Raw genomic sequence first — 115343 nt, forward strand, 5'->3', positions numbered from 1 at the left:
TGGCGCAGACCCTGCGCTTCTCCCTTCCCCAGATCGACCACTTCGCCGACGACGCCGGGAACGGCGCCGCCGCGCTGGCGGTGCTGGTCGTCTACCTCGCCGGGTTCGCCGCGCCGCTGCTGCGCCGCGCCGCCGGGCCGCGCGGGCTGCTGGTCGCCGGGGTCGGCGGGCTGCTGGCCGTCCGGCTGGTCGCCCAGGGGATCGGACCGCAGACCTGGCTCGCCTTCGCCGGGACCGCGATCGGGATGGTCGCGGTGGCTGCGCTGTTCGAGGGCGCGCGGGGCCTGTCGGGCGTCGGGTTCGCGACCGCGACGGTCGCGGGCCTATCCGCCGACTCCGCCGTCCGGATGTGCTTCGCCACCTGGGACCCGGTGTGGCGGTCCGGGATCGGCCCGTGGCTGGCCTGCGCCGCGTTCGTCCTGCTCGGCGCCCTCGCGCTCTGGCGCGAGCTGGCCTCCGGACCGGTCACCGCGCCCGGCGTCTCCTGGCGGGAGGCGTTCGGCGCGGCGGCGATCGGCCCGTTCCTGGCCCTCCAGGTGCTGGTGCTGTCCAGCCCCGCGTTCGTCGCCTCGTCCGGCTGGCGGTCGCTGACCGCCGCGCACGTCGTGATCGTCATCGGGCAGGGCCTCGCGCTGGCGTTCCTCGCCTCCGGCCTCGCCGTGCGGGCCGTGCCGGGCGGCGTGTGCGTGCTCGGCGGCACCGTCCTCGGCGTCGCCGCCGGGTCCGTCGCCGGGACGTACGCGATCTCCGGCATCGAGGTCGTGCCCGTCGTGATCGTCGGGCAGGTGCTGTCGGCGTGGCTGCTGGCGGTGGCCTGCCGCGCCCCGCTGCGCCGCGCCGGGTCGGGCGGCCCCGATTGGCGGATCGACGTCGGCGCCGCGCTCGGCGGCCTGCTGGTCGCGCTGATCCTCGTCCCGTACCAGGTCAGTGCGGTGTCGCCGCTGCCCTTCCCCAACAACGTGCTGCCGGGCCTCGCCGGAATCCTGCTGGGCGCGCTCGCCGCCGCCGCGGCGGCCCGCGGCGGCCCGCTGCCCGCCCGCGCCCCGCTGCGGGCGCTCACCGCCGGCGCCGCCGCGCTGCTGCTGTTCGCCGGGACGCTGGTGTTCACCGTCGCCGCGCCGGACGGCAAGGCCGCGGCCGGGCCCGTCCCCGGGCAGGTGCGGCTGCTCAGCTACAACATCCACGACTCGGTCAACCAGGACGGGCGGCTCGATCCCGAGGGAATCGCCCGCACCATCGAGCGGCAGCACGCCCAGGTCGTCCTGCTCCAGGAGGCGAGCCGGGGGTCGCTGCTGTCGGGTACCACCGACGTCGGCGTGTGGTTGTCGCGGCGCCTCGGCATGCGGCTGGTCTGGGGTCCCGCCGCCGACGGCCAGTTCGGCAACGCGATCCTGACGTCGCTGCCGGTCCGCTCGTCCGGGACCGGGCGGATGGCCAAGGGCGACTGGTCGCAGATCCGCGGCTACGTGTGGGCGCGGCTCGCCGTCGGGCAGACCACGATGGACGTGTGGTCCACGCACCTGGAGGGCGGCGACGACCAGTCCGGCGAGCGGGCCCGCGAGGTCGCCGCGCTGGTGCGCGCCTGGGGCGGCGCCCCCCGCACCGTCATCGGCGGCGACTTCAACGCCGAGCCGGGCAGCCCCGAGCTGACCGGGCTCACCGACACCGACCTGCGCAGCGCCGCGCTCGGCGCCGACACGTCCCCGACGCGCTCGGACGGCAAGCGCGTCGACCAGGTCCTCGGCTCCGAGGGCCTGATGTTCACCGACTTCGACGTGCCGCGTTCCGACGCCTCCGACCACTACCCGATCGCGGTGACCATCCGGGTCGGGCACTGACCGGACGCGCGCGGGTCTAGGGTCGGGCGCATGACCGAACAGACCGTCGCGATCACGCGGGCGGACGCCGGCGACGCGGGCGCGCTGCTGACCGTCCAGCGCGCCGCCTACGTCAGCGAGGCGCAACTGTACGGCGACCCGTTCCTGCCGCCGCTCGTGGAGTCGCTGGACCAGCTCGGCAAGGTCCTCGCGGGCGACGCGGTGGTGCTGAAGGCGACCCTGGACGGGCGGCTCGCGGGCGCCGTCCGCGCCCAGTTCGGCGACCGCACCTGCCTGGTCGGACGCCTCGTCGTCGCCCCCGACCTCCAGAACCGGGGGATCGGCGGCGACCTGATGCGGGCCCTGGAGCACGAGGTGACCGGCCGCGCCGACGCGTGCGTGCTGTTCACCGGCCACCTCAGCGAACCCGCCCTGCGCCTGTACCGCCGCCTCGGCTACACCGAGACCCACCGCGAACGCGTCGCCGCCCACCTGACCCTCGTCCACATGCGCAAACCTCTCCCAGCGGAGAACGCCTAGCGGTCGCTGGCCGGGCTCCGAACGACACGGGCTAGGGTGAAACCCGTGTTGAACGTGGGGCTCACCGGCGGGATCGGATCGGGCAAGAGCGAGGTCGCGGCGCTGCTGGCCGCGCACGGCGCCGTGGTCATCGACGCCGACCGGCTCGCGCGGGAGGTCGTCGCGCCCGGCACCCCCGGGCTCGCCGCCGTCACCGCCGAGTTCGGCGACGGCGTCCTGCTGTCCTCAGGGGAGCTGGACCGGGAGCGGCTCGGCTCGATCGTCTTCGCCGACCCGGACCGGCTCGCGGCGCTGAACGCGATCGTCCACCCGCTGGTGGCGGAGCTGACGCGGCAGCGGACGGAGGCGGCGCCCGCCGACGCCGTCGTCGTCCACGACGTGCCGCTTCTCGTCGAGAACGGGCTGGAGTCCCGCTACGACGAGGTCGTGGTCGTGGACGCGCCGGAGGAGGTCCGCCTCGACCGGCTCACCTCCCGCCGGGGCATGACCGAGGACGCCGCCCGCGCCCGCATGGCGAGCCAGGCCACCCGCGAGCAGCGCCGCGCCGTCGCCACCTTCGTCATCGACAACAGCGGCACCCTCGACGACCTCGCGACCCAGGTGGACGCCCTCTGGAAGGCCCTGACCTCCCGCGCGTGAGGTGGCCGGTTGCGGACGCGGCGAGCGTCCGCCGGAGTGGTGTACTGAGCCCACTCGACTCCGGCTCTGAGGAGATGTCATGACCCGTGTCATGCTCCGCGCGATCCTGGGAACGGCCCTGTTAGCAGGCGGGGTGGGCGCGATGGCCCCCGCCGCGTCCGCCGCCGAGGCTCCCCACCCGGGTACGCAGATCACGCTCGCCCTCGTCCCCCATCAGGGGTCTCCGGGCGCTCCCCGCCACGTGGTCCTGACCTGCGAACCGGCCGGTCCCCTGCCCCACGCGCAGGAGGCATGCGACGAACTCGCGCTGGTGAACGGGAACGTCGCTGGGGTTCCGCGTCGGCAGGCGACCTGCCCCCAGGCGTGGCTCCCGGTCACCGCGTCCGCGTCAGGACGGTGGCGGGGCATCCCGATCCCGCCCTTCTCGCAGGACTTCCAGAACGAGGACTGCGCACGCATCGGGCGCGGCCACGTCTTCGACTTCTGACCCCGGCGGACAAGCCGTGGCAGCACCGGCGGGCCGTCAAGCACAAGGTCACCTCGACCAGCTCCCCGCTTCCGACGCTTTGAGGAGATGTCATGACCGGTATCACGCTTCGCACGATCCTGGGATCGGCCCTGTTGGCAGGCGGGATCGGCGCGATGGCCCCCGCCGCGACCGCCGCGGAGGTCCCCCACACGTTAACGAGGATCACGCTCAGCGTCGTCCCTGAGCCGGGGACTCCAGGCGCCCCCAAGCACGTGGTTCTGACCTGCGATCCGGTCAGTCCCCTGCCTCACGCGCAAGAGGCGTGCGACGAGCTCGACCTGGCGTTCGGGGACGTCGCGCGGGTCCCGCCGCGACATGACGAGTTCTGCTTCCAGGTACGGCAACCGGTCACCGCGTCCGCCACGGGATGGTGGCGGGGCGTCCAGATCCAGCCCTACTCGGAGATCATCACCAACGACAGCTGCGCGCGGATCGCGCACGGTCACGTCTTCGCCTTCTGACCCCGTCTGCCCGGGCGTGCGGCGCGGCGGTGGCCGGTTGCGGACGTGGCGGGCGTCCGGCGGAGTGGTGTACTGAGCCCACTCGACTCCGGCTTTGAGGAGCTGTCATGACCCGTGTCACGTTCTGCGCGATCCTGGGATCGGCCCTGTTAGTGGGGGGCGGCGCGGTGACCCCCGCCGCGACCGCCACCGAGGCCCCCGTCCCGGCAACAGAGATCACGCTCAGCGTCGTGCCCCAGCCGGGCACCCCCGGCGCCCCTCGCCGAACCGTCCTGACCTGTGATCCCGCCAGCCCCCTGCCCCACGCGCAGCCCGCGTGCGACGAACTGGCCCTCGTGAACGGGGACGTCTCCCGGGTTCCGCCCCAGCAGGCGGCCTGCGCCCAGGTGTGGCTCCCGGTCACCGCGTCCGCGTCCGGACGCTGGCGGGGCGTCCCGATCCCGCCCTTCTCGCAGACCTACACCAACGACGCCTGCGCCCGGATCGCGCACGGCCACGTCTTCGACTTCTGACCCCGGCGGACAAGCCGCGGCAGCACCGGCGGGCCGTCAAGCACAACGTCACCTCGACCAGCTCCCCGCCTCCGACGCTTTGAGGAGATGCCATGACCAGTGTCACGCTTCGCATGCTCTTGGGATCGGCCCTGTTAGTGGGGAGTGTCGGCGTGGTCGGCCCCGCCGCGACCGCCGCCGAGGCTCTCGACTACCCGACGAGGATCACGCTCAGCGTCGTCCCTGAGCCGGGGACTCCAGGCGCCCCGAAGCACGTGGTTCTGACCTGTGATCCGGTCAGTCCACTGCCTCACGCGCAAGAGGCGTGCGACGAGCTCGACCTGGCGGATGGGGACGTCGCGCGGGTCCCGGGCCAGACCGACAGGTGGTGCTTTACCTACAGCGCCCCGGTCACCGCGTCCGCGTCGGGATGGTGGCGGGGCATGTCGATCCGACCCTTCTCGCAGGTCTACCAGAACGAGGGCTGCGCGCGGATCGCACGCGGCCACGTCTTCGACTTCTGACCCACAGCCGCCCAGCCCCCAAAGTGAGGGCTCGTCCTGCCCCCGGAGGCGGGTCCGGTGACGGCGAGGATGAGGACGTAGGCGGCGGCGAGGGTCGAGGGGGGTCCCATCTGCTCCGGGTCGGACCACACCGCTCGATGACCGGCCGGTCGTCCTCGCGCCCGGCATGATGGCCACCGGCCCGCTCGACCGCCCGGCCCGGTCGCGACGAGCCGGGGTCGAGCGCTCCTCCGCCCCGGTTCACACGGCACGGTGACGCTGCTCGGCCGGGCCTGCCGGCGCCCGCCTTACTCCGGCCGTGCCCGCGCGTGCATGGCGGCGACCGGTCCGCACTGGCCTGCCCGACACCGTAGCGCCCGCCCGCACATGGCGGGCGCCCGCTTCGGCTTGGTCGGTGCGGCGGGCCGGGTGCTGCGGTGGCGGTCGCGCGGGTGTGGTTCCGCCGCCTGTAGGGCACGGTGATCGGTTCGGCCGGGCGGTCATAGGGGGGCGTCCATGGGGACTTGGCGGACTTCGGGGAGGTAGGGGTCCAGCTCGCCGGGGTCGAAGCGGCACATGCCGACCGCGTACCAGAACTCGGCGGTGGCCTCGCCCTCCCACTTGTAGCGGCCGTCGGGCGCCAGGGCGGCCCAGCCCGCCGCCAGGCCGAGGAGGGTCGCGCGGCGGGTGGGGGCGGTGGGGTCGGCGACGTCCCAGAGGATGACCGCGCCGTCGTCGCCCGCGGAGGCCAGGAGGGTGCCGTCGGGGCTGAACGTCACCGACCAGACGCGGCGGGTGTGGCCGTCGAGGGAGTGCAGGAGCTCGCCGGTGGACGGGTCCCACAGGCGCACCGCCATGTCGTCGCCCGCGCTGGCCAGCAGAGTTCCGGACGGGTGGAACGCGGCCGTCCACAGGCGGCCCGCGTGGCCGGACAGGACGTGCAGGGTCGCGCCGGTCGCCGGGTCCCACACGCGGACGGTGCCGTCGTTGCCCGCGCTGGCGAGGACGTCGCCGGACGGCGCGAACGCCACCCGGTAGACGCGGTCGGAGTGGCCGCGCAGGGTGGCGGCGAGCCCGCCGGTGCGCGGGTCCCAGAGGCGGACGAGGCCGTCGTCGCAGCCCGTGGCGACGAGCGCGCCGTCGGGGGCGAAGTCGATCGAGCGGACGCGGCCCCGGTGCCCGGCGAGGTTGACGATCTCGCGGCCGGTCGTCCAGTACCAGAGGCGGACGCTGTCGTCGTCGTTGGCGGTGGCGAGGACGTCGCCGTCCGGCGCGAACGCCTGCGCCCACACGTGGTCGGTCTCGACGTTCAGCTCCCGCTCGAACGTGCCGGTGCCCGCCTGCCACAGGTGCACGCCGCCGTCGTTGGTGGCGGTGGCGAGCTGGGAGTCGCGGGTGTTGAACAGCGCGGAGGTGAGGTTGTCGGCGACGCCGCGCAGCTCGCGGACGAGGCGTCCGGTGCGCGGGTCCCAGAGGCGGACGAGCCCGTCGTTGCCGCTGGAGGCCAGCAGCCCGCCGCCGGGGCTGAAGGCGACGCCGGTGACGCGGCGGCCGTGCCCGCGCAGCACGACGCGGCTCTGCCCGGTCTCGGCGTCCCACAGCCGGGCGGTGCCGTCGTTGCTGCTGGTGGCGAGCTGGGCGCCGTCGGGGCGGAACGCGAACGGCCACACCGCGCCGCGGTGTCCGGCCAGTTCGACGCGCTGCCGCCCGGTCTCCGGGTCCCACAGCCGGACGGACCCGGCGCTGTCGGCGGTGGCGAGGCGGCCGCCGTCGGGGCTGAAGGCGGCCTGGTAGATGCCGCCGCCGTGGCCGGTGAGCGTGGCGCGGTGCGCGCCGTCCTCCCAGAGCCGGACGGAGGCGTCGGTGTCGCCGGTGACCAGGAGCCGCCCGTCGGGGTGGAACGCGATGGCGTAGACGCGCCCGGTGTGGCCGACGAGCTCCTGGCGGATCTCGCCGGTGCGGATGTCCCAGAGCCGGACGACGCCGGCCTCGTCGCCCGCCGCGAGCAGCGACCCGCCGGGGTGGAACACGGCGCGGAAGACCGCGCCCCGGTGGCCGGTCAGCTCGCGGCGCAGCGCGCCGGTCGCGAGGTCGAACACGCGCAGCGTCCCGCCCTGGTCGCCGGTGACCATCAGCGACCCGGCCGGGTCGAACACGGCGGTGAAGACGGGCGCGGTGTGGCCCGCGAACTGGTGGCGGAGGGCGCCCGTGGCGAGGTCGAAGACGCGGACGACGCCGTCGGCGTCCCCGGCCGCGACGAGGTCGTCGCCGCCGGCCACGACGGGCCACACGCCCTCGGGGTGGACGTCCAGGACGTGGGCGCACTGGCCGGTGGCGAGGTCCCAGAGCCGGAGCGTGCCGTCGGCGGACCCGCTGGCCAGCACGTTGCCCTCGCGGTCGAACGCCACCGCGTAGGCGCGGTCGGCGTGGCCCTGGAGGGTGCGGATGGGCCGTCCGGTGACGGCGTCGCAGACGAGGACGCCGCCGTCCTCGTTGCCGACGGCCAGCACGGACCCGCCGGGGCTGTAGGCGAGCGGCTGCGGCAGCCGGCTCGTCTGGAAGTGGAACCCGTAGGGGACGCCGACGGCGGCGGGCGCGACCTGGATGTCGACGGGGCGGCCCGGCGCGATCGCCGCCTCGCGCAGCTCGGGCGCGGCGGCGACCTGGTCGGGCAGGACGGCGTCGACGAGCGCGGCGCGCGTCCAGCGGCTGCCCTCGACCGTGACGTCGCGCAGGTCGGCGCGGGCGAGCCGGGCCCGGGACAGGTCGGCGCCGCGCAGGTCGGCGCCGGTGAGCCGCGCCTCGTCCAGCCGGGCCCCGGCGAGGGACGCGTCGCGCAGCACGGCGCGCGAGAGGTTCGCGCCGACCAGCAGCGCGTCGGTGAGGTCGGCGCCGGTCAGGTCGACCTCCTGGAGGTCGCGGTAGGAGAGGTCCTCGCCCTTGAGGACGGCGCCGCGCAGGTCGGCCCGGGCGGGGGTGCGCAGCCGGGTCGTGATCCGGATCGCGTTCGCGCGGGCGGCGTCGGCGGCGGCCGGATCGGCGAGGATGCGCTCGGCCCACTCCTGGCAGGCGCGGGTGTCGGCGAGGTCGCACAGGAAGTCGACGGTGAGCTGCGTCAGCGCGCGCCGCCCGAGCGCGGCCGGCGTCGCGCCCTCGCCGAGCTCGCGGGCGATGTGCCGGGCGACGAGCCACTCCATGACCGACACGTGGATGAACCCGAACAGGCCCTCCTCGGTGCGGACGAGCAGGCTGCCCGCGCCGACCGCGTGCGTCACCTGGTGCGGCGACAGCCGCCCCTCGGCGAGGCCGGTGAGGGTGTCGGCGACGTCGGCCAGCTCGGCGAGCCGCAGGAACCGGTCGTCGCCCTCCCAGAGCCGCAGCGCGAGCGTGCCGACCGCCTCCCACATGTCCTCCACGCGCAGCCCCGGCTGGCCGCCCGGCGGGCGGACCCGCTCGGCCTCGTGCTCCAGCCAGGACGACAGGATCTCCTCGTACAGGTCGGCGGGGCTGACGGTCGTGCGGGCCCGCGCGACCGCGCGCAGCCGGTCGCCGGGCAGGTCGGCGATGAAGCTCAGCATCCGCGGGTTCGGGGTGAGCGCGAGCAGCTCCTCCACGCCCGACAGCAGCCCGAGCCGCTCGTCGGCCGCCTCCTCGTCGCCGTACCGGTTGACCAGGTAGGAGCGGACCTGCGCCGGGGTGAACTCCTCCAGCCCGAGGACGCGCCGGTGCGGCAGCACGCCGACCCGCTCGCCGAGCGCGGTGAGCACCTGCGCCTGCGACTTGAAGTGCTGGGTGCGGCTCGCCACGACGATCTTCGCCTTGTCCTGCGCGGCGCGCAGCAGCGTGTCGAGGTGGTCGGCGGCCTGGTCGTAGGTCACCCTGGTCACCAGCTCGTCGAAGCCGTCGAACAGCAGCACGATACGGCCCTGCCGGAGCATGTAGTGGAACGCCTTGAGGTCGATCAGCTCCTCGCCGTGGTTGGCCAGGTGCGCGGCGACCAGGCCGTCCACCGAGTGCGCCTTGTCGAGCGCGCGCAGCTCGATCAGGATCGGGACGACGTGCGGCAGCTCCTCGGGGATGCGGCGGGCCAGCTCCCGCAGCGAGAACGTCTTGCCGCGCCCGAAGTCGCCGAGCAGCAGCAGGAACCGGCCGTGGTCGGCGGCCAGCAGCCGCAGCATCTCGCCGACGACGTCGTCGTGGACGTCGCCGGGGCCGCCCTCGCCCTCGCCGTCGGCGCGCAGCCGGTCCAGCTCGCGGTAGCGCTGCGGGACGTACAGCGACGGCGGGTACAGGTCGCCGGAGGCGAGCCGCCGGGACTGCGCGGTGACGTACTCCGACAGGTCGAGCAGCCCCTGGAACTCGGTGAGGCTGCGGACCCGGATGCCGCGCCGCAGCGCGTCCTCGCGCAGCGACCGGGCGGGCGCCGGGCCGAGGTAGACGAGCTCGGAGCCGTGGTCGGCGCCGTCGGCGTGGACGTGCCGGACGAACGCGTCCACGTCCTCCTCGGCGACCCGGCCGACGTGCGCGCCGATCCGGTACTGCCGGACGAAGCCGTCCTCCAGGTGGGTGAGCAGCAGGTGCGGCGGCTCGGCGCGGCCGTCCTCGCGCGGCGGCGGGACGACGCGCCGGATCGTGGCGCGCTCGAACCGGGTCTCGCACGCCTCGGTGAGCCGGTCCAGCAGGCGGGCGGTGGGGTCGGCGGCCCCCTCGTCGCCGCCCGGCTCGGCGGGGGCCGGGGCGCCGCCGGGGCCGAGTGCGGGCGCCGGGCCCGCCGCGCCGCGCCCGGACGGCGGGGGGAACGTTCCCTCCACCCGCGACCAGGCGGCCTCCAGCCGCTCGGGGCCCCGGCGCGCCGCGTCCTCGGGAATCCACCGCTCCATGCCGTCGCGGCGCAGCACGACGATCTGGTGGCGGCCGGGCCCGAGCGCCGGGACGGCCGGGACGCCCGACGCCAGCAGCGGCACCGCGCCGAACTCCGACGGCGCGCCCTGGAAGAACACGTTCACGTGCCCGCCCAGCAGCGTCTCGACGGTCTCGGGGTCGCGCAGCGCGCCCGGCTCCCCGGCGATCGGGGTGTGCTCGACCACGCCGAGCCGCAGCCAGCCCTCGTCCTCGAAGTGCCGGAGCCGCTCGTTGAACCACGCCGCCTGCGCCTGCCCCACGCGGCCGTAGCGGTCCTCCTCGCGGTGGGTCTGCGGCAGCGTCGAGTTGAGCCCGGCGACCGCGACCCGCAGGTCGGGGACGGGGAACAGCGTCCACGGCTGCGCGCTGTCGAAGATCAGCGAGTCGAGGCCCTGGTAGAACTCCTTGAACAGCCCGGCGAAGTGCCGCCACTTCGGCCAGTACGGCGGCTGCGGCTCGATGTCGTCGGCCTCGCAGCTGGAGAAGTAGGCCTGGCAGGCCGCGCGGGTGACGTCGTGGGTGCCGGGGACGACCACGACCCGCTGCGCCTCCAGCCCGAGCAGCGCTCGCAGGCTCGTCAGGAACGACAGCGCCTCGGTGAACTCCTTGCGGCTGCCCGAGTGGGTGAGGTTCCCGGTGACGACCAGCAGGTCGGGACGCGGGACGCCGGAGTCGGCGAGCCGCGCCACATCGCTCCAGATGCGGTCCTGGAGTTCGCTGGCGGTGGTCGGCTCCCCGGGCTCGGCGAGCGTCCGGCCGAACCGGGGCCCACCCACGTGCAGCACGCTCAGGTGCTCGCGGCCCTCGGGCGGGCCGCCGTCGCGGGCGGGGAACGCGGGCGCGGCGACCGGCGCGCGGCGGGCGGGCCGCTCGCCCGAGGGCCCCGGCCGCTGCGGGGAGGTCTCCGCGCGGTCGTCCTCCACCCGTCCGGCGAGTTGACCAGCGAGTGGCGCGCGCGAGGATCCGCCGGGGAAACCGGGGCCGTCCAGCGGGCGCGCGTGCCCCGCGAGGGCCTCCTGGATGCGCCGCATCAGCAGGTCGCGCGCGTCGTCGGGGTCGTCGACGCCGACGAGGTCCACATAGGTGATCGTCGACAGCAGGCCGTCGATCGGGCAGTCCTCGATGCGGACCGTGACGAGCTTGCGCGCCGGGTCGTCGGGGTCGGCGCGCAGCGCCGCCATCCACTCCAGCCGCCCGTACCGGGACCGCAGGTAGTTGCGCGACAGCACCGCGACGACGGCCTTCGCCTCCGACAGGCCCCGGTCCATGAAGTCGATGAAGTTCGTGCCGGGCACGAAGTCCCACGCCTGCATCATCGTCCGGTGCCCGGCCGCTTCGAGCTGCCAGGCGATCCAGGACGCCCACCGCTCGTCCGCGGGCGAGTAGCTGATGAAGAAGTCGGTCGGACGCTCCTGCCTGGAGTGGTCACCGGGGGGTGTCATGCCGCCAGTATCGCGTGCCGGGACGGGGAGTTCAGCAACTCGTCCCGCCTGTGGAAAACCGCGCCGCACACCCGGCGGGACGCCGCGCCGCGCCGCCTATGGGATCATGTCGCGCGTGCCGTCCCCGCCCGCCGCCCTGCGCCGAGCCGTCCGGTCCGTGGGGGTCCTGGACCGCGTCAGGGCGGGGCTGCTCGCGCTCGGCCTGCTCTTCGTCGCGACGGGCCTGCTCCCGCCCGCGACGGCGCGCGACAGCGTCGAGCGCATCGCGCCCCTCCTGCTGTTCCTGCTCAGCGTCATCGTGTTGGCGGAGCTGACCAAGGAGGCGGGGGTCTTCGACGCGATCGCGCAGCGGATGGCGCGCGCGGGACGCGGCAACTACGTCGCGCTGTTCCTGCTGTGCGTGGGGTTCGCGTCGGTCAACACCGTCTTCCTGAACCTCGACACGACCGCGGTGCTGCTGACGCCGGTCATGCTGGCGCTCGCGGCGCGCGCGCGGATCGCCGCGCTGCCGCTCGCCATGACGACGGTGTGGCTGGCCAACACCGCGAGCCTGCTGCTCCCGGTGTCCAACCTGACCAACCTCCTCGCCGCCGACCGGGTGGCCCTGGAGACCCCGGCGTTCGCGGCCCGGATGTGGCTGCCGCAGGTCGCCGTCCTCGCCGTCACGATGCTGCTGCTGTGGGTGTTCTTCTGGCGGCGCGGCATGCGCGGCGCCGACTCCTACGACCCACCGGACGTCGCGCCCGTCCGCGACCGGGTCCTGTTCTCCGCGACGGGTGTCGCGTGCCTGCTGTTCATCGGCGCGATCCTCGCGGGCGTCCACACCGGCCTCCAGCTCGGCCTCGCCGCGACCGTCGCCGCCGTGGTGGCCGTGGCCGCGTTCGCCGTCCGCGACCGGTCGGCGCTGCGCGGCGAGCTGATCCCGTGGCGGCTGATGGTGTTCGTGACCGGCCTGTTCCTGGTCGTCCCCACCTTGGAGCGGTACGGCCTGGACGAGGTGATGCGCTCCCTGGTCGGCGGCGACGACGGTGTCGCGGGCGCGGCGCGGGCGGCGTTCGCGGGGGCGGGGCTGTCCAACGTCCTGAACAACCTGCCCGCCTATGTCGCGGGGGAGTCCGCGGTCCCCGAGTCCAACCGGGACCAGCTGCTGTCCCTGCTCATCGGCACGAACGTGGGCCCGGTCATCACGCCGTGGGGGTCGCTGGCGACGCTGCTGTGGTTCGAGTGGTGCCGCCGCTGGGACGTGCGCGTGCCGATGCGCAAGTTCGTCATCACAGGGACGGTCCTGGCCGTGCTGGGCTGTGCCGCCGCCGTCGCGGCGCTGCTGGTGACCCGCTGAACTCGGGACGAGCGCCGACTACCGGACGAGCGGGATCTGGCCGTCCGGCCCGGCGACGTCCAGCGCGCGGTTCGCGGTCTCCACAAGCCGCGCGAGCAGCTCCGGGCGGGCCGCGACGAACCCCAGCTCCGACGGCGGGCGGTCGATGCTCAGCTCGTAGGGGCCGCCGTCCAGGCGGCGCAGCTCCGCGCCCGCCTCGGCCGCCAGCAGCGCGCCCGGCGGCAGGTCGACGAGCTCGGGCTGGTAGCCGACGATCCCGTCGATGTCGCCGCGCGCCAGCATCGCCCACGCGACCAGCGGCGCCCACAGTTGCAGGAGCCGCGAGCAGCGCAGCTCCAGCGCCGAGCGCAGCGCGAACGCCGACGGGTCGCCCGCCTTGACCGCGTGCCCCTGCGTCCAGCCCAGCACAGGGTTGCGCTCCCGGCCGGGGCGGGGACGCGGCGCCAGCGACAGCGGGGCGCCGTCGGGGTCGAGGGCCCCCTCGCCGCGCACCGCCGTCCACGTCCGCCCCGAGACGGGGTCGTGGACGACGCCCAGCACGGGGATGGTCCCCGCGCACAGCGCCAGCCCCACCGCGTACACGGGCATGCCGATCGCGACGTTGTTGGTGCCGTCGAGCGGGTCGACCAGCCAGACGAGGTGGGCGCCGTCCGCGCCGTCGAGCACCCCCGACTCCTCGGCGATGATCCGGTGCCCGGGGTAGGCGGTGCGCAGCCGTCCGACGATCAGCTCCTCGGCGGCGGTGTCCAGTTCGGTGACGACGTCGCCGTTCCGGCCCTTGGGGCGGGCGACCAGCGGGCCGCCCGTGCCGGCGCGCACCAGCGCGCCGGCCGCCTCGGCCGCCTCGACCGCCACCCGGCGGGCCTCGCAGAGATCGACCGGTAGGGCCGGTGACGGGGGCGTGGATCTCATCGCTGCCTCTCCAGTCGGGTCCGGGGCTCGGGGGTCCGGTGGCTCGGGGGCCGGTGGCCGCCTACCGGCGGGTCGGTGACAGGCCGCCGAGGGAGCAGCCTTCCCCGGGCGGGGCGGGGTGGGCGTTCGCGACCGCGCGCGCCGACCGGTGGAGCGCGCGCGCCGCCTCGTCCGGTTCGGACCGCGCGCGGCGCACCTGGTGGGTCGCGACGTCCAGCGGGCCGAGCGACAGGTCGCCGCTCCCGGGCGTCTGGCGGCCGAGCGCGACCGTGGCCGCGTCCCGCCCGTCCTCGATCAGCGTGCTGTGGAACACGCCCGCGGGCAGAGTGTACGACTCGCCCGTCCCGTGGGCGGTGGAACGACCGGGAGAGTATCGGACGGTGCGTCCGGTGGCCCTCAGCTCGTCGACCTCGCCCCGGCTGACGACCTCGAAGACCTGCGCCGCCGCCCCGCCGGAGCCCCCGCCGACGTCCATCCGGACGTTGCGGACCGTCCCGTACAGGACGAAGCTCAGCAGGTCCCAGCTGTGGCAGTGCACGGGGGAGGTGGTGGAGGGCGCGGAATCCACCTCGGACGTCCAGATGTGCAGGCACACGCCGAAGTCGCCGCTGCGCTCCACGGGAAGGCACAGGAACCCGAGGGGATGCCTTACGGCCGGGACGCGGGACCGCCCCGCCGCGACGTCCGCGAGCACACGGCCCGCCCATGCCGGGAGCGTCCGCGCCGCCGTTCCGGCCTCGATCTCCCTGCGGATCTCCTCGTACCTCATCGCTCGCACCCGATGTCGCTGTTGCGTTGTGGCGTCCGCGTACGGCAGGCCCGCGCGGACGCGGTCACTCGTAGGGGTCCTTGGGCCGCAGCGCCTTCCGGATGATCTCGATGACGTCCCGGTCGGTGTAGCCCTGGGCCATGTCGATGCCGATCACCTCGTAGAGCCTGCGGACCTGCTCGACGGTCGGCTCGTCGTCCAGCGGCGCGAGCCGCGCGTGCTCCACCGGGACGCGGCGCGCCTGGTCGAGGCTCGTCAGCAGCTCGGCGCTGAGCCAGCTGTAGTAGAACTTCGTGCTGTCCACGACCAGCGCCTGGCCGCGCGGATTGTCGCGGGTGACCACGATCAGCGAGGACGACAGGTCGTAGCGCAGCGTCGTCATCGTCCGCGCCAGGCCGATGTCGATGTCGAGCATCCCGAACCGCTGCTTGTGCCAGCACGCGGCGAGGATCGTGGCGTAGGCCTCCTTGCGGGTGCGCTCCAGCGTCCACGGCTCGCCGGTGCCGTCGGGCCCGTCGGCCGACGAGCGGCGGTGCCGGGCGTAGGCCTCGCAGACCTCCACGTCCGTCGGGTCGATGATCTCCAGCCGGAACAGCAGCGTCCGGCCGTCCCGGCGGGCGGCGGCGACGGTCTCGGGCAGCGTCTTGGCGCGGATGTAGGTGCCGGTGCCGCCCTTGAAGATCCAGCGGTCGGTGTCGCGGCGCGCCTCCTCCAGCACCTGCGCCACCTGCGCGCCGCTGATCACCCGGACGATCGTGGTCTCGTCCAGCGCGCGCTTGGTGTCGGCCAGGACCCCCTCGAACGCCTCGATGTGGCTCAGCCTGCCGCTCAGCTCGTCCAGCGTGGTCGAGGACGCCCGCAGCGTGTCGCGCACCTCCGCCTCGACCGGGACGCGCCGCCCCCGGTCGCGCAGCACCGACGTCGCCAGGAGGCCGACCACCGCGAGGATCGCGCTGTTGGTGATCTCGTCCTCGTGGGGGAGGTCCACCCCGACCCCGAGCACCGCGACCGTGATGGCCAGCACCAGCGCGATGAAGGCGTCGGCGTTCTTCCCGAGCCAGGTGGCGAAGCGGGTCATTGTATGCGTTTTCCCCGTCCTTGTCGGCGCCGTCATCGTAACCACAGCACCGCGAGGGCGGCCACAGGCCCGCGTCCCCTGTGCGGCCGGGGCTGAGGCGCCGCAGGTCACGTTCCTCTCAGGCGGGGGAGGCCATGCTTTCCGGCATGGACGACCTTGGTCCCCTCCGCCCCCTACACTCATCGCATGCAGCTGCGGGGCTGGTGGTCGGCGGGATGGCCGACACCGCGTTCACGGGCGCTGGACCTCACCCTCGCGGTGTCGCTGGCGGTCGTGGACGGCGTGTTCCTGTGGTTCGCCCCCCAGGACTTCTGGCTGCCGCCGCCCGTGACGTCGGCCGGCAGCTTCCTCCTCGGCCTGGGCCTGGTCTTCCGCAGGCGGCACCCCGTCCGGCTCGCGCTCCTCGCGGTCGCGCTCGGCACGGTCGCGGGCGCGGGCGTGTTCGCGCTGGTGGTGATCCTCTATTCGCTGGCCGCCTACACCCCCAACCGCCGGACGGTCTGGACGATCGCCGCCGTCGGGTACGTCTCCGGGATCGCCTTCCCCGGCCCCACCGAGAACGACGACCCGTTCCTCGCCCAGGCGATCTTCGGGGTGGCGTTCACGGCCGTCCCCATCCTCCTGGGTCTCTACATGGGGGCGCGCAAGCAGCTTCTGGCTTCGCTACAGGAACGTGCCGCCCGGCTGGAACGCGAGCAGCACCTCCTCGCGGAGCGCGCGCGGGGGGAGGAGCGCACCCGCATCGCCCGCGAGATGCACGACGTCGTCGCCAACCGGATCAGTGTGATGGTCGTCCACGCGGGCGCCCTGAAGGCGATCGCCGTCCGCGACCCGGGCCGGGCCGCCGAGACCGCCACCGTCATCGGCGACATGGGACGGCAGGCGCTGGAGGAGCTCCGGCACGTGATCGGCGTCCTGCGCCAGGGCGAGGAGGCGCTGCCCCAGGAGGCGGTGACGCTCGCCCATGTCCGCGAGCTGGTCGACCAGTCGGGCGCCGCGGGCCTGGTGGTCGACCTGGCCGTGCGCGGCGAGGAGCAGCCGATGCCGCCCGCCGTCGGGCGGACCGTCTACCGGCTCGTCCAGGAGGCGCTGACCAACGTCCACAAGCACGCGGGCGCCGCCGACACCCGCGTCGACCTCGGCCTGCTGCCCGAGGCCGTCGAGGTCGAGATCGCCAACGACGCGCCCACCGCCCCGCCCGACCACGGGCTGCCGAGCGGCGGGCACGGCCTGGTCGGGCTGCGCGAGCGGGTCACCGCGCTCGGCGGCAGCTTCGAGGCCGGGCCCTGCCCGGACGGCGGGTACGCGGTCCGGGCCAGGCTGCCGCTGCCCGCGTCCTGATCGTCGTCGCGGGGCTGTGACCTGCACGGACCGGTTTGTCGGACGCCGTGCGTACAGTGGGGGAGTACTCACAGGGAGGGGGGCCGGATGCGGCCAGTCACCGATCTTCGGCGCCGGGTGGCGCCGTTCGAGGTCGTCACGGAGATGACGCCGTCCGGCGACCAGCCGCAGGCGATCAGCGAGCTCGCCGCGCGGATCGGGCGCGGCGACAAGGACGCGGTGCTGCTCGGCGCCACCGGCACCGGCAAGACCGCCACGATCGCGTGGCTGGTGGAGAAGCTCCAGCGGCCCGTCCTCGTGATGCAGCCGAACAAGACGCTCGCGGCCCAGTTCGCGAACGAGCTGCGCGAGATGATGCCCGGCAACGCCGTCGAGTACTTCGTCTCCTACTACGACTACTACCAGCCCGAGGCCTACATCCCGCAGACCGACACCTACATCGAGAAGGACTCCTCGATCAACGACGAGGTCGACCGGCTGCGCCACTCGGCGACCAACTCGCTGCTGACCCGCCGCGACACCGTCGTCGTCGCGTCCGTGTCGTGCATCTACGGCCTCGGCACCCCGCAGGAGTACGTCGACCGGATGGTGCGGCTCCAGACCGGGCAGCAGATCGAGCGCGACGACCTCCTCCGCCAGCTCGTCGGCATGCAGTACACCCGCAACGACCTCGCGTTCACCCGCGGCACGTTCCGCGTCCGCGGCGACACCGTCGAGATCATCCCGCAGTACGAGGAGCTCGCCGTCCGGATCGAGATGTTCGGCGACGAGATCGAGAAGCTCGCCACCCTGCACCCCCTCACCGGCGAGGTCATCACCGAGGACGACGAGCTGTACGTCTTCCCCGCCTCCCACTACGTCGCCGGCCCCGAGCGGATGGAGCGGGCCATCGCCGGCATCGAGGCCGAGCTGGAGGAGACCCTCGCCGTCATGGAGCGGCAGGGCAAGCTGCTGGAGGCGCAGCGGCTGCGCATGCGCACCACCTACGACGTCGAGATGATGCGGCAGGTCGGCACCTGCTCGGGCATCGAGAACTACTCCCGCCACATCGACGGCCGCGACGCCGGGACCGCCCCCAACACCCTCCTGGACTACTTCCCTGAGGACTTCCTCCTCGTCATCGACGAGTCGCACCAGACCGTCCCGCAGATCGGCGCGATGTACGAGGGCGACGCGTCCCGCAAGCGGATGCTGGTCGAGCACGGGTTCCGGCTGCCCTCGGCGATCGACAACCGCCCGCTGAAGTGGGAGGAGTTCCTGGAGCGCATCGGGCAGACCGTCTACCTGTCGGCGACGCCCGGCAACTACGAGATGTCCCGCGTCGGCGGCGACGTCGTCGAGCAGGTCATCCGCCCCACCGGCCTGATCGACCCCGAGATCGTCGTCAAGCCCACCAAGGGCCAGATCGACGACCTCATCCACGAGATCCGGCTGCGCACCGAGAAGGACGAGCGCGTCCTGGTGACCACCCTCACCAAGAAGATGTCCGAGGACCTCACCGACTACCTCCTCGAACTCGGCATCCAGGTCCGCTACCTGCACAGCGAGGTCGACACGCTGCGCCGGATCGAGCTGCTGCGCGAGCTGCGCGCCGGCGAGTTCGACGTGCTGGTCGGCATCAACCTGCTCCGCGAGGGCCTCGACCTCCCCGAGGTCTCCCTCGTCGCGATCCTGGACGCCGACAAGGAGGGCTTCCTGCGCTCGGAGACCTCCCTCATCCAGACGATCGGCCGCGCCGCCCGCAACGTGTCCGGCCAGGTGCACATGTACGCCGACACCGTCACCCCGTCGATGGAGCGCGCGATCGACGAGACCAATCGGCGCCGCGCCAAGCAGCAGGCCTACAACACCGAGCACGGCATCGAGCCCCGCGCGCTGCGCAAGCGCATCGCCGACATCCTCGACTCCCTCGCCCGCGAGGACGCCGACACCGAGACCCTCATCGGCGGCGCGGGCCGCCAGCAGAGCCGCGGCAAGGCCCCCGTCCCCGGCCTCGCCTCCCGCACCCGCGAGGTCGGCCGCCACGCCGCCGACCTCGTCGGCGAGCGCCCCCGCGAGGAACTGGAGGGCCTTATCGAGCAGATGACCGCCCAGATGCACCAGGCCGCCACCGACCTCCAGTTCGAACTGGCCGCCCGCCTCCGCGACGAGATCAAGGAACTGAAGCGCGAACTCCGCGAAATGAAGGAGGCAGGCGTCAGCTAGCCAACGCTGTACTCACGAAGCCCCGCGGCCCGGGGCTCCCGCCCGGCGGCTGCGCTCATGAAGTCCCGGCCGGTTTCGTTTCAGGCTCGGCGGGCGTGTTCGCGGGTGGGGGTGGTCGGGGTCGTTAGCCATTGGGAGGCGAGGTTGCGGTAGTAGGGGCTGGTGTCCAGGAGCTCCGCGTGAGTGCCGGACGCGACGATCCTGCCCTGGTCGAGGACGAGGACGCTCGCCGCCGCGCGGACGGTGGTGAACCGGTGCGCGATGACGAGCAGCGCGCACCGGCCGGCGGCCTCGTCGATCGTGCGGTGCAGCGCCGCCTCGCTCTCCAGGTCCAGGTGCGAGGTCGGCTCGTCCAGCAGCAGGAGCCGGGGCCGCGCGACGAGGGCGCGGGCGATCGCCAGGCGCTGCCGCTCCCCGCCCGACAGCTCCCTCCCATGCTCGCCGACCCGGGTTTCGAGCCCCTTGGGCAGCCGCGCGACGAGCTCGTCCAGGTTGGTCATGGCGACCGCCCCGCGGATCTCCTCCTCCCCGGCCTCCGGAGCCGCGTAGACCAGGTTGTCGCGGAGGGTCCCGTCCAGGACCGGGCAGTCCTGCTCGACGAGCCCGATCCTCGACCGGTGGCCGTCGCGGCTCAGCGAGTCGGCCCGCATGCCCTCGACCAGCACCTCTCCGCGGTCGGGGTCGTAGAACCGCTCGGCGAGCGCGAAGATCGTCGACTTGCCCGCGCCGGACCGCCCGATCAGGGCCACGTGCCCGCCCGGCGGCACCTGGAACGACACCCCCCGCAGCACCGGCCGCCCCCGCCCGTATCCGAACCACACCTCCCGGAACTCGAGTGCCGCCGCCCGGCCGCCGTCCGTACTGGAGTCGCCATGAGCGGAAGCGTGGGGGGCGGCGGGTCCGCAGGTCTCGACGAGAGGTCGGGAGGCTTCGGACGGGGCGGCTGCGGCGGCGTCGGTCTCTTGGGGCAGGGCCAGGGCCTCGGTGATGCGGTGGACGGCGCCGGTGCCCTGCTGGACGGCGCTGAACGCCTCGAAGATCGAGCCCAGCGGCGCCGTCAGGTACAGCATGTAGAGCAGGAAGGCGACCAGGTCGGCGACGGAGCCGCTGCCGCCGGCGACGCGCGTTCCGCCGACGAGGAGGACGACGAGGAACGAGCCGGTCACCGCCAGTTCGGTGGCGGGGGAGACCAGCGCGTCGAACCCGGCCATCCGGACGTTCGCGACATAGGCGGCCTCGGCGCGGTCGCCGATGCGGGCGCTCTCGCGGGGTTCGGCGCGGCCGGCCTTCACGGTCCGGATCGCGCTGAGCGCGCGTTCCAGGCCGGCGGCCATCTCGCCGGTCGCCTGGCGGCCCCGCAGCGACGCGGCCCGCATGCCCCGCAGCGCGAGGGCGAGCGCCGTGCCCGCGCCCGCGACGATGGCGGCGACACAGCCGAACAGCACCCAGTCCAGCCACAGCATCAGCACGATCGTCGCGGCCAGGCCGATGACGCCGGTCACGGCGTCGGTGAGCCCGCCGGCGATGATCTGCCGCAGCGCGAGCGTGTCGGCGTCCGCCCTGGAGATCAGGTCGCCGATCCGGTGCCGGTCGTAGACGGGCATGCGGAGCCGCAGCAGGTGGTCGATCAGGCTCAGCCGGACGCCGAGGACGATCCCCTCGCCGGTCCGCGCGAGCTGGAAGCGGACCAGGGCCTGCACCAGCGCCTGGCCGACGAACAGAACGACCAGCGTGCCGACCGCGGTCCACGGCGTCCGGCCCGACCCGGCGACCGCGATCACGTCCCGCGCGACCAGGGGCTGGGCCAGGGCCAGCGCGGACGCCAGCAGGGTCGCCGCGACGGTGGCGGCGATGGCGCCGCGGTGCCCGGCGGCCAGCCGCAGGACGTCGCGCAGCCCCGCCGTGTTCGCCCGGCCGGGGGCGCCCTCGTCCTCAGCGCCCACGGTCCCCGCCCCCGCGCGGAGGGACGGTGATCAGGGCGGCGAGGTAGCCGTCCGGGACGTTCTCCTCGACGAGGCGGCCTTCGGCCTCCACCCACGCGTGCGCCCCAAACGGCGGCCGGACCCGGACGCCGACGCACCAGCTCGGCCACGCGCCCCACATCCGGCACAACAGGACGGTCGCCAGCGACCGGGGCAGGCATCCCCGCGGCCCGAGGCAGGCGAGGCTGCCGGCGAGGACGGCGTCGCGTGCCCGTTTCGCCTGGTCGTAGGTGGCGGGGGAGGCGCCCCTGGAGAGCAGGGCGAGGAGCGCGCGGATGCGCGCGGGCGGCAGGAGGGCGATCGGCCGGGCCAGGAGGACGGCCAGCCGCGCGGCCGCGCGGCGCCGCAGCGGGCCCTTCGGGGGGCGCTCCAGCGCGCTCGGGACGGTCACGACCGCACCAGCCCCGCCGTGCGCAGCTGCCCCACCAGCGCCGTGACGTCCCGCAGCGCCTGTGGCTCGTCGACGTCGAACTCCTCGGCCATGGTCGCGGCGGCCTCCTCGGTGGTGCTGCCGTCCGCCAGCAGCCGCAGGACCCGGGCGGCGGTCGGATTGAGCTGCCAGTAGTCGCCACTGCGCTCGTCGAGGAGCACCGTGCCGTAGGCCGTGTCCGTCGTGGACACGCCGGGACGCAGTCGCAGGCTCATGCGGGGCCTTCCCTTCCGTAGCGGTCTTCCGGACGGCTCATCGCCGGGTCGGCGCCCCGGCGCGGCGGTGTTCCAGGGTGCGCAGCCAGACCTCGCAGCCGAGGGTGGAGTACAGGACCGCCTCGCGCAGCGCGGGCGTGTCGGGACGGGAGACGAGGGCCCTCAGCCGCTCGCCGTCCACGAGGCCGAGCCGGGCCAGCCGGGAGTCGTCGCACAGTTCCAGCAGGTCGCGGTTGTGCGCGCGCAGCCCGTCGGCGGCGTCCATGGACGCCTCCGCCTTGTTGGCGCGGGCGAGGCACTCGTCCGGGACGATGCCGCGCATGGCCGCGACGAGGAGCGGCTTGTACCGCCACGGGGTGACCCGGTCCTCGGCGCGCACGGCGAGGCAGGCCTCGATCACCCGGTCGTCCAGGAAGGGCGAGGCCATCGGAAGGCCCGCGCGGGCGCTCGTCCACTCCCACTGCCGGATGATGCGCGTGCAGGCCCGGATGGAGTGCAGGTCCATGTGCCGCCCCCGGTCGGGCGCCAGCGGCTCGGCCGTCCGGGCGGCCTCGCGCAGCACCTGCCGCGCCGCCTCCGCCGCCTCGGGCGTGACCCAGTCGAACAGCCGCGGCGCCATGTCCCAGCCGAGCGAGCCCGCGACGGTCGGCCGGGCGGGGGCGCGGAGGTCGCCGGCCGCGTCGCGGAGCCACCGGCGGTAGGGACGGCCGTCGGCCAGGGCACGCGCCGCCGGGACGAGCGGCCAGTCGAACAGCGCCCGGAACCCCCGCAGCCGCCGCAGCGCGAACAGCGGCCGCCTGCGCAGCAGCCCGTGGTAGTGGGCCTCGGAGCACCAGGCGACGTGGTCGCCGCCGATGCCGGTCAGGTGCAGGCGGCTGCCCTTCGCCAGCAGCCGGGGGACGTGGTCGAGCATCCGGGCGCGGTCCATCACGCCGATGCTGGGCTCGTCCAGCGGGTCGTCGATCTCCAGGAGCCCCTCGTAGACCAGCGAGGAGTCCTCGGCGGGCCACACCGCGTGCTCGACGCCGGGCAGGTGCGCGGCGGCGCGCCGCGCCCACGTCAGGTCCTCGTCGGCCGGGTCGCGGCCGGGCCAGGTGGACGCGACGATCCCGGCCTCGCCCCGGGCCGCCAGGAAGCAGACCGAGGTCGAGTCCAGCCCGCCGGACAGGTCGCAGCTGACGACGCCGCCGCCCGCGGTGCGCGCCTCGACCGCCGCGGTGAGCGCCGCGGCGATGTCGTCCGCGGCGGCGGCGAGCGGGCGCACCGCCTCCGGCGCGGTCCACCAGCGGCGCACGCTCGCGCGGCCGTCCGGCTCCACCAGCAGGTGGGCACCCGGTTCCACCCCCTCGATCCCCCGCCACAGGGGCGTGTGGAGCAGCGGATGCGGGGCCGGCCACAGCAGGCGCGCGGCGACCTGGCGCTCGTCCAGCGCGGCCCCGGTCAGCGCCGCGAGCGTGTCGGCGCGGTCGGCGGCCACCGTGACGCCGCCCGCGCGGGTGTGGAAGACCAGCCGCAGCCCGGCGGCGTCCCCCTGGACGCGCGTCCGGCCGTCCAGCGCGGCGACGAGGTGGAAGCTCCCCGGCAGCGAGCGGACGAGTCGGTCGAGGGCGGAGAGGTCGCGCAGCCGGCCGGCCTCCCGGGCGAGCCGATCGGGGCCGATCGGGCAGGTGCCGATGATCGCGATCCGGGCGTCTCCCGCCGTGGCCTCGGTCATCTCGGCGTCGCTCCAGCGGCCCGCCAGCCAGGGCCGTCCGGACGGGTGCCGCAGCGTGCGTTCGGGGGGCGTGGGCAGGCCCGAGGCCACGGCGAGGGCCGCCTCGTGGTCCGGTAGGACCACGAAGGACGCCTCGCCGTGACCCGGCATGCCATCGTGATCAGGCATGGGCTGCGAACGCCTCGCTCAGTTCTTGCTGAGGATCAGGCGGTCGTTGCCGTGGAACTGGAGCAGGCCGGTGTCCTTGCGGAAGGAGCCGGCCGCCACAAGGGCGGGGGTCTCGTACTTCTGCATTTTCTCCTCCTCTTGCCGTGGGTTTCCCGGGAGAGATCTCCCGTGTTCCGCCTTCCGGGGTTCTCGGCGGAATGCGAAACGCGAGAAGCATGCCATCCAGGCGAGCGCTTTGACTATCCCGCCGATTCTCGATCTTCCGGACGCGGGAGTGATCGATGACGGCTGCGAGGAGAAAAATCGGGATAAGATAGCCATACCTCTAGGTATGGGGCTTCCGGTAAAGCCGGTTCCCTTTCCTCGGGGTCATTGTTCGGTGGCAGAGATGAAGGATCAAGTTAACCTGTACGCAACCTAAGATGATGTTGCTTGGCGCAAATGTGCGGCATATGGCGGCGCGCGCCCGCGGTCCAATCTTCGGGCGCGGAGAAGGGTGTGCGGGATGCCGCACACCCTTTGGTCTGGCCTTCGGCCCGCCTATCGTCCCGCTCTTTGTACCGGCCTTTGAGAATGCCCTTTGAATCGTCCTTTGGTGCGTGCGCCCGAAGGCGGGCCACACGGCTTGAGGGCGGCTGCGGCCTGAGGGCGCAACGGCCTGAGGGCGGGCTACGGCTTGAGGGCGAAGAACGCCCGCACGCGGGCCCGGTGGTATTCGAGATCGTCCTCGTCGTGCTCGACGCCGCGCGCGCGGGCCAGCTCGAAGTAGGCGGTCTCGCGGCGGATGCGGTGGCGGATGAGCTGGGCGACCGTCTCGTCGTCCATGGGCCCGGCGGTGCCGCCCGCCGCGTGGTAGTCGGCGACGAAGCGGCGCCGCAGCTCGGGGGCCTCGGCGTGCTCGTCCGTCCATTCGAGCGCGGCGGAGGCCACCTCGAACTCGGGGGCGGCGACGAACGCCTCGTCCCAGTCCAGGAGGGCGACCAGGCGGCCGCCGCGCGCCAGCGTGTTGCCCTCGTAGTAGTCGCCGTGGACGACCTGGCGCGCCGGGGTGCGGGCGTGGAAGTCGGCGAGCCACCGGTCGAGCCCCGGGTCGGCGAGCTCGGGGACGTCCGCGGGGAACGAGCCGTCCAACCCGATCTCGGCGAACGACCGGGTGGGACGCGGCGGAGGCGCGTAGTCGGCCAGCGCCCGGTGCAGCCTGGCGAGGAGCGCGGCGGCCTGGGCGCGCGTCGTGGGCGCCTCGGTGTCGGGCCACTCGCCCTCCACATGGCGCCACAGCGACAGCGGGCGGCCGTCGGCACGGACGACCGTGGCGCCGTCGCGGGTGCGCAGCGGCGCCACCGCCTCGGGCATGCGGGACGCGGCGTGCGCGGCCACCGCGTGGCACCACTCGGTCTCGGCGTCGCTTCGCCAGGCGGGCCCGACCCGCACCACGAGTTCGCCGATCCGGTACGCGGCCGACTCCTCGCCGCCGAACAGCCGCTCGGCGGGGCCGTCGGCGGGAAGGTTCCAGCCAGCCTGGACCGCCTTCCGCATCACGCCCGTGAGCGGCGTCTCGGCGTAGATCATCCTGTCTCCCTCGCGGTGGGGGTCCACCGATCGGTGGACGGCGGGTTCAGTCGTTCGCCGCTGCCGGGGACGGGGGCCCGACCAGCAGCATCGAACACATGATGAATCTTCCAGTACGCGTGGCCCGGTGGAGCGCCGGGCACCCCTGGCGGGCGATCGCCGGGTGGTTCCTGTTCGTCGCGCTGTGCCTCGGCGTGGGCATCTCGGTCGGCGGCCACGCCGCCACGTCCGCGGACTTCCGGGTCGGCGAGGCGGGACGGGCGGAGGCGATGGCGGCCGAGGGCGGGCTGGAGAACAGGCCCGTGGAGCGGGTGATGATCTCGGGCGAGGGGCCCAGGGACGCCGCCGCGCGCGACGTCGCCGCCCGGATGAAGGGGCTGCCCGAGGTCGAGTCGGTCGCCGCGCCGGTGCGGTCCGCCGGGGGCGACGTCGTCCGCGTCGATGTGACGCTCAAGGGGCCCGAGCTGGACGGACGCAAGCACGTCGAGCCGCTCCGGGCGCAGACCGCCGGCGTCCAGGCCGCCTACCCGGGGCTGCGGGTGGTGGAGACCGGCGGGCCGTCCGTCAGCAAGGGCGTCGAGGAACTGCGCGGGGAGGACCTCTCGCGCACCGAAGTGATCGCGCTGCCGGTGACGCTGCTCACGCTGCTGCTGGTCTTCGGGTCGGTGGCGCTCGCCGTGGTGCCGCTGCTGCTGGCGCTGACGTCGATCGTCGCGGCGGTGGGCCTGTCGATGCTGGCCTCGCACGTGTTCCCGGACGCGGGGGTCGGCACGAACGTCATCCTCCTGATCGGGCTGGCCGTCGGCGTCGACTACACGCTGTTCTACCTCAAGCGGGAGCGGGAGGAACGGGCCCGGGCGGGCGGACGGCTCAGCCCCCAGGCGGTGGTGGAGCTGGCGGCGGCGACCTCGGGACGCGCCGTCGCGGTGTCCGGGCTCGCGGTCGCGGTGTCGAGCGCGACGCTGTTCCTGGCGGACGACGTGATCTTCTCCTCGATCGCCACCGGCGCGATCGTGGTGACGGTGGTCGCGGTGGCCAGTTCGATGACCGTCCTGCCGGCGCTGCTCGCGAAGCTCGGCGCGCGGGCCGAACGCCGCCGGGAGCGCAGGGCGCAGCGCGGCAAGGCCGTCCGGGCGCGCCGGGAGGAGGGCGCCGGCCGCATCACCACGGCGCTGCTGCGCCCCACCGAGAAGCGCCCCGCGATCACGCTGGCGGTCGCCGTGCTGGCGATGCTCGCGCTCGCGTCCCCGCTGCTCGGCCTCAAGCTCACCGACATGGGACGGGAGACCCACCCGCGCAGCATCCCCGCCGTCAAGGCCTACCACCAGCTGAACGCGGCCTTCCCTGAGCTGAAGTCCACGCACCAGGTCGTCGTCCGCGCCGACGCTGGAGGGGCGGCCGAGGTGCGCGCCGCACTCGACGACCTCTCCCGCCGGACGCACCAGGACTCGCGCTTCACGGGCAAGCCGTCCCTGCGCACGTCGGCGGACGGCCGGATCAGCCTCCTGGAGCTGCCCGTCCCGCACTACGGCAGCGAGGACGCGGCACGCGCGTCCCTGCGCGACCTCAGGAAGGAGTACATCCCGGCGACCGTCGGACGGCTGGACGCGGACGTCGCGGTGTCCGGGGACGTCGCCCGCTACACCGACTACCCCGACCACCAGAAGGGCAAGCTGCCGCTGATCATCGCGACGCTGCTGCTGGTGACGTTCGCGATGACCGTGTGGGCGTTCCGGTCGGTGGTGCTCGGGCTGGTCGGGGTCGTGCTGAACCTGCTGTCGGCCGCCGCCTCGCTCGGCGTGCTGGTCGCGGTGTTCCAGAACACCTGGGCGGAGGGGCTGCTCGGCTTCACCTCGACGGGGTCGATCGGGTCGCGCGTCCCGCTGCTGCTGTTCGTGATCCTGTTCGGCCTGTCGATGGACTACCAGGTGTTCGTGATCAGCCGCATCCGGGAGGCGGCGCTCGCCGGGGTGCCGACCCGGCGGGCCGTCCTGGACGGCGTCGGCGGCTCCGCGCGGGTCGTGACGAGTGCGGCGTTCGTGATGGTGACGGTGTTCGCGAGCTTCGTGCCGCTGCACATCATCGAAATGAAGCAGATGGGGTTCAGCCTCGCGGTCGCGGTGCTGCTGGACGCGGCGATCATCCGGATCATGATCCTGCCGGCGACGATGCTGCTGCTCGGGGAGCGGAGCTGGTGGCCCTCGCGGGGGATGCGCCGGGCCGGGGCGGCGGCGGTGCGTCCGACCGAAAAAGTAGGCTGACCGGCATGGACGCGTGGCCGCAGCACGACGATCGGCGCCAGGCCCGCAACCTCGTCCGGTGGTACGCCGCGCTGTGGGTGGTCGGGGGACTGTGCCCCCAGGTCATCGCGGCGATCGACGACCACGGCGGGGTGCGGGTCTGGGGGATCGTGCTGCCGGTCGCGCTCGGCGCCTGCTACGCGGTGACGGCGCCGCTCCCGCGCGTGCTGCCGCCGCCGGTGTTCCTCTGCCTGCTCGCGGCCGGGATCGGCGCCGAGTCCTACGTGCGGGCGGGCGCCGCCTCGCTCTACATCGCCTCCCTCCCGCACTTCTGGATCCTCGCCGGGAACCCCCGGCGGGCGGCCGCGCTGAGCGGCGCCGCCGGGGTGCTGACGCTGGTGGGGGAGGCCGCGCGGGGCGGGGACGTCCCGTCCGGCAACATGCTCTTCACCGTGAGCGGCTTCGTGGCCGGGCTGCTGCTCGGGCTGGCCGCGTACCGGTACGTGCGGCAGACCGAGGAGCGGGCGCGGCGGCTCGCCGCCGACCTGGCGGTGGCGCAGCGGGAGCTGGCCGAGGCGAACCGGCGGCAGGGCGCGGCGGAGGAGCGCGAGCGCCTCGCGCGCGAGATCCACGACACGCTCGCGCAGGGCTTCGCGTCGATCATCGTGCTCGCGGAGGCGGCCCGCGCGGGGCTCGGCGCCGAACCGGGCCGCAGCGAGCAGCAGCTCCGCTCGATCGAGCGGACGGCGCGGGACAACTTCGCGGAGGCGCGCGCCCTGGTCGACTCCGCGCGCCGCGACGGCCCCGCGCAGGGCCCCGTCGCGGCGACGCTCCGCCGCGTTCTGGACCGCTTCACCGAGGACACCGGCATCCCCGTCGGCGCGGAGCTGCCCGACGTCGAGTGCGACCAGCCGGCCCGGATCGCGCTGCTGCGCTGCACGCAGGAGTCGCTCGCGAACATCCGCAAGCACGCGGACGCGTCGTCGGTCGGCGTCGTGCTGGAGCGGTACCCGCACGGCGTCGAGCTGGAGATCACCGACGACGGCCGCGGGTTCGTGGTCGGCGCGTCCAGCGGCTTCGGCCTGGAGGGCATGCGCCGGCGGCTGGCCGAGCTGGGCGGGGAGCTGACCGTCACCAGCTCGGTCGGCGACGGCACCCGGATCCTCGCGATGATCCCGACGTCCCCCGTGGATCCGACGAGCACGCAGACCCCCGACGACCCCGCAGGAGTGAGATGACCGACCGCACGCTCCGCGTCATCGTGGTGGACGACCACACGGTGATGCGCGCCGGGGTGGTGGCGCTGCTCGCCACCGAGCCCGGCATCGAGATCGTCGGGGAGGCGGGCGACGGGCGCGCGGCCGTCGAACTCGCCGAGCGGCTCCGTCCCGACGTCGCGCTGGTCGATCTGCGGATGCCCGTCCTGGACGGGGCGAGCGCGACCGCCGAGATCGTCGCGGGCGGGTCCGGGACGCGGGTGCTGATCCTCACCACCTACGACACCGACGCCGAGATCGAGCGGGCGATCGAGGTGGGCGCGGTCGGCTACCTGCTCAAGGACACCACCCGCGAGCGGCTCGCCGACGCGATCCGGTCGGCGGCGCGCGGTGAGACCGTGCTCGCGCCCCGGGTCGCCGAGCGGCTGGTGGCGCGGATGCGGCGGCCCGCGCCGGTGCCGCTCACCGCGCGGGAGGTGGACGTGCTGAACGGCGTCGCCGACGGCCTCTCCAACGCCGACATCGGCCGGCGGCTCGTCATCGCGGAGGCGACGGTGAAGACGCACCTGCTGCGCGTGTTCGCGAAGCTCGACGTCAGCGACCGCACGCACGCGGTGGTCGTGGCGATGGAGCGCGGGCTGCTGCCCCGCCCGCGCTGAGGCCCGGTCGTCAGGCTCGGCTGAGGTCCCGGAGGCTTCGCCGCGCGAACGTCTGAGAAATGTCACGCGGGGGTCCGGGAAGGTGGCGCGGGCGGGGTCCTACGATCGCCGTATGGAGTACGAGGTGCGCCTGGCGCGGCCCTCCGACCTGCCGGGCCTTCCGGCGATCGAGATCTCGGCCGACCGGCTGTTCGCCCCGCTCGGGATCGTGTTCCCGCCGGGCCCGACGGTGATCGAGCAGATGGCCGGCGCGGACGCGGAGATCCTCGTGGCGGGCGACCCGCCGGTGGCGTTCGCCGCCGTCGAGGACGTGGACGGCGCGCCCCACCTGGAGCAGATCGCCGTCCGGGGCGACCTGGTGGGGCGGGGGATCGGGACCCGGCTGCTGCGGGCGGTGCGCGAGCGCGCGGCCGCCGCCGGTGCGCCGGGCGTGAGCCTGCTGACGTTCCGGGACGTCCCGTGGAACGGGCCATGGTATGCCCGGCAGGGGTTCGCCGAACTTCCCGAGCAGCGCTGGGGCCCTGGCCTGCGCGCCTACTGGAAGGCCGAGATCGAGGCGGGGCTGCACGACCTCGGCCCACGGCTGATGATGTGGGCGCCGTCCGGCTGAGCGCCGCGCTAGCACCGCCTCGCGCACGTAATGTGGTTCCCCGGAACGCGTCGGGCACGGGGTGCGCCGCTAAAAAATCTACAACGTAAAGGTGGGAACCGGTGACGTCGCGCGAGCGTCAGCCTGAGGGAGCCGGAGGGGGACGATGACGGGTCCGGGGTCATGGGTGCGGTGGATGCGCGGGCGTTTCGGCGAGCGGGGGCTCGCGCTGACCGCGCTGGTGGGCCTGCTGGCGCTCGCGGTCGTCCCGCTGGTGGCGCTGCCGGCCGTCCGGTGCGAGGTGTTCGGAGCCGGGTGCCACCGGCCGCCGCAGGAGGTCCGCGCCGACCCGGTGTCGGCGCCGGGGCGCCAGCTCACCCCCGTGCAGGCGGCGACCCGGGGCGGCTACGTCGCGCTCGGCGACTCCTACTCCTCCGGCGTCGGCGCCGAGGCGACCATCGGCGACAACAACCCGCTGGAGCGCTGCCACCGGACGTCCAAGGCGTACTACAACGAGGTCTCCAAGGCCTTCCCGTTCGCGAAGGGCACCTCGTTCTGGGCGTGCTCGGGCGCGACCACGGCGGACGTCCGCAACGGCAGGCACGGCGAGCCGTCGCAGCTCGGCCGCCTCAACGCCGACACGAGCCTCGTCACGCTGAGCGTCGGCGGCAACGACATCGGGTTCTCCAGGGTCGTCGCCGGGTGCGTGGTGAAGCTGCCGTGGAGCAGGAGCTGCTTCAGGCAGGGCGACGACATCGCCAAGAAGATGTCCGACCTGCGCCGCAACCTGCCCGAGCTGATCGGCCAGATCCACGCCCGCGCGCCGCGCGCCCGCATCATCCTCATGGGGTACCCGAAGGCGTTCTCCGAGGTGGACGGCACCGGCGGCGACAACCTGCGGGTGTCGGAGCAGCAGTGGCTCAACGCCCGCGCCTACGACCTCGGGCAGCTCATCCGGGCGAGCGCCGCCGAGGCCGACCGCCGCATCGCCGCCCGGCACCAGCAGGGCAGCGTGGAGTTCGTCGACTCCTACAGCGCGTTCGCGGGCCACGAGGTCGGCAGCCGCCAGCCGTACATGAACGGCCTCACGGTGAACCTGTCGGCGCTGGAGGCCGAGCCGCGCAGCTACCACCCCACGGTGAGCGGCCAGCACGCCCTCGCGGGGCTGTTCATCGAGCAGGTCAAGAAGGGGCCGGGCCGCCCCGTCTCCTAGCGGGACGTCTCCTAGCGGGGGAGGGAGCGTTCGGCGGCGTCGGCGGCGAGGCGCCGCACAGGCACCCTGGCCTCCGCGTTCACCGCGCGGAACGTCAGGACGCGCGGGCGCGGAACGCGGCGCGGTAGGACTGCGGGGACGCGCCGACGCGGCGGGCGAAGTGGGCGCGCAGCGTCACCGGGGACCCGAAGCCCGACTCGGCGGCGACCCGCTCGACCGGCAGGTCGGTGCTCTCCAGCAGCTGCTGGGCGCGGTGGACGCGGGCCCGCGACAGCCACCGCTGCGGCGTCGTCCCGGCCTGCTCTCGGAACCGGCGGGTCAGGGTGCGGACGCTGACGGAGGCGTGCCGGGCGATGTCGTCCAGCGTCAGCGGGCGGTTCAGGTTCGCCTCCAGCCAGGCGAGCGTGGGCTGGAGCGCGGTGTCGCCGTCCGGGGGGTCCTCGTGCCGGATGAACTGCGCCTGCCCGCCGTCGCGCTGCGGCGGCATGATGATCCGGCGGGCGGTGCGGGCGGCGGTCGCGGCGCCGTGGTCGCGGCGGACGACGTGCAGGCACAGGTCGATGCCGGCGGCGACGCCCGCCGAGGTGAGCACCTGCCCGTCGTCCACGTACAGGACCGAGGCGTCGACCTCGACGCGCGGGTGCAGCCGGGCGAGGCGGTGCGCGTACATCCAGTGGGTGGTGGCGCGCCGCCCGTCCAGCAGGCCGGCGGCGGCCAGCACGAACGCGCCCACGCAGATGGAGGCGATCCGCGTGCCGCGCTCCGCCGCGTCGCGCAGCGCGTCCAGCACCTCGGGCGGATGCTCGGCAGGGTGGTCGTAGGGCTGGTCGTGGCCGGGGACGACGATCGTGTCGGCCGTGGCGAGCGCGTCCAGGCCGAAGGGGGGCTCGACCCGCATCCGCCCGCCCGTCGCCGAGGTCGCCGCGCCGCCCGGCAGCCCGCACACCCGCGTCTCGTACAGGGGGACGTCCCGGTCGGTGGTGGACGTGCCGAACACCTGGCCGGGCACCGCCAGGTCGAACGCCACTACCCCGTCCAGCGCGAGCACCGCGACCACATGCATGGCCAGAACGTAGCGCACCACGTCGCTCCGGACACTGGCCGGGGTCCCGGACGCGTCGGGATGATCATGCCAATCGAGCAGAGGAGGGTCCCTCATGACCGACACGGCCGACCGGTTCGCCGAGTTCGCGATGCCCGACACCGACCTGACCCGCGCGGTCCACGACCTCGCCTTCGCCGCCGAGCTGCGCGCGCTCGCCCACCACAGCGTGCGGGTGTACCTGTTCGGGCGGGCGCTGGGCGAGGCGCGGGGGCTGCGTCCCGGCGACGCCTACGACGACGAGCTGCTGTTCGTGGCGTGCCTGCTGCACGACATGGGGCTGACCGAGCAGGGCGACGGCGACCAGCGGTTCGAGGTGGACGGCGCCGACCTCGCCGCCGGGTTCCTTGAGGGGTACGGCGTCGCGCCGGACCGGATCCGGGTGGTGTGGGAGGCGATCGCCCTGCACACCAGCGTGGGCATCCCGCCGCGGATGCGTCCCGAGATCGCGCTGACCAGCGCCGGCGCCGGCGCGGACATCGCGGGGTTGCAGGCGGACAGGCTCCCGGACGGCTACGCCGACCGCGTGCACGCGGCGTACCCGCGGCTGGAGCCGGGCGGCGGGCTCACCCACCTGGTCGTCGACCAGATCGTCCGGAACCCGCGCAAGGCGCCGCTGGGGACGCTGCCCTACGAGATCGCGCGGCAGCTCGGCGCGGACATCCCCCTCCCGTCGTGGACGGAGCAGGTCGGGGGAGCGTGGCGCGGGGTCGCCTGACACCGCGCGGCGGCGCCGGGACGGGATCGCCCGCGCCCCCGGGGCGACGGGGGCGCGGGCGACGCTCCGACGGTCCTGGCCGGACCGGTCCGCTCAGGTCGCGAGGACCGCCTGGAGGAAGTCCCGGGTGCGCTGCTCGGACGGCTCGCCGAACATCTGCTCCGGCGGGCCCTCCTCGACGATCTGCCCCTCGTCGAACATCAGGACCCGGTCGGAGATGTCCTTGGCGAAGGTCATCTCGTGGGTGACGCACAGCAGCGTGAGGTCGCTCTGCCGGGCGATGTCGCGCAGCAGGTCCTGGACGCCGACGACCAGCTCGGGGTCGAGCGCGGAGGTCACCTCGTCCAGCAGCAGCACCTGCGGCTCCATCGCCAGCGCCCGCGCGATCGCGACGCGCTGCTGCTGGCCGCCCGAGAGCTGCGACGGATGCGCGTCGATCTTGTCGGCGAGCCCGACCAGGTCGAGCAGGCCGCGGGCGCGCTCGACGGCCGCGTCCTTGGGCACCCCGAGCACCCGCATCGGCCCCTCGGTGAGGTTGCGCAGCACGTTCATGTTCGGGAACAGGTTGAACTGCTGGAACACCATCCCGATCCGCTTGCGCATCTCGTGCAGGTGCTTCTGGTTCGCCGGGACGCGCTTGCCGCCGCGGTCCATGTGCCACAGCGGGTCGTCGCCGACGAAGATCAGGCCCCCGTCGGGCTTCTCCAGCGTCATCAGCAGCCGCAGGATCGTGGTCTTGCCCGACCCGCTCGGCCCGATGAGCGTCACCCGCTCGCCCGGCGCGACCGTGAAGTCGAGCTCGCGGAGCACGGTGTTGCTCCCGAACCGCTTGACCACCTTCTCGAAGCGGATGCCGGGCGCGTCGCCGCGCACGGGCGCCGCGTCCTTCTCTGGTGTGGTGTCAGTTGGTGGCATAGTGCCTCTCCAGGCGGCGGAGGAGAATCGACGAGATGACGCTGACCAGGATGAACAGCACGCCCACCATGGTCATCGGCTCCAGGTACTCAAACGTCCTGGCGCCCACCGACCGCGCGGAGGTGAGCAGCTCGGGGACGCCGATCGCCAGCAGCAGCGGCGAGTCCTTGAACATGGCGATGAGGTAGTTCCCGAGCGTCGGGATCACCTTGCGGAACGCCTGCGGCAGGACCACGTCCAGCCACACCCGCGTCTGCGGCAGGTTCAGCGCCTTCGCGGCCTCCCACTGCCCGCGCGGGACGTCGGCGATCCCGGCCCGGTACACCTCGGCCATGTACGTCGAGTAGTGGATGCCGAGCATGAGCACGCCGACGGTCAGCTTCCCGAACGTCAGGCCCCAGGTGGGCAGGACGTAGAAGGCGAAGAACAGCTGGGGGATGAGCGGGGTGCACCGGATGAACTCGGTGACCCACCGCACCACCTGGCGGACGATCACGTTCGGGGTGCGCCGCAGCATCGTCCACACCAGGCCGAGGACGACCGCGATCAGGTAGCCGAGCAGCGTCGCGATCAGCGTGTAGCGCAGGCCCCTCAGCAGGTCGGGGATGATGTCGCCGGTGTAGCTCCAGTCCCATTCCATCAGCGCGCCACCCCCGCTCCGGGCGCGCCGGCGGCGACCGTGCCGAGGGCGGGCTCACGCGAGGGGCGCCGCCCGAGCATGCGGTCGACGCGGCGCTCGGCGAACCGGACGAACAGCTGGAGGATCTGCGCGACGACGAAGTAGAGGACGAGCACCAGCGAGAACGACGCGACGGTCTCGCCCGTGCTGCTCTGGAGGTTCTTGGAGACCGTCGTCAGGTCGGTCAGCCCGACCAGCGACACGATCGCCGTGCCCTTCATCAACTCGATGAGCAGGTTGCCGAAGGGCGGCAGCATCAGCGCGAACCCCTGGGGGAGCAGGACGCGCCGCATCCGCTGCAACGGGGTGAAGTTCAGCGCGACCGTGGCCTCGTACTGCGCCCGCGGCACCGCCTTGATCGAGCCGCGCACGACCTCCGCGCCGTAGGCGCCGATGTTCAGCCCGAGCGCGAGCACCGCCGCGACCATCGTCGAGTTCAGCCTGATACCGACCAGCGGCAGCGCGTAGAAGAACCAGAACAGCAGCACCAGCGTCGCGGTGCCGCGGAAGAACTCCACGTACACGCGGTTCAGCACCCGGATCCAGGCGTGCCGCGAGGTGCCGGCCAGCCCGAACACCAGGGCGAGCACCAGCGCCACGCCGCTGCCGTACACCGTGAGCTGGAGGGTGAGCCACGCGCCCTTCAGCCACTGCTCGTAGCCGTCGAGGACTTCGGACACCTGATCATCCCTTGCAGAACTTGGCGGCTGTGTCGGCCGCCGTCGGGATCTCCGCCTGGGTGAACCCGAACGGCTGGAGGATCGGCAGCAGCCGGTTGCCCTGCTTCAGTTCGGCGAGCTTGCCGTTGAAGGCGGTCAGCAGGTCGTTGTCGGCCTTGCGGAACGCGAACGCGCCCGCGCCGAACTGCTCCTTGCCGTCGATGACCGGCGTGAACGGCGCGGTGACCTCGTAGGGCTCGCCTTCGTGCTTGGTCAGCAGGTTCGCGAGCGAGATACGGGTGAGCCAGATGCAGTCGACGCGTCCCGCCTTCAGGCCCTCGAATCCGCTGGCCTGGTCGGCGAACACCTGGATGTTGCCCTTCTTCACGCCGCTCTTCTCCGCGTAGCCCTGTTCGACGGCGCCCTCCAGCACCCCCACCTTCACGCCCTTCTTACCGGGGTCGTCCTGCTTGAGCAGCCCCTTGGGGTTGCCCTTGCGGACCATGAACGCGCTCTTGGCCACATATTCCGGGTCGGAGAAGGCCACCGAGTTGCACCGCTCGGGCGTGATGAACATTCCCGCCGCGACGACGTCGAACCGTTTGGCGTTGAGCCCGGCGATGAGGCCGGAGAAATCGACCTGGACGCCCGTCACCTTGTCGATCCCGAGTTCCTTGAAGATGACCCGCGCGAGTTCGGGCGCCTCCCCGGTGAGCTTCCCCGACTTGTCGGTGTAGCCGTAGGGCGCCTCGTTGGCGAAGCCGACCGTGATCTTGCCGGCGTCCTTGGCCTTCTGGAGCGAACCGCCGCCCGACTTCTCCTCCTTCGGATCCGTCGTCGAGCAGCCCGCGGCGGCCAGCGGCGCCGCCGCGGACAGCAGGACGGCGGTGCGCAGGAAGTCGCGTCTCGAGGAAGTCATCGTTGAACTCCTGGATGGTGTGCCGCCGCGCCCGCGGGGGGCCGGACGCCCCCCGCGGGCGCGGGGATGATCGGTCGGGGTTATCGAATTGTTGTCAGGCGACCGGCGTGAAGTCGCGCGCCCCGATGAACGAGGGACGCGGCGCGGGCGCCGCGAACGGCTCGACACAGGTGTTCTCGACGCTGTTGAACACGATGAACACGTTGGAGCGCGGGAACGGGGTGATGTTCCCGTTCGAGCCGTGCATGCAGTTGCAGTCGAACATGGTCGCCGAGCCCGCCGGGCCCGTGAACAGCTCGATCCCGTGCTTGTCGGCCAGGATGGACAGGCTGCCCGGGTCAGGCGTGCCGATCTCCTGGCCGCGCAGCGATTCCTTGTAGTGGTCGGACGGGGTCTCCCCGACGCAGGCCACGAAGGTCTTGTGCGAGCCAGGCATGATCATTAGCCCGCCATTGTGCACGAAGTTCTCGGTGAGCGCGATGGAAATGCTCACGGCGCGCATGCGCGGCATGCCGTCCTCGGCGTGCCAGGTCTCGAAGTCCGAGTGCCAGTAGAAGTCCTTGCCGGTGAACCCCGGCTTGTAATTGACCCGGCTCTGGTGCACGTAGACGTCGGAGCCGAGGATCTGCCGGGCCCGGCCGACCACCCGCGGGTCGCGCACGAGCTGCGCGAACACCTCACTGATCCGGTGCACCTCGAAGATGGAGCGGACCTCGTCGGAGCCGCGCTCGGTGACCGTGCGCTCGTCGGCGAGGATCGCGGGGTCGGCGGCCATCCGGCGCAGCTCGGCGCGGTAGTCCTCGACCTCGGCGGGCGTCAGCAGCTCCTCGACGGTCAGGTAGCCGTTGGCGTCGAAGGAGTCGAGCGTGGCGGCGTCGACGGGCCCGTCCTGCGGCGCCCCGTACACGACGGGGTCCTGCCGGTAGAGCAGGGCGGCCTCGGCGGCCTTGCGGGTGGGATAGGCGTCGTCGATCGTGGGATGGGACTCGATGATGCTCATCAGGCGTCCTCCTCCGTGAGCAGCGGGTAGATGCCGTTCTCGTCGTGAACCTCCCGGCCCGTGCAGGGCGGGTTGAAGACGCAGACGGTCCGCACGTCGGTGTGGGCACGCAGGGTGTGGTGCTCGTGCCCGTCCAGCAGGTACATCACGCCGGGTTCGATGCGGTGCTTCTCGCCGGTCTCCTCGTTGATCAGTTCCCCTTGGCCCCCGATGCAGTAGACGGCCTCGATGTGGTTCGCGTACCACATGCGCGTCTCCGTGCCGGCGTACAGGATGGTCTCGTGCAGCGAGAAGCCCACGCCCTCCTTGGCCAGCACGAAGCGGCGGCTGCACCAGGTCTCGGCACGCACGTCGCGCTCGGTGTCGATGATCTCCTCAAGGGAACGAACGATCATGAATCTCCTCTTTCCGCTGGAGCCGTGACGGTGTCGGTGGGGCGGGCCGGGCCCGCCCGGGCGTGGGTCAGACCGCCACGGTGGAGCGGACGGCCTCGACCGACTCGGCGAGGATCTCCAGGCCCTGGCCGAGGTCGGCCTCGCTGGTGGTGAGCGGCGGCAGCAGCTTGACCACCTCGCTCTCCGGGCCGGAGGTCTCCATCAGCAGCCCCCGGCGGAACGCCTCCTCGCACACCTTCGGCGCGAGTTCGGCGTCCGACATCACCAGGCCCCAGGCGAGGCCCCGGCCGCGGACGGAGTCGACCGCCCCGGCGTGCTGGAGCGCGATCGCGTTCAGCGCCGTCTCGACCTGCTGGCCCTTGGCGAGCGTCTGCTTCTCCAGCCCGGCGCCCACCCAGTACTCCTCCAGCGCGGCGACGGCGGTCACGAACGCCGGGTTGAAGCCGCGGAAGGTGCCGTTGTGCTCGCCCGGCTCCCACACGTCCAGGTCGCGGCGCATCAGCGTGACCGCGAACGGGAGCCCGTAGCCGCTGAGCGACTTGGACAGGCAGACGATGTCGGGCGTGATCCCGGCGTCCTCGAAGCTGAAGAACGGCCCGGAGCGCCCGCAGCCCATCTGCACGTCGTCGACGATCAGCAGGATGTCGTGGCGGCGGCACAGGTCCTGGAGGCCGCGCAGCCACTCGGCGGTCGCGACGTTGATGCCGCCCTCGCCCTGGATCGTCTCCACGATCACGGCGGCGGGCTTGTCCAGGCCGCTGCCGCTGTCGTCCAGCATCGTCTCGAACAGCAGGAAGTCGGGCGTGCGGCCGTCCAGGTAGTTGTCATAGGGCATCGCGACGCCGTGTCCGAGCGGCACCCCGGCGCCGGTGCGCTTCATCGAGTTGCCCGTGACGGCCAGCGCGCCGAGCGTCATGCCGTGGAAGGCGTTGGTGAAGCTCACGATCGTCTCGCGGCCGGTGTACTTGCGCGCCAGCTTCAGCGCGGCCTCCACCGCGTGGTTGCCCGCGGGCCCCGGGAACTGGACCTTGTAGTCCAGCCCGCGCGGCGTGAGGACGTACTCGTTGAACCGTTCCAGGAAGTCGCGTTTCGCGGTCGTGTACATGTCGAGCCCGTGCACGACCGCGTCACCGGCGAGGTAGTCGATGAGCCGGCGTTTCAGTTCGGGGTTGTTGTGCCCGTAGTTCAGCGTGCCGGCACCGGCGAAGAAGTCGAGGTAGGTGCGTCCGTTCTCGTCGGTCATGTGGCTGCCCTTGGCGGTCGTGAACACCGTGGGCCATCCTCGGCAATAGCCGCGGACTTCCGATTCCATGCGAGCGAAAACGTCCATGGTCTGCCTCCGGCAGGTGTGGATGGGAGCGGGGTTGCGTGTGGACGGACAAAGTGACGGACGGGTGGACGGTCAGGTGGACGGACGGGTCGCGTAGCGGTTCAAGCCATCGGTCGGGAGCGAGGAGTCGGGGACGGTCGGGTCGGGAATGCGGGCTGATCGGGCGAGCCGGTCGGTGCGGTCGATCCGTCCGGGCGACGGGGCGTCCGCGATCGCCGCGGCGGTGGCCGCGCGGGCGATGGGGCCGCTGCCGGAACATCCGCCTAGTTCGCGCCGGGGATCGGGCCGATTCGGAACAGGACCTCGGGCTCGTGGCCCCTGCCGGGGAAGTGCTCCGTCCCGAACAGGGGGCTGCGGTCCAGGTCGCAGCCGTGATCGCGGGCGAACGAGGAGAACATCGCCGTGGACGCCTCGTTGCCCGGCGTGACGGTCGCCTCCAGGTACCGGTGGCCGCAGGCCGCCTGGCGGCGCGCGAGCCGGTCCAGCATGCGGCGGGCGAGGCCCCGGCCGCGGTAGGACTTGTCGACGGCCACCTGCCACACGAAGAACGTGTCGGGGCGGGCGGGCCGCACGTAACCGGTGATGAACCCGCAGAGCGCGGCTCCGTCGCGCGCCACCACGGAGGTGTCGGCGAAGTCGCGGCACCACAGCGTGTAGCTGTAGGGCGAGTTGACGTCCAGGACGTGGGACTCGCGTGCGATCCGCCACAGCCCGGGGCCGTCGGTGAGGCTCGGCTCCTGGAGTTGCACGTCCGCGTTCGTCTCGGTCCGTTCGGGGCGTCGGGTCGGTGATTCCAGGGGTTGCGCTGCCATGTCCAGGCAACTTAGCGAATCTCGGCGCGTGATCGCTCCGGAATGTTATCTGCGAGATGTTTAGGATGTACCCGCAGCGGGTATGGCAGTAGGCTTGCCAATTTCGGAAGTATTTCGACGGCGTTAAGGCCGTGTCGCGGCGCGCATTTCCCCCTGTTATCCAGGCGGGACTGCCGAATGGGCGGCCGACCCTTCGTGCGGCCCATCTGCCCGTCACTCTAGTCCTTACTCATGGTGCGGGAAGCTGAATTTTGTATCGGTTCTGTGAGGTGAATCACTAAGATTTGCTGACAACGCGCCGGTGTGTGGGGGCGTCGTCACGTGTCTGCGGAGGTCGGACGGGTCGCCGTCGCGCTGGGACGGGTGGGGATCAAGGGATGAACCCGGGCATCCCGGCTCGACTCACACTCACCTTGCGACGAGACATGCCGTCTGTCCAGGCAACGGTTTGCTTGCCGGACGGTAAGAGTTCGGTGGGTTTTACGGACGTCTTCCCCTGCCCTCGGGGCCGCGCGGGAACGCGTGGCCCCGGCCCCTTCCGGGTCCACCGCCCGGCGGGTTGCGGTGGCCCCGGAATCGCGGCTTGCTGGAAGCGGTCAGGCGGCTTCCGGCTGATTTTCAGAGTGCATTCAGCGGGCGTTCGCGAAACGGTCGGTCGCCTCGATGAGCCGGTGCAGGATTCCCGGCTCGCTGTAGGCGTGGCCCGCGTCGTCCACGATGTGGAAATCCGCCTCCGGCCACGCCCGGTGCAGATCCCACGCCGTCGCCGCGGGCGTGCACACGTCGTAGCGGCCCTGCACGATCACGGCCGGGATGTGGCGGATCCGGTCCACGTCCCGGATCAGCTGGTCCGGCTCGAAGAACCCCTCGTTGACGAAGTAGTGGTTCTCGATCCGCGCGAACGCGACCGCGTAGTCGGGCTCCGCGAACGTCTCCGCCAGCGCGGGGTCGGGCCGCAGCGTCACCGTCGACCCCTCCCACGTCGACCACGCCTGCGCCGCCGCCACCCGGACGGCGCGGTCCGGGGAGTTCAGCCGCGTGTGGAAGGCCGCGATGAGGTCGTCGCGCTCGTCCTCGGGGATCGGCTCGACGTAGCGCTCCCACAGGTCGGGGAACAGCAGCGACGCCCCCTCCTGGTAGAACCAGTACAGCTCGAACGGCCGCAGCGTGAAGATGCCGCGCAGCACCAGCTCGCTCACCCGCTCCGGATGCGTCTGCGCGTACGCCAGCGACAGTGCGCTGCCCCAGCTCCCGCCGAACACCAGCCACCGCTCGATGCCCAGGTGCTCGCGCAGCCGCTCCATGTCGGCGACGAGGTTCCAGGTGGTGTTCGCCTCCAGCGACACGCCCGGGTCCTTGGCGTGCGGGACGCTCCGCCCGCAGTTGCGCTGGTCGAACAACACGATGCGGTAGGCCTCCGGGTCGAACTGCCCGCGGTGCGCCGCGCTGCACCCGCCCCCCGGGCCGCCGTGCACCATCACCGCCGGCTTCCCCTCGGGGTTCCCGCAGACCTCCCAGTAGACGCTGTCGCCGTCGCCGACGTCGAGCAGGCCGGAGTCGTAGGGCTCGATCGGCGGATACAGGGTGCGAAGTTCCATGGTGCGCGATTGTCCCACCAGCGCGTCCTCACCACGTCTTCGTCGCGTTCCCGTGTCGCGAGGGTGTGACACGTGGCACCGTGGGACCGGGCGGAACACGCACCGCGGAAACCGTGATCAGGCGTCCGGCGTGCGCGAACGTCCCGGGAGGTTCAGGAATCCAAACCCCCAAACTGGGCAAACGCTCTGCGGGAGCGCACTAGAGTGCCTTTCGTGAGCGAAGCGACGAGCCGTAGGGCGAGGAGTGAAGCGAGCACCATGTCCATGGCAGCCCCGCGAACGCGGCTCCGAGCCGCCAGGCGAGGAACAAAGTGAGTGAGCTGAACGGATCGGGTGGTTCGCGCGGGATCCCGGACGCGGGCTCCCCCTGGCCCGCGATGGGTCGTGACCCCGCCCAGCAGCCGATACAGATGTCCAAGCCCGGCGAGGCCACCCGTCCCGAGGTGGAGCAGCCCGAGGCCCAGCCCTGGGACATCGTCGAGCGCCTCCGCCAGATGGCCGACCTCATCGGCGACGCCCTCGCCGCCGGCGAGCGCAAGGTCAGCGAGACGCAGACCGAGACCGCCGCCCAGGTCGCCGCCGTGCAGGCGGAGAAGGAGTCGGCGCAGCGGGACGCGGCCGCGGCATGGGGTGAGGTGCAGCGTGCGCGCGGTCAGGCCGAGCAGGCCGACCGCCGCGCCGTCGAGGCCGAGCGCCGCGTCGCCGAGACGCAGACCGAGTCCGCCGCGCAGATCGCCGCCGTGCAGGCGGAGAAGGAGTCGGCGCAGCGGGACGCGGCCGCGGCATGGGGTGAGGTGCAGCGTGCGCGCGGTCAGGCCGAGCAGGCCGACCGCCGCGCCGTCGAGGCCGACCGCAAGGCCGCCGACGCCGAGCGCCGCACCGCCGAGGTCCAGAACGAGGCCATCACCCAGATCGCCGCGCTCCAGACCGAGAAGGAGGCCGCGCAACGCGACGCGGCCGCCGCCTGGAACCAGGCCCAGCAGGGCCGCGCCCAGGCCGACCAGCTCCGCGGCCAGGCCGAGCAGGCCCGCATGCAGGCCGAGCAGGCCCGCATGCAGGCCGACCAGGCCCGCGGCCAGGCCGAGCAGGCCCGCGCCCAGATGGAGCAGCTCCAGGCGCAGGTCGAGCAGGCCGAGCGCCGCGTCGCCGAGGCCGAGGCGACCGTCCGGCAGGCGATCCAGCAGCGCGACGCCATGAGCGAGGCCCGCGACGACGCGCTGCGCGCCGTCGAGGACGCCGTCGGCGGCCGCCGCTCCGCCGAGGCCGAACGCGACCGCGTCGCCGACCAGGCGTCCGAGCTGTCGCGCGCCCTGGAGAACGCGCACGCCGAACTCGCCGCGCTGCGCGCCAAGGTCACCGACGCCGAGATGACCGCGCAGAACCTCCAGCACGCCGTCGTCGCCGCCGGCAAGGAGGCCGACGAGACCCGCCGCCGCGCCGAGTCCTCCGAGCGCCGCGCCCAGGAGAACGAGCGCCGCGCCCAGGACGCCGAGCGCCGCGCCGCCGACGCCGAGCGCCGCGCCCAGGACGCCACCGTCCGCGCCGAGACCGCCGAGGCCGAACGCCAGCAGGCGCTCGACACCGCCGCCCAGTCGCTGGAGGCCGCCAAGAAGGCCGAACGCGAACGCGACACGGGCGCCAAGGCCCGCGAGGCCGCCGAGCGCACCCGCGAGGCCGCCGTCCAGGCCCAGGCCCGCGCCGAGTCCGAGCTGACCCTCGCCCGCGGCCGCGCCGACCAGGCCGGCCGCGAACGCGACAAGGCCGTCGCCGGCATGCGCCAGATGGCCGCCGAACGCGACGCCATCGCCGAGAAGCTCGCCGAACGCGACCAGTGGGTCGACCAACTCGCCCAGGCCGTCACCGAGCAGCGCGCCTCGATAGCCGAACTGTCCCAGGAGCGCGACGCCGCCCGCAACGCCGCCGACCAGGCCCGATCCCTGATAGACGAGCTGACCCGCCAACTCCGCACCATCATGCCCAACGGCTCCCCAACTCCGTTCTGATTGCAGTTCCCTCGGCGTCAGTCGCTGGCGCTCCTTCCTTCGACGGGAACTGCGCCGATCGCTGGCATCGCTCCGAACTCGCCTGGCGGCTCGCTGCGCGATCAGGTTCTCGCAAGCTCGAACCTGGCTTCGCACGCGATCGCGGGGCCTGGCTCGCTGACGGCTGAGCCAACGGCTGAGGTAGTCGCGTCCCGAGCGGTGCGGGTAGGTGCGCACGCGGGCGCACCTACACAAGCCACGGACCCGCGCCGTCGGGCGGGTGTCGGTCTGAACCTCAGCCGTCAGCCCACGGGAAGGTTGCGATCGCGTCCGAAGGCAGATTCGAGCGGAGCAAGAATCTGATCGCGCAGCGAGCCGCCAGGCGAGTTCGGAGCGATGCCAGCGATCGCCGCAGTGTCCGTTGAAGGAGGGCGCTCTAGCGCCTGACGCCGAGGGCACTGCAATAAACACAGCGAGCCGCCAGGCGAGTTCGGAGCGATGCCAGCGATCGCCGCAGTGTCCGCCGAAGGAGGGCGCCCAGCGCCCGACGCCAAGGACAATGCAATAAGCTGGTACTCCGTGGACAGTGAGACTGTTCCGCCTCGCAACGACCACGGGAGCGTCTTCTTGCCTTCGGCAGCCCCTGGTAGGCCCCGTCCTACCAAGCATCTCTTCGTCACCGGCGGTGTCGCCTCAAGCCTCGGCAAGGGACTGACGGCGTCCAGTCTGGGGCGGCTTCTCACGCTTCGGGGCCTGCGGGTCACGATGCAGAAGCTGGACCCGTACCTCAACGTCGACCCCGGGACCATGAACCCGTTCCAGCACGGGGAGGTCTTCGTCACCGACGACGGGGCGGAGACCGATCTGGACATCGGCCACTACGAGCGGTTCCTGGACACCGAACTGCACGGGTCCGCGAACGTGACCACGGGGCAGGTCTACTCGAACGTGATCGCCAAGGAGCGGCGCGGGGAGTACCTCGGGGACACGGTGCAGGTGATCCCGCACATCACCAACGAGATCAAGGACCGGATCCGGGGGATGGCCGCCGACTCCGAGGTCGACGTGGTGATCACCGAGGTCGGCGGGACGGTCGGGGACATCGAGTCGCTGCCGTTCCTTGAGTCGGTGCGGCAGATCCGGCACGAGATCGGGCGGGACAACTGCTTCTTCCTGCACGTGTCGCTGCTGCCCTACATCGGGCCGTCGGGGGAGCTGAAGACCAAGCCGACGCAGCACTCGGTGGCGGCGCTGCGCTCGATCGGCATCCAGCCGGACGCGATCGTGTGCCGGTCGGACCGGCCGATCACCGACGGGCTCAAGCACAAGATCAGTCTGATGTGCGACGTGGACCGGGAGGCGGTGGTGTCGGCGGTGGACGCCGCGTCCATCTACGACATCCCGAAGGTGCTGCACTCGGAGGGGCTGGACGCGTACGTGGTGCGGCGGCTCGGGCTGCCGTTCCGGGACGTGGACTGGGGCGCGTGGGACGAGCTGCTGCGCCGCGTCCACAAGCCGGCGCGGGAGGTCACGATCGCGCTGGTCGGCAAGTACATCGACCTGCCCGACGCGTACCTGTCGGTGACCGAGGCGCTGCGGCACGGCGGGTTCGGCAACGACGCCCGCGTGCGGATCCGGTGGGTCAAGAGCGACGACTGCGAGACGCCGGAGGGCGCCAAGCGGGAGCTGGACGGCGTCGACGGCGTGCTGATCCCCGGCGGGTTCGGCGTCCGCGGGATCGAGGGGAAGGTCGGGGCGGTCCGGCACGCGCGGGAGAACCGGGTGCCGCTGCTCGGCATCTGCCTGGGCCTCCAGTGCATGGTGATCGAGGCGGCGCGGACGCTCGCGGGGCTGCACGGCGCAGACAGCGCGGAGTTCGACGGCTCCACCGCGCATCCGGTCGTGGCGACGATGGCCGACCAGGTCGACGTGGTCGCGGGGGAGCGCGACATGGGCGGGACGATGCGGCTCGGGCTGTATCCCGCCGACCTCGCCGACGGGTCGCTGGTGCGCGAGCTGTACGGGGAGGCGAAGGTGTCCGAGCGGCACCGGCACCGCTACGAGGTCAACAACACCTACCGCGACCGGCTGGAGGAGGCGGGGCTGCGGTTCAGCGGCCTGTCGCCGGACGGGCGGCTCGTGGAGTACGCCGAGCTGCCGGGCGGGCAGCACCCGTTCTTCGTCGGCACGCAGGCGCATCCGGAGTTCCGGTCGCGGCCGACGCGCCCGCATCCGCTGTTCACCGGGCTCGTGTCGGCGGCGCTGGACTACTCGGCGGCGCGGGGCGAGGGCGACGCGGGCCGGGTGGCGGCGTCGTGAGCGACCGGCTCGGGCCCGGCGACGTCCGCGACCGCCCGGAGCGGTGGGAGGTCACCGGGGAGGAGACCGTCTTCGCCGGGCACGTGTTCGACGTGCGCCGGGACGGCGTGGTGATGCCGCGCGGTGAGGACACCGAGGTCGTGGGGCGGGACGTCATCGTCCACCCGGGGTCCGTGGGCATCCTCGCGCTCGACGGGCAGGACCGCGTACTTCTGCTGCGTCAGTACCGGCATCCCGTGGGGTACCTGCTGTGGGAGGCGCCCGCCGGGCTTCGGGACGTGGCGGGGGAGCCACTGCACAAGCTCGCCGAGCGGGAACTGCTGGAGGAGGCGGGCTACCGCGCCGACCGGTGGGACACGCTGGTCGACGTGTTCCCCTCGTCCGGGATGTCGGACGAGCGGGTCCGGGTCTTCCTGGCCCGGGACCTCACGGAGGTGCCCGCCGCCGAGATCGACTTCGAGCGGGTGCACGAGGAGGCGGACATGCCCGTCGTGTGGGTGCCGCTGGAGGAGGCCGTCCGGAAGGTCCTCGCGGGCGAGGTGCACAACATGATCGCCACGGTGGGCGTCCTCGCGGCGCACGCCGCCCGGGCGGACGGGTTCCGCGGGCTGCGGCCGGTGGACGCCCCCGAGGGCTGACGGCGCGCGCCGCCGCGATGAGGTCTCGCGGCGGCGCGCGAGGGGGCATGATGGGCACGACCACGGTGCCGCCCGACCCGCACGGCGCCGCCCCGGATCGCCGGAAGAGGTGCCGCACTGTCCCCGAGCACGACCGGCCGGCCCCCCGCGCGGGACGCCGGCCCGGGCTCCCCATTGGACTCGGCCGTGCGCACCTACCTCGGGCACTTGGCCGTCGAGCGCGGGCTGGCCGCCAACACGCTCAGCTCCTACCGGCGCGACCTGCGCCGCTACGCCCTCGTCCAGGACGGGCGGGGCCGCGCGTCCATCGACCAGATCACCGAGGACGACGTCCGCGCGTTCCTGGTGGGGCTGCGGGAGGGCGACGCCGACCATCCGCCGCTGTCGGCGGGGTCGGCGGCGCGCGCGCTCGTCGCGGTCCGCGGGCTGCACCGGTTCGCGGTGCGGGAGGGCCTCGCGCCCGGAGACCCCGCCCACGACGTCAAGCCGCCCACGCCGCCCCGGCGGCTGCCCAAGGCGATCTCGCTGGACGAGGTCGAGCGGCTCCTCGCGGTGGCGGCGGGCCCGGCCGAGGGCGACGCGGGCGCGGCGCGGGGGCTGCGCGACCGGGCGCTGCTGGAGCTGCTGTACGGGTCGGGCGCGCGGATCTCCGAGGCGGTCGGCCTGGACGTCGACGACCTCGACCTGGCGGAGGGGTTCGCGCGCGTCGCGGGCAAGGGCGGCAAGGCCCGGATCGTGCCGATCGGCGACTACGCCCGGCAGGCCGTCGAGGGCTATCTCGTCCGCGCGCGTCCCGGGCTCGCCGCCGCCGGACGCGGCGTCCCCGCCCTGTTCCTCAACGCGCGCGGCGGGCGGCTGTCGCGGCAGGGCGCGTGGATGGTGCTGCGCGCCGCCGCCGACCGGGCCGGGCTGTCGGAGGTGTCCCCCCACACGCTGCGGCACTCGTTCGCGACGCACCTGCTCGACGGGGGCGCCGACGTGCGGGTCGTGCAGGAGTTGCTCGGACACGCCTCGGTGACCACCACACAGGTCTACACTCTCGTGACGGTGCAGTTGCTGCGCGAGGTGTACGCCACCTCGCATCCCCGCGCGCGGAGCTGACAAAAGCCGCTGCCCGCGCGCGTCGGCTTGAGCCTGGAGAGGCGGGGGCCTAGAGTCCCCGTTCTGGATGGCGTTTCCGGCCACCCGGGGAGGGATCTGGTGACCAGCAGGAACGGTGCGGAGGGAGTGCTCTCGTCCGCCACCATAGAGACCGACCCGAGTCGGACCCTCGGTCCGACTCAGCGACCCGTCCCGGTGTTCCCCGAACCTGAGGCGCTGGACGAGCACGGGCCCGCGCGCATCGTGGCCGTGTGCAACCAGAAGGGCGGGGTCGGGAAGACGACCACGACCATCAACCTGGGCGCCGCGCTCGCCGAGTACGGGCGCCGCGTGCTGCTCGTCGACTTCGACCCGCAGGGCGCGCTGTCGGTGGGCCTCGGCAAGGGCGACCCGCGCCAGCTCGACATCACGATCCACAACATGCTGCTGGAGAAGGACACCGAGTGGGAGGACGTCGTCATCGAGACCGGTGTCGACGGCATGGACCTGCTCCCCAGCAACATCGACCTGTCGGGCGCCGAGGTGCAGCTCGTCCACGAGGTCGGGCGCGAGTACATCCTCCAGCAGTCGCTGAAGTCGGCGGTCCCGCACTACGACTACATCCTCATCGACTGCCAGCCCTCGCTCGGCCTGCTCACCGTCAACGCGCTGGCCGCCAGCGAGGGCGTGCTGATCCCGCTGGAGTGCGAGTACTTCGCGATGCGCGGGGTCGCGCTGCTGATGGAGACGATCGAGAAGGTGCAGGGCCGGATCAACCCCGACCTGGTCATCGACGGCGTCCTCGGCACCATGTACGACTCGCGCACCCTGCACACCCGCGAGGTCCTCGGCCGCATCGTCGAGGCGTTCGGCGACCAGGTCTTCCACACGGTCATCAACCGCACGGTGCGCTTCCCCGACGCCACCGTCGCGGGCGAGCCGATCACCTACTTCGACCCCAACTCGATGGGCGCGAACGCCTACCGCGGCCTGGCCCGGGAGGTGCTCGAACGGTGGGCGCGCGTCGGCTGAGGGCGACCGGCCGGTAAGGAACCCCGATGGCCCAGCCCCCCGGAAACCCGTACGGGCCGCCGCCCGCGGGCTTCCCGCCGCCCTTCCCGCCGCCTCCGCCTCCGCGCGGGTCGTCGCGGCTCGTCATCGTGCTCGTCGCGGTGGCCGCCGCGTTCGTCCTGGTGGCGGCGGGCGCCATCGGCTATATCGTGCTGAGCGGCGACGACGCGGCCGGCGACGACCGCCTCGGCCCCACCGACCTGCGCCGCCCGCTGACGTTCCAGCAGGTCGCGGCCGTCAGCGCGCCTCCCTGCGCCGCCGGGACGCTCCCGGACGCCGCGCCCGGCCCGAAGAAGGCGCCCGAGTGCTACCGCCCGGGGCCCGGCGGCATGACCGTCCGGCACGTCGAGGCGATCAGGACCGTGCCGCCGGACGCCGCGTCCGGGCAGAGCTGGAGCGTCCAGCTGTCGCTGGCGTCCGCCGACGCGGCCGGGTTCGCCCGGCTGAGCGGGCAGGCCGCCCAGAGCGCCGCCGGGTCCCCCGGCCGGCGGATCGCGATGATCGTCGATGGGAGGGTCGTCTCCGCGCCGGAGGTGCAGGGCGGCCCGATCACGGGCGGCGAGGTGGTCATCGGCGGCACCTTCACCGAGAGCGAGGCCCGCGACCTGCTCCGCCTGATGACCGGGCGTGAGACCTCCTGACGTGGTCTCCGCTACCGTGAGCGACGTGGACGAGACGCCGCCGCCAGGCCCGGGGGAGGGCCCGAGCGGGAGCCCGGACGAGGGCGAGCACGGGTTCCGCGTCCACCTCGACAACTTCGACGGCCCCTTCGACCTGCTGCTCGGCCTGATCTCCAAGCACAAGCTCGACATCACCGAGGTCTCGCTGCACAAGGTCACCGACGACTTCATCGCGCACATCCGCTCCCACGGCAGCGAGTGGGACCTCGACCAGGCCAGCCACTTCCTGCTGGTCGCGGCGACCCTGCTCGACCTCAAGGCGGCGCGGCTGCTGCCCTCCGGCGAGGTCGACGACGAGGACGACCTCGCGCTGCTGGAGGCCCGCGACCTGCTGTTCGCGCGGCTCCTCCAGTACCGTGCCTACAAGGAGGTCGCCCAGGTGATCTCCGGACGGATCGCCGACCAGAACCGCCGCTTCCCCCGGCTGGTGCCGATGGAGCCGAAGTTCGCCAACCTGCTGCCGGAGGTGCTGCTCGGCCTCGGGCCCGAGGAGTTCGCGCGGCTCGCCGCCAAGGCCCTCGCCCCGAAGGCGCCGCCGTCGGTGTCGGTCGAGCACATGTACCAGCCGAGGGCCAGCGTGAAGGAGCAGGCCGCGATCGTCGTGGAGCGGCTCCGCAGGCTCCGCACGACGACGTTCCGCGTCCTCGCCGCCGACGCCGAGGGCACCTACGAGGTCGTCGCCCGGTTCCTGGCGCTGCTGGAGCTGTACCGGGAGCAGGCGGTCACGTTCGACCAGCCCGAGCCGCTCGGGGAGCTGCGCGTCACCTGGACGGGCAGCGACGACGGCGAGGTGGCCGTCGGCGACGACTACGAGGGCGCCCCCGAGCCGGGCGGCGCCCGCGAGGACGGGGGAGCGGATGACTGAGGCGCCCGACGGCCCGGAGCTGCCGGGGCTGCGCGCCTCGGTCGAGGCGATCCTGCTGGTGGTGGACGAGCCGGTCGCCGAGATCACGCTCGCCCAGCTGCTGGAGCGGCCCCGCGGCGAGGTCGCCGCGACGCTGCGGGAGCTGGCGGCGGAATACACCGAGCAGGGCCGGGGGTTCGACCTCAGGGAGGTCGCCGGCGGCTGGCGGTTCTACACCCGGGACGTGTGCGCCCCGGTCGTGGAGCGCTTCGTCACCGACGGGCAGCAGGCGCGGCTCACCCAGGCCGCGCTGGAGACCCTCGCCGTCGTCGCCTACCGGCAGCCGGTGAGCCGCGCTCGGGTGTCGGCGATCCGGGGCGTCAACAGCGACGGCGTCATGCGTACCCTGACCCTGCGCGGCCTCATCGAGGACGCCGGGCAGGAGCCGGAGACGCAGGCGCACCTGTACCGCACCACCGGGTACTTCCTGGAGCGGCTGGGGCTGCGCGGCCTCGACGAGCTGCCCGAGCTGGCCCCCTACCTTCCCGACGACCTGCCAGAAGACATAGTTGAGGACACGTGACAGACAACGAGGGCGTACGGCTTCAGAAGGTCCTGGCCGAGGCCGGGATCGGCAGCCGCCGCCACTGCGAGGAACTGATCGGCGAGGGCCGGGTCACCGTCGACGGCAAGAAGGTGTTCCGGTTCGGTGAGCGCGTGGATCCCCAGCGCGCCGTCATCCACGTCGACGGCAAGCGCGTCGAGACCCGCGCCGAGATGCGCTACTACGCGATCAACAAGCCGCTCGGCGTGGTGTCGACGATGGCCGACGAGCGGGGCCGCAAGTCCCTCGCCGACTACGTGGAGGTGCCCGAGCGGCTGTTCCACGTCGGCCGGCTCGACACCGACACCGAGGGCCTGATCCTGCTCACCAACGACGGGGAGCTGTCGCACCGCCTCACCCACCCGTCCTACGGGGTGTTCAAGACCTACCTCGCCGAGATCCACGGGCCGATCCCGCGCGACCTCGGCAAGCGGCTCAAGGCCGGGATGACGCTGGAGGACGGGCCCGCCAAGGCCGACAAGTTCCGCGTGTTCGACCAGGTCGGGCGGCGTGTGCTGGTGGAGATCACTTTGCACGAGGGCCGCAAGCACATCGTCCGGCGGCTGCTGAAGGAGGCCGGCTTCCCGGTGCAGCAGCTGGCCCGCATAGAGTTCGGGCCGGTCAAGCTCGGCTCGCTGAAGCCGGGCACGATGCGCGCGCTGACCGTGCGGGAGGTCGGCGAGCTGTACAAGGCCGTGGGCCTGTAGGCACGGCCCGGCGGGGGCCGTCCGGCCCCCGCAGGCACCAGGGAGGGGACGAGGCAGTGGCGGTACGCGCGGTCCGCGGGGCGACGCAGATCGAGGCCGACGACCGGGACCAGATCCTGGAGGCGACGGCGGAGCTGGTCGGCGAGGTCATGTCCCGCAACGGGCTGACCACCGACGACGTGATCAGCGTGATCTTCACGGTCACGCCCGACCTGACGGCGGAGTTCCCGGCGCTCGCCGCGCGCAAGCTCGGCTTCCACGACGTGCCGCTGCTGTGCGCGACGGAGATCGGCGTCCCGCGGGCGCTGCCCCGGGTGATCCGGCTGATGGCGCACATCGAGACCGACCGGCCGCGCTCGGACGTCCACCACGTCTACCTGCGGGGTGCGACGGCGCTCCGCCTGGACATCGCGCAGTAGCGCGCATGGGCAGAGTGCAGTAGCGCGCGTGGGCAGGGTGCGGTAGGGGGCGCAAGAGCGCACGTTGGAAGGGCTCGGCGGCGCCGGGGAGGGACCCGGCGCCACTAGGCTGGCGGGCGTGAACCAGGACATGACGGGCCGCCGGGTCATCGTGGTCGGGACGGGGCTGATCGGCACCTCGATCGCGCTGGCGGCGCGCGGGCGCGGCGCGCAGGTGCTGCTGGCCGACCGGGACGCCGACGCGCTGGCGCTGGCCGCGGAGCTGGGCGCGGGCGACCCGCTGCCCGCGGGCGCGCCCGACCGGCGCGCCGATCTCGCGGTGCTCGCGGTGCCGCCCGCCGCCGTCGCCGTCACGCTGCTGGACGCGCAGAAACGCGGCCTCGCCGCCGTCTACACCGACGTGGCGAGCGTGAAGGCGCTGCCGCTGGAGCAGGCCGAGGCGCTCGGCTGCGACCTGACCTCGTTCGTCGGCGGGCATCCGCTCGCGGGCAGCGAGCGGTCGGGCCCGGCGGCGGCGCGCGCGGACCTGTTCCTCGGCCGACCGTGGGCGCTGTGCCCGCCGTCGGCCGCCGCGCCCGGGGCCGTCGAGGCCGTGGCCGAGCTGGCGCGGGCCTGCGGCGCGACGCCCGTCGAGGTGGAGGCCGCCGAGCACGACCGGGCCGTCGCGCTCGTCTCGCACGCCCCGCACGTGGTGTCGGCCGCCGTCGCGGCGCGCCTGACCGGCGCCGACGACGTCGCGCTCGGCCTGTCCGGGCAGGGCGTCCGGGACGTGACGCGCATCGCCGCGAGCGACCCCCGGCTGTGGATCGGCATCCTGTCGGCCAACTCCGCGCCGGTCGCCGACGTGCTGGAGGCCGTCGCCACCGACCTCGCGGTCGCGGCCTCGCTGCTGCGCGACGGCAGCGAGGAGGCCGCCGGGCACGTCGCCGACCTGCTGCTGCGCGGCAACGCGGGCCGGTCCCGCATCCCCGGCAAGCACGGCGGCGAGGCGCCCGAGTACGCGACCGTGCAGGTGGTCGTGCCCGACCGTCCCGGCGAGCTGGCGATGATCTTCCAGGCGGTGGGCATCGCCCAGGTCAACATCGAAGACGTGACGATCGAGCACTCCCCGGGCCGACCGCTCGGCCTGCTGGAGATCTCGGTGGTGCCCGAGGAGGCCGAGCGGCTGGCGGCGGAGCTGCGCGCCCGCGGCTGGTCCGTCCCCGGCTGACCGGGTCCGCGCGGCGCCCCGCGCCCGGCCGGCGCGCGCTCGGCCCGGGCCAACCGGTCTCACCGGTCGTCCCAGGCCGGTAGCCTGATGCGCTGGGCCTCGTACGGGAACACCGATGCCAAGAGAGGGAGCGATCGTGCCGATCGTCATCGCCATGGACGGCCCGTCCGGGTCCGGGAAGTCCAGCGCGTCCAAGGGCGTCGCGCGCGCGCTCGGCCTGCGCTACCTCGACACCGGCGCCATGTACCGCGCCATGACGTGGTGGATGCTGCGCGAGGGCGTCCCGGTCGAGGACCCGGCCGCCGTCGCCGCCCGCGCCATGGACCCCGTGCTGGACTCGGGAACCGACCCGGCGGCGCCCACGATCACCGTGGACGGCGCGGACGTGTCCGGCCCGATCCGCACCCGCGAGGTGACGAACGCGGTGAGCGCGGTCAGCTCCGTACCCGCGGTCCGGACGCGGCTCGTGCAGCTGCAACGTGAGATCATCGGGATCGGGGGAATCGTGGTGGAGGGACGCGACATCGGCACGGTCGTCGCGCCGGACGCCGCGGTCAAGGTCTACCTCACCGCGAGCGAGGAGGTGCGGGCGCGGCGCCGGGCCGCCGACCCGGCCGCCGACCCGGGCGCGTCGGTGACCACCACGCGGGCCGAGCAGGCCCGGCGGGACCGGATCGACTCCACCCGCGCGGCGTCGCCGCTGACCAAGGCGGCCGACGCGCATGAGATCGACTCGTCCGAGCTGGGGCTCGACGAGGTCATCGAGGCGGTCGTCCGCCTCGTGAAGGAGCGGGAGTAGCGGGGCCGAGTGCCACCGCGGGGACGATGACAACAGTGAGCGAATACGAGATCGAGACCGTGGGCGTCGTCGAGGACGTCGCCGCCGACGAGGGGCCCGCGCCGGTCGTGGCCGTCGTCGGTCGGCCGAACGTCGGCAAGTCCACCCTGGTCAACCGGATCCTCGGCCGCCGCGAGGCGGTCGTGGAGGACGTGCCGGGCGTCACCCGCGACCGGGTCGCCTACGACGCGACCTGGTCGGGGCGCCGGTTCACGGTGGTCGACACCGGCGGCTGGCTGCCGGACTCCTCCGGCCTCGCCGCGGCGATCGCCGAGCAGGCGCGGCTCGCCGTCGACCTGGCCGACGTGGTGATGTTCGTGGTCGACGCGACCGTCGGCGCGACCGACGTCGACGAGGCCGTGGTCGAGATCCTGCGCCGGTCGGGCAAGCCGGTGGTGCTGGTCGCCAACAAGGTCGACGACATCGGCGCCGAGGCCGACGCGGCGCTGCTGTGGTCGCTCGGCATCGGCGAGCCGCACCCGGTCAGCGCCCTGCACGGGCGCGGCTCGGGCGACCTGCTCGACGCGGTGCTGGACGCGCTGCCCGAGCAGGCCCCCGCCGAGACGTTCGGCGAGAGCGGCGGGCCGCGCCGGATCGCGCTGCTCGGCCGCCCGAACGTCGGCAAGTCGAGTCTGCTGAACCAGCTGGCGGGGGAGCAGCGCGCGGTGGTCGACGCGGTCGCGGGCACGACCCGCGACCCGGTCGACGAGCTGATCGAGCTTGGCGGGCAGACCTGGCGGTTCATCGACACGGCCGGGATCAGGCGGCGGCACCGCGAGAACCAGGGCGCCGACTTCTACGCGACGCTGCGGACGCAGTCGGCTCTGGAGCGCGCCGAGGTCGCGGTCGTGCTGGTGGACGCGGCCGAGCCGCTCGCCGAGCAGGACCTGCGGATCATCTCGATGGTGGTCGAGTCGGGCCGGGCGCTGGTCGTCGCCTACAACAAGTGGGACCTGCTGGACGAGGAGCGCCGCCACTACCTGGAACGCGAGATCGACCGGCAGCTCCACAACGCCCGCTGGGCCCCCCGCGTCAACATCTCCGCGAAGACCGGCCGGCACATGGAGAAGCTGGTGCCCGGCATCGAGACGGCGCTGGAGGGCTGGGGCACCCGCGTCCCGACGTCCAAGCTCAACCAGTTCTTCGCCGACCTGGTCAACTCCCACCCGCACCCGGTGCGCGGCGGCAAGCAGCCGCGCGTGCTGTTCGCGACGCAGGCGAGCGTGCGGCCGCCGCGGTTCGTGCTGTTCACCTCCGGGTTCCTGGAGGAGGGCTACCGGCGGTTCATCGAGCGGCGGCTGCGCGAGGAGTTCGGCTTCGAGGGGACCCCGCTCGACATCACCATGAAGATCCGCGAGAAGCGCGGCAAGGCCAAGAAGTAGCGGGCTAGCGCTCCTCGCGGCGCTCGCCCGCGATCCGCTGGTCGCGCGGCGGGAACGCCGACAGGCCCGACGGCTCCGCCGAGCCAGGCGAGCCCGGCGGCGAGGGCGCCGGACGCGCGCCGAGCGAGGGCGGCGGGGTCTCCCGGGCGTAGCGGCCGTAGACCAGCGGCTGCGTCGCCCCGGAGGGCGCGCGTTCCTCCTCGCCCGGCTCGGAGTCGGCAGGCCGTGCCACGCGCGCCGTGAACCGGCCGAGCGCCAGCGCCGCGACGAGCACGATGACGACGCCGAGGCCGGTGAACCCGGCGAGCTGCTCGGCGACGCGCCGCCCCTGCTCGGTACCGAGGGGCGCGCCGACGCCCGGGACGTCCCACAGCGCCGCGAGCGGTCCGCCGACCGCGAACCAGGCGCCGCCGAGCACCGCCAGCCACGCGCCGAGCACCCCGAGCACCCGGTTCGCCGTGCCCAGCACGACCAGCCCGCCCAGCACCGTGGCCGCGCCGGGCGCGACGCTGAGCTGGAGCCGGTCGGTGTCGTAGACCCACGCGTCGTCGGGCGCGAACCCGAAGTCGAGGTAGGGGCCGACGAAGGGCAGCAGGCCGCCCCACGCCCCGAGCAGCACCAGCAGCACGCCGCCGGCCGCGCCCCGTCCGCGCGGGACCCGCAGGGTCCCAGCCATGATCGTTCCTCCTGACCGGGCAAGGTGATGTCGCTTGAATCCCCCTTTACCCGGCGCGGACCGACCCAAGCACGCCGCCGTCCGGCGGCGCGACGTTCCGCGCGTACCGGTCGGGAGCGGCGGGGTCGAGGTGCCAGCCGACCACCCGGACGGGATGGATCCGGATCAGGTCGTCGCTGAAGAACCCCTCGCCGAAGGGCATCCGCCCCTTCACGAACTCGGCCCGCCCCCGCACCTCGACGCCGCGCCCCCAGCCGGGCTTGGCCGCGTCCGGGTCGTCGGCGGCGGCCAGGTCGTCGACGAGGAACGACACCCGGGGGTCGGCCTGGATGTTGCGGTACTTGCGGCTGGCCGCGTTGTTGGGCCCGCCGATGTCGATCGTCCCGTCGTCGTTGAGCCGGAATCCGACGGGATGGCTGTGCGGTTCGCCGTCCGGGCCGATGGTGGAGAGCCGTCCGAGCGGCTGCGTGGCCAGGTAGGCGCGCTCCGGCTCGGTGAACGGATGCGTCATGGGTCGGTCCCCCTCGATTCTCGTGCTTCGCCAACGAGTCCGACGCTAGGACCTCAAGCGGGCTTCAGGTCAATCGCGCCCGCGCGACCCTCGCATCCGCCAGATATTTTGATCCTCTTACCTCTCATATGCACGGACGAAGGTGATTATGCCTCGCATGTGCGAAACGCTAGGCTGCTCCCGTGACGACGTTCAGGATCAGTGAGGCGGCCGCGCTGCTCGGGGTCAGCGCCGACACCGTCCGCCGGTGGGTGGACGGCGGGCGCCTCCCCGCCGAGCGTGACGAGCACGGCCACCGGCGGGTGCCGGGGGAGGAGCTGGCCGCGTTCGTGCGCGACCAGGCCCGCCGGGACGCGGCGTCCGACCCGGGCGGCCGGTTCTCCTCGGCGCGCAACCGCATGCGCGGCATCGTCACCGAGGTCGTCAGGGACGGGGTGATGGCGCAGGTGGAGATCCAGGCGGGCCCGTTCCGCGTGGTGTCGCTGATGAGCCGGGAGGCGGCCGACGAGCTGGGGCTGCGCGCCGGGGTCGTCGTCGAGGCCGTGGTGAAGTCCACGAACGTCGTCGTCGAGGTATGAGGGGAGAACCTGTGCGCAAGCGCGTTCCGGCGGGCGTCGCGGCCTGCCTGCTCCTGCTGGTCACGGCCGCGGGATGCGGTGACACCGGCGATTCCGACGCCTCTGGCGGCGGTTCTGGCGGCGGGACGCTGACGGTGTTCGCCGCCGCCTCACTCACCGAGACGTTCACCGCCCTCGGCAAGGAGTTCGAGGCGGCGCACCCCGGGGTGAAGGTCAGATTCAGCTTCGGCGCCAGCTCGACGCTGGCCCAGCAGATCACGCAGGGCGCGCCCGCGGACGTGTTCGCCGCCGCCAGCCCCGCCACCATGAAGACCGTCGCCGACGCCGGGGACGCGGCCGGGGCGCCGCAGGTGTTCACCAGGAACCGCCTGGTCATCGCCGTCCCCAAGGACGATCCGGGCAGGGTGGGCGCGGTGCGCGACCTCTCCCGGCCCGGCCTCAAGGTCGTGCTGTGCGCGGAGCAGGTGCCCTGCGGCGCGGCCGCGAAGAAGGCCCTGGACGCGGCGAAGGTCACGCTCAAGCCGGTCTCGCGCGAGCGGGACGTGAAGGCCGTGCTGACCAAGGTGCGGCTGGGCGAGGCCGACGCCGGGCTCGTCTACCGCACCGACGCGAAGGCGGCCGCGCCGCAGGTCAAGGGCATCGAGTTTCCCGAGTCGGCGCAGGCGGTCAACGACTACCCGATCGCGGAGGTCGCCAAGGCGCCCCGGCCCGCGCTGGCCAAGGAGTTCGTCGCGCTGGTGCTCGGGCCGAAGGGGAAGGCCGCGCTGACCGGCGCGGGGTTCGAGTCGCCGTGAGCCCGCGCGGTCGCGCTCCGGACGGCGACCGGCCGCCGGGCCGCCCGCCGTGGGTCCTGGTGGCGCCCGCGCTGATCGGGCTCGCGTTCCTGGTGCTGCCGCTGGTGGGCCTGCTCGTCCGCGCGCCGTGGTCCACGCTCGGCACCCGCCTCGTGCAGGGCCAGGTGCTGGACGCGCTGCGGCTCTCGCTGCTCAGCGCCACGCTCGCGACCGCGCTGTGCGTGCTGTTCGGGGTGCCGCTGGCGTGGGTGCTGGCGCGCGTCCCGTTCCCCGGCGCGCGGCTCGTCCGCGCGCTGGTGACGGTGCCGCTGGTGCTGCCCCCGGTGGTCGGCGGCGTCGCGCTGCTGCTGGTGCTCGGGCGGCGCGGCCTCGTCGGCGGCTGGCTGGACGACACGCTCGGTGTCACGTTCCCGTTCACCACCGCCGGGGTCGTGCTCGCCGAGACGTTCGTCGCGATGCCGTTCCTCGTGATCAGCGTCGAGGGCGCGCTGCGCGCCGCCGACCTGCGCTACGAGGAGGCCGCCGCGACGCTCGGCGCCACCCGTTGGACGATCTTCCGCCGGGTCACGCTGCCGCTCGTCGCGCCCGGCGTCGCGGCGGGCGCGATCCTGTGCTGGGCGCGGGCGCTCGGCGAGTTCGGCGCGACGATCACGTTCGCGGGCAACTTCCCGGGCCGGACGCAGACGATGCCGCTGGCGGTCTACCTGGCGCTGGAGACCGACCCGCAGGCCGCGATCGTGCTGAGCCTCGTGCTGCTCGCCGTCTCGGTGCTGGTGCTCGCCGCGCTCCGGGACCGCTGGGTGGGCGCCTCATGACCGCCGAAGCGGCCGCCGAGGGGCTGGACGCGCGGCTCGTCGTGCGGCGCGGCGCCTTCGACCTCGACCTCGCGCTCACCGCCGCGCCCGGCGAGGTCGTGGCGCTGCTCGGCCCGAACGGCGCGGGCAAGAGCACCGCGTTGCGGGCGCTCGCCGGACTCGTCGCGACGGCGGGCGGGCAGCTGCGGGTGGACGGGGCGGACCTGCGCCCGCTGCCGTCCGAGCGCCGCGGGATCGGCATGGTCTTCCAGGACTACCTGCTGTTCCCGCACCTCAGCGCCCTCGACAACGTGGCGTTCGGGCCGCGCTGCCGGGGGATGCGACGGCGCGCCGCGCGCCGTCGCGCCGCCGGATGGCTGGAGCGGGTCGGGCTCGCCGAGCACGCCGCGTCCCGTCCGGGCGCGCTGTCGGGCGGGCAGGCGCAGCGGGTCGCGCTCGCCCGCGCGCTGGCCGTCGAGCCCCGGCTGCTCCTGCTGGACGAGCCGCTCGCCGCGCTCGACGCCCACACGCGGATGGAGATCCGCGCCGCGCTGCGCCGCCACCTGGCCGGGTTCACCGGCGCGACCGTCCTGGTCACCCACGACCCGCTGGACGCGATGGTGCTCGCCGACCGGCTCGTCGTGGTGGAGGACGGGCGGCTCGTCCAGCAGGGCACGCCCGCCGAGGTCGCGCGCCGCCCCCGCACCGACTACGTCGCGCGGCTGGTGGGGCTGAACCTGTACCGGGGCCGCGCGGAGGCGGGAACGGTCCTGGTCGGCGAGGGGGGCGGGACGCTCGACACTGTGGACTCACTCGACGGTGAGGTGTTCCTGGCTTTCGCGCCATCCTCGGTGGCGCTGTACCGGACGCGTCCCGACGGCAGCCCCCGCAACCTCTGGCGCGCCCGCGTCGCCGCCGTGGAACGGCAGGGCGACCGCGTCCGGGTGCAGCTCTCGGGGCCGCCTTTCCCCGCCGTCGCCGAGGTCACCCCGGCCGCCGTCGCGGAGCTGCAATTGTCGGAGGGCAGCCTGATATGGGCGGCCGTGAAGGCCACCGAGACCCATGTTTACCCAGCTTGATCGCCTTGAGTCGGGGCGGGGGCGTGCTGATCTCCGCACGCCCGTACCCAGGTGATATCAATCACAAAAAGGTACGGGAAGGCCCAAAGGGGGACCTGATTGGTCCAGACCAAATGGCAAAAACAGCGGGACTTGTTCATCATGCAAACATCCTGCGAACAGCTGAAGGAGTTGCCCGTGTCCCACCAGATCCCCGGCCTCGACCAGGCCCCGACAGGTCACCCCGAACTGACTGAGTGGGTACGCGGGATCGCCGAGCTGACCAGGCCCGACCGCGTCGAGTGGTGCGACGGTTCGGACGAGGAGTGGGAGCGCCTCACCGGCCTGCTCGTCGAGCAGGGCACGTTCACGAGGCTCGACCCGGCGAAACGGCCGAACAGCTTCCACGCCGCCTCCGACCCGACCGACGTCGCCCGCGTCGAGGACCGCACGTTCATCTGCTCCGAGAAGGAGTCCGACGCCGGCCCCACCAACAACTGGGTCGCGCCCGCCGAGATGCGCGAGACCCTCGGCGGCCTGTTCGACGGCTGTATGCGTGGCCGCGCCATGTACGTGGTGCCGTTCTGCATGGGCCCGCTCGGCGGGAACATCTCCCAGCTCGGCGTCGAGATCACCGACTCCGCCTACGTCGCGGTGTCGATGCGGGTCATGACGCGGATGGGCGCCGGCGCGCTGAAGCTGATCGAGGAGCGCGGCTCGTTCGTCAGGTGCGTCCACTCGGTCGGCGCGCCGCTGGAGCCGGGCCAGGCCGACGTGAAGTGGCCGTGCAACTCCACCAAGTACATCACGCACTTCCCCGAGACCCGCGAGATCTGGTCCTACGGGTCCGGCTACGGCGGTAACGCGCTGCTGGGCAAGAAGTGCTACGCGCTGCGCATCGCCTCCACGATGGCCCGCGACGAGGGCTGGATGGCCGAGCACATGCTCATCCTGAAGCTCACCCCGCCGCAGGGGGAGACCCGCTACGTCGCGGCGGCGTTCCCGTCGGCGTGCGGCAAGACCAACCTCGCGATGCTGGAGCCGACCATCCCGGGCTGGAAGGTCGAGACCATCGGCGACGACATCGCCTGGATGCGCTTCGGCGACGACGGCCGCCTGTACGCGATCAACCCCGAGGCCGGGTTCTTCGGCGTCGCGCCCGGCACCGGCGAGAGCACCAACGCCAACGCCGTGAAGACGCTGTGGGGCAACAGCGTGTTCACCAACGTCGCGCTCACCGACGACGGCGACGTGTGGTGGGAGGGCCTCACCGACGAGCCGCCCGCGCACCTGACCGACTGGAAGGGCAACGACTGGACGCCCGAGTCCGGCACGCCCGCCGCGCACCCCAACGCCCGCTTCACCACCCCGGCCGGGCAGTGCCCGATCATCGCCGACGAGTGGGAGGACCCGAAGGGCGTGCCGATCTCGGCGATCCTGTTCGGCGGCCGCCGCGCGTCGGCCGTCCCGCTGGTCACCGAGTCTTTCGACTGGCAGCAGGGCGTGTTCCTCGGCGCGAACGTCGCCTCGGAGAAGACCGCCGCCGCCGAGGGCACGGTCGGCGAGCTGCGCCGCGACCCGTTCGCCATGCTGCCGTTCTGCGGCTACAACATGGGCGACTACTTCGGCCACTGGCTGGAGATCGGCAAGGCCACCGAGGCCGAGAAGCTGCCGCGGATCTACTACGTCAACTGGTTCCGCAAGAACGCCGACGGCAAGTTCATCTGGCCGGGCTTCGGCGAGAACAGCCGCGTGCTCAAGTGGATCGTCGAGCGGCTGAACGGCCAGGCCGACGCCGTCAAGTCGCCGATCGGGCACCTGCCGACCCGCGAGGCGCTCGACACGGGCGGCCTCGACCTCGCCGAGGCCGACCTCGACACGCTGCTGTCGGTCGACACGCAGGTCTGGAAGCAGGAGGCCGCCCTGGTCCCCGAGCACTTCGAGACGTTCGGCGACCACCTGCCCAAGGCGCTGTGGGACGAGTACCACGACCTCGTCCGGCGCCTGGAGTCCTGACGGCCGCCTAGCGGTCGCCCAGGGCTCCGCCCGCGCCCGCCCTCGGTATTCCACTCCCGGGGGCGGGCGCGCCGCGTATCCGGCACCCCGAAATTTGCGTACTTTGGGGGCGGACTTGGGCATCCCGGAGCGAGCGGACGGCAAGCAGTGGGGTGAGGCGCCCGCCGGGGGAAGGCCGGGCGCACCGCGCACCCGAGGGGGACGCCGTGGCCGGAACGCCGTTCGGCTCGATGTTCGACGATCCGTTCCGCGGATTCGAGTACCTGACCGGACGGATGTTCGGCGCCCCCGAGACGTGGCCGCCGCGCGGCGGCGCGCAGCGCGTCGACATCGGGCGGCTGCTGAGCGAGAGCGGCCGCGAGCTGGTCGCCCACGCGCTGGAGCGCGCGGGCCGGCGCGGCGCCGCCGACCTGGACGTGATCGACCTGCTGGCGGCCGCCGCCGAGACCATCCCCGCGCGGAGCCTGCTGACCGCGGCGGGCGCCGACCCGGACGCGCTGCTCACCCGCATCGCGGACATGACCGGCGACGGCACGCCCGGCGAGCCGCCCGAGACCCTCACCCCGGCCGCCAAGCGCGCGCTGCTGGACTCCCAGCGCGTCTCGCGGGCGCTGGAGGACAGCTACATCGGCCCGCAGCACCTGCTGATGGCGCTCGTGGCCAACCCCGACTCGTCCGCGACCCGGCTGCTCACCGCCCAGGGCGTGTCGGCGAACGAGCTGCGGGACGCGGCGCTGGAGCGCCCCGACGGGGCCGGCGCCCGCACCGGCCGCGCCGTCCGGGGGCAGAGCGCCACGCCCACGCTCGACGACTACGGCCGCGACCTGACCGAGGAGGCCCGCGAGGGGCGCCTCGATCCCGTCGTCGGCCGCGAGGACGTGATCGAGCAGGCGATCGAGGTGCTGTCGCGGCGGACCAAGAACAACCCGTGCCTGACCGGGGAGCCCGGCGTCGGCAAGACCGCGATCGTCGAGGGCATCGCGCAGCGCGTCGTCAACGGCGCCGTCCCCGAGACGCTGAAGGACCGGCGGGTCGTCGCGCTGGACCTCACCGGCATGGTCGCCGGGTCCAGGTACCGGGGCGAGTTCGAGGAGCGGATCAAGAAGGTGCTGGAGGAGATCCGCGCGCACTCCGACGAGCTGGTGATCTTCATCGACGAGGTGCACATGCTGGTCGGCGCCGGCTCGGCCGAGGGCGGCATGGACGCCGCCAACGTCCTGAAGCCCGCCCTCGCGCGCGGCGAACTGCACGTCGTCGCGGCCACCACGATCGAGGAGTACCGCCGGAGCATCGAGAAGGACGGCGCGCTGGAGCGCCGCTTCCAGCCGCTGCTGGTCGCCGAGCCCACCGTCGAGGAGACCGTGCGGATCCTCGCGGGGCTGCGCGACAAGTACGAGGCGCACCACCAGGTCCGCGTCACCGACGAGGCCCTGGACGCGGCGGCGCGGCTGTCGGACCGCTACGTCTCCGACCGGTTCCTGCCCGACAAGGCCATCGACCTGATGGACCACGCCGCCGCCCGCGTCCGGCTGCGGGCCCTGTCCCCGGACGAGGACGCCCGGGAGCTGGAGGGGCGCCTGGAGTCGCTGCACCGCGACAAGGACGCGGCAGTCGCGAACGAGGACTTCGACCGCGCCAAGCAGCTCCGCGAGGAGATCGAGCGGCTGCGGCCCGAGCTGGAGGCCGCCCGGCACGGCCGCGACGACGTCCCCGAGGTGACCGTGGCCGACGTCGCCGACGTCGTGTCCCGCCGCACCGGAATCCCCGCGTCCCAGCTCACCGAGGAGGAGCGCGACCAGCTCCTGCGCCTGGAGGAGCGGCTCCACGAGCGGGTGGTCGGGCAGGACGAGGCGGTCGGCGCGGTCGCCGAGGCCGTCCGCCGGGGCCGTGCCGGGCTGTCGGACCCCGGACGCCCGCAGGGCGGCTTCCTGTTCCTCGGACCGACCGGCGTCGGCAAGACCGAGCTGGCGCGGGCGCTCGCCGACGTGCTGTTCGCGGGCCACATGGTGCGCGTCGACATGAGCGAGTTCCAGGAGCGGCACACGGTGAGCCGGCTGATCGGCGCGCCGCCCGGATACGTCGGCTACGAGGAGGCGGGACGGCTCACCGAGGCCGTCCGGCACCGCCCGCACTCGGTCGTCCTGCTGGACGAGATCGAGAAGGCGCATCCCGACGTCATGAACATCCTGCTCCAGATCCTCGACGACGGCCGCCTCACCGACGGGCAGGGCCGCACGGTCGACTTCACCAACACGATCATCATCATGACCAGCAACGTCGGCGCGCAAATGATCCTGGAGGCCGGGGGAGACGCCACCGAACTGCGCGGACAGATCCTCGACCTGCTCCAGCGGACGCTCCGGCCCGAACTGCTCAACCGCATCGACGAGACCATCGTGTTCACCCGCCTGGACCGGGGCCAGCTCCGCCAGATCGTCGATCTGCTGCTGGAGGGCACCCGCCGCCGCCTGCACGCCCAGGGCGTCGCGCTGGAGGTGGACGACGCGGCCAAGGACTGGCTCGCCGAGCGCGGCCACCAGCCCGAGTACGGCGCCCGCCCGCTGCGCCGCACCCTCCAGCGCGAGCTGGACAACCGGCTCTCCCGGATGCTGCTGGACGGCCGGATCGGCGACGGCGACACCGCCCGCGTCCACCACCCCGAGGGCGGCGACCTCGACATCGAGGTCGAGCACGCCCCGGCGGGGGCCTGAACTCGGGGAACCTCAAGTCGACTTGAGGCCGCATAGGATTGCGGGCATGACACGGCTTGAGTTCCGCGTGCACGAGCTGACCGTCGGGCAGCTCGCCGAGCGCAGCGGCGTCGCCGTCTCGGCGCTGCACTTCTACGAGGCCAAGGGCCTGATCAGCAGCCGCCGCACGGCCGGCAACCAGCGCCGCTTCACCCGCGACACGCTGCGCCGGGTGTCGTTCATCAAGGTCTCGCAGCGGGTCGGGATCCCGCTCAGCGAGATCAAGGCCGCGCTCGCCACGCTCCCCGAGGAGCGCACCCCCACCGTCGCGGACTGGGCGCGCCTGTCGGAGCACTGGCGCAGCGACCTGGACGCCCGCATCTCCCAGCTCGAACGCCTCCGCGACGACCTCACCGAGTGCATCGGCTGCGGCTGCCTGTCGATCAACAAGTGCGCCCTCGCCAACCCCTACGACCGGCTCGGCGACGAGGGCCCCGGGCCGCGCAGGCTCCTCGTCCAGGAGACCGACCGCGCCCACGGCGACGACGGCCGGTCGCCGCGTCCGGCGCAGGACACCGGCCACGGCACCTGCCGCCCGGTGGTGGACGAGGCCCCCGACGGCATGCCGGCCGACTGCCTCCCGTCCTGCGCTCCCGAGGGCTGCTGAAACCCACGCCTTCGAGGGCCGCTGGACCCCTGCTCCCGGCCCGGGGGAGGCCCCGGGCCGGGAGAGTGATCACAGGCTGCGGCGGGCGGAGGGCTCGCGGCCGGACGGCTGGCCGGGGGTCGGGCGGGCGGTGACCGGCTTGATCGGCAGCTCGATCGGCTCGTCCCCCAGCGTGAACTCCTCGCCGTGGTGCCGCAGCTTCAGGCCGGGGCCCTCCAGCAGCTCGTAGGTGGCGGCCTCGGCGGTCACGTTGACCCGCAGCCGGTTGTCGCGGTAGCGCATCCGGAACGCGAGCCGGCTGATGCCGCCGGGCAGCCGCGGCGCGAACCGCAGCCGCCCGCCGCCCGCGCGCATCCCGCCGAACCCGGCGACGAGCCCGTTCCACGCGCCCGCCATCGACGCGATGTGCAGCCCGTCGCGGGTGTTGTGGTTGAGGTCGTGCAGGTCCAGCAGCGCGGTCTCGCCGAGGTAGTCGTGCGCGAGGTCGAGCTGCCCGACCTCAGCCGCGATCACCGCCTGGGTCTGCGCCGACAGCGAGGAGTCCCGGACGGTCAGCCCCTCGTAGTACTCGAAGTCGCGGACCTTCTGCTCCTCGGTGAACGCCTCCCCGCACAGGTGCAGCGCGAGCACCAGGTCGGCCTGCTTGACGACCTGCTTGCGGTACAGGTCGAAGTAGGGGAAGTTCAGCAGCAGGGGGTAGTGCTCGGGCTTGGTCGCCCCGAAGTCCCAGCGGGCGTGGTTGGTGAAGTTCTCGTTCTGCGGGTGGACGCCCAGCCGGTCGTCGTAGGGGATCAGCATCGCGGCCGCCGCGTCCCGCCACGACGCCGCCTCCTCGGTCGTCACGCCCAGCCGGTCGGCGAGGTCGGGATGCCGCATCGCCATGTCGGCCGCCGCCTCCATGTTCCGGCGCGCCATCAGGTTCGTGTAGACGTTGTTGTCCACGATCGCGGTGTACTCGTCGGGGCCGGTCACGCCGTCGACGCGGAACACGCCGCCCACGTCGTGGTGGCCGAGGCTCCGCCACAGCCGGGCGGTCGCCACCACCACCTCGACCCCGACCTCCCGCTCGAACCGCTCGTCGCACGTCGCGTCCACGTACCGGACGACGGCGTCGGAGATGTCGGCGTTGACGTGGAAGGCGGCCGTCCCGGCGGGCCAGTACCCCGAGCACTCGTGCCCGCGGATCGTCCGCCACGGGAACGCCGCGCCCTCCAGCCCGAGCTGCGCCGCGCGCTCGCAGGCCAGCGGCAGCGTCATGTGCCGCCAGGCCAGCGCGTCGGCCGCCGCGCCCGGCGAGGTGTAGGTCAGGACGGGCAGCACGAACGTCTCGGTGTCCCAGAACGTGTGCCCGTCGTAGCCGGGCCCGGTCAGCCCCTTCGCCGGGATCATGCGGCGCTCCGCGCGGGCCCCGGCCTGGAGGACGTGGAACAGGCTGAACCGGACCGCCTGCTGGATCTCGGCGTCCCCGTCCACCTCCACGTCCGCGCCGCACCAGAACTCGTCGAGGTACTCGCGCTGCTCGGCCAGCAGCCCGTCCCACCCCGTCTGCCGGGCGCCCGCCAGCGCCCCGACCACCTGGTCGTGCAGCGCCGGCCGCGACCGCTGGCTCGACCACCCGTACGCCAGGTACTTGACGATCCGCAGCCGCTGCCCCGGCTCCAGCCGCGTCGCGACCGTCAGCCGCCCGACGTCCGGGGAGCTCTCGGTGTCCACCGCCATCGACTCGGGGCCGTCGATGTGGTGGGACATGCCCGCCGCCATCCGCAGCCCGCTCTTGCGGGTGCGGTGCAGCAGCAGCACCTTCGTCCCGTTCGCGACGTGCTCCTCGCTGACCAGCGGGCTCTCCAGGATCGCCGACGCGCGCGGATCGCGCCCGCCGCCCGGCAGCGCCTCGTTGGCGACCAGCTCCGACTGCGCGACGACCCGGACCGCCGCGTCCACCGGCTCGACGTCGTAGCAGATCGCCGCGACCGCCCGCTGCGTCAGCGACACCATCCGGGTCGAGGTGATCTTGACGCGCCGGTCGGCCGGAGACGTCCACTCCACATGCCGGGTGAGCGTGCCCGCCCGCAGGTCCAGGACCCGCTCGTGGTGGTGGACGCGGCCGTAGCGCACGTCGAACGGCTCGTCGTCCACCAGCAGCCGGATCACCTTGCCGTTGGTGACGTTGATCACCGTCTGCCCGGACTCGGGATAGCCGTAGGCGGCCTCCGCCTGCGGCAGCGGCCGCTGCTCGTAGAAGGAGTTCAGATAGGTGCCCGGCAGACCGTGCGGCTCCCCCTCGTCAAGGTTGCCGCGGATGCCGAGGTGCCCGTTGGACAGCGCGAACACCGACTCGCTCTGCGCCAGCCGGTCCAGGCGCAGCTCCGGCTCCCGCACGCACCACGGCTCTACCAGGTACACCGGACGATCCGCTGCGGCCTGGCCCTCGCTCTCGTTCACTCGCCCTCCCCGTTCACTCGCCTTCTAGTAGCTCGGACAGGTCGTCGACCACCACGTCCGCGCCGTGCTCCCGCAGGTCGGCCGCGTGGTCCGGACTCACCCGGTTGACGCCCACCACGTAGGCGAACCGTCCCGCGCGGCCCGCCTCGACACCGGCCAGCGCGTCCTCGAACACCACCGCCCGCTCCGCGGGGACCCCCACCTCCCGGGCGCCCTCCAGGAACATGTCGGGCGCGGGCTTGCCGGGCAGGTTCCGCTCGGCCGCGACGACCCCGTCGACCCGGGCGTCGAACAGGTCGGTGATCCCGACGGTCTCCAGCACCTGCGCGGTGTTGGCGCTGGAGGACACCACCGCCGTCCGCAGCCCCGCCTCCCGCGCCGCGCGGACGTAGCCGACCGACCCGTCGAACACCTCCACGCCCCGCTCCTTGATGATCTGGAGCACGAGGGCGTTCTTGCGGTTCCCGAGCCCCCGGACGCTCTCGCGCTCGGGCGGGTCGTCCGGCGCGCCCTCGGGCAGTCTGATCCCGCGCGAGGTCAGGAACGAGCGCGTCCCGTCCTCGCGCTTCTTGCCGTCGACGTACGCGCCGTAGTCCTTGACCGGGTCGAACGGGACGAACGGGCCGCCCGTCCGTTCCGCGTGCTCGCGCAGGAAGCCGTCGAACATCTCCTTCCACGCGGCGGCGTGCACCGCCGCCGTCCGGGTCAGCACCCCGTCGAGATCGAAGAGACACGCCTGCGCCCGGTCGGGCAGTCCCAGCATCCGCACCCCCTGGAGAAATGTCAGTAATCGGACGGGTCGCCCCTTCCCACGCGGGCACACCCTCACGCATGGGGAAGTCCGCGGGCCTGCGGGATGTTCATGATCTACACACGACCCCTTGGCCAGGTTCGCACACCAGGAGGAGAGAACCAATGGAAAAGGCCCGCATCGGCGTCACCGGACTGGCGGTGATGGGCCGCAACCTGGCCCGCAACCTCGCCCGGCACGGCCATCCCGTCGCCGTCCACAACCGGACCTCCGCCCGCACGAAGGCACTGGTCGAACAGTTCGGCGACGAGGGAACGTTCCTTCCCGCCGACACGCCCGAGGAGTTCGTGGCGTCCCTGGAGCGGCCCCGCCGCCTCGTCGTGATGGTCAAGGCGGGCGCGCCCACCGACGCCGTCATCGAGGAGTTCGCGCCGCTGCTGGAGCCCGGCGACATGATCGTCGACGGCGGCAACGCGCACTTCGCCGACACCCGCCGCCGCGAGGCCGCGCTGCGCGAGCGCGGCGTCCACTTCGTCGGCGCCGGGATCTCCGGCGGCGAGGAGGGCGCCCTGCACGGCCCCAGCATCATGCCGGGCGGCTCCGCCGAGTCCTACGAGGCGCTCGGCCCGCTCCTGGAGGACATCTCCGCCAAGGTCGACGGCGACCCCTGCTGCGCCCACGTCGGCCCGGACGGCGCCGGGCACTTCGTCAAGATGGTGCACAACGGCATCGAGTACTCCGACATGCAGCTCATCGCCGAGTCCTACGACCTTCTGCGGCACGCCGCCGGCCTCGCCCCGGCCGAGATCGCCGAGGTCTTCCGCACCTGGAACACCGGCCGCCTGGAGTCCTACCTCATCGAGATCACCGCCGAGGTCCTCGCGCACACCGACGCCGCCACCGGCAAGCCGTTCGTCGACGTCGTCCTCGACCAGGCCGAGCAGAAGGGCACCGGCCGCTGGACGGTCCAGACCGCCCTCGACCTCGGCGTCCCCGTCGGCGGCATCGCCGAGGCCGTCTTCGCCCGCTCGGTCTCCGGCCACGCCGACCTGCGCGCCGCGTCCCGCCACCTGCCCGGCCCGTCCCGGACCAAGGTCGCCGGCTCCTCCTTCGCCGACGCCGTCGAGAAGGCCCTGTACGCCTCCAAGATCGTCGCGTACGCGCAGGGCTTCCACGAGATCCAGGCGGGCAGCGCCGAGTACGGCTGGAACATCGACGCCGGGTCCATGGCCGCGATCTGGCGCGGCGGCTGCATCATCCGCGCCGGCTTCCTCGACCGCATCCGCGCCGCCTACGCCGCCGACCCGCACACCCCGACCCTGCTCACCGACCCCCACTTCACCGAGGCCGTGGGCGACGCCCAGGACGCCTGGCGCGAGGTCGTCGCCACCGCCGCCCGCATCGGCGTCCCGGCCCCCGGCCTCTCCACGGCCCTGGCCTACTACGACTCACTCCGAGCCGACCGCCTACCCGCCGCCCTCACCCAGGGCCAACGCGACTACTTCGGCGCCCACACCTACCGCCGCACCGACCGCGAAGGCACCCACCACACCCTCTGGGGCGGAGACCGCACCGAAGTAGACGCCTGAGGTCTCGGGCGCCCCTGGCATGTTTTGGGGGCGCCTGCCCGCCTGCTCTGGCCTGTTGATGGATTCGGGTGGTCCGTCGGGTTCGAGGCGTGTAGATAGGTTCCCAGGCGGCGACGGGAGATGGGATGGGGCGCGGGCAGCGGATCGACCAGGCGAACTGGCCCGGCGACGGACCTCACCGGCGTCTTCTGGAACTCCTGGACCGGCTCCATCAGGCGAACGGGCTGAAGAGCCGCCGCGACATCGCGACCGAGATGCACCTCGAATCGGCGTCCTACGTCAACGACTGGCTGCGCGGGTTACGGCTCCCGGTGGACGCCCGGCAGGTCGAAGCCCTGGTTCGGGCTCTGGACGGCGACGACGGTGACGTCCACGAGGCCCTCCGGCTGTATGAGGAGGCCACGGCCGCCGCCGCGCCTTCGCCGCACCCTTGGGCGGCCCTGGCGGCGGGACACATCGCGTGGACGCTGGTCGACGCGAGGCGTGATGCCTCGGCCTTCCAGGAGGCGACGAGCGCGATAGCCGAACGGCTCGCAGTTCTGTCGTCCGAGGCCGAGTCGGGTTCGCCCGATGATCCCTGGCTCGACACCGAACTCGCCGCCCGCTTCACCCGCTGGACGGATTGGCTGCTGCGCACCACGCTCGCCGAGGCCATGTGCGACCTGTCCCCGGCTGAGGCGGCACTGTTGACGCTCGTCCCGCTGCTGCACCACACGCACATGGCCCGCACGCTCGCCACGCTGCGCGAGATCGACCCTCTCGACCTCGGCAGCGGTTGCGGTGACGGGCCGCGTCGTGAGTACGAGACGTTCCTTGGAGGGCAGCGCGAACTGGTCGACCGTGCGACGGCCCGGCGCCTGCCTGATCGTGATTCCGCCGCGTCTGAGATCGGCTGGTGGCTCTTCCGCCGTTGGGTGGTGCGGTTTCCGCAGTCCTACCGACTGAGCACTGTCCGTGACCTGCTCTCGGCCGTGGACGCCAGCGACCCCCGCATGCGGGACGAGGTGCTGGCCGCGAAGACCGTCCAGCGGTTCCTGGCCGCGCTGCGGCTCGACCTGTCCGAGCTGGGCGACACCGACCGCAAGAACGCGCCGCAGTTCGAGACCGTGCTGTTCGCAGGTGAGCCGCACGAGCAGCGCGTCCGGGAACTGCTGATCGGGCAGATCCTCTCGGTCGCATATGCCCTGACGATCGACCTCGTCCGGCTCCCCGAGATTGTCGCCCGACATCTTGGCATTCCGCATCCGGTCGATCTGGCGGAGCTGCGCGGCACCGTGGGGAGCCACGCGAAGTGGGTGCTGCAATCGGACTGTCTCGTACTGCGCGCAGACTGTCATCATCCGGCCGAGCTTGAGGGGCTGCGCCAGTACGCGGGCCAGGTGGACGCGTTGCTCTACGCGATCCGGCAGGGATGCGGGGACCATCACACCATGCATGCCCTCACACGCCTGCCGTCCCGTGCGTCTGCCGATGATGTTCGCCCTGACACAGATGACGACGGTCGCTTGCTGTTCCAGCGGGTCAGCCGGTTTCGGCTCGACGAGCGCCGCGTCCAAGATCTGCTGATGGGCGAGCAGCTCTACCAGGATCGTGGCCTGGCCATCCGCGAGCTGTACCAGAACGCTCTCGACGCCTGCCGCTACCGCCGGGCCCGGCTCGCCTACCGCAGGCAGGGCGACTGGGCCGACGACTGGGAGGGCCGCATCCGCTTCACCCAGGGCGTGGACGAGAACGGCCGCGCCTACCTCGAATGCCTCGACAACGGCATCGGCATGACCGAGGCGGTCCTCACCGACGTCTTCGCGCAGGCCGGGTCCCGCTTTACCGACACCACCGAGTTCCTGGTCGAGGCGGCCGATTGGAAGAGCTCAGACCCGCCCATCCCATTTCATGCCAACAGCCGTTTCGGTATCGGGGTCCTGAGTTACTTCATGATCGCCGACGAGATCGAGGTCGTCACCCGCCCGCTGGATCGCGGCCACCGCTCGCATCCGACGCTGAAGGTCTCGATCTTCGGGCCGGGGCATCTGTTCCGCATCGAGCACCTTTCAGACGATCGCCCCGCGGGAACTTCGGTACGGCTCTACCTTCGTGAAGGCGAGGAGGCCCCGTCCTGCGTGGAGGAACTACGACGGCTACTTGGCATCGCCGAATTCAAGACCCACGCCCGGCACGGCAACCAGGTTGAGCTTTGGGAGCCGGGGGTGCTCAAGGAGCGCGTCCGCCCTTCGTGGGAGACCGATGGGCTGGACGTCCACGGCGACTTCGTGCCCTGGAGCGACGGCCACGGCGGCCAGGTGGTCTGGTGCGAATACGGCGGCGGCCTGCTGGTGGACGGCCTGTACGTGCGACCTGCCACCCGCCACGGGGTTTTCGCGGGCAGCACGGGCGGACGGCTGCGCGGCGCCATCGTTAACCTGACCGGCCAGCACGCGCCCAAGAAACTTTCCGTCGACCGTCGACAAGTCCTCTCGGATGTCTCGGGCACCGCCGAGCAACTCCTCGTCGCCGCGATGGACGAGTTAATGGCGGCGGACCCCCCTCGGCTGAACGTCGGCTGGGTGGCCGCGCTGACGGAGGCCAGCCCAAGGCTCGCGGACCTCGTCATCGAAAGGGCGAGCCGTTCGCGCCACCAGATCACGACGGAAACGGGGCGGTTGGACGTTCGCCGCGTCGGCTGCTTCCTTCAAGATTCTTTTCTCGTCTGGGCGGATAATGGGAGGCTGCCCGGGCGGGTGCCCGATTCGTACGATCTCTGGTGCTGGGATTTCGGGCCGGAGGTCGCGGATCACGTGCTGCTGTGGCGCCTGATCGTCAACGGTTCCGATGTCGAAGACGTCCTATCGGAGATGGAGCCACCGCGGATCGAGGACGTCGTTACTGGGCGACCTTCCGACACGCTGCTGCTCGGAAGCAACTTCGGTGACGAGGCCGGTCAAGATGACCTCTCGGTGACGTCCTGGCACTGGACGCGGGAGGATCTACGAGTTTCTCCAGGGCGTGTCCTTTGGGCGGCCAGGCTGCTGGGAGTCTCCCCACGTGAAGCGGCACAACGGGCTGTTGAATTGGGCGTTCACGAGCTGGATCCAGAAGGGTTCTCAGCAGAGCCGCACGGCGGCCACCTCGATCTCGCCCTACTGAGCTCGAAGCAGACCGGCGGGCCCCCTTGGCTTTCCACCGGAAAGGCGGTGCCCATCGGGCACGTCGCGGCAGTCGCCGTCCGATTCGGGGTGGGCTTCCCCGAGTTGCGGGAACGGCTGGAGCGCCATGGGTTCCAGGTGGCCCCGGCTCAATCGGCTCCCACTGGACCATCGGAAACGGACCTGCGGATTCTCTCGTGGCAACAGAGCACAACAGACTGGATCGCCTACACCGGTCGCCCGCTACCGGCCTCGCATCTCGTTCGCTGCGCTCGGGAACTCCAAACTCCAGTCGACGAGGTATGCCACAGGCTGGAGGAGTTCGGCTTCACCACTGCCCGCTGCTCGCTGCCTGAACGGCCTGATGCTGAGGACGCGGCTCTCTTCGATTGGGAGTTCACGTGGAGGGAGAAGGAGGAGTACGACGGGAACGGGCCGCTTCATCCGGTCCATCTCTTTCGCGCTGCCATCAAGCTGAACCTGCCTGTCCGTGACGTCGCCTCGCGGCTCACCGCCTACGGGATCAAGGTTCCGGACCGCCTGCCGGATCGCATCGAACCCGAGGACCTCCAACTACTCGGACGCGAAGCGCACAGGCTTTCCCCTTGGTGGCGGCCGACAGAACCTGTCCTCCTCCCGCACGTGGCGGTGGTGAGCGGCAGGACGGGAATCGCTCCCGGGCGGGTCGTGGAACGGCTTTCCGCGTACGGCATGCATGTGGCTGTGGCTCCGGCCCATATACCTGACGCGGTTGACGAGAGCGCTTTGCGATTGCTCTCCAAGGACTGCGATGGCCAGCCTCCCTGGTTGGACGCGGCGGAGCCTGTCACGCGCGGGCATCTGGTCCGCACCTTCGCCACGTCCGGTGCCTCCATACCCCGCACGGCCGACCGGTTGGCCGGTCTCGGGATGACCGTGTCGTTCGGGGAGCTTCCGGAGCCGGCCGACGTCATGCTTCTCCGCGCCGTTCGCAACGGGGTGATCACGTGGCCCAGGCCCGGGGAACCGGTCAACCTGTTCCACCTGCTCACCGTTTCGCGGAAGGCCGGGATGAGTGTGCGGGACGCCGCGGAGCGGTTGCGGTGGTTGGGGATGGACGTCCCGGACGTCGACGAGAGCGTCGCCGAAGCGATGCGCAGGTTGCCCCGCAAGCGCTGACCACCGTGCGGCGGGTGTGCGCCAGTGGGCCGTCCCTCAAGGAAAAGCCGCAGGTCACGGGCATGATCTCCGCTTGGTCGACGTCATGTCACGCCAGCGCACGGACGGGGCCGGGCCCTTCGGCGCAGGCTGCTTCTGTCTGCGAGTGAGCGACGGGAGTGGTGGACGTGGGGACGATCGTCGAGCTGGCCCCGGTGGCCGGGGGAGTGCTCAACGTGCTGGCGGCCGGGCTCGGGCTCTGTGCCGCGATGCTGGCCTGGAGGGGGAGGGGGTGACGCGGGGAGTAGCCCGACAGGGGCAGGATGGAGGGGTGAGTCTTATCGATGAGCTGCCTACCGGAAACGACGCCGATCCCGATTCGCTGTTCGAGGCGTTCGAGAGATGGGTGTCGGGGCGCGGGATCACGTTGTATCCCGCGCAGGAGGAGGCGCTCATCGAGGTCGTCTCCGGCGCCAACGTGATCTTGTCGACGCCGACCGGGTCGGGCAAGAGCCTGGTGGCGGCGGGGGCGCTGTTCGCGGCGCTGGGCAAGGATCAGGTGGGGTTCTACACGGCGCCGATCAAGGCGCTGGTGTCGGAGAAGTTCTTCGACCTGTGCGAGATGTTCGGGCGCGAGAACGTCGGCATGATGACCGGGGACGCGAGCGTGAACGCGGACGCGCCGATCGTGTGCTGCACGGCGGAGGTGCTCGCCAGCATGGCGCTGCGGGACGGCGCCGACGCCGACATCGGCGTGGTGGTCATGGACGAGTTCCACTTCTACGCCGAGCCCGAAAGGGGCTGGGCCTGGCAGATCCCACTGTTGGAGCTGCCGAAGGCGCAGTTCCTGCTGATGTCGGCGACGCTGGGCGACGTCACGTTCTTCCAGAAGGACCTGACGCGCCGGACGGGCCGTCCGACCGCGCTGGTGACCTCGGCGGAGCGGCCGGTGCCGCTGATCTACGACTACCGGGTCACGCCGCTGCACGAGACGATCGAGGAGCTGCTGGCCGAGCAGAAGGCGCCGGTCTACCTGGTGCACTTCACGCAGGCGGCGGCGATCGAGCGGGCGCAGGCGCTGATGAGCATCAACGTGTGCACGAAGGCGGAGAAGGCGCGGATCGCCGAGCTGATCGGGAACTTCCGGTTCACGACGAAGTTCGGGCGGAACCTGTCGCGGTTCGTCCGGCACGGGATCGGGGTGCACCACGCGGGGATGCTGCCGAAGTACCGGCGGCTGGTGGAGCGGCTCGCGCAGGCGGGGCTGCTGAAGGTCATCTGCGGGACGGACACGCTGGGCGTCGGCGTCAACGTCCCGATCAGGACGGTCGTGTTCACCGCGCTCAGCAAGTACGACGGGCACCGGGTGCGGCGGCTGCGGGCGCGGGAGTTCCACCAGATCGCGGGGCGGGCCGGGCGCGCGGGGTTCGACACGGTGGGGTTCGTGGTGGCGCAGGCGCCCGATCACGTGGTGGAGAACGAGAAGGCGCTCGCCAAGGCAGGGGACGACCCGAAGAAGCGGCGGAAGGTCCAGCGCAAGAAGCCGCCGGAGGGGTTCGTCGGGTGGGACGAGGACACCTTCCGCAAGTTGCAGGAGGCCGAGCCGGAGATGCTCCGGTCGCGGTTCCAGGTCAGCCACGCGATGCTGCTGTCGGTGATCGCGCGTCCGGGCAACGCGTTCCAGGCGATGAAGCGGCTGCTGACCGACAACCACGAGGAGCCCGCCGCGCGCCGGCGGCACATCTCGCGGGCGATCGCGATCTACCGGTCGCTGCTGGCGGGCGGGGTCGTGGAGGTGCTGCCCGCGCCCGACGACATGGGACGGTACGCGCGGATCACCGTGGACCTCCAGGAGGACTTCGCGCTCAACCAGCCGCTGTCCACGTTCGCGCTGGCGACGTTCGAGATCCTGGACCCGGCGTCGCCCTCGTACGCGCTGGACGTGCTGTCGGTGATCGAGGCGACGCTGGACGATCCGCGCCAGATCCTCGCGGCGCAGGTGAACAAGGCGCGCGGCGAGGCCGTCGCGGAGATGAAGGCCGAGGGCATCGAGTACGAGGAGCGGATGGAGCTGCTCCAGGACGTCGACCACCCGAAGCCCCTCCAGGACGAGCTGGACGCCGCGTACGAGATCTACCGGGCGGGGCATCCGTGGGTGGGCGACCATCCGCTGCGTCCGAAGTCGGTGGTCCGCGACATGTACGAGCGGGCGATGACGTTCACCGAGTACATCGGGTTCTACGAGCTGGCGCGGGGCGAGGGCCTTGTGCTGCGGTACCTGTCAGGGGCCTACAAGGCGCTCCAGCAGACGGTCCCGGAGTCGATCAAGACCGATGACCTGATCGACCTGATCGATTGGCTGGGCGAGCTGGTCCGGCAGGTCGACTCCAGCCTCCTGGACGAGTGGGAACAGCTCGCCAACCCGTCCGAGGAGGTCGACGAGCCGATCGAGGAGCGGGTCACGAAGGTGACCGCGAACCAGCGGGCGTTCCGGGTACTGGTGCGCAACGCGCTGTTCCGGCGGGTGGAGCTGGCCGCGCTGGAGCGGTACGGCGACCTGGCCGAGCTCGACCCGGACTTCGGCGCCGAGGCGTGGCGGGAGGCGATGGACGGCTACTTCGCCGACCACGACGAGCTGCTGACCGGGCCCGACGCGCGCGGGCCGAAGCTGCTCCAGATCGAGGAGGTGCCGCAGGACGCGCTGTGGCGCGTCCGGCAGGTGTTCGACGATCCTGAGGGCGACTACGACTGGGGGATCTCCGCCGAGGTCGACCTCGCGGGATCGGACCAGGAAGGCGAGGCCGTCATCCGTGTGACGGCCGTGAACCGGCTGTGACGGCGTTGGGAGGGATCGCGGTGGTGCAGGTCGCGGTGGCGCAGTACGCGCCCAGCGAGGACAAGGCCGAGAACATGGCGACGATCCGCAAGCTGGTGGACGAGGCCGCCGGCGGCGGGGCCCGGGTCGTCGTGCTGCCGGAGTTCGCGATGTTCACGGCGTCGCGGATGGACGAGCGGTTCGTGGAGACCGCCGAGCCGCTGGACGGCCCGTTCACGGGGGCGCTGAAGGACGCGTCACGGCGTCACGGCGCGCACGTCGTCGCGGGCATGAACGAGCGGCTCGACGAGCCGGGCCGGATCGCCAACACGCTCGTCGCCGCCGGTCCGGACGGGGAGATCGCGGCGGTCTACCGCAAGATCCACCTGTACGACGCGTTCGGGTACAAGGAGTCGGCGCTCGTCCGGCACGGCGAGATCGGCGACCCGGAGACCTTCACCGCGGACGGCGTGACGTTCGGCATGCAGACCTGCTACGACGTCCGTTTCCCCGAGGTGACGCGGCGGATCGTGGACGCGGGCGCCGACGTACTCGCGCTGCCCGCGCAGTGGGTGCCGGGCCCGCTCAAGGAGGACCACTGGCGGACGCTGGTGCGGGCCCGCGCGATCGAGAACACGATCTACGTCGCCGCCGCCGGGCAGTGCGCCCCGACCGGCGCGGGCAACAGCATGATTATCGATCCGATGGGCGTGGTCGTGGCCTCGCTCGGGGAGGGGCCCGGCGTGGCGCCGGGGGAGGTCTCCTCGGAGCGGATCGAGGCCGTGCGGAAGAAGAACCCGGCGCTGGCGCTGCGCCGCTTCACCGTCACCCCGGCCTGAGCTGGGCCTATGCCGTCGATCGCGATACGCGGCTTGACGAATGAGTGAGTGCTCACTCAAAATGAGAGCATGACACAGCGACTCTTCCGGTTCGGAATGGTGGGAGCGGGCGCCCGGGACGGGCGCGAGTGGGCGGCGCTGGCGCGGCGGGGCGAGGAGCTCGGCTTCGCGACGCTGCTGACCGCCGACACCGTCGCGACCCCGGCGCCCGCCGCGTCCCTCGCCGCGGCGGCGGCCGTCACCACGTCCCTGCGCGTCGGCACCTTCGTGGTCAACACCGCGACCCGCCCGGCGAACGCGGTGGCCTGGGAGGCCGCGTCGCTGGCGTTCGTCACCGGCGACCGGTTCGAGCTCGGGATCGGCGCGGGGCGGCCCGGCGGCGAGGGCGACGCGGCCGTGCTCGGCGTCCCCTACGGATCGGGCGCCGAGCGCCTCGCCAGGGTCGAGCAGGTGATCGACGCGGTCGAAGGCCCGGTCGAGGGCCTGTACGGCGGGACGGGCAACACCCCGCACGTGCTGGTCGCAGCGTCCCGCCCCCGGATGCTGGCGCTGGCCGCGCGCCGGGCGGGCACGGTCGCGTTCGGCGTCCCGCCGCTCACCGGGGACGACGGCCTCGCCGACCTCGTCGGCGTCGTCCGCGACGCGGCGGGGGAGCGGTTCGACGACCTGGAGCTGTGCACGAGCGTGCACGTCGTCGGCGACGAGATCCCCGGCTGGCTGCGCGGCCGGATGGCGGTGGACGCGGCGGCGCTCGCCTCGTCCGGGTCCATCGCCATGCTGACCGGCACGTCGCAGGAGATGGCCGACACGCTCAGCCGCCGCCGGGACGAGCTAGGCATTTCGTACGTGACGGTGCCCGCGCCCTTCGCGGAGGCGTTCGCGCCCGTCGTGGAACTGCTCGCAGGCCGCTGAGCGCGCTGGTAGCCGCTTGAGTGTATCGAGGTGACAACGGTCATGGCGATTGTGCGTGCCTGTATAGGCACCTAGCGTGACCATGGGCGGGTGTCCCCTTCCAGTGACAACCCGCCACCGCGCTACCCGCCCTCGGAGTACACGCGCGCCGCGCCCGCGCCCCCGGTCCGCCGTCCGTTCTGGTCCCGGCGGTCCCTACCGGCCGTCGCGGTCGGGGTCGTGCTCACCGCCGGGCTCGTGCTGACCCTCGCCTACGGCATGCTGCGCCCGTCGCCGCCGCACCGGGTCACGCCGGACGCCGTCCCGACGACCCCGGCGGCGGCGCCCCCGGCACCCCCGGCACCCCCTGCGCCCCCGTCGGTCCCGCCGCCGTCGGGTGCGCCGTCACCGCCCGACGCCGCCACGGCGCGCGCCCGGGGGCCGGACGGCACACCGGTCCGGCCCCGGCCCGGCGTGCCGTCCGGCGGCCGCCCCACCGAGACCAGGGCCCCGGTGCGGCACGACCACCGGGTGCCCCGCCCGCGCCCGGCGCCGCGTCCGCGTGCCTCGCACCGCCCCCCGCCCCCCAGGCCGAAGCCCGCCCCGGGGTGGATCGAGGCGGAGTGCCGACGGCGGTACCCGCACGACGCGAACCGCCGGGCGATCTGCGTCGCCGCGCTGTCGGGGATCATGGGTCGGCGCTGACGCGGTCAGGACGGGTCGCCGAAGACCTTCCCCGGGTTGAAGATCCCCGCCGGGTCCAGCGCCGACTTGACCCCGTGGTGCAGGGCGACGACGGCCGGGTCCAGCTCGTCGTGCAGGCCGCGCCGCTTGAGCAGCCCGACGCCGTGCTCGCCGGTCACGGTGCCGCCGAGGTCGAGCGCGCCCGCGATGATCTGGTCGTACGCGCGGACGGCGCGGACGCGGGCCGCGTCGTCGCCGGCCGGAACGATGATCATCGGGTGCAGGTTGCCGTCGCCCGCGTGCGCGACGTTGGCGATGAGCACGTCGTGCTCCACGGCGGCCGCCTCGACGCGGGCGAGCATCTCGGGGAGGAGCGCGCGCGGCACGCAGACGTCGTCGGTCAGCACGGGACCGAGCCGCTCCATGGCCGGGTGGGCGAGCCGCCGCGCCTCGAACAGCGCGTCGGCCTCCTCGGCGTCGGTGGACCGGACGGCCCAGTTCGCCCCGGCCTCCTCGAACAGCCGCACCATCGCGTCGGCCTCCGCCTCGCCCGCCTCGCCGGGCAGGTCGGTGCGGCCGAGCAGCAGCGCCTCCGCGTCGTCCGACAGGCCCATGTTGCGCCACTCGTCGACCGCGCGCAGGACGTGCCGGTCGATCAGCTCCAGCGCGCTCGGGACGATCCCGGCCGCGGTGACGGCGCCGACCGCAGCGCCCGCCGTCCGCAGGTCGGGGAACGAGCCGACGATCGTGCGCTCGGCCGCGCGGGCGGCCCGCAGCCGCACGGTGACCTCGGTGATCACGCCGAGCGTGCCCTCCGACCCGACCATGAGGCCGCACAGGTCGTAGCCGGTGACGCCCTTGGCGGTGCGGCGGCCGAGCCGGACGACGTCGCCGCGCCCGACCACCGCCTGCACGGCCAGGACGTAGTCGCGGGTCACGCCGTACTTGACGCAGCACAGCCCGCCCGCGTTGGTCGCGACGTTCCCGCCGATCGTCGACCAGGGCGAGCTGGACGGGTCCGGCGGGTACCACAGGCCGTGCTCCGCGCACGCCTTGCGCAGGTCGTCATTCACCACGCCCGGCTGGACGACCGCCAGCCGCTCGGCGGGGTCGATCTCGACGATCTCGTTCATCCGCTCCAGGGAGAGCAGGACGCAGCCCTCCAGGGCGTTGGCGCCGCCCGACAGGCCGGTGCCCGCGCCGCGCGGGACGACGGGGACGCCGTGCTCGGCGCAGACCGCGACCACGGCCTGAACGTCCTCGACGGACTGGGCGCGCACGAGCGCGGCGGGCGTTCCGTAGGGCGCCCAGGGCGCCTCGTCCCGCGCGTAGGCGGCGGTGACGCCGGGGTCGGTCACGATCCGGTCGTCGGGGATGCGGTCTTTCAGGGACACCACAAGATCGGCCATGGGGTTAAACAACCACAGTTCAGGCGGCTTTGGACGTGAGCAGCCCTGTGATGTCGGCCCGGAGTTCGCCGAGGTCGACCCCGGCGCCGACCAGCAGCCGCGCCGACAGGAACGTCTCGTCGTGCAGGAGGCCGAGCAGGATGTGCCCGGCGGCGATGTGCTTCTGCTTGAGCCGGATCGCCTGCCGGAGGGCCAGTTCGAGGGACTTCTTCGCCTCGGGGGAGAACCGGATGTGCCCCCGGGGCCCACCGCCCGGCCGGCTTTCCCCGGCCGGGACGTCCAGGGCGCCCGGGCCGAAGCTCTCCTCGGTGGCCTGCCGGACGGCGTCCAGGTCGATGCCGATGGCCCGCAGCGCCTCGGGGTCGAGCGGCTCCTCGGCGGCCCGGACGATACGGGCGCGCAGGTCGACGGCGTCCAGGCCGTGCCGGCGGAGCGTCTCCGCCGCGGCGCCGCCGCCCGTGAGCAGCGCCAGCAGGAGGTGCTCGGTGCCGATGTGGCGGTGGCCCAGCGCACGCGCGTGCACCTGCGTGTCCTTGACCACCCGCCGGGCGTCCTCGGTGAAACGCTCGAACATCCCCTACCGCTCCTTCTTGATCAGGCGGCGCCCGCCGCCGTGCTTCTTGTGGACGGCCTGCCGGCTCACGCCGAGGCACACCGCGATCTCCTGCCAGGACCAGCCGCGCTCGCGGGCGCTCGCGACCTGGAGCGCCTCCAGCCGCTCGGCCAGCTCGCGGAGCGCGCGGACGGCCCGCAGCCCCACCGCCGGGTCCTTGCTGCCCGCCTCCTGGGCGAGCGTCACCCCATCGCTCATGGCTGTCAATGTAGGTTGACATCAAGGTCGTGTCAACCAACGTTGACAGTCGTCGGCGGTTCAGGCGGGGGCGAGCAGGGTGGCGAGCAGGTCGTCCAGATTGATCAGGCCCGCGACCCGGCCGTCGGGCCCCGTCGCGACGCCGAGCCTGCTGTGGTGGTCGCGCAGCACAGCGACCGCGCGGCCGACCGGTGTGCCGACCGGCAGCGCGGGCACCGGGTGCGCCAGCTCGCCCGCGGGCGTGTCCCGGCCCCGGGCCCGCGCCACATAGGCGTCCCGGACGTGCACCATCCGCGCCTCGCCGGGCGATTCGGCGCCGCCCGCCGTCCGCGTCTCGCCAGGGGACGCGGCGCCGCGCACCATGATCCGCGTCCAGCCGGTGCGCACGGCGGTGTCGAGCACCTCCTGCGGGGTCGCGGCGGCGGGCACCGACACGATCCGCGCGACCGGGATGACCAGCTCGGCCAGCGGCGCGCGCGGCGCGTCCAGCGCGGCGGTGAGCAGCGTCAGGTCGGCCTCCTCGATCAGCCCGAGCCGCCGCGACTCCTCGGCGATGCGGCGGAGCTGCTCGGGGGTGCGCGAGAGCTCCCGCGACCCGTCCGGGGCGACGCCGACCGCGCGCAGCAGCAGGTTCGTGGCCCCGTTCAACGCTGCCAGCACCGGTCGGACGAGCGCCGTGAACGCCCGGAACGGCAGGCCGAGGATCGTCGCCGACCGCTCCGGGCCCGCGATCGCCCACGACTTCGGCGCCATCTCCCCGACCACCATGTGCAGGAACGTCACCAGGCCGAGCGCCAGCACGAACGCGACCGCGTGCGCGCCGCCGGACGGCAGCCCGGCCGCGTGGAACAGCGGCGCCAGCGTCTCGGCGAACACCGGCTCCGACACGAGGCCGAGGCCGAGCGAGCACATGGTGATGCCGAGCTGCGCGCCCGCGAGCGTCAGCGACAGCTCGGAGATGCCCGCGACCGCCGCGCCCGCCGCCCGGCTGCCGCGCGCCGCGGCCCGCTCCAGCCGCGGCCGCCGGGCCGCCACCAGCGCGAACTCGGTGGCGACGAAGAACCCGTTGCCGGCCAGCAGCGCCAGCGTCACCGGTGCGCCGAGGACGAGGTTCATGCCTCCTCCCCTTCCACAGTGCGGATGCGGATCAGCTCCGGGACGTGGCGCCGGATCGTCAGCACCTCCACGACGGCGGCGCGGGGCGGCTCGTCCAGCCGGGCGGGCTCCAGTTCGACGGTGACGACGTCGCCGGGCATGGCGACGCGTCCGAGCCGCTGGTGCAGCAGGCCCGCGACGGTCTCGTAGTCGCCCTCCGGCAGCGCGACGCCGGTCTCGTGCGCGACCTCGTCGACCCGCAGGCCCGCGTCGGTCGTCCACCACTCGCCGCGCCGGACCGCGAGGTCCTCCTCGGCGTCGTGCTCGTCGGCGATCTCCCCGACCAGCTCCTCCGCGACGTCCTCCCAGGTGACGATCCCGGCGAAGCCGCCGTACTCGTCGACCACGCAGGCCAGCGGCACCGAGGCGGCGCGCAGCCGCGACACGAGGTCCGGCAGCGGCAGCGAGGACGGCACCAGCAGCGGCGGACGCGCGATCGCCCCGACCGCGACGGTCGCCGCCTCGCCCGGGTCCAGCCGGACCAGCTCGTCCAGCCCGACGACGCCGACGACGTCGTCGACCCGCTCGCCGACGACCGGGTACCGCGAGTGCCCGCCCGCCGTGATCACGTCGGTCAGCTCGGCGGCCGGCGCGGACGCGGGCACCGTCACCACGTCCACCCGCGGCACCATCACCTCCTCGGCGTCGCGGTCGGAGAAGGCCAGCGCGCGTTCGAGCAGGTCGGCGTGCCCCTCGCCGAGCTGCTCGCCCGACTCGCCGATGATGTGCCCGAGCTCCTCCAGCGTCGCGCCGTGGTGCAGCTCCTCCACCGGCTCGATCCCGACGGCCCGGACGAGCCGGTTCGCCGCCGCGTCGAAGAACCGGATCAGCGGCGCCGCCACCGCCAGGTAGACGAGCGTGGACGCGGCGAGCGCCCGCGCCAGCGACTCCGCCCGCGCGAGCGCGAGGTTCTTCGGGAACAGCTCGCCCAGCACCATCTGCACGATCGTGGCCAGCGCGAACCCCAGCGCCACCGCGACGCCGCCCGACGCGCGCCCCGGCACGCCCGCCGCCCGCAGCGCCGGGCCGATCAGGTCGGCGAGCGCGGGCTTGGCGATGAACCCGACCACCAGCGCCGTCACCGTGATCCCGAGCTGCGCGCCCGACAGCATGAACGACAACCGCTCCATCACCCGCACCGCCCGCGCGGCGGCGCGGTCGCCCTCGGCGGCGCGCTGGTCGAGCAGCGGCCGGTCGGCGGTGACGAACGCGAACTCCTGCGCGACGAAGTAGCCGGTCGCCACCGTCAGCACCAGGACGGCCAGCAGCCCGAGGACGGCGCCCACGCCTGCCTCCCCCCGCTCGCCGCATCCGGTTAGCGATCTTTCTACCCGGTCCGCCCCGCCGGGAACGGCCGCCGGGCCGATCGTGATCTGGATGGTTATGCACCGCGGCGGTGTGGAATGTAACCCTGCGCGTGAAAGGTGATCGTGAGGAAGGCCGCGCCATGCCCAGACCGTTCGCGTCGTCCGCCGACCTGGACGACAAGACGCAGACGCTGGAGGTCCTGGCCGACGGCGTGTACGCGCTCACGGCCGAGGGCGACCCGAACATCGGCGCCGTCGAGGGCGAGGACTTCCTCGTCTGCTTCGAGGCCCTCGCCACCCCGGCGGCGGCCCGCGACTGGCTGGCCGTGCTGCGCACCCACACCGACAAGCCGATCCGCTACCTCGTGCTGTCGCACTACCACGCCGTCCGGACGCTCGGCGCGAGCGCCTTCCACGCGCCGGTGATCGTCGCGCACGACCGGACCCGCGCGCTCATCGCCGAGCGCGGCGAGCAGGACTGGGCGTCGGAGTTCGGCCGGATGCCCCGGCTGTTCCGGGAGCCGGAGAGCATCCCCGGCCTCACCTGGCCCACCGTCACGTTCTCCGACACGCTGACCATCGACCTCGGCGGCGACCGGGGCGACCTCGACCTCGCCTACTGCGGGCGCGGCCACACCGAGGGCGACATCGTCGCGTGGCTGCCCAAGCACAGGATCCTGTTCGCGGGAGACCTCGTCGAGACGCAGGCCGCGCTCTACACCGGCGACGCCTTCCACCGCGAGTGGGCGGCGGGCACCCTCGACCACGTCGCCTCGTTCGGCGCCGAGACCCTCGTCGGCGGGCGCGGCGCCGTCGCGCACGGCCGCGCCGCCGCCCGCGCGGCGATCGACCAGACGCGCGGGTTCCTGGAGACGATGCTCCGCGAGACCGGCCGCGTCCGCGAGGGGGGCGGCACGCTGAAGGACGCCTTCGCCGCCGTCCACGCCGCGCTCGCGCCCGACTACGGCGGCTGGCCGATCTTCGAGCACTGCCTGCCGTTCGACGTCTCCCGGCTCTGGGACGAGCTGGACGGCGTCGAACGCCCCCGCGTCTGGACCGCCGAGCGCGACCGGCAGGTCTGGGCGGAGCTCCAGGGCTGATGAGCGCCGCCGAGGCCGGCGGTGTGCCCGTCGCCGTCGTCGGCGCGGGTCCCGTCGGGCTGACCGCCGCGCTGCTGCTCGCCCGGTGGGGCGTGCCCTCGATCGTCCTGGAGCGCCGGCCGCGCCGCGTTGAGGCGGGGTCGCGGTCGATCTGCCAGCAGGGCGACGTCCTGGACATCTGGGCGGCGGCCGGGGCCGGCGCCATCGCCCGCGAGGGTCTCGCGTGGACGACCGCGCGCACCTACCACCGCGACCGCGAGCTGTTCTCGTGGACGTTCGACGACCCCGGGACGCTGCCGCCCTGCGTGAACATCTCCCAGGCCCGCACCGAACAGATCCTGGACGAGCGCGCCGCCGCCGAACCGCTGGTGGAGATCCGGTGGGGCAGCGAGGTCACGGCCCTCGACCAGGACGGCGACGGCGTCACCGTGCGGTGCGCGGACGGCTCGTCCGTCCGCGCCCCGTATGTGATCTGCTGCTCCGGCGGACGGCCCGAACTGCGCGAGTCCCTCGGCATCGCCCTGCCCGGCGAGAGCTTCGAGGACCGGTTCCTCATCGTCGACCTCCGCACCGACCTGCCCGGCCGCGAACGCGAGCGCCGCTTCTACTTCGACCCGCCCTGGAACCCCGGCCGCCAGGTCCTCATCCACCCATGCCCGGACTCCTGCTACCGGATCGACTGGCAGGTGCCGCCCGACTTCTCCCTCGCCGCCGAGACCGGCGCCGCGCTCGACCGCCGCATCCGGCAGATCATCGGCTCCCGCCCGTACGAGGTGGTCTGGGCGTCGGTCTACACCTTCCACTCCCGCGTCGCCGACCGGATGCGCGCCGGGCGCGTGCTGCTCGCCGGGGACAGCGCCCACCAGTACGCGCCGTTCGGCGCCCGGGGCCTGAACTCCGGCGTCCCGGACGCCGAGAACGCCGCCTGGAAGGTCGCGTTCGTCCTGCGCGGCTGGGCCCCGGCCGCCCTGCTCGACAGCTACGACCCCGAACGCCGCGCCGCCGCCCTGGAGAACCTGGACGTGACGACGGCGACCATGCGCTTCCTCGCCCCGCAGACCGAGCCCGAGCGGGCCGCCCGCGAGGACGCCCTGGCCCGCGCCGCCGCCGACCCCGCCGCCGTCGCGGCGGTCGACTCCGGACGGTTCGCCGAGCCGTTCTGGTACACCTCCTCCCCGCTGACCACCCCCGACCCGAAGCGGCCGCCCACCGGCCGCCCGCCCAAGGGCGCCGTCCACCCGCCCGCACCCGGCGTGATCGTGCCGGACGCCCCGCTGCCGCACGGCCGCCTCCGCGAACTGCTGCGGGACGGCTTCACCCTGCTCCTCGCCTCCGACATCGAGGACGACCTCGCCACCGGCCTCACCGGCGTCCCGCTGCGGACGCTGCGCGTCGCCGACCTCGACCCGTCGGGCGGGCTCGCCGCCGCGCTCGGCCTGCGTCCCGGCGAGGTCTGGGTCGTCCGGCCCGACGCGCACCTCGCCGCGACCCTGCCGCACCCCGCGCGGGACGCCGTCGCCGCCGCGCTCCGCAGGGCCCTCGGCGCCCCCTAGTGCACGGTGATCAGGACGGCGCCCGTCGCGACGACGCACGCCGCCGCGATCCGCCGGGGGCCGAGCCGCTCGGAGAAGAACACCGCGCCGATGACCGCCCCCGAGACCACCCCGGTCTCGCGCAGTGCCGCGACCGACGCCAGCGTTCCCCGCGTCTGCGCCCACAGCACGATCCCGTACGCGGTGACCGCGATCAGCGCACCGGCCAGGCCGGTCAGCCACTGCCGCCGGTCGAGCCGGGTGACCGTCTTCGTGCCGCGCACGGCGAGGACGGCCGCCACCGTCACCGGCCCCTCCAGCCCGAACAGCCACGCCGTGTAGGACAGCACGTCGCCCGCCGCGCGCACGCCCGTGCCGTCCACCAGCGTGTAGGACGCGATCGCCACGCCGGTGAGCAGCGCCGCCGCCACCGCGCGCGGATCGTGCGGCGTCTCGGCGGCGCGTCCGGCGAAGGCCAGCACCGCGAGCCCCGCGCACACCGCGACGATCCCCGCGGTCTGCGCGGGGGACGGATGCTCACCCAGCGCGAACGCCGCCACCAGCGCGACGACGAGCGGCGCGCTGCCCCGCGCCAGCGGGTACACCTGCCCGAAATCGCCCAGCTCATACGACTTCAACAGCAGCCCCATGTACACGACGTGGATGGCGACCGACGCGAGGAGCCACGGCCACGCCTCCGGTTCGGGGGTGAGGCCGAGCGCCAGCAGCGGCGCGACGGCGATGGCCTGGCCGAGCCCGATCAGGGCGAACGTGGCCCAGCGGTCGGGCGCGCCCTTGGCGATGGCGTTCCAGGTGGCGTGCAGGACTCCGGCGAGGATCACGGCGAGGGCGACGGTCATGCCGTAAACCCCACCCCGGAACGGCTCGTCCACGGAGCGATTTAGGCGCCGGCTAAATGGACCGGGGGAATGCGGGTATCACCGGGACGGGACCGATCAATGTCCAGATCTCGTGACAATCTGGAGGGTGCGTAGATACCCGTGGTAGCACGGTAGGGCGCGCGGGCGAATGCTTTGCCAACACGGTGGGGAGTGCCGATGAACGACGAATGCCGTCCCCGTCCCGTCATCGATCCCGACATCGCGGAGGCCGACCGCGCACTGCTCTCCGAGGCGCCCGAGCGGCTCGTCCCGGCGAGCGCCCCCGCGCCGCAACGGCCCCGGCTCCGCCCCGCCACAGCCGCCGCGAGGCTCGTGTGGATTCCGGCGTTCGCGCTGTTCTACGGCGTCCTACCGGGCGGCTGGCTGCGGCTGTTCTTCCTCGCCTCCCTCGACCACGACGAACTGCTCGGCGGCGCGGCGCGGTGGGGGCGGCTGCCCGTCCTCGCGATGATGCTCACGCCCGCCCTCCAGATCGCGCTGATCCTGCTCGGGTGGCCCGAGGTCGCCGCCGCGCTCGCCGGGGTGAGCTTCGCCGGCTGGGTGCTCGGCGCGCTGCGGCACCTCCGCGAACCGGCCGCCGCCCGCGCCGCCCGCGACCACCACGGCCGCTACCTGCTGGCCGCCGACTTCGACCGGCCCGCCGCGCGGCTGCTGGTGCGCGCCCAGCGCGCGGTCGACGACGTCCTCGGCTCGCAGGCCCACGGCGCCGGGCTGCTGGACGCCGTCAACAACCGCGTCGTCCTGCCCCGGCAGGAGTGGGCGATCGCGGGCGCCCTCGCCGAGCACACCCGGCTCCGCCGCGAGCGCGCCGCGATGCGGCCCGAGCGGCTGTCGGCGAGCGTCCGCGCCCTGCTGGAGCCGCAGGACCGCGCGCTGGCGCTGTCGGTCCGCTCGGTGACGCTGCGGATCGAGGCGCTGGAGGGCTACGCCCGCCGCGCCCGCGAGGCCGACGACGCCTACCACGAGTCGCGCGTGATCCAGGCGCTCCCCGAGCAGAACGCCCGCTACCGCGACCTGCTCGCCGGCACCGCGCGCGACGCGATGGCGGGCGCCGAGATCCGCGGCATGGCCGAGGACGCCCACCGCGCCGAGACCGCCCTGCGCGAGCGCGTGACCGTCGCCCTGCGCGCCGGCCGGGACCTCGTCGTCCCACCCGACCCGGCCCTGGAGGACCCGGCACCGGACGGCCCGCCACCGGGCGCTCTGGCGCCGGACGGCACAGCGCTGGCCGATCCGCTCCCGGGTGGTCCGGCGCCAGACGGCCCGGCAGCGGACGGCCCGGCAGCGGACGGCCCGGCAGCGGACGGCCCGGCAGCGGACGGCGCGGCGCTGGACGGACCGTCCTCGGGCGGTGGCGCGGTGCTGGAGGGGCGCTAGCGGGAGCGGCTCCGGCCGTCGGCGCGGGAGATGATCCAGTCGGCGGTGCGCCGCGCGCGGACGATGCGGCGCCGCAACCGGGGGCGCGGTCCCGCGCCCCGGCCCGAGGGGCTCGTCCGGGCGTCGGCGGACAGGCGGGTGCCCGCCCTCGCCAGTTGGGCGAGGAGCCGCCGCCGCGCGCGCGGGTCGCCGGTCTCCAGGACACACGTGTAGAGGGCCTCGATCTCGGCGACGCGTGCTCCCAGCACCATCATCCGCTCGTCCACAATGATCACCCCGCGTGTCCATTGTGGGCGCCCACCGTGAGCGGCGCACATTGTTTATCCGTTGGGCCTTTTATGGTCGGGCCGCAATGTCGGCGACCGGTTTTCGGAAGCGCGCGGTCAGTTTTCGGCGACGACGATGACGCGGTCCTCGGCGGCGAGCGTCAGCGGGGCGGTCTTGTCCGGGTTGAGGACGACGCCGTAGCCGGGCGGCTCGTGGAAGCGGGCGTGCAGCCGGTAGCCGAGCGCGACCTCGCCGCGCCGCCGGGCCGACTCGATCAGCGTCGCGAAGTCGGCGGCGGCGCCCGGTACCAGGTAGTCCCCGGCGGGCTTGAGGTAGATCTCCGAGCCCGCGGGGTCGAGCAGGTCGGCGAACACGTCGTACAGGTGCCGGTTCTCGCTGAGCTGGGTGAGCATCAGACTGATCAGCTTGTCGCTGACGACGAAGTCGTCGGCCTTGGTGACCTGCGCGACCTCCCGGTTGGCGTCGTCGTTGATCTCGCTGACGATCGAGAACGGGTCGCCGAGCGCGTCCTCCATGTCGCGCAGGTGCAGCAGCGTGACCAGCGTGCGGGCGTCGGCGTGCTCGCGGTCGAAGCCCTCGTCCGACAACACGATGACGTGCTGGTAGGTACCGACGTCGAGCGCCTCCAGCGACGGGCGGTCGGTCGGCTCGGCGCGGCTGAAGCCGACCTTGAGGTTGGCGAAGGCGGGCAGGGCGCCGGTCGGGTCGTCCCGCGGCGCCGCCACGACCAGCTCCGACCCGGCGGCGACGAAGTCGTCCAGCAGGTCGATGATCTTCGGGGCGCGGTGGTTCCAGCCGAGCAGCAGCGTCCGGGCGGGCTCCGGCTCGCGCGGGGTCGCGGTGGTGATCGCCTGCTCCCGGAAGGGCGGCGGGGTGCCGCCGCCGAGCCGGATCAGCAGGTCGTCCTCGGCGAGCACGATCACCTCGTCGTCGGCGCGGATCACCGTGCCGCCCGGCGGGTTGAGCAGCACGGTCCCGTCGCCGCGCCGCAGCCCCGCCGGGACGCCGAGGTCGTAGGCCGAGAGCGCGGCCCCGAACGTCATGCCCGCGAGCGCCGGCTCGCGGCGCATGTAGAACTCGTGGCCGGCGAAGTCGAGGAGGTCGGTGCAGACCTGGGAGAGGCCCGACTGCCGGTGCGACTGGACGATCAGCCGGATCGCGATGTCGTCGGCGTCGATCACCCGCGTCTCGGGGCCGCCCGCCAGCCGCGCGGCGGGCAGGTTGGCCGAGTCGTGCACGGCGGCGACGACGTGCGGGCGCCGCACGTCCCAGTCGCGGGCCCCGAGCGAGAGCAGCACTTTGATGACGTGGGTGTCGGAGTCGGGGACCTCCGGCGACAGCACCATGATCGAGCGTGCCGTTCCCGGGCTGACCAGCTCCAGGTCGGCGACCTTCAGCGGGTTGCCCGTCCGGCACACGATCCGGGTGCGGCCGAACTCGCCGACGCGGGCGCGCAGCGCGTCCTCCATCTCGACCTTGTCGCGGTCGGCGAGGATCGCCACGCACGAGCGGCGCTCGCTCTGGTTGGCCTCCACCAGTTCGGCGACGACCGTGAACACCTGCTCCGACCAGCCGAGCAGGACGGTGTGGTCGTGCTCGACGATCCGCGACCGGCCCTTGCGCAGCTCACCGATCTTCGCCTCCAGACCGGTGGTGATCACACCGATCAGGGAGCTGACGATGAAGATCCCGCCGATCGTGGACAGCAGCATCAGCGCGAGGAACGGGACGGTGCCGGAGTCGCCGCCCATCGTGCCCGGGTCGAGCGTGCGCAGCAGGCTCCGCCACACCATTCCGGGCCAGTGCCCGTTCCGGCGGGTGTCGCCGGGCGCGAGCAGGACGGCGGCGGTGGCGACGACGAGGACGAGCGCGCCGGAGGCGAGGGCGAGCCAGCCGATGAGCGCGGGGGTCCCCTTCGACATCGTCGTGTCGAACCAGTAGCGGAGCCTGTCCCGCCGTGTCGCGCCCGCCAACCGTCCCTGCCCCCTTCGCCCAATTTCGCCCGCTAAGGGCGGGCTATACGGTTGATCTCCGCCATGCGAAATTCGGCCGCCCCGATTCGGCGGTCCGATTCGGGGGTCCGATTGGCCGGACCGATTGGCCGGGGCGAACATCCGGCCGCAGATCCGGGCGAACATACGCAAGGGGGTCGGGGTGAGATTCCACCCCGACCCCCGGCGCCGTCGCCGGAACGCCGCCGGCCGTGCGAGCCGGTGCTAGTGCGCCGCCTCGTACTTCTCGATCACATTGGCGGGGATGCGGCCCCGCTCATTGACCTTGATGCCGCTGCTCTTGGCCCACTCGCGAATCTCGGCGGACCGCTCGCGGCTGTTGGTCGTGCGGGCGCGGCCCGCCCGGCCCGTGCTCTTGCGCGCCTTGCGCGCGCCGGCGACGAACGGCCCGAGGCCGTCGCGCAGCTTGGCGGCGTTCTTCTTGCTCAGGTCGATCTCGTAAGTGGTGCCATCGAGCGAAAAGCTGACGGTCTCGTCGGCCTCGCCACCGTCGATGTCGTCCACGAGAAGGACTTCGACCTTCTGTGCCATGCGGGGACTCCCTACTAGCTATGCGTCCGGCTTCGCGTCCGGATGGGTCTCGATGAATGCAGCATAGACCTCATCGGATATCTTGCCACGTTCGGACACTTCGATGTCCTCCCGCAATGCCCAGGCGCGGACATCGGCGTTCGTGTAGCCCTTGATCTTCGCGGCGCGGGTGGACTTGCGGCCCTTACCGGCGGGCTTCACCTCCACGGCGTTGTCGATGAAGGGCGCGAGGGCGTCCAGCATCTCGTGCAGGCGCTTGTCGTTGTCATCGCTCAAGTCGATCGTGAACGTCCGACCCAAGAGTTCGAAGTCTCGCTTTGCGACATCGTCCCCTTCGGATCCGTCGATGTCGTCCACGCGAATGACCTTCTCGGCCATGTGTGCCCTGTCTTCCTTCCCCTTGCCTACGCGGCGACCTTGACCGTAGCGGATTTCGGGTGCGGGCAGGACGGCATGGACCCCGGCGACACGGAGACGACACCGAAAAGGCACCGCCCGCGCCACCTGGCGCCATGCCCCCGGGACGCGGCGTCCGCGCGTCCCGGACCGTGTCTGCGCGCGCCCAAGGTCCGGTCAAACCGCGCATACCGCGGAGATCGCTGGGTAGCCGAGTCGCGAAGCCGAAACGTTACCAAGGGAGCTGGACATGGCGGACTCCGCCGGCCACGACGACCCGAAGCAGGAGCAACTGGAGCGGTGGCGGGTGGCCCCGAAGGACACCCGGCTCACCACCGACCAGGGCATCAGGGTCGACGACACCGACAACTCGCTCGCCGCGGGCGAGCGCGGCCCGTCGCTGATGGACGATTTCCATCTGCGCGAGAAGATCACCCATTTCGACCACGAGCGGATTCCCGAGCGCGTCGTCCACGCGCGCGGGGCCGGGGCCTACGGGCACTTCCGGCTGCACGAGTCGCTCGCCGAGTACACGACCGCCGAGTTCCTGACCGACACGTCGCTGACGACGCCGGTGTTCGTGCGCTTCTCCACCGTCGCCGGGTCGCGCGGCTCGGCCGACACCGTCCGCGACGTCCGCGGCTTCGCGACGAAGTTCTACACCCGGCAGGGCAACTTCGACCTCGTCGGCAACAACATGCCGGTGTTCTTCATCCAGGACGGCATCAAGTTCCCCGACTTCGTCCACGCGGTGAAGCCGGAGCCGCCGAACGAGATCCCGCAGGCGTCCTCGGCGCACGACACGCTCTGGGACTTCGTGCAGCTCCAGCCCGAGACCATGCACATGATGATGTGGCTCATGTCGGACCGCGCGCTGCCGCGCAGCTACGCGATGATGCAGGGCTTCGGCGTGCACACGTTCCGGCTGGTCAACGCGCAGGGGCAGGCCACGTTCGTGAAGTTCCACTGGAAGCCGGTGCTCGGCACGCACTCGCTGGCCTGGGACGAGACGCAGAAGGTCGCCGGGAAGGACCCCGACTTCAACCGCCGCGACCTGTGGGACCGGATCGAGGCGGGCGATTACCCCGAATACGAGTTCGGCGTGCAGCTCGTCCCGGCCGAGGACGAGCACCGGTTCGACTTCGACCTGCTCGACGCCACGAAGATCATTCCGGAGGAGGAGGTGCCGGTGCGGCCGGTCGGGCGGCTGGTGCTGGACCGCAACCCCGACAACTTCTTCGCCGAGACCGAGCAGGTCGCCTTCCACATCGCCAACGTCGTGCCGGGCATCGACTTCACCAACGACCCGCTGCTCCAGGCCCGGCTGTTCTCCTACCTCGACACCCAGTTGATCCGGCTCGGCGGGCCCAACTTCACGCAGATCCCCGTCAACCAGCCTGTCGCGAAGGTGCGCAACCACCATCGCGACGGCTACCACCAGATGACCCTTCAGCAGGGGCAGGCGAGCTACCACAAGAACACGCTGTCGGGCGGGTGCCCGGTCGTCGGCGGCGAGGGCTCCTACACGCACTTCCAGGAGCGCGTGGACGGCAACAAGATCCGCAAGCGGAGCGCGAGCTTCGCCGACCACTACTCGCAGGCGCGGCTGTTCTGGAACAGCATGTCCGGCTGGGAGCGCGAGCACATCGTCGGGGCGTTCCGGTTCGAGCTCGGCAAGTGCGAGCACAAGCAGGTGCGCGAGGGCGTGGTCGCGCAGCTCAACCACGTCGACCACGAGCTCGCCGTCAAGGTCGCGAAGGGCGTCGGCGTCGAGCCGCCGGTGGCCGGCGTGGCCGAGGGGCACGCCCGCACCTCGCCCGCGCTTAGCCAGGACGGGACCGGCGAGTGGCCCGTGCGGGGCCGCAAGATCGCGATCCTCGCCGCCGACGGGGTCGACTCGGCCGCGATCGCCGGCGTCGGCGAGGCGCTGACCGACGCGGGCGCGGTGTGCGAGATCCTCGCCGCCGAGGACGGCTTCGTGCAGGCGGCCAACGGCGCGCAGGTCGAGGTGACGCGCGCGATGCCGACGGTCGCGTCCGTCCTGTACGACGCGGTCCTCGTGCCCGGCGGGGAGACGGGCGTCCGGGCGCTCGCGCAGGACGGCGACGCCGTGCACTTCGTCGCGGAGGCGTTCGTGCACTGCAAGGCGATCGGCGCGATCGGCGCGGGTATCGGCCTGCTGGAGCGCGCCGGGATCACCGGCGTCCGGTTCGCCGACGGCGACACGGTGTCGGACGCGGGGGTGGTCACCACCGAGGGCGACACCTCCGGGTTCACCTCGCAGCTGATCAAGGCGATCGCCGTGCACCGGCACTGGACCCGCAAGAAGGACCACGTCCCCGCCTGAGGACGCCGCGCGGCGCACCGTCCGGCCGACCGGCCGGGTGGTGCGCCGCCGTCGTGATCTCGGTCTCCCCACCCCTCGGGCGCCGTCCGACCGGGAATGGAACGGGCCCGAATGACCTTGAACTCAGGTGGCCCTGTGTGATCACGCCGGGCGCTCCCGAAACCCCGGAGGACCACCGCATGACAGCCCAGCCCGCCGAATCCCGGCCGGCGACGGCCCCGCCTACGACGACCTCGCCGGCGACTCCCGCGCCGGCACTCGGCGTACCGGACCCGGGGCGGGACGACGGGGGCCGCGGGCTGATCGCGGTGCTGGCGTTCACCGGCATCGTCGTCGCGCTCATGCAGACGCTGCTGATCCCCGTGATCGGGCAGCTCCCCGAGCTGCTGCACACCTCCCTGTCGAACGCGACCTGGGCCATGACCGCGACCCTGCTGTCGGGCGCGGTCGCGACCCCGATCATGGGACGGCTCGGCGACCTGTACGGCAAGCGGCGGCTGATCCTCGTCAGCGTCGCCGCGGTCGTCGCCGGGTCGCTGGTCGCCGCCGTCGGCTCGAACCTGGCGCTGGTCGTCACCGGACGCGCGATCCAGGGCTTCGCGATGGGCGCGATCCCGCTCGGCATCAGCCTCATGCGCGACGTGCTGCCCCGCGAGCGGCTCGGCTCCGCGCTCGCGCTGATGAGCTCCTCGATCGGCGTCGGCGGCGCGCTCGGCCTGCCGCTCGCCGCCTACGTCGCCCAGCACTACTCCTGGCACATGCTCTTCTACGGCGCCGCCGCGCTCGGCGCGGTGTCGTTCGTCCTCGTGCTGGTCGCGGTGCCCGAGTCGACCGTCCGCGCGGAGGGGCGCTTCGACCACGCGGGGACGGTCGGCCTGTCCGCGGGGCTGCTGGCGCTGCTACTGCCGATCACCAAGGGCGGCGACTGGGGCTGGACGAGCCCGCTCACGCTCGGCCTCGTCGCCGCCGGGCTGGCGATCCTGGTGCTGTGGGGCGTGCTGGAGCTGCGGGTCCGCGACCCGCTGGTGGACCTGCGCACGACCGTCCGCCGCCAGGTGCTCCTCACCCACCTGACCGCGATCACCGTCGGCGTGTCGTTCTACGCGATGTCGCTCGTCCTGCCGCAGCTGCTGGAGCTGCCGACCGCCACCGGGTACGGGCTCGGGCAGTCGCTGCTGGTCGCCGGGCTCGCGGTGGCGCCGATGGGGGTGTCGATGATGCTCGTCTCCCCGCTGTCGGCGCGGATCTCGGCCGCGCGCGGCCCGAAGACCTCGCTGATCCTCGGGATGGCGGTGATCGGCGGCGCCTATGTCGCGGCGCAGGGGCTGATGAACGCCGTCTGGCAGGTCGCGCTGATCACGACGATGGTCGGCGCGGGGATCGGGCTCGCCTACTCGGCGCTGCCCACGCTGATCATGGGGGCGGTGGACGTCTCGGAGACCGGCGCCGCCAACGGCCTCAACACGCTGATGCGCTCGATCGGCACGTCGGTGTCCAGCGCCGTGCTCGGCACCGTGCTCGCCCGCAACACCGTCTCGTTCGGGGGGACGGACGTCCCGAACATGACCGGTTTCCGGATCTCGTTCCTCATCGCGACCGGGACCGTCGCCCTCGGCGTCCTGCTGGCGGCTTTCCTGCCGTCCGCCCGGCGCGCCGCCGCGCTCGGCTCCGGCGGGTAGCCGACCGGCCACGCCCGCCCGTCCCGAAGCGTTTGAACAGGGGCCTTCCGGTTAGCCACCAGTCAGAGGCGGACGGGCGGGGGAGGGGAGGCCGGATGCCGGTCGTTCAGGACGGACGGGATACCAGCGTCGCCGAGGCGCTGGAGCGGCACCGCAAGGGCACGCGCTTCTCCGACGTGCTCGCCACGACCGACCACAAGGTCGTCGGCTACCTCTACCTCGCCACCTCGTTCACGCTGTTCCTGATCGCCGGGCTGATGGCCATGGTCATGCGCGCCGAGCTGGCCAGGCCGGGCCTGCAACTGGTGGGCGACCAGACCTACAACGAGCTGTTCACGATCCACGGCACGATCATGCTGCTGCTGTTCGCGACGCCGCTGTTCGCCGGGTTCGCGAACGTGATCGTCCCGCTCCAGATCGGCGCGCCCGACGTCGCCTTCCCCCGGCTGAACACCCTCAGCTACTACCTGTTCGCGTTCGGCGCGCTGATGGTGCTGTTCGGCTTCGTGGTGCCGGGCGGCGCGGCGGCGTTCGGCTGGTTCGCCTACTCGCCGCTGACCTCGGACACCTACTCGCCCGGCCACGGCGGCGACCTGTGGGTGATGGGGCTGGTGCTGTCCGGGTTCGGGACGATCTTCACGTCGGTCAACATGATCGCCACGATCATCGCCATGCGGGCCCCCGGCATGGTGATGTTCCGATTGCCGATCTTCACCTGGAACGTGCTGCTGACCAGCGTCATGGTGCTCGTCGCGTTCCCGGTGCTCGCCGCCGCGCTGCTGGCGCTGGAGGCCGACCGCAGGCTCGGCGCGCACGTCTACGACTCCCAGCACGGGGGAGCGCTGCTGTGGCAGCACCTGTTCTGGTTCTTCGGCCATCCCGAGGTCTACATCGTGGCGCTGCCGTTCTTCGGGATCGTCACCGAGATCCTGCCGGTGTTCTCGCGCAAGCCGATCTTCGGCTACCTCGCGCTCGTCGCGGCGACCATCGCGATCACGGGGCTGTCGATGACCGTGTGGGCGCACCACATGTTCGCGACCGGCCAGGTGCTGCTCCCGTTCTTCTCCTTCATGTCCTTCATGATCGCCGTGCCGACCGGGATCAAGTTCTTCAACTGGGTCGGGACGATCTGGAAGGGGGAGCTGACGTTCGAGACGCCGATGCTGTGGGCGCTCGGTTTCCTCGTGACGTTCCTGTTCGGCGGGCTGACCGGGGTGATCCTCGCGTCCCCGCCGATGGACTTCCACCTCACCGACTCCTACTTCGTCGTCGGCCACTTCCACTACGTCCTGTTCGGCACCGTCGTGTTCGCGATGTTCGGCGGCTTCTACTTCTGGTGGCCGAAGATGACCGGCAAGCGGCTCGACGAGACCTGGGGGAAGATCCACTTCTGGACGCTGCTCGTCGGGTTCCACACGACGTTCCTCGTCCAGCACTGGCTGGGCGCGCAGGGCATGCCGCGGCGTGTCGCCGACTACGCCGACGGCTTCAGTACGCTGAACCTGGTCTCGTCGATCGGGTCGTTCGTGCTCGGCGCGTCCACGTTCGCGTTCCTGTGGAACATCTGGCGGACGCACCGGCACGGCGAGTACGTCGGCGTCGACGACCCGTGGGGGTACGGCGGGTCGCTGGAATGGGCGACCTCGTGCCCGCCGCCCCGCCACAACTTCGACGCGATGCCGCGGATCAGGTCGATGCGGCCCGCGTTCGACCTGCACTACCCGCCGAAGCGGCTGCCCCAGGAGGCCGAGCCCGCGCTGCCCCCGGTCGAGGACGCGCGCGCTACCGCCGCTTCGCCCGCTTCTTCTGCTTGGACCCACCGTCCCGCTCGGAGTCCCGCTCGCCGTCCCGTTCGGCGGGGGAGCCGTCGCCGCTGAGGTCGCCCTGCCCGCCGCCGTAGGACTCGCTCTGGTAGTTGAAGTAGAACCGGTTGAGCCGGGTGTGGATCTGCACGCGCGCCCGCGACGGGGTCGGCAACGGGATGATGTGCCGCGGGTAGGGCGCGACGAGCTCCTCGGGCCGCCGCGCCAGCAGGACGGCCTCCCGGTCGTCCGAGGGCTGCTCGTGCCGCTCGGTGAACCCGCCGTCCGGGGTCAGCGAGATCAGCCCGCTCTCCACGCCCTCGTCCCGGACGCGCAGGTCCCGGCGCTGGAGGCTGAGGCAGGCGCGGCGGGTGATCGCGAAGGCGAGCAGCGGGAACGCGAAGAACCCGACGCGGAAGAACCACGTCGTCGCGTACAGCGGGAGCCCGAACTTGTAGGCCAGGACGTCGTTGCCGCCCGCCGCCCACAGGTTCCCGTACCAGGCGATGACCGCCGCGCCGATCGCGGTGCGGGTGGCCGCGTTGCGCGGACGGTCGAGCAGGTGGTGGATCCGGCCGTCCCCGGTGGCCCAGCGTTCGAGGAACGGATACAACGCGATGCAGGTGAAGAAGACCCCCGGCAGGACGATGGTCGGGAGCAGCACGTTCCAGGACACGGTGTGCCCGGCGACCGTCGTCGACAGCGGCGGCATGAGCCGCAGCGCGCCCTCCAGGAACCCGACGTACCAGTCGGGCTGCGAGCCGGTCGAGACCTGCGCCGGGTCGTAGGGCCCGTACAGCCAGACGGGGTTGACCTGGAGGACCGTCGCCATGAGCGCGAGGACGCCGAAGGTGAACAAGAAGTAGGCGGTGCTCTGCACGGCGAAGTGCGGCCACGTCGGATGCCCCGAGACGGTCCGCTCGCGGCGGCCCCTGGCCGGGAACTGGGTGTGGGTCTGGTGCCAGAGGATCATCAGGTGCGCGGTGATCAGGCCGAGCAGTATCCCCGGGATCAGCAGGATATGGACGGTGAACAGCCGCGGGATGAAGTCCTGGCCGGGGAACTCGCCGCCGAACACCCACAGGCTGACATAGGTGCCGACGACGGGGATCGAGAGCATGATGCCCTGCGCGATCCGCAGGCCGGTGCCCGACAGCAGGTCGTCGGGCAGCGAGTAGCCCGCGAAGCCCTCGGCCAGCGCGAGCGTGAACAGCGTGACGCCGATCAGCCAGTTGATCTCGCGCGGCTTGCGGAACGCGCCGGTGAAGAAGATCCGCAGCAGGTGCGCGCTGATCGCGGCGAGGAAGACGTTCGCGGCCCAGTGGTGGATCTGCCGGATCAGCAGCCCGCCCCGGATGTCGAACGAGATGTGCAACGTGGAGGCGTACGCCTCGCTCATCCGCACCCCGCGCAGCGGCGCGTACGAGCCGTCGTAGACCACCTCGGAGGACACCGGCTTGAAGAACAGTGTCAGGTAGACGCCGGTGACCAGCAGGACGATGAACGAGTACAGCGCGATCTCGCCGAGCAGGAACGCCCAGTGCCCGGGGAACGCCTTGCGGAGGTTCTTGCGCAGGAACTCCGCGCCGCCGAGGCGGTCGTCGGTCCAGCGCGCGAGGTCCCCGGTCAGCCTCCGGGCGGTCGACCCGCCGTTCCGTCCCGCCATCACGTTCTCCCTGGCCAAGCCCCGTTTTCGAGCGTGCGGTACCCGGGGCGGGGGAGGGCAAACAGCGGCCGCGGGTCAGGCGGTCCGGTACAGGTCGGTGACGAGTTCGACGGCGTGCGGGACGGCGGGATGCGGGTCGTCGCGCCACCACGCGAGCCGGACCGCGATGGGCGCGGCGTCCCGTACCGGCCGGTAGACGACGCCGGGCCGCCGGTACTGCTCGACGGTGCTGCGCGCGGTGACGCCGACGCAGCGGCCGGACGCGACGGCGGTGAGCCAGTCGTCGATGTCGGTCGTCTGCTCGGTGGCGGGCCTGGCCTCGGGCGGCCACAGGTCGAGCGTGGTCGTGCCCGTCCTCGGGTCGATGAGCAGCGTCCGCCCGGCGATGTCGGCCAGCCGCACGGACCTGCGGCGCGCCCACGGGTCGTCGGAGGCCATCGCGCAGTACCGCCGCTCCAGCCCGACGACGACGTCCTCGAACCGGCGCGGGTCGGGCGCGGTCCGGACGACGGCGACGTCGCACGCGCCCTCCGCGAGCCCGCCGGTGGCCGAGTTCGTCCGGACGAGCTGGAGGTCGATGTGCGGCCACCGGCGCGGCCACTCCCGCTGGAAGGGCACGGTGTGCCGTCCCAGCGCGGCCCACGCGTACCCGACCCGCAGGCGGGTGTGCCCGGTCGTCGCCTCCCGGACGAGGTCGTCGGCGTCGGCGAGCAGCCGCCGCGCCCGCGCGAGCACCCGCGTGCCGGTGGCGGTCGGCGTCACCCGGCGGCTGGTGCGGCGCAGCAGCCGCGCGTCCAGCGCCCGCTCCAGCGCGGCGAGGGTCCGCGACACCGCCGCCTGGGAGACGCCCAGCTCGATCGCGGCGTCGGTGAACGACCCCGCGTCGGCGATCGCGACGAGCACCCGGAGCTGCCGCAGTTCCAGTTCCATACGTCCAGCGTATAGATCGCGATATGTATGCATTTTGTGCATACGGCGGGTGGACGCATGCTCGGGACATGACGAACGGCATGCCCGCCCGCTGGGCCGGGGTGGCGACGATGCTCGCGAGCGGCGCGTCCAACCAGACCGGGGCGGCGGTCGGCGCCCTGGCGTTCCCGGTGATCGGGCCCGCCGGGGTGGTCGCGGTCCGCCAGTGGGTCGCCGCCGCCGTGCTGCTCTCCGTGGGACGGCCGCGCCTCCGGACGTTCACCGGCGGGCGGTGGTGGCCCGTCCTGGCGCTCGCGGCGGTGTTCGCGACGATGAACCTGTCCCTCTACACCGCCGTCGACCGCGTCGGGCTCGGCCTCGCCGTCACGCTGGAGTTCCTCGGCCCGCTCGCGGTCGCGCTCGCCGGGACGCGGCGCCGCGTCGACCTCGGCTGCGCGCTCGCGGCGGCGGGCGGGGTGGTCACGCTGACGCGCCCGCAGCCCACGTCCGACTTCCTCGGCCTCGGGCTCGCGCTCCTCGCGGCATGCTGCTGGGCCTCCTACATCCTGCTCAACCGGTCCATCGGGCGCTCGCTGCCGGGCGCCGAGGGCTCGGCGGCGGCGGCCGGGCTGTCGGGGCTGCTGTTCGTCCCGATCGGGGTCGTGGCGCTCGTCCACCACCCGCCGACGGCGCGGGCGCTGGCCTGCGCGGGCACGGCGGGCGTGCTGTCGTCGGCGGTGCCCTTCCTCGCCGACCTGCTCGCGCTGCGCCGCGTCCCGGCCCGGCTCTTCGGGGTCTTCATGAGCGTCAACCCGGTACTGGCGGCAGCGGCGGGCCTGCTCGTCCTCGGCGAGACCCTCGGCTGGACGCAGTGGCTCGGCATCCTCGCGATCGTCACCGCGAACGCCGTCACGCTGGTGACCCGGCCCGCTGAGCAGGGGAGCCCGCCGCGTAGAGCATCTCGCGCAGGTCGGGCCGCGACTCCCGGTCGGCGCGCCACACCAGGCGGAGGCTGAGGTCGGGCGCCTCCAGCGCGAGCCTGGCGAGGGCCCCGGCGAAGATCCGGTCCCGGACGGCGAACTCCGGGACGAGCGCGACGCCGAGCCCCCGCTCGGCCCAGGAGCTCATCACGGTCACGCTCCCCGCCCGCACCCGCTCGACGTCGTCGCCGAGCAGCCGCTCACCGGCCAGCCAGAACGAGCACGCGGGCACGTTGACCAGGAGCCGCTCGCCGCGCAGGTCCGCGCGGACGACGCGCGCCGCGTCCGCGAGCCGGTGGCCGGGCGCGGCGACGAGCGCGAGCGGGACGGGCTCCAGGTCGAGGAACTCCAGCGGCGCGGGCGGCGGCGCGAACCCGAGGCCGCCGAGGCCCGGGCCGGAGTCCAGCAGCAGCGCCGCCTCCAGGTCACCGGCGGCGACGGCGCTCAGCAGCTGGTCGCGGGCGGCGTCCGCGCGCACCTCCACCCGCAGGCCGGGCCGCCGCTCGGCCAGCCGCGCCAGCACGCCCGGGACGTGTGTCGCGGCGATCGTCTCCAGCGCGCCGAGCCGCAGCGGCGGGCGCGTCCCGGCGACGTCAAGACGCGCCTCCTCCGCCTGCCGCAGCAGCCGCCCCGCCCACGCGCGCAGTCGCTCGCCCGCGGGCGTCAGCCGCATGCCCTTCGGGCCGCGCTCGAACAGCGGCACCTCCAGGGACCGCTCCAGCGCTCTGATCTGCTCAGACACCGACGACGGCGCGAGGCCGAGCGCGTTGGCGGCGTCGGTGACCGTCCGATGCGCGACGACCGCCTCGAACGTGCGTAGCTGGCGCAACTCCATGCCGGGCGCAACCCCCGCGAAGCGTTCGGATATTCCGAACGCGGCGTGCGGACGCGCCGGTGGAGCGGGCCGGGCCGGGTTCCGAGACTGGCGGTCATGAGTTCCGTCCTCTCGTCCCCTCCTCTGGCGTCCGGCGCGCGGCGCCGGCGGGCGCTTCTCGGCGTCTCGCTCGGCTACTTCATGGTGCTGCTCGACACGACCGTCCTGTCGGTCGCCGAGCCCGACCTGGCCCGGTCCCTGCACGCCTCGACCGCCGGACTGCAATGGGCCGTCACCGGTTACACGGTCGTCTTCGGCGCGCTGCTGCTGTCGGCGGGCGCCGTGGCCGACCGGTTCGGCGCCGACCGGGTGTTCCGGGTGGGCGCCGCCGCCTTCGGCCTCGGCTCGCTGGCCGCCGCGCTCGCCCCTGACCTTGGCACGCTCGTCGCGCTGCGCGCCCTGCTCGGGGCCGCCGCCGCGGCGTGCGTCCCGGCGTCCATGGCCATGATCACCCGCCTCTACCCGGCGCCCGCCGAGCGGGCGCGGGCCGTGGCGACCTGGGCGGCGACCAGCGGCGCCGCGCTCGCCGCCGGGCCCCTCGCGGGCGGCGCGCTGGTCGGCCTCGCGGGCTGGCGTGCCATCTTCCTGATCAATGTGCCGGTCGCCGCCGCCGTCCTCGTGCTGGTCGCCGGGCGGGAGGTCCGCTGCCCGCGCGGGACGCGGGCGATCGACCCGGTCGCCCAGCTGCTCGCCTGCGCGGCGCTCGGCCTGCTGACCGACGCGCTGATCGCGCTCGGCTCCGGCGCCGCCGTCCACACGGCCTGGTCGGCGGCGGGCGCCCTGCTGGCCGCCGCCGCGTTCGCGGTGGCCGAACGCCGCAGCGCCGCGCCCGTCCTCGTGCCCGCCGTGCTGCGGGCGCCCGGGATGCCCGCCGCGCTGCTGGCGGGCGCGGCGGTCAACTTCGCGATGACCGGCGTCCTGTTCGTCCTGCCGCTGGCGTTCCAGCGCGACCTCGGGCTGAGCGCGTTCGAGACCGGGCTGGCGTTCCTGCCGATGACGCTGCCGTTCGCGTTCAACCCGCTGGTCACCGGACGGATCGTCGCGCGGACCGGCCCCCGCCCGCCCATCCTCGCGGGCCTGGCCCTGCTCACCGCCGGCGGGACGGCGCTCGGCGCCGCGCTGCTCGCCTCCGCGCCCTATCCGGTGCTCGTCGCGGGCCTGCTCGGCACGGGGTTCGGCGTGTCGTTCGCGCTGCCCGCCCTCGCGACGGCCGTCGTCGCCGCCGCGCCCGAGGGCACCGCCGGAGCCGCCGGGGGGCTGCTCAACGCCGTCCGGCAGTCCGGCGCGACGCTCGGTGTCGCGATCATGGGGGCGTTCGTCCCGGACGGTTCCGGCGGGTTCGGATCCGCGCTGTTCGCCGCGTCCGCCGCCTGCGCCACCGCGCTCGCGCTGGCCGCGCTCAGACCAGCGAGGGCCGCTGGGACGCGTTGAGGCGGCGCCGCAGGTCCCGGATGTCGCCGCGCAGCCGGTCGGCGGCGCCCGGGTCCGGCTCCAGGCCGCCGAGCCGGTCGTCCAGCAGCTCCAGCTGCGCGGCGCGGAGCCGGACGAGCAGCCGCCGGGGCTCCCCGGCGGGCACGTCCCACCGCTCCTTCCGCCGCCACTTGCGGTAGGCGAGGACGTGCCCCTCGCCCGGGACGAGCACGCCCCGCTCGGTCTCCTCCCGCGCCGCCCGCCGGAACCCCGCCAGGTACCGGTACCGGGCGATCCGGTACGTCACCACCGCCGCGACCAGGATCGGCGCGCCCTTCACCGGCAGCAGCGCCAGGCCCGCCAGCACCGGCGCGTCCCACCACGAGTGCAGCGCCATCGCCACGACGAGCGCGCCGAAGGCGACCGCCACGCCCGTCCGGGACGGGCGGCCCAGCAGGCGGCCGAGGCCCGCCCCGGCGACCGCCGTCATCGCCCAGTGGCTCCACCACGCGCCGCCGATCATCCGGCTCCCGAACGAGAAGAACGCCGCCTTCGCGTCCTGCGTCGCCCCGGTCAGCACGATCGTGTTCAGTACGTACAGGAAGTTCTCGGAGATCTGGAACCCGAGCCCGACCAGCGCGCCGAAGCCGAACCCGTCCAGCGCGCCGCGCACCGCGTGCGGGAAGATCAGCGCCAGCACCGCCACGCCGAGCACCTTCAGGATCTCCTCGTCCACCGGCGCCGTGATCGCCGCGCCCCAGGTCGCGGTGAACTCCGCGCCCGCCGTCTCGCCGAGCACCGCCTGGAACGCGGCGTTCGCGGGCAGCGCCGGCCCGAAGGCCGCGAGGCCGCCCCAGCCGACCGCGATCAGCGCGTAGCCGAGCGGCCGCGACCGCACCGGATGCAGCCGCCGCAGCAGCCAGATCCCCGCCGCGAGCGCGGGCGCCAGCAGCGCCGTCCCCGCCACCGCGCCCACCGGGAACGCCCTGACCTGCGCCCCGAGGACGTCGAGGGCCACCCACGCGCCCGCCAGGCACGCGGCGGCCCACAGCCAGAACGCCGGACGCGCCGTCACGGCGCGATCCGGATCGTCCGCACCATCGCCTCGACCTGCGCCGCCGCCCGCCGGTACGCCTCGGGCGGGCCCCACGCCGTCACGGTGGCGCCGAGGGTGTCGCGGGCGAACACCGTGGCGGTCCCGGCGCCGCCGTCCCCGGCGAGGCGGCCGGTCAGCCCGCGCAGCCCGTGCGGGGTCGTGATCGTGGAAGGCCCGGCGCGCAGCCGCGCCGTCCCGCGCACCGACACGATCCGCCCCAGCCCGTCCCAGAGCGCGCTGGCGTCCAGGGGCGACAGCGGGACGACCACGCTGACGTCGAGGACGACCTCGTCCCTGGTCAGCTCCGCGCCGCTGCCGAGCGCCGAGCGGTCCTCATCGAGCGCCCAGCCCGCCGCGACCACCGTGAACGACACCGGGCGCTGGCCGCCGCGCGCCGTCCCGATCGACAGCACCGTCCCCGGCCTGACCGGCCGCTCCCCGTCGCCCAGCGCCGCGTCCAGCAGCGGCAGCCCCGCCCCGAGGACGAGTAACACGAGCGCCACGAGACCGGTGCCCCACCATCTGACCCGCCCCACGTGGCCCCCCGGAATGCCATGGAATCCGGACATGCCCCCAGGACCAGGGCCCAAACGGCATCAACCCCAGTGGCGGGGGCGCCCCAGGGCGTCCGGCAGGCGGGTCGCCGCGTCTCCCACCGCCGCGTCGACCTGCGCCTGCGTCAGGAACAGGGCGCCCCGCAGGTCGGCCCCGCGCAGATCGGCGCCCCGCAGATCGGCGCCGGTCAGGTCCGCCGTCCGCAGGTCGGCGCCGCGGAGGTCGGCCCCGATCAGGCGGGCGCCGCGCAGGCACGCGCCGCGCAGCTCGCCCGCGCTTGGCAGCGGCTGCCCCGCAAGGTCGGCACCGCGCAGGTTCGCGCCGCCCGGCCCGCGCGCCAGCTCGCTCGACCGCAGCAGCAGCGGGTTGAGCTCCTCGCGCAGCCGCGCCACGTCCACCGCGACCACCTCGTCGGGCGTGCCCCGCGTGAGCAGCTCGACGCGCTCCACCGCCCGCCGCAGCTCTCCGTGGACGGGACGCGCCGGGGGCATCCCGAGCGCCTCCGTCAGGTACCACAGCAGCTCGTGCAGCCCCCGCATGACGGGGAACACGGCGAACATCTCCCGGGCGCCGCCCTGCCGCCAGTCGCGTCCGCCGAACGTCTCCTGCGACACCTTCTGACCCGCCCCGAAGCAGTCGAAGGCCGTGCAGCCCGGAAAGCCCAGCTCCCTCAGCTTCCCGTGGACGCCGCAGCGGAAGTCCGCCAGCAGGTTGCAGCAGGGTTCGCCCGCGTCCTTGGCGACCGCGAAGTCGGCGGACCGCGCGAACGGCAACGCCACACAGCACAGCCCGAAACAACGCGCGCAGTCGGCCTTCAGCCCCGGCATCCGTCCCCTGTCCTGTGCCTTGTCGTCCCGGCTGTGTTCATGAAGCCCCGGCCCAGGGCAGCGCTGTGGCGGGCGCGGGATCGCTTCGCGGTGGCTCAGGCCGTGCTGGAACACACCCTAGGCGGGGGCACCGACAGCTCGGGACGCCGGTTCAGGCGGCGTCGTGGAAGACGAGGCCCAGCGTCCTGCGGTGGCCGGAGCGCACGACGCTGACCCCGTGCCGGACCGGCGACGCCGACCAGCCCCGCTTGGTCCGCACGGGCCGGTCCCGCGTCGTGAAGATCAGCCCGCGCCCCCGGGGCAGCGACATGGCCGTTCCCCGCGACTGGGCCCGCGCCCGCTGCTCCACCAGCAGGAACTCGCCGCCGCTGTAGTCGGCGCCCGCCTCGTCCAGGCCGATCACGACCTGGAGCGGGAACACCAGATCGCCGTAGGGATCGCGGTGCAGCGCGTTCCAGTCGTCCTGCCCGTACCGCAGCAGGATCGGGGTGGGCTTGACCTGGCCCGCCGCGTGGCACATGCCGAGCCACTCCTCCAGCGTGCCGGGCCAGGGCGCGGGACGTCCGAGCCGCTCGGCCCAGTCGCGCGCGATCGGCAGCAGCCGTGGATACAGCGCGGCCCGCAGCTCCGCGACCGCCTCGGGGAACGGCTCGGCGAAGTACCGGTACTGCCCGGCGCCGAACCGGTAGCGCTCCATGTCGATGGTCGACCGGAAACGTCCCACCTCGTCATACAGTGCCGCGATATCAGCGCATTCGTCCTTGTCGAGGAGCGGCGGCGTCAGCGCGCAGCCGTAGGCGTCGACCTCCCGGGCGAGCGCCTCCCAGTCGCCCCGCGCGACCCTGTCCGCGTAGATGCTCATGTCTCTCCAACACCGCCGGGCGCACCGGCGTTGCGCCCGCCGCGATAATGTTCATGAGTCGTTGGTGGATCTGCCGAGGAGGTGAGACCCGTTTCTGCCCGATCAGGCCGGGTGCTCCCGCCTCCACACCACAGGGCCTAACGCCGCCCGGGGAGCGCCCAGACGCGTTCCGGAAGGCGCCCATGTCATCATCACTTTTCGCATCCGTCGCCGCCAGGCTCCGCGCGGCGGGCTGCGTCTTCGCCGAGGACGAGGCGCGGCTGCTCCTCGACGCCGCCCGCACCCCGGACGAGCTGTCCGCCATGGTCGAGCGGCGGGCCGCTGGGCTGCCCCTCGAACACGTTCTCGGCTGGGCCGAGTTCGCGGGGCTGCGCGTGGCCGTGGAGCCCGGCGTCTTCGTGCCCCGGCGCCGTACCGAGTTCCTCGTCGAGCAGGCGGCGGCGCGCGCCCGCCGGGGCGGGGCGGACCGTCCCGTCGTCGTCGATCTGTGCTGCGGGACGGGCGCGCTCGGGCTGGCGCTCGCCGCGTCCCTGGACGGGTGCGAGCTGCACGCCGCCGACATCGAGGCGGCGGCGGTGCGGTGCGCCCGCCGCAACGTCGGCGCGTCCGGCCGCGTGTACGAGGGCGACCTGTACGAGCCGCTCCCGGCCACGCTGAAGGGGCGCGTCGACGTCCTGCTCGCCAACGTGCCCTACGTCCCGACCGGTGAGGTGGGTCTGCTGCCCGCCGAGGCCCGGGACCACGAGCCGCGCGTCGCGCTGGACGGCGGCGCGGACGGCCTGGAGGTGCTGCGCCGCGTCGCGGGCGAGGCGCCGGAGTGGCTCGCGCCCGGCGGACTCCTGTTGTTCGAGACGAGCGAGCGGCAGGTGCCGGAGGCGGTCGCGGTCGTGTCCGGCGGCGGGCTGTCCGCCGAGGTCGCGCGGCCGGACGAGGCGTACGCGACCGTCGTCATCGGTACGCGTCCCGGTTAGAACCCGGTGTGGGGGTATGAGCTGGGTGACGGACCAACGAAGGAGTGAATGTCTCATGCGCCGCATCACCGCAGCGCTCAACGCGATCATCGGCACAATCATCAGCGTCGTCACCCTGCCCTTCAGGGTGCTCGGCCGCCTGCTGACCCCCACGCGCGGCCGTCCCGCGCGCCGGTCGCGCCTCGGCCGTCGTCGGACCGTCTGACCGGTAGGTGAAAGGGGAGGGGCCTCGGCCCCTCCCCTTTCACGTGGAACCGGTCGCGGCGACGCCACGTCATATGGCGAGAAAACCCATTGCCGCACAGGTCGATGTGGCGCACCATAGAGGTGTCGGTCCGAACGGAAGGGAGCCGAAGTGAAGAGCAAGCAGACGCAGACCTTCGGGTCTCGTTCCCAGGGCGGTCGATTCGCTCTCCAAGGCGACTCTGGATAGGGCCACCGGGCTCCATCAGAGGCCGCCAGGGAGATATCCCGGCGGCCTTACTCATGTCCGACATTCGGACGACTCAACGACGCCACATTTGTCGCACAAGCCGAATGGTGAGGCACCTGGCTTCCAACCAGGTGGACCGGGTTCGATTCCCGGGTGCGGCTCTGGACTGGACCGGCGGGAGTAACGACCCCCGGCTGGTCCGCCTGTGCCCAGGCGGAACGGACGCCACCGTCCGCCGGGGCACGACGCCGCTCTCGTTCAACTGGGAGGACACCGGGCTCTTACCCCGGGTATAGAGGTTCGATCCCTCTGGGCGGCACGCGATGCTGGATCATCCAATGGCAGGATGCGTGATTCTGGATCACGTCATGCGGGTTCGAATCCTGCTCCAGCAGCGGCGGGGCCCGGTGGCGTGCCGGATCCCGGCGGCGGGGCGGCGGCGGTCTTGACGGGGTGCCGCCGCTCCGCATATTTTGGCGTCCAAATATTTGCCGTCAAAGTAATGCGGCCGGTGATCGCACGGCCACGCGGAGGAACGATGAGCGACCTTCCCACGTACGGGCTGTCGGAGGAGCAGGAGCTGCTGCGGGCGACGGTCCGGGAGCTGGCCGAGGCCAAGATCGCGCCGTTCGCGGCCGACGTGGACGAGGAGTCGCGGTTCCCGAGGGAGGCGCTCGACGCGCTGGTCGACAACGGGATGCACGCCGTCCACGTGCCCGAGTCCTACGGCGGCGCGGGCGCGGACGCGCTGTCGGCGGTGCTGGTGATCGAGGAGGTGGCGCGCGTGTGCGCGTCCTCCTCACTGATCCCGGCGGTGAACAAGCTGGGCTCGGTGCCGGTGCTGCTGTCGGGCTCGGAGGAGCTGAAGCGGTGGTGCCTGCCCTCGCTCGCGGCGGGCGAGGCGATGTTCTCCTACGCGCTCTCGGAGGCGGACGCCGGGTCGGACGCGGCGGGCATGCGCACCCGCGCGGTGCGCGACGGCGACGCCTACGTGCTCGACGGCGTGAAGACCTGGATCACGAACGCGGGGGAGTCGCGGTTCTACACCGTCATGGCGGTGACGGACCCGAGCGCGGGCGCCCGGGGCATTTCCGCATTCGTCGTCGACCGCGACGACGAGGGCGTCTCGTTCGGCCCGAAGGAGCGCAAGCTCGGAATCAAGGGGTCGCCGACGCGGCAGGTGATCCTGGAGCGCGTGCGCGTTCCCGAATGGCGGCGGATCGGCTCCGAGGGGACGGGTTTCAAAACGGCGCTGGCCACTCTCGACCACACGCGCGTGACGATCGCCGCGCAGGCACTCGGAATCGCACAGGGCGCGCTGGATTTCGCGTTGGGATATGTCAAGGAACGCCGCCAGTTCGGCAAGCCGGTCTCCGACTTCCAGGGCGTCCAGTTCATGCTGGCGGACATGGCCATGCGGCTGGAGGGCGCGCGCCAGCTGACCTACCACGCGGCGGTGAAATCCGAGCGCGCCATGCGGGGAGAACGGATTCCCGACCTCACGCTCGTGTCGTCGGCGTGCAAGGCGCTGGCGTCGGACGTCGCGATGGACGTGACCACCGACGCGGTGCAGTTGCTCGGCGGCTACGGATACACGCGCGAGTTCCCGGTCGAGCGGATGATGCGCGACGCGAAGATCACGCAGATCTACGAGGGCACCAACCAGATCCAGCGAATGGTCATCGCCCGCCAGCTCCTCAAGTAACCGCACGGCCTGTCCTCAAGCCGTTCGCCTCACGAATCCGGGTGGCCGGGCCCTGCCGCGAGGTCTGCCGCAAGGTGTGCGGCGGTGTCGGCGAGGGCGCGGATGCGGGGGGTCTCGCGGGCGGTCGCCCAGATCAGGCCGATCGGCATCGGTGGCAGGTCGCGGATCGGGAGGAGCCTGAGGTCGTCGCGGGGGGCGAGCTGCGCCGTGTAGGCGTCGACGCTCGGGTGGACGATGTGCCCGCGGGCGGCCGCGGCCGTGGCCACCCCGTAGGCGTCGTGCTCACCGAGGTCGTAGGTGCGGTGGATCGGCTTGCCCGAGGGAGTGGCCGACGGCACGAAACGGTCGAAGAGCGCACGCGGGAACCCGGGCAGGCGCGCGACGGTGCGGCGCCCGGCGAGGTCCTCGATCGACACCGATTGCCGCGCGGGCGGTGCAGGGCGTCGGCGGCGCGCTGCTCGTCCCGGGGTCGCTGGCCCTCGTCCAGGCCGCGTTCCACACCGATGACCGGGCGCGGGCGGTCGGCGCCTGGTCGGGCATGAGCGGGGTGGCGGGGGCGGCCGGTCCGCTGCTCGGCGGCGCGGTCGTCGATGCCGCGGGCTGGCGCTGGGTGTTCTGGATCAACGTCCCGATCGCGGTCGTGGTGGCGGTGCTGATGCTCCGGCACGTCCCCGACGCCCGCGACGGGACGGCCGGGCGCGGCCGGCTCGATGTGACGGGGGCCGCCCTGGCGGCGCTCGGGCTCGGAGCCCTCACCTACAGCCTCACCGACGCGGCGGGCGGACGGCTGCCCGCCGCGGTGGTCGGCGTGCTCGCGATGGCCGCGTTCGTGCTGGTCGAGCGGCGCGCCGCGGCCCCGATGCTGCCGCTGGAGCTGTTCTCCGTCCGGGCGTTCAGCGCGGCGAACCTGGCGTCGTTCTGCCTCTACGGCGCGGTCGCCGGGATGTTCTTCCTGCTGCCCATGCAGCTTCAGATCACCACCGGCTACTCGCCGCTGGCCACCGGGACGGCGCTGCTGCCGATCACCGCGGTCGTGCTCGTCCTGTCGCCGCGGACGGGGACGCTCGTCACCCGCGTCGGTCCCCGCGTCCCCCTGGTGGCCGGCTCCGTGACCTGCGCGGTCGCGGCCTTGCTCGCGGTACGGGTCGGCCCGGACTCCTCCTACCTCACCGACGTGCTGCCGGTCGTCCTCGCCGCGGGCCTCGGCATCTCGGCGGTCACCGCGCCGATCAGCGTCACCGTGCTCTCCGCCGTCCCCGACGGCCGCGCGGGCATCGCCAGCGGCGTCAACAACGGGGTCGCCCGCGCGGCCGGGCTGCTGGTCGTGGCCGCGCTGCCGCTGCTGGCGAACCTCCCCCAGGACGCGACCCACGCTCCGGAGGCGCTGAGCCGGGGATTCGACGTGAGCATGCTGGTGTGCGCCGGGCTGTACCTCCTCGGCGGCGTGGTGGCCTGGTTCGGGACGGCGCGCTCCAGCCGACGCGGCTGACCGTCCCGCCACCGGCTCGACGAAGGCCGACCGGCTGTGGCGACAGGCCCCGAAACGCCTGTCGCCACGGCCGTTTCCGCGCCAGGATGGGGGAGCGTCGGCGGAGGAGGGGAGCGCGCATGAGCGAGCACGGGCCAGAGATCGACACCAGCGTCTCGCATGTGGCACGGATCTGGAACTACTGGCTGGGCGGCAAGGACAACTATCCCGTGGACCGCGAGGTCGGCGACCAGATCCTCGAACTGCTCCCGGACGTGGCGCGCCTGGCCCGCGCGTCCCGGCTGTTCCTCAACCGGGCGGTCTGGTACATGGCCGCCGAGGCCGGGATCCGCCAGTTCATCGACATCGGCACGGGCCTGCCCACGGTCGACAACACCCACGAGGTCGCGCAGCGGGCGGCCCCCGAGTCGCGGATCGTCTACGTCGACAACGACCCGCTCGTCCTCGCGCACGCGCAGGCGCTGCTGACCAGCACACCCGAGGGCGCGACCGCCTACATCGACGCCGACCTGCGCGAACCCGAGCTGATCCTGGCGGGCGCCGCCGCGACGCTGGACTTCTCGCGGCCGATCGGGCTGACGCTGATGGGCATCCTGGAGTTCATCACCGACGACGCGGAGGCCCAGTCGATCGTCCGGCGGCTGCTGGCGGCGCTCCCGTCCGGCAGCCACTTCGCCATGTACGACGGGACGAACGTCATCCACGGCGCCGCGTCCGACCGGATCGTGGAGCTCTGGAACGCGGAGGGCAACGCGGGGCTCGTGCTGCGCTCGCCCGAGCGGATCGCCCGCTTCTTCGACGGCCTCGAACTGCTGGAGCCCGGGGTGGTCTCGGTGGCGCGCTGGAGGCCCGAGGTGACCGTCGGCGAGCCGCCCGAGGAGGTCGACGCGTTCTGCGGCATGGGCCGCAAGCCCTGACCCGGCGGGCGACCGGCGGCGGCCGGCCGGCCGTCAGCGCCGGGGGCCGTCGCCCGCCTCCTGGAGGATCTCGGTGATCTTGAAGGCGGCCTCGAACCGGCCCCCGCCGACCGCCGCCTGGTAGTAGGCGAGCGCCGCCTCCCGCGTCGGCGCGGACTCGCCCAGCCGGTGGGCGTGCTCGGCCGCCTGGCGCGGGTCGAGGCCGTTCGGGCTGGCGTCCAGCAGGTCGAGCGCCTGCGGATGGCCGCCCGCCGCCGCGTCGATCAGCAGCGCGATCGCCTCGGCGCCGCGCGTGGGGTCGGTGCCGAGCAGCACCGCGATCCGGTAGACGGCGTCGGCGTCGCCGCCCTGCGCCCGGTCGAGCAGCTCGCGGCCGTGCTCCTTGTAGTCGGCGATCGTCACCTGCTGCGACGCCGTCAACCGCAGCGGGACGGGCGACCGCGCCTCGGGCGAGTTTCGCGGCTGCGGCGCCGCGCCCTCGGCCCGCTCGGCGGCCCGTTCGGCGGGGGCGCTCTGCGCCGCGCGCAGCCGCGACTGCCAGTGCGGGAGCGTGCTGATGCCGGGGTCGGACGAGCGGACGCCGGTCTCCCAGGCCCGCCGCTGGCAGCACAGGATGAAGCTGGCCACCCAGGCCGAGGTCGGCGCGCGCTTGCGGCGGCCCGCGAGGACCTCGAACACGGCGGTCGCCGACAGGACGGGCAGCCCGCGCCGCCCGTACAGCTCGCCCAGGTGCTCGGAGATCTCCGCGAGCTTGCGGTAGGGCGGCCGGTTGCAGGATTCGTAGAACGCGTTGAGCTCGGCGATGAAGTCTTCCGGCCCCGCGGGCCGTGAACTGGTGTCGCTCATGTCTGGGTCGCCCTCGTCGTCCGTACCGTCCGGACCTTGCTCTCCGTCAGTCATGCTGCCAGCAGGACCGGCCGAACGGGGATGGGCGGCCCGCATGAGCTGTCCTGTCTCGTTTTGGTGAGCGGACACCGTATGCCGTGATCCCGAACCGCGGTCCACATCAGTGCTTTGTTGGGCATTGTAAGCATTACAGGTCGCGGAGTGAGCATCACAGGTCGCGGAGGATGCCCAGAAGGATCGATGGTGTGGCGCGCGCGGGAGCCGCCTTCACCACGAGCCAGTTCATGACGTGCCAGTAACTGGTGACCGCCTCCTCCTCCGCCGGGTACAGCGCGCCGTTGAGCCGCTCCAGGTACACCACGTCGGGCAGTTCCGGCTCGGGCGGGCGCAGCAGCGTGAACGACCCGCCCGGCACGGCGGGGGACGCCAGGTCGAGCGGCACCACCTGGATCGTCACGTGCGGCAGGTCGCAGACGTCCAGGAGGTGCTCCAGCTGCGCGAAGGCCACCGGGCCGCCGCCGAACGTCCGGCGGAGCGCCGCCTCGTCGATCACGACCCACAACCGCGCGGGGCGGGGGCGGCGCAGGATCGCCTGGCGCCGCGTCCGCAGCCGGACGAGCCGCTCGGTCGCCGCCGGGGGCTGGCGCCCCTCCAGCAGGGCCCGCGCGTAGGCGGGGGTCTGGAGGAGTTCAGGGACGGTCTGCGTCTCGTACACCCGGATCACGCTGGCGGACTGCTCCAGGCCGATGTAGGGCTCCTGCCAGGGCGGGATCACGTCCTGGTAGGCCGCCCACCAGCCCGGCTCGTTCGCCTGCCGGGCGAGCCCGAGCAGCGTCGCGCGCGCGGCCCGGTCGGTGACCCCGTACGCGGCGCACAGGTCGGCGACCTCGCGGAGCTTGAGCCGGATCCGGCCGAGCTCCAGGCCGCTGATCCACTCCTCCGGCCGGCGGACGGCCGCGCTCGCCTCCTCCAGGCTGTACCCGTCCGCCTCGCGCAGCCGCCGGAGCTGCGCGCCGAGCACCATGCGGGGGACCGTCGGCCCGGCCTCGGGGACCCCGGGGCGACCACTGTCGGCATACTCGGCTGCGGCTGTGCCCATGTCTGCTCTCTGCGCGCGGTGTCGCCGGAGGGCGGTCTCCGCAAACGGTAACCGGGAACCACGTTCCGCCGGGGTCCGTCCCGTTCGGCTTCGTCCGGACGCCGCCGCTCCACCCTGGATGCTACGACTCCCCGCCCCCGCCGCGCGGGTGCTTCGCCGCCAGGTTGGCGTGCCGCCGCGGGCGGCCGGAAAACGGGCTGAACCTAAATGGGCCGTGCGGCTAGGGTGAGCGGCCGTCACCGAGACCGAGGAGGCCGCGTGTCCCGCAATCCCACCCCGTTCACCGACTTCGGCGGGGACGGCGTCGAGATGCTCGCGGTGCACGGCCACTTCGGCGGCGCCCGCACGTTCGCGTCCCTCGCCCACGCCCTCGCCGGGCGCGTCAGGGTCACCGCCGTCGACCAGCGCGGCCACGGCCACGCCGCGCACCGCGACGACTCTGCCGACTACGCCCTCGACGCCTACGTCGCCGACCTCGCCGCGTTCGTCCGCGACCGGGGGTTCGGTCATGACGGGGGATTCGGCCGCGACGGGGGGACGGCGCCCGTCGTCCTCTACGGACACTCCATGGGCGGTGTGGTCGCCTACCACCTCGCCGCCAGGCATCCCGAGCTGGTGCGCGCCCTGGTGCTGGAGGACGCGCCCGCCGTGGTGGAGCCTCCCATCCTGGACACGCGTTCCTGGACGAGGCGGACCCCCACCCTCATGGGCCTCGGCGAGGCCGTCATCGGCGAGGGCATCCCCGACCCGGCCTACTTCCTCGAAGGCGCGATCCGGTTCGCGGACGGCTGGGGGCTGCCGTTCGACCACGAGGGCGTGTTCCGGTCGGAGGAACTGCTCCTGGGCGAGTACTGGCAGGCGTGGCTCGACGTCCGGTGCCCGACGCTCCTCATGCACGGCATGGACAGTCCCGTGCTGCCGACGGCGCTCGCCCGCGAGATGGCCGAGCGCCGTCCCGGCACGACCTACGTGGAGTTCCCCGGCTGCGGCCACTGGATCCACGACGACGACGTCGCGGGGGTCGCCTCGACGGTCGTGAAGTTCCTCGGCGCGGGCGGCCTCACGTCCTGGACCGGCCGCTGGTCCTGAACTCGATCGCCTCCGGGACCTCGGTGTACT

The 115343-nt window shown here is 73.1% G+C and carries 100 protein-coding genes, 3 tRNA genes and 1 pseudogene (2 of these 104 running past the window's edge); 59 read left to right on the forward strand and 45 right to left on the reverse strand.

Annotated elements, in window-relative coordinates; all coding sequences use genetic code 11:
• The 7 genes from K2F47_RS07965 to K2F47_RS07995 all read left to right on the forward strand — a co-directional run.
• Positions 1-1838, forward strand: the 3' portion of a protein-coding gene (locus K2F47_RS07965; RefSeq protein WP_242902106.1) for an endonuclease/exonuclease/phosphatase family protein. The gene continues 106 nt to the left of window position 1, outside the view; the window shows 1838 of its 1944 coding nt (coding positions 107-1944); its start codon lies beyond the left edge, outside the window; its stop codon occupies positions 1836-1838.
• Positions 1839-1868: 30 nt separating this feature from the next.
• Positions 1869-2357 (forward strand): GNAT family N-acetyltransferase, encoded by a 489-nt coding sequence (locus tag K2F47_RS07970; protein ID WP_242902107.1) that lies wholly within the window; start codon positions 1869-1871, stop codon positions 2355-2357.
• Between the two features lie 45 nt (positions 2358-2402).
• Positions 2403-2996: a dephospho-CoA kinase gene (gene coaE / locus K2F47_RS07975; RefSeq protein ID WP_242902108.1), complete on the forward strand. Its 594-nt coding sequence runs from the start codon at positions 2403-2405 to the stop codon at positions 2994-2996.
• A gap of 79 nt (positions 2997-3075) precedes the next feature.
• The gene (locus K2F47_RS07980; RefSeq protein WP_242902109.1) at positions 3076-3483 is read left to right on the forward strand and encodes an SSI family serine proteinase inhibitor; all 408 of its coding nucleotides are present in this window, start codon (positions 3076-3078) and stop codon (positions 3481-3483) included.
• A gap of 92 nt (positions 3484-3575) precedes the next feature.
• A complete protein-coding gene (locus tag K2F47_RS07985) occupies positions 3576-3986 on the forward strand; it encodes an SSI family serine proteinase inhibitor (protein ID WP_242902110.1) in 411 nt (136 codons plus the stop codon).
• Positions 3987-4093: 107 nt separating this feature from the next.
• Positions 4094-4498: an SSI family serine proteinase inhibitor gene (locus K2F47_RS07990; protein ID WP_242902111.1), complete on the forward strand. Its 405-nt coding sequence runs from the start codon at positions 4094-4096 to the stop codon at positions 4496-4498.
• Between the two features lie 92 nt (positions 4499-4590).
• Positions 4591-5001 carry an SSI family serine proteinase inhibitor gene (locus tag K2F47_RS07995; protein ID WP_242902112.1) on the forward strand — a complete coding sequence of 137 codons (411 nt, stop codon included), beginning with the start codon at positions 4591-4593 and terminating at the stop codon, positions 4999-5001.
• Between the two features lie 479 nt (positions 5002-5480).
• Here the strand turns inward: K2F47_RS07995 and K2F47_RS08000 are convergent, their stop codons facing one another.
• Positions 5481-11324, reverse strand: coding sequence for a WD40 domain-containing protein (locus tag K2F47_RS08000; protein ID WP_242902113.1), 5844 nt, complete (start codon positions 11322-11324; stop codon positions 5481-5483).
• A 115-nt stretch (positions 11325-11439) separates the two neighbouring features.
• Here K2F47_RS08000 and K2F47_RS08005 point away from each other — a divergent pair, with 115 nt between their 5' ends.
• Complete coding sequence (locus K2F47_RS08005; protein WP_242902114.1) at positions 11440-12663, forward strand: ArsB/NhaD family transporter; 1224 nt, start codon at positions 11440-11442, stop codon at positions 12661-12663.
• An 18-nt stretch (positions 12664-12681) separates the two neighbouring features.
• Here the strand turns inward: K2F47_RS08005 and K2F47_RS08010 are convergent, their stop codons facing one another.
• The 3 genes from K2F47_RS08010 to K2F47_RS08020 form a co-directional block, all read right to left on the reverse strand.
• On the reverse strand, positions 12682-13575 hold the full coding sequence (locus K2F47_RS08010; protein ID WP_242902115.1) for an inositol monophosphatase family protein: 894 nt from the start codon (positions 13573-13575) through the stop codon (positions 12682-12684).
• A gap of 61 nt (positions 13576-13636) precedes the next feature.
• A complete protein-coding gene (locus K2F47_RS08015) occupies positions 13637-14344 on the reverse strand; it encodes a hypothetical protein (RefSeq protein WP_242902116.1) in 708 nt (235 codons plus the stop codon).
• Positions 14345-14408: 64 nt separating this feature from the next.
• Positions 14409-15422, reverse strand: a complete 1014-nt coding sequence (locus K2F47_RS08020) for a hypothetical protein (RefSeq protein ID WP_242902117.1) — start codon at positions 15420-15422, stop codon at positions 14409-14411.
• A 186-nt stretch (positions 15423-15608) separates the two neighbouring features.
• On the opposite strand from K2F47_RS08020, the gene K2F47_RS08025 reads away from it, so the two are divergent.
• Both K2F47_RS08025 and uvrB read left to right on the forward strand, forming a co-directional pair.
• On the forward strand, positions 15609-16763 hold the full coding sequence (locus K2F47_RS08025) for a sensor histidine kinase (RefSeq protein ID WP_242902118.1): 1155 nt from the start codon (positions 15609-15611) through the stop codon (positions 16761-16763).
• 87 nt (positions 16764-16850) lie between these two features.
• Positions 16851-18968, forward strand: coding sequence for an excinuclease ABC subunit UvrB (uvrB, locus tag K2F47_RS08030; RefSeq protein WP_242902119.1), 2118 nt, complete (start codon positions 16851-16853; stop codon positions 18966-18968).
• Between the two features lie 80 nt (positions 18969-19048).
• Here uvrB and K2F47_RS08035 read toward each other — a convergent pair whose 3' ends face one another.
• The 6 genes from K2F47_RS08035 to K2F47_RS08060 form a co-directional block, all read right to left on the reverse strand.
• The gene (locus tag K2F47_RS08035; RefSeq protein ID WP_242902120.1) at positions 19049-20911 is read right to left on the reverse strand and encodes an ABC transporter ATP-binding protein; all 1863 of its coding nucleotides are present in this window, start codon (positions 20909-20911) and stop codon (positions 19049-19051) included.
• Positions 20901-21341, reverse strand: coding sequence for a lasso peptide biosynthesis B2 protein (locus tag K2F47_RS08040; protein ID WP_242902121.1), 441 nt, complete (start codon positions 21339-21341; stop codon positions 20901-20903). The genes K2F47_RS08035 and K2F47_RS08040 overlap by 11 nt, the downstream gene beginning before the upstream one ends.
• Positions 21338-21595 carry a lasso peptide biosynthesis PqqD family chaperone gene (locus tag K2F47_RS08045; RefSeq protein ID WP_242902122.1) on the reverse strand — a complete coding sequence of 86 codons (258 nt, stop codon included), beginning with the start codon at positions 21593-21595 and terminating at the stop codon, positions 21338-21340. Before K2F47_RS08045 ends, K2F47_RS08040 begins: the two co-directional genes overlap by 4 nt.
• 37 nt (positions 21596-21632) lie before the next feature.
• Positions 21633-23477: an asparagine synthase-related protein gene (locus tag K2F47_RS08050; RefSeq protein ID WP_242902123.1), complete on the reverse strand. Its 1845-nt coding sequence runs from the start codon at positions 23475-23477 to the stop codon at positions 21633-21635.
• 18 nt (positions 23478-23495) lie between these two features.
• Positions 23496-23603, reverse strand: a complete 108-nt coding sequence (locus K2F47_RS08055; RefSeq protein WP_242902124.1) for a keywimysin-related RiPP — start codon at positions 23601-23603, stop codon at positions 23496-23498.
• 543 nt (positions 23604-24146) lie between these two features.
• Positions 24147-25046: a phosphotransferase gene (locus tag K2F47_RS08060; protein ID WP_242902125.1), complete on the reverse strand. Its 900-nt coding sequence runs from the start codon at positions 25044-25046 to the stop codon at positions 24147-24149.
• A 98-nt stretch (positions 25047-25144) separates the two neighbouring features.
• Between K2F47_RS08060 and K2F47_RS08065 the strand changes: the two genes are divergently transcribed.
• The 5 genes from K2F47_RS08065 (at position 25145) to K2F47_RS08085 (ending at position 30964) form a co-directional block, all read left to right on the forward strand.
• Positions 25145-27307 (forward strand): MMPL family transporter, encoded by a 2163-nt coding sequence (locus K2F47_RS08065; protein WP_242902126.1) that lies wholly within the window; start codon positions 25145-25147, stop codon positions 27305-27307.
• Positions 27308-27312: 5 nt separating this feature from the next.
• On the forward strand, positions 27313-28524 hold the full coding sequence (locus K2F47_RS08070) for a sensor histidine kinase (protein ID WP_242902127.1): 1212 nt from the start codon (positions 27313-27315) through the stop codon (positions 28522-28524).
• Positions 28521-29162 carry a response regulator gene (locus K2F47_RS08075; RefSeq protein ID WP_242902128.1) on the forward strand — a complete coding sequence of 214 codons (642 nt, stop codon included), beginning with the start codon at positions 28521-28523 and terminating at the stop codon, positions 29160-29162. The genes K2F47_RS08070 and K2F47_RS08075 overlap by 4 nt, the downstream gene beginning before the upstream one ends.
• A gap of 112 nt (positions 29163-29274) precedes the next feature.
• Positions 29275-29772, forward strand: coding sequence for a GNAT family N-acetyltransferase (locus tag K2F47_RS08080; RefSeq protein WP_242902129.1), 498 nt, complete (start codon positions 29275-29277; stop codon positions 29770-29772).
• Between the two features lie 175 nt (positions 29773-29947).
• Positions 29948-30964 (forward strand): SGNH/GDSL hydrolase family protein, encoded by a 1017-nt coding sequence (locus K2F47_RS08085; RefSeq protein ID WP_242902130.1) that lies wholly within the window; start codon positions 29948-29950, stop codon positions 30962-30964.
• Positions 30965-31058: 94 nt separating this feature from the next.
• On the opposite strand, the gene K2F47_RS08090 is transcribed toward K2F47_RS08085, so the two are convergent.
• Complete coding sequence (locus K2F47_RS08090; RefSeq protein ID WP_242902607.1) at positions 31059-32027, reverse strand: GlxA family transcriptional regulator; 969 nt, start codon at positions 32025-32027, stop codon at positions 31059-31061.
• A gap of 94 nt (positions 32028-32121) precedes the next feature.
• On the opposite strand from K2F47_RS08090, the gene K2F47_RS08095 reads away from it, so the two are divergent.
• Complete coding sequence (locus K2F47_RS08095; protein ID WP_242902131.1) at positions 32122-32784, forward strand: HD domain-containing protein; 663 nt, start codon at positions 32122-32124, stop codon at positions 32782-32784.
• Positions 32785-32877: 93 nt separating this feature from the next.
• Here the strand turns inward: K2F47_RS08095 and ehuA are convergent, their stop codons facing one another.
• The 9 genes from ehuA to pip all read right to left on the reverse strand — a co-directional run bounded on the left by ehuA (position 32878) and on the right by pip (position 41091).
• Positions 32878-33699: an ectoine/hydroxyectoine ABC transporter ATP-binding protein EhuA gene (gene ehuA / locus K2F47_RS08100; protein WP_242902132.1), complete on the reverse strand. Its 822-nt coding sequence runs from the start codon at positions 33697-33699 to the stop codon at positions 32878-32880.
• The gene (gene ehuD / locus K2F47_RS08105) at positions 33686-34339 is read right to left on the reverse strand and encodes an ectoine/hydroxyectoine ABC transporter permease subunit EhuD (RefSeq protein WP_242902133.1); all 654 of its coding nucleotides are present in this window, start codon (positions 34337-34339) and stop codon (positions 33686-33688) included. Before ehuD ends, ehuA begins: the two co-directional genes overlap by 14 nt.
• Entirely contained in the window at positions 34339-35058 is a 720-nt protein-coding gene (gene ehuC / locus K2F47_RS08110; protein WP_242902134.1) for an ectoine/hydroxyectoine ABC transporter permease subunit EhuC, read from the reverse strand. The genes ehuD and ehuC overlap by 1 nt, the downstream gene beginning before the upstream one ends.
• 4 nt (positions 35059-35062) lie before the next feature.
• Positions 35063-35956 (reverse strand): ectoine/hydroxyectoine ABC transporter substrate-binding protein EhuB, encoded by an 894-nt coding sequence (gene ehuB / locus K2F47_RS08115; RefSeq protein ID WP_242902135.1) that lies wholly within the window; start codon positions 35954-35956, stop codon positions 35063-35065.
• A 94-nt stretch (positions 35957-36050) separates the two neighbouring features.
• Positions 36051-36956, reverse strand: a complete 906-nt coding sequence (gene thpD, locus K2F47_RS08120; RefSeq protein ID WP_242902136.1) for an ectoine hydroxylase — start codon at positions 36954-36956, stop codon at positions 36051-36053.
• Positions 36956-37351, reverse strand: a complete 396-nt coding sequence (locus K2F47_RS08125; RefSeq protein WP_242902137.1) for an ectoine synthase — start codon at positions 37349-37351, stop codon at positions 36956-36958. Before K2F47_RS08125 ends, thpD begins: the two co-directional genes overlap by 1 nt.
• Before the next feature lie 67 nt (positions 37352-37418).
• Positions 37419-38681 (reverse strand): diaminobutyrate--2-oxoglutarate transaminase, encoded by a 1263-nt coding sequence (gene ectB / locus K2F47_RS08130; protein ID WP_242902138.1) that lies wholly within the window; start codon positions 38679-38681, stop codon positions 37419-37421.
• A 263-nt stretch (positions 38682-38944) separates the two neighbouring features.
• A complete protein-coding gene (gene ectA, locus K2F47_RS08135) occupies positions 38945-39493 on the reverse strand; it encodes a diaminobutyrate acetyltransferase (protein ID WP_242902139.1) in 549 nt (182 codons plus the stop codon).
• Positions 39494-40122: 629 nt separating this feature from the next.
• On the reverse strand, positions 40123-41091 hold the full coding sequence (pip, locus tag K2F47_RS08140; protein ID WP_242902140.1) for a prolyl aminopeptidase: 969 nt from the start codon (positions 41089-41091) through the stop codon (positions 40123-40125).
• Between the two features lie 311 nt (positions 41092-41402).
• On the opposite strand from pip, the gene K2F47_RS08145 reads away from it, so the two are divergent.
• The 13 genes from K2F47_RS08145 to der all read left to right on the forward strand — a co-directional run bounded on the left by K2F47_RS08145 (position 41403) and on the right by der (position 54865).
• On the forward strand, positions 41403-43094 hold the full coding sequence (locus tag K2F47_RS08145; protein WP_242902141.1) for a coiled-coil domain-containing protein: 1692 nt from the start codon (positions 41403-41405) through the stop codon (positions 43092-43094).
• Positions 43095-43700: 606 nt separating this feature from the next.
• Positions 43701-45392: a CTP synthase gene (pyrG, locus tag K2F47_RS08150; protein WP_242902142.1), complete on the forward strand. Its 1692-nt coding sequence runs from the start codon at positions 43701-43703 to the stop codon at positions 45390-45392.
• Positions 45389-46030 carry an NUDIX domain-containing protein gene (locus K2F47_RS08155; RefSeq protein ID WP_242902143.1) on the forward strand — a complete coding sequence of 214 codons (642 nt, stop codon included), beginning with the start codon at positions 45389-45391 and terminating at the stop codon, positions 46028-46030. The genes pyrG and K2F47_RS08155 overlap by 4 nt, the downstream gene beginning before the upstream one ends.
• 186 nt (positions 46031-46216) lie before the next feature.
• Entirely contained in the window at positions 46217-47131 is a 915-nt protein-coding gene (locus tag K2F47_RS08160) for a site-specific tyrosine recombinase XerD (RefSeq protein ID WP_308198381.1), read from the forward strand.
• Between the two features lie 126 nt (positions 47132-47257).
• Positions 47258-48142 carry a ParA family protein gene (locus K2F47_RS08165; RefSeq protein WP_372490837.1) on the forward strand — a complete coding sequence of 295 codons (885 nt, stop codon included), beginning with the start codon at positions 47258-47260 and terminating at the stop codon, positions 48140-48142.
• Positions 48143-48168: 26 nt separating this feature from the next.
• Positions 48169-48822 (forward strand): SecDF P1 head subdomain-containing protein, encoded by a 654-nt coding sequence (locus K2F47_RS08170; protein WP_242902145.1) that lies wholly within the window; start codon positions 48169-48171, stop codon positions 48820-48822.
• A gap of 25 nt (positions 48823-48847) precedes the next feature.
• On the forward strand, positions 48848-49726 hold the full coding sequence (locus K2F47_RS08175; RefSeq protein ID WP_242902146.1) for a segregation and condensation protein A: 879 nt from the start codon (positions 48848-48850) through the stop codon (positions 49724-49726).
• Complete coding sequence (scpB, locus tag K2F47_RS08180; protein WP_242902147.1) at positions 49719-50288, forward strand: SMC-Scp complex subunit ScpB; 570 nt, start codon at positions 49719-49721, stop codon at positions 50286-50288. The genes K2F47_RS08175 and scpB overlap by 8 nt, the downstream gene beginning before the upstream one ends.
• Positions 50285-51016, forward strand: coding sequence for a pseudouridine synthase (locus K2F47_RS08185; protein WP_242902148.1), 732 nt, complete (start codon positions 50285-50287; stop codon positions 51014-51016). The genes scpB and K2F47_RS08185 overlap by 4 nt, the downstream gene beginning before the upstream one ends.
• A 56-nt stretch (positions 51017-51072) precedes the next feature.
• On the forward strand, positions 51073-51435 hold the full coding sequence (gene aroH, locus K2F47_RS08190; protein WP_242887333.1) for a chorismate mutase: 363 nt from the start codon (positions 51073-51075) through the stop codon (positions 51433-51435).
• Between the two features lie 130 nt (positions 51436-51565).
• Positions 51566-52645 (forward strand): prephenate dehydrogenase, encoded by a 1080-nt coding sequence (locus K2F47_RS08195; RefSeq protein WP_242902609.1) that lies wholly within the window; start codon positions 51566-51568, stop codon positions 52643-52645.
• Positions 52646-52760: 115 nt separating this feature from the next.
• Positions 52761-53444 (forward strand): (d)CMP kinase, encoded by a 684-nt coding sequence (cmk, locus tag K2F47_RS08200; RefSeq protein WP_242902149.1) that lies wholly within the window; start codon positions 52761-52763, stop codon positions 53442-53444.
• Positions 53445-53470: 26 nt separating this feature from the next.
• Positions 53471-54865, forward strand: coding sequence for a ribosome biogenesis GTPase Der (gene der, locus K2F47_RS08205; protein ID WP_242902150.1), 1395 nt, complete (start codon positions 53471-53473; stop codon positions 54863-54865).
• Between the two features lie 4 nt (positions 54866-54869).
• On the opposite strand, the gene K2F47_RS08210 is transcribed toward der, so the two are convergent.
• Positions 54870-55541, reverse strand: coding sequence for a hypothetical protein (locus tag K2F47_RS08210; RefSeq protein WP_242902151.1), 672 nt, complete (start codon positions 55539-55541; stop codon positions 54870-54872).
• 46 nt (positions 55542-55587) lie between these two features.
• Positions 55588-56052 (reverse strand): PPOX class F420-dependent oxidoreductase, encoded by a 465-nt coding sequence (locus K2F47_RS08215; protein WP_242902152.1) that lies wholly within the window; start codon positions 56050-56052, stop codon positions 55588-55590.
• 182 nt (positions 56053-56234) lie between these two features.
• Between K2F47_RS08215 and K2F47_RS08220 the strand changes: the two genes are divergently transcribed.
• The 7 genes and pseudogenes from K2F47_RS08220 to soxR form a co-directional block, all read left to right on the forward strand.
• Complete coding sequence (locus tag K2F47_RS08220; protein ID WP_242902153.1) at positions 56235-56630, forward strand: TOBE domain-containing protein; 396 nt, start codon at positions 56235-56237, stop codon at positions 56628-56630.
• The gene (modA, locus tag K2F47_RS08225) at positions 56627-57424 is read left to right on the forward strand and encodes a molybdate ABC transporter substrate-binding protein (protein WP_372490825.1); all 798 of its coding nucleotides are present in this window, start codon (positions 56627-56629) and stop codon (positions 57422-57424) included. The genes K2F47_RS08220 and modA overlap by 4 nt, the downstream gene beginning before the upstream one ends.
• The gene (locus K2F47_RS08230; RefSeq protein ID WP_242902155.1) at positions 57421-58239 is read left to right on the forward strand and encodes an ABC transporter permease; all 819 of its coding nucleotides are present in this window, start codon (positions 57421-57423) and stop codon (positions 58237-58239) included. Before modA ends, K2F47_RS08230 begins: the two co-directional genes overlap by 4 nt.
• On the forward strand, positions 58236-59297 hold the full coding sequence (locus K2F47_RS08235) for an ABC transporter ATP-binding protein (RefSeq protein WP_242902156.1): 1062 nt from the start codon (positions 58236-58238) through the stop codon (positions 59295-59297). The genes K2F47_RS08230 and K2F47_RS08235 overlap by 4 nt, the downstream gene beginning before the upstream one ends.
• Positions 59298-59474: 177 nt before the next feature.
• Positions 59475-61292, forward strand: coding sequence for a phosphoenolpyruvate carboxykinase (GTP) (locus tag K2F47_RS08240; RefSeq protein WP_242902157.1), 1818 nt, complete (start codon positions 59475-59477; stop codon positions 61290-61292).
• 230 nt (positions 61293-61522) lie between these two features.
• Positions 61523-64003 (forward strand): ATP-dependent Clp protease ATP-binding subunit, encoded by a 2481-nt coding sequence (locus K2F47_RS08245; protein WP_272496798.1) that lies wholly within the window; start codon positions 61523-61525, stop codon positions 64001-64003.
• A 46-nt stretch (positions 64004-64049) separates the two neighbouring features.
• A pseudogene (gene soxR / locus K2F47_RS08250) lies at positions 64050-64523 on the forward strand (redox-sensitive transcriptional activator SoxR); the annotation flags it as partial.
• Positions 64524-64718: 195 nt separating this feature from the next.
• Here soxR and K2F47_RS08255 read toward each other — a convergent pair.
• A complete protein-coding gene (locus K2F47_RS08255) occupies positions 64719-67091 on the reverse strand; it encodes a glycoside hydrolase family 65 protein (protein ID WP_242902159.1) in 2373 nt (790 codons plus the stop codon).
• Positions 67092-67104: 13 nt separating this feature from the next.
• Complete coding sequence (locus K2F47_RS08260; protein ID WP_242902160.1) at positions 67105-67854, reverse strand: HAD family hydrolase; 750 nt, start codon at positions 67852-67854, stop codon at positions 67105-67107.
• A gap of 152 nt (positions 67855-68006) precedes the next feature.
• On the opposite strand from K2F47_RS08260, the gene gnd reads away from it, so the two are divergent.
• From gnd to K2F47_RS08290, 6 genes are all read left to right on the forward strand, one after another.
• The gene (gnd, locus tag K2F47_RS08265; protein ID WP_242902161.1) at positions 68007-69431 is read left to right on the forward strand and encodes an NADP-dependent phosphogluconate dehydrogenase; all 1425 of its coding nucleotides are present in this window, start codon (positions 68007-68009) and stop codon (positions 69429-69431) included.
• Positions 69432-69556: 125 nt separating this feature from the next.
• Positions 69557-73729 (forward strand): wHTH domain-containing protein, encoded by a 4173-nt coding sequence (locus tag K2F47_RS08270; protein WP_242902162.1) that lies wholly within the window; start codon positions 69557-69559, stop codon positions 73727-73729.
• A gap of 310 nt (positions 73730-74039) precedes the next feature.
• Complete coding sequence (locus K2F47_RS08275; RefSeq protein WP_242902163.1) at positions 74040-76544, forward strand: DEAD/DEAH box helicase; 2505 nt, start codon at positions 74040-74042, stop codon at positions 76542-76544.
• A gap of 20 nt (positions 76545-76564) precedes the next feature.
• Positions 76565-77362, forward strand: a complete 798-nt coding sequence (locus K2F47_RS08280) for a carbon-nitrogen hydrolase family protein (protein WP_242902610.1) — start codon at positions 76565-76567, stop codon at positions 77360-77362.
• Between the two features lie 69 nt (positions 77363-77431).
• Complete coding sequence (locus tag K2F47_RS08285; protein ID WP_242902164.1) at positions 77432-78274, forward strand: LLM class flavin-dependent oxidoreductase; 843 nt, start codon at positions 77432-77434, stop codon at positions 78272-78274.
• Between the two features lie 90 nt (positions 78275-78364).
• On the forward strand, positions 78365-78958 hold the full coding sequence (locus K2F47_RS08290; RefSeq protein WP_242902165.1) for a hypothetical protein: 594 nt from the start codon (positions 78365-78367) through the stop codon (positions 78956-78958).
• A 5-nt stretch (positions 78959-78963) separates the two neighbouring features.
• Here K2F47_RS08290 and K2F47_RS08295 read toward each other — a convergent pair whose 3' ends face one another.
• Genes K2F47_RS08295 through K2F47_RS08315 form a run of 5 tightly spaced genes read right to left on the reverse strand, consistent with a single transcriptional unit; the run spans position 78964 to position 83598 of the window.
• Positions 78964-80346 (reverse strand): FAD-binding oxidoreductase, encoded by a 1383-nt coding sequence (locus K2F47_RS08295; protein ID WP_242902166.1) that lies wholly within the window; start codon positions 80344-80346, stop codon positions 78964-78966.
• A 19-nt stretch (positions 80347-80365) separates the two neighbouring features.
• Positions 80366-80920, reverse strand: coding sequence for a Clp protease N-terminal domain-containing protein (locus K2F47_RS08300; protein WP_242902167.1), 555 nt, complete (start codon positions 80918-80920; stop codon positions 80366-80368).
• Between the two features lie 3 nt (positions 80921-80923).
• On the reverse strand, positions 80924-81157 hold the full coding sequence (locus tag K2F47_RS08305) for a helix-turn-helix domain-containing protein (protein ID WP_242902168.1): 234 nt from the start codon (positions 81155-81157) through the stop codon (positions 80924-80926).
• 60 nt (positions 81158-81217) lie between these two features.
• Positions 81218-82273, reverse strand: a complete 1056-nt coding sequence (locus K2F47_RS08310; protein ID WP_242902169.1) for a CNNM domain-containing protein — start codon at positions 82271-82273, stop codon at positions 81218-81220.
• The gene (locus tag K2F47_RS08315) at positions 82270-83598 is read right to left on the reverse strand and encodes a hemolysin family protein (RefSeq protein ID WP_242902170.1); all 1329 of its coding nucleotides are present in this window, start codon (positions 83596-83598) and stop codon (positions 82270-82272) included. Before K2F47_RS08315 ends, K2F47_RS08310 begins: the two co-directional genes overlap by 4 nt.
• 161 nt (positions 83599-83759) lie before the next feature.
• Between K2F47_RS08315 and K2F47_RS08320 the strand changes: the two genes are divergently transcribed.
• Positions 83760-84719, forward strand: a complete 960-nt coding sequence (locus tag K2F47_RS08320; RefSeq protein WP_242902171.1) for an MBL fold metallo-hydrolase — start codon at positions 83760-83762, stop codon at positions 84717-84719.
• Entirely contained in the window at positions 84719-86272 is a 1554-nt protein-coding gene (locus K2F47_RS08325; RefSeq protein WP_242902172.1) for an FAD-dependent monooxygenase, read from the forward strand. The genes K2F47_RS08320 and K2F47_RS08325 overlap by 1 nt, the downstream gene beginning before the upstream one ends.
• On the opposite strand, the gene K2F47_RS08330 is transcribed toward K2F47_RS08325, so the two are convergent.
• The gene (locus K2F47_RS08330) at positions 86269-87111 is read right to left on the reverse strand and encodes an EamA family transporter (RefSeq protein WP_242902173.1); all 843 of its coding nucleotides are present in this window, start codon (positions 87109-87111) and stop codon (positions 86269-86271) included. The two genes, K2F47_RS08325 and K2F47_RS08330, sit on opposite strands and share 4 nt — an antisense overlap.
• A 198-nt stretch (positions 87112-87309) precedes the next feature.
• On the opposite strand from K2F47_RS08330, the gene K2F47_RS08335 reads away from it, so the two are divergent.
• Positions 87310-88530 (forward strand): hypothetical protein, encoded by a 1221-nt coding sequence (locus tag K2F47_RS08335; RefSeq protein ID WP_242902174.1) that lies wholly within the window; start codon positions 87310-87312, stop codon positions 88528-88530.
• Here the strand turns inward: K2F47_RS08335 and K2F47_RS08340 are convergent.
• The 4 genes from K2F47_RS08340 to K2F47_RS08355 form a co-directional block, all read right to left on the reverse strand.
• Complete coding sequence (locus K2F47_RS08340; protein WP_242902175.1) at positions 88527-88805, reverse strand: hypothetical protein; 279 nt, start codon at positions 88803-88805, stop codon at positions 88527-88529. The genes K2F47_RS08335 and K2F47_RS08340 overlap by 4 nt on opposite strands.
• 108 nt (positions 88806-88913) lie before the next feature.
• Positions 88914-90791 carry a CASTOR/POLLUX-related putative ion channel gene (locus K2F47_RS08345; protein WP_308198382.1) on the reverse strand — a complete coding sequence of 626 codons (1878 nt, stop codon included), beginning with the start codon at positions 90789-90791 and terminating at the stop codon, positions 88914-88916.
• Positions 90792-91034: 243 nt separating this feature from the next.
• Positions 91035-91361, reverse strand: coding sequence for a histone-like nucleoid-structuring protein Lsr2 (locus K2F47_RS08350; RefSeq protein WP_242902176.1), 327 nt, complete (start codon positions 91359-91361; stop codon positions 91035-91037).
• Between the two features lie 18 nt (positions 91362-91379).
• Positions 91380-91739 carry a histone-like nucleoid-structuring protein Lsr2 gene (locus K2F47_RS08355; RefSeq protein WP_242902177.1) on the reverse strand — a complete coding sequence of 120 codons (360 nt, stop codon included), beginning with the start codon at positions 91737-91739 and terminating at the stop codon, positions 91380-91382.
• A 268-nt stretch (positions 91740-92007) separates the two neighbouring features.
• Between K2F47_RS08355 and K2F47_RS08360 the strand changes: the two genes are divergently transcribed.
• The 3 genes from K2F47_RS08360 to ctaD all read left to right on the forward strand — a co-directional run bounded on the left by K2F47_RS08360 (position 92008) and on the right by ctaD (position 97660).
• Positions 92008-94104: a catalase gene (locus K2F47_RS08360; RefSeq protein WP_242902178.1), complete on the forward strand. Its 2097-nt coding sequence runs from the start codon at positions 92008-92010 to the stop codon at positions 94102-94104.
• A gap of 179 nt (positions 94105-94283) precedes the next feature.
• The gene (locus K2F47_RS08365) at positions 94284-95783 is read left to right on the forward strand and encodes an MFS transporter (protein ID WP_242902179.1); all 1500 of its coding nucleotides are present in this window, start codon (positions 94284-94286) and stop codon (positions 95781-95783) included.
• A gap of 95 nt (positions 95784-95878) precedes the next feature.
• The gene (gene ctaD, locus K2F47_RS08370) at positions 95879-97660 is read left to right on the forward strand and encodes an aa3-type cytochrome oxidase subunit I (protein ID WP_242902180.1); all 1782 of its coding nucleotides are present in this window, start codon (positions 95879-95881) and stop codon (positions 97658-97660) included.
• On the opposite strand, the gene qcrB is transcribed toward ctaD, so the two are convergent.
• Positions 97566-99251 (reverse strand): cytochrome bc1 complex cytochrome b subunit, encoded by a 1686-nt coding sequence (gene qcrB / locus K2F47_RS08375; protein ID WP_242902181.1) that lies wholly within the window; start codon positions 99249-99251, stop codon positions 97566-97568. The genes ctaD and qcrB overlap by 95 nt on opposite strands.
• 75 nt (positions 99252-99326) lie before the next feature.
• Positions 99327-100181 (reverse strand): LysR family transcriptional regulator, encoded by an 855-nt coding sequence (locus K2F47_RS08380; protein ID WP_242902182.1) that lies wholly within the window; start codon positions 100179-100181, stop codon positions 99327-99329.
• A 68-nt stretch (positions 100182-100249) separates the two neighbouring features.
• On the opposite strand from K2F47_RS08380, the gene K2F47_RS08385 reads away from it, so the two are divergent.
• The gene (locus tag K2F47_RS08385) at positions 100250-101176 is read left to right on the forward strand and encodes an EamA family transporter (RefSeq protein WP_242902183.1); all 927 of its coding nucleotides are present in this window, start codon (positions 100250-100252) and stop codon (positions 101174-101176) included.
• On the opposite strand, the gene K2F47_RS08390 is transcribed toward K2F47_RS08385, so the two are convergent.
• Positions 101070-101975, reverse strand: a complete 906-nt coding sequence (locus K2F47_RS08390) for a LysR family transcriptional regulator (RefSeq protein WP_242902184.1) — start codon at positions 101973-101975, stop codon at positions 101070-101072. The genes K2F47_RS08385 and K2F47_RS08390 overlap by 107 nt on opposite strands.
• 96 nt (positions 101976-102071) lie before the next feature.
• Here K2F47_RS08390 and K2F47_RS08395 point away from each other — a divergent pair, with 96 nt between their 5' ends.
• Positions 102072-103445, forward strand: a complete 1374-nt coding sequence (locus tag K2F47_RS08395; RefSeq protein WP_242902185.1) for an MFS transporter — start codon at positions 102072-102074, stop codon at positions 103443-103445.
• Here K2F47_RS08395 and K2F47_RS08400 read toward each other — a convergent pair.
• From K2F47_RS08400 to K2F47_RS08415, 4 genes are all read right to left on the reverse strand, one after another.
• Entirely contained in the window at positions 103414-104499 is a 1086-nt protein-coding gene (locus tag K2F47_RS08400; protein WP_242902186.1) for a PrsW family intramembrane metalloprotease, read from the reverse strand. The genes K2F47_RS08395 and K2F47_RS08400 overlap by 32 nt on opposite strands.
• Entirely contained in the window at positions 104496-105056 is a 561-nt protein-coding gene (locus K2F47_RS08405; protein WP_242902187.1) for a hypothetical protein, read from the reverse strand. Before K2F47_RS08405 ends, K2F47_RS08400 begins: the two co-directional genes overlap by 4 nt.
• Before the next feature lie 60 nt (positions 105057-105116).
• A complete protein-coding gene (locus tag K2F47_RS08410; protein ID WP_242902188.1) occupies positions 105117-105902 on the reverse strand; it encodes a pentapeptide repeat-containing protein in 786 nt (261 codons plus the stop codon).
• A 151-nt stretch (positions 105903-106053) separates the two neighbouring features.
• Positions 106054-106764 (reverse strand): 2OG-Fe(II) oxygenase, encoded by a 711-nt coding sequence (locus K2F47_RS08415; protein WP_242902189.1) that lies wholly within the window; start codon positions 106762-106764, stop codon positions 106054-106056.
• Positions 106765-106946: 182 nt separating this feature from the next.
• Between K2F47_RS08415 and K2F47_RS08420 the strand changes: the two genes are divergently transcribed.
• From K2F47_RS08420 to K2F47_RS08445, 6 genes are all read left to right on the forward strand, one after another.
• Positions 106947-107735, forward strand: a complete 789-nt coding sequence (locus K2F47_RS08420; RefSeq protein ID WP_242902190.1) for a putative protein N(5)-glutamine methyltransferase — start codon at positions 106947-106949, stop codon at positions 107733-107735.
• Positions 107736-107790: 55 nt separating this feature from the next.
• On the forward strand, positions 107791-107940 hold the full coding sequence (locus K2F47_RS08425) for an LPFR motif small protein (protein WP_242902191.1): 150 nt from the start codon (positions 107791-107793) through the stop codon (positions 107938-107940).
• Positions 107941-108258: 318 nt separating this feature from the next.
• A tRNA-Gly gene (locus K2F47_RS08430) sits at positions 108259-108329 on the forward strand.
• An 86-nt stretch (positions 108330-108415) separates the two neighbouring features.
• Positions 108416-108487, forward strand: a tRNA-Lys gene (locus tag K2F47_RS08435).
• 5 nt (positions 108488-108492) lie between these two features.
• A tRNA-Gln gene (locus tag K2F47_RS08440) sits at positions 108493-108563 on the forward strand.
• A gap of 143 nt (positions 108564-108706) precedes the next feature.
• Positions 108707-109873 carry an acyl-CoA dehydrogenase family protein gene (locus K2F47_RS08445; protein WP_242902192.1) on the forward strand — a complete coding sequence of 389 codons (1167 nt, stop codon included), beginning with the start codon at positions 108707-108709 and terminating at the stop codon, positions 109871-109873.
• Between the two features lie 29 nt (positions 109874-109902).
• Here K2F47_RS08445 and K2F47_RS08450 read toward each other — a convergent pair whose 3' ends face one another.
• The gene (locus K2F47_RS08450) at positions 109903-110289 is read right to left on the reverse strand and encodes a hypothetical protein (protein WP_242902193.1); all 387 of its coding nucleotides are present in this window, start codon (positions 110287-110289) and stop codon (positions 109903-109905) included.
• Between the two features lie 2 nt (positions 110290-110291).
• Here K2F47_RS08450 and K2F47_RS08455 point away from each other — a divergent pair, with 2 nt between their 5' ends.
• Together K2F47_RS08455 and K2F47_RS08460 are read left to right on the forward strand one after the other, a co-directional pair.
• A complete protein-coding gene (locus K2F47_RS08455; protein WP_308198389.1) occupies positions 110292-111362 on the forward strand; it encodes an MFS transporter in 1071 nt (356 codons plus the stop codon).
• A 119-nt stretch (positions 111363-111481) separates the two neighbouring features.
• The gene (locus K2F47_RS08460; protein WP_242902195.1) at positions 111482-112279 is read left to right on the forward strand and encodes an SAM-dependent methyltransferase; all 798 of its coding nucleotides are present in this window, start codon (positions 111482-111484) and stop codon (positions 112277-112279) included.
• A gap of 33 nt (positions 112280-112312) precedes the next feature.
• Here the strand turns inward: K2F47_RS08460 and K2F47_RS08465 are convergent, their stop codons facing one another.
• Positions 112313-113125 carry a hypothetical protein gene (locus K2F47_RS08465; protein WP_242902196.1) on the reverse strand — a complete coding sequence of 271 codons (813 nt, stop codon included), beginning with the start codon at positions 113123-113125 and terminating at the stop codon, positions 112313-112315.
• Between the two features lie 208 nt (positions 113126-113333).
• Positions 113334-114224, reverse strand: coding sequence for a helix-turn-helix domain-containing protein (locus tag K2F47_RS08470; RefSeq protein WP_242902197.1), 891 nt, complete (start codon positions 114222-114224; stop codon positions 113334-113336).
• Positions 114225-114482: 258 nt separating this feature from the next.
• On the opposite strand from K2F47_RS08470, the gene K2F47_RS08475 reads away from it, so the two are divergent.
• Entirely contained in the window at positions 114483-115313 is an 831-nt protein-coding gene (locus K2F47_RS08475) for an alpha/beta fold hydrolase (RefSeq protein WP_242902198.1), read from the forward strand.
• On the opposite strand, the gene K2F47_RS08480 is transcribed toward K2F47_RS08475, so the two are convergent.
• Positions 115285-115343, reverse strand: the 3' portion of a protein-coding gene (locus K2F47_RS08480) for an SNIPE associated domain-containing protein (RefSeq protein WP_242902199.1). 1882 nt of this gene lie beyond the right edge of the window; 59 of the gene's 1941 nt are visible here — the last part of the coding sequence; its start codon lies beyond the right edge, outside the window — the gene reads right to left on this strand; it ends in the stop codon at positions 115285-115287. The two genes, K2F47_RS08475 and K2F47_RS08480, sit on opposite strands and share 29 nt — an antisense overlap.

Origin of the sequence: Actinomadura terrae, assembly GCF_022751215.1 — a bacterium.
Lineage (GTDB): Bacteria > Actinomycetota > Actinomycetes > Streptosporangiales > Streptosporangiaceae > Spirillospora > Spirillospora terrae.

Coding starts and splice junctions, on each gene's coding strand:
- gnd (WP_242902161.1), top strand. CDS start 68,007: ATGGAAAAGGCCCGCATCGGCGTCACCGGACTGGCGGTGATGGGCCGC.
- pip (WP_242902140.1), bottom strand. CDS start 41,091: ATGGAACTTCGCACCCTGTATCCGCCGATCGAGCCCTACGACTCCGGC.
- K2F47_RS08410 (WP_242902188.1), bottom strand. CDS start 105,902: ATGCCGGGGCTGAAGGCCGACTGCGCGCGTTGTTTCGGGCTGTGCTGT.
- uvrB (WP_242902119.1), top strand. CDS start 16,851: ATGCGGCCAGTCACCGATCTTCGGCGCCGGGTGGCGCCGTTCGAGGTC.
- scpB (WP_242902147.1), top strand. CDS start 49,719: ATGACTGAGGCGCCCGACGGCCCGGAGCTGCCGGGGCTGCGCGCCTCG.
- K2F47_RS08245 (WP_272496798.1), top strand. CDS start 61,523: ATGTTCGACGATCCGTTCCGCGGATTCGAGTACCTGACCGGACGGATG.
- K2F47_RS07995 (WP_242902112.1), top strand. CDS start 4,591: ATGACCAGTGTCACGCTTCGCATGCTCTTGGGATCGGCCCTGTTAGTG.
- modA (WP_372490825.1), top strand. CDS start 56,627: ATGAGGGGAGAACCTGTGCGCAAGCGCGTTCCGGCGGGCGTCGCGGCC.
- K2F47_RS08000 (WP_242902113.1), bottom strand. CDS start 11,324: ATGACACCCCCCGGTGACCACTCCAGGCAGGAGCGTCCGACCGACTTC.
- K2F47_RS08425 (WP_242902191.1), top strand. CDS start 107,791: ATGCGCCGCATCACCGCAGCGCTCAACGCGATCATCGGCACAATCATC.
- K2F47_RS07985 (WP_242902110.1), top strand. CDS start 3,576: ATGACCGGTATCACGCTTCGCACGATCCTGGGATCGGCCCTGTTGGCA.
- cmk (WP_242902149.1), top strand. CDS start 52,761: ATGCCAAGAGAGGGAGCGATCGTGCCGATCGTCATCGCCATGGACGGC.
- K2F47_RS08215 (WP_242902152.1), bottom strand. CDS start 56,052: ATGACGCATCCGTTCACCGAGCCGGAGCGCGCCTACCTGGCCACGCAG.
- K2F47_RS08090 (WP_242902607.1), bottom strand. CDS start 32,027: ATGCATGTGGTCGCGGTGCTCGCGCTGGACGGGGTAGTGGCGTTCGAC.
- K2F47_RS08320 (WP_242902171.1), top strand. CDS start 83,760: ATGCCCAGACCGTTCGCGTCGTCCGCCGACCTGGACGACAAGACGCAG.
- K2F47_RS08285 (WP_242902164.1), top strand. CDS start 77,432: ATGACACAGCGACTCTTCCGGTTCGGAATGGTGGGAGCGGGCGCCCGG.
- qcrB (WP_242902181.1), bottom strand. CDS start 99,251: ATGGCGGGACGGAACGGCGGGTCGACCGCCCGGAGGCTGACCGGGGAC.
- K2F47_RS08050 (WP_242902123.1), bottom strand. CDS start 23,477: ATGCCTGATCACGATGGCATGCCGGGTCACGGCGAGGCGTCCTTCGTG.
- K2F47_RS07970 (WP_242902107.1), top strand. CDS start 1,869: ATGACCGAACAGACCGTCGCGATCACGCGGGCGGACGCCGGCGACGCG.
- K2F47_RS08335 (WP_242902174.1), top strand. CDS start 87,310: ATGAACGACGAATGCCGTCCCCGTCCCGTCATCGATCCCGACATCGCG.
- K2F47_RS08325 (WP_242902172.1), top strand. CDS start 84,719: ATGAGCGCCGCCGAGGCCGGCGGTGTGCCCGTCGCCGTCGTCGGCGCG.
- K2F47_RS08125 (WP_242902137.1), bottom strand. CDS start 37,351: ATGATCGTTCGTTCCCTTGAGGAGATCATCGACACCGAGCGCGACGTG.
- K2F47_RS08470 (WP_242902197.1), bottom strand. CDS start 114,224: ATGGGCACAGCCGCAGCCGAGTATGCCGACAGTGGTCGCCCCGGGGTC.
- ectB (WP_242902138.1), bottom strand. CDS start 38,681: ATGGACGTTTTCGCTCGCATGGAATCGGAAGTCCGCGGCTATTGCCGA.
- ehuB (WP_242902135.1), bottom strand. CDS start 35,956: ATGACTTCCTCGAGACGCGACTTCCTGCGCACCGCCGTCCTGCTGTCC.
- K2F47_RS08380 (WP_242902182.1), bottom strand. CDS start 100,181: ATGGAACTGGAACTGCGGCAGCTCCGGGTGCTCGTCGCGATCGCCGAC.
- ctaD (WP_242902180.1), top strand. CDS start 95,879: ATGCCGGTCGTTCAGGACGGACGGGATACCAGCGTCGCCGAGGCGCTG.
- K2F47_RS08235 (WP_242902156.1), top strand. CDS start 58,236: ATGACCGCCGAAGCGGCCGCCGAGGGGCTGGACGCGCGGCTCGTCGTG.
- K2F47_RS08395 (WP_242902185.1), top strand. CDS start 102,072: ATGAGTTCCGTCCTCTCGTCCCCTCCTCTGGCGTCCGGCGCGCGGCGC.
- K2F47_RS08415 (WP_242902189.1), bottom strand. CDS start 106,764: ATGAGCATCTACGCGGACAGGGTCGCGCGGGGCGACTGGGAGGCGCTC.
- K2F47_RS08025 (WP_242902118.1), top strand. CDS start 15,609: ATGCAGCTGCGGGGCTGGTGGTCGGCGGGATGGCCGACACCGCGTTCA.
- K2F47_RS08305 (WP_242902168.1), bottom strand. CDS start 81,157: ATGAGCGATGGGGTGACGCTCGCCCAGGAGGCGGGCAGCAAGGACCCG.
- K2F47_RS08465 (WP_242902196.1), bottom strand. CDS start 113,125: ATGAGCGACACCAGTTCACGGCCCGCGGGGCCGGAAGACTTCATCGCC.
- K2F47_RS08390 (WP_242902184.1), bottom strand. CDS start 101,975: ATGGAGTTGCGCCAGCTACGCACGTTCGAGGCGGTCGTCGCGCATCGG.
- K2F47_RS08365 (WP_242902179.1), top strand. CDS start 94,284: ATGACAGCCCAGCCCGCCGAATCCCGGCCGGCGACGGCCCCGCCTACG.
- K2F47_RS08210 (WP_242902151.1), bottom strand. CDS start 55,541: ATGGCTGGGACCCTGCGGGTCCCGCGCGGACGGGGCGCGGCCGGCGGC.
- K2F47_RS08270 (WP_242902162.1), top strand. CDS start 69,557: ATGGGGCGCGGGCAGCGGATCGACCAGGCGAACTGGCCCGGCGACGGA.
- K2F47_RS07980 (WP_242902109.1), top strand. CDS start 3,076: ATGACCCGTGTCATGCTCCGCGCGATCCTGGGAACGGCCCTGTTAGCA.
- K2F47_RS08310 (WP_242902169.1), bottom strand. CDS start 82,273: ATGAACCTCGTCCTCGGCGCACCGGTGACGCTGGCGCTGCTGGCCGGC.
- K2F47_RS08260 (WP_242902160.1), bottom strand. CDS start 67,854: ATGCTGGGACTGCCCGACCGGGCGCAGGCGTGTCTCTTCGATCTCGAC.
- thpD (WP_242902136.1), bottom strand. CDS start 36,956: ATGAGCATCATCGAGTCCCATCCCACGATCGACGACGCCTATCCCACC.
- K2F47_RS08295 (WP_242902166.1), bottom strand. CDS start 80,346: ATGGCCGATCTTGTGGTGTCCCTGAAAGACCGCATCCCCGACGACCGG.
- K2F47_RS08355 (WP_242902177.1), bottom strand. CDS start 91,739: ATGGCCGAGAAGGTCATTCGCGTGGACGACATCGACGGATCCGAAGGG.
- K2F47_RS08360 (WP_242902178.1), top strand. CDS start 92,008: ATGGCGGACTCCGCCGGCCACGACGACCCGAAGCAGGAGCAACTGGAG.
- der (WP_242902150.1), top strand. CDS start 53,471: ATGACAACAGTGAGCGAATACGAGATCGAGACCGTGGGCGTCGTCGAG.
- K2F47_RS08445 (WP_242902192.1), top strand. CDS start 108,707: ATGAGCGACCTTCCCACGTACGGGCTGTCGGAGGAGCAGGAGCTGCTG.
- K2F47_RS08065 (WP_242902126.1), top strand. CDS start 25,145: ATGATGAATCTTCCAGTACGCGTGGCCCGGTGGAGCGCCGGGCACCCC.
- ehuD (WP_242902133.1), bottom strand. CDS start 34,339: ATGGAATGGGACTGGAGCTACACCGGCGACATCATCCCCGACCTGCTG.
- K2F47_RS08080 (WP_242902129.1), top strand. CDS start 29,275: ATGGAGTACGAGGTGCGCCTGGCGCGGCCCTCCGACCTGCCGGGCCTT.
- K2F47_RS08350 (WP_242902176.1), bottom strand. CDS start 91,361: ATGGCACAGAAGGTCGAAGTCCTTCTCGTGGACGACATCGACGGTGGC.
- K2F47_RS08170 (WP_242902145.1), top strand. CDS start 48,169: ATGGCCCAGCCCCCCGGAAACCCGTACGGGCCGCCGCCCGCGGGCTTC.
- ectA (WP_242902139.1), bottom strand. CDS start 39,493: ATGGCAGCGCAACCCCTGGAATCACCGACCCGACGCCCCGAACGGACC.
- K2F47_RS08300 (WP_242902167.1), bottom strand. CDS start 80,920: ATGTTCGAGCGTTTCACCGAGGACGCCCGGCGGGTGGTCAAGGACACG.
- K2F47_RS08070 (WP_242902127.1), top strand. CDS start 27,313: ATGGACGCGTGGCCGCAGCACGACGATCGGCGCCAGGCCCGCAACCTC.
- K2F47_RS08195 (WP_242902609.1), top strand. CDS start 51,566: ATGACGGGCCGCCGGGTCATCGTGGTCGGGACGGGGCTGATCGGCACC.
- K2F47_RS08330 (WP_242902173.1), bottom strand. CDS start 87,111: ATGACCGTCGCCCTCGCCGTGATCCTCGCCGGAGTCCTGCACGCCACC.
- K2F47_RS08045 (WP_242902122.1), bottom strand. CDS start 21,595: ATGAGCCTGCGACTGCGTCCCGGCGTGTCCACGACGGACACGGCCTAC.
- K2F47_RS08095 (WP_242902131.1), top strand. CDS start 32,122: ATGACCGACACGGCCGACCGGTTCGCCGAGTTCGCGATGCCCGACACC.
- K2F47_RS08060 (WP_242902125.1), bottom strand. CDS start 25,046: ATGATCTACGCCGAGACGCCGCTCACGGGCGTGATGCGGAAGGCGGTC.
- K2F47_RS08015 (WP_242902116.1), bottom strand. CDS start 14,344: ATGAGGTACGAGGAGATCCGCAGGGAGATCGAGGCCGGAACGGCGGCG.
- K2F47_RS07990 (WP_242902111.1), top strand. CDS start 4,094: ATGACCCGTGTCACGTTCTGCGCGATCCTGGGATCGGCCCTGTTAGTG.
- K2F47_RS08020 (WP_242902117.1), bottom strand. CDS start 15,422: ATGACCCGCTTCGCCACCTGGCTCGGGAAGAACGCCGACGCCTTCATC.
- K2F47_RS08385 (WP_242902183.1), top strand. CDS start 100,250: ATGACGAACGGCATGCCCGCCCGCTGGGCCGGGGTGGCGACGATGCTC.
- ehuA (WP_242902132.1), bottom strand. CDS start 33,699: ATGCCACCAACTGACACCACACCAGAGAAGGACGCGGCGCCCGTGCGC.
- K2F47_RS08085 (WP_242902130.1), top strand. CDS start 29,948: ATGCGCGGGCGTTTCGGCGAGCGGGGGCTCGCGCTGACCGCGCTGGTG.
- K2F47_RS08055 (WP_242902124.1), bottom strand. CDS start 23,603: ATGCAGAAGTACGAGACCCCCGCCCTTGTGGCGGCCGGCTCCTTCCGC.
- K2F47_RS08075 (WP_242902128.1), top strand. CDS start 28,521: ATGACCGACCGCACGCTCCGCGTCATCGTGGTGGACGACCACACGGTG.
- K2F47_RS08460 (WP_242902195.1), top strand. CDS start 111,482: ATGAGCGAGCACGGGCCAGAGATCGACACCAGCGTCTCGCATGTGGCA.
- K2F47_RS08010 (WP_242902115.1), bottom strand. CDS start 13,575: ATGAGATCCACGCCCCCGTCACCGGCCCTACCGGTCGATCTCTGCGAG.
- K2F47_RS08420 (WP_242902190.1), top strand. CDS start 106,947: ATGTCATCATCACTTTTCGCATCCGTCGCCGCCAGGCTCCGCGCGGCG.